The following is an 86,642-nucleotide window of genomic DNA, read 5'->3' on the forward strand; positions in this document are numbered from 1 at the left end:
GCTCTATACGGATCTCATCTAAAGGAATTAAAATATCAGGTTTTGTTCCATGACGGTCAATTTTCACTTCGCGCTGATCATGAGTTTGCAATATTGTTTCAATAGCATTATTGATCAAATTTTCGAGGTTAACCGGTTTTTTATTAATTTTAAGCTTACCATTTTCTATTTTGGAAACATCCAGCAGATCTGTAATAAGGGTATTCAGCTTTTCAATCTGCCCCTGAACTTTCATGACAAATCCTGCTTCTGGGCTTTCTTTATCAAGTTTCAACTTTCTTTCTAATAACTGCACGTATGCTTTAATACTCGTTAGAGGTGTCTTCAGCTCATGGCTTGCAATACTTAAAAATTCATCCTTTTCTTTTTCGATTTTCTTCTGATCATCAATATCAGTAAAAGTTCCAACCCAGTTTTTAATACGACCTTCATCATAAACCGGAGTTACTCTTAGCAAATGATAGCGGTAATTACCTGAAATGACATTTTTAATTCTAATCTCCAGCTCAAGAGCTTTTCCTTTTTTCCTGCATCTTGCAAACTCGTCTGTGATATCAGGATCATCCGGATGTATTTCAGGAAAATTCTGTTCGGTGTCTGAATATTCGTACCACTTACCATTCACAAAATCAACGACTCCTGCTTCATTTAGTGTAAATGCAATTTGTGGGAGTGATTCGAGCATTAAGTGAAAATGGTCTATCTGAGACTTCATCGTCACTTGTGATGCACGTCTTCCTTTAACCTCCAGTTCAAGATTCTGCTGGGTCTTTTTCATGGCTATATTCTGCTCCTGAAGATTGTAGAAGGTTTTCACCTTAAGCAAAAGGATCTCAGGATCCACAGGTTTGGTTACATAGTCTTTAGCACCGGAAGCATAGCCTTGCGTTATGAATTTTTTGTCTGTGCTGACAGCCGATAAAAATATAATGGGAACTTCTTTTGTTTTGCTATAATCTGCCAGTGTTTCTGCCACTTCAAAGCCGTCCATATCAGGCATTTGAACATCCAGAATAATGAGGGCATAGTCGTTTTTGAGGGCTTTGCCCAGAGCCTCTTCACCGGAATTGGCTGTTTCCACCTGAAAATCCTTGGATTCAAGTAATTTTTGCAGTGAATAAAGATTACTTTGATTGTCATCAACAATTAAAATCATAGAAGTTAAAATCAATAATTAGTTACAGATATTTAAACCTCAAAAATACTCACAATATTTCAAAACATAGCAATTTTTAAAGGATTATGAGTAAGTATTTCATACCACATTTTTTTCCCGGAAACCAAGCATTTGCATTATTATTTTTCAGATTATAAGTGGCAAGGTAAAGAGAAGAAGTTTATGAAAACAAAAGAATATGTATTCAAAATATTTGGGGTAAAATCAAAGTTTTGGGAATCCGCTTATTTTTATTGATAAACTCTATGAAGGGTGTGAAATTTTATATCAGGTTAGCATAACAATGCTGGAAAGATAAAACACACCAAAAATATAGAATACAAATAAACTATATGAAATAATAAATGACCAGAACTTTAAGAGTTCTGGTCATTCATCAAACTAACCTTAATTTGTTTTCTTTCTCCATTCGGCTTTTACATCTTCTGCAGCATCTTTTGTTTTTTCCCAAGCCTCGTCCGCTTTATCTTTAATATCTTCCCACGTGTCGGAAATATTGGATTTTACTCTTTCCAGCCAATCTTCCTGTGTTGCTTCTTCATCACTATTTCTTTTTTCATTGATATAATCTCTGGCTTTATCTGCTAAGTCATTCACTTTCCACTTTGCATCATTTGCTGCATTTCTTAAAGTGTTTTCTGTTTCGTTTACCGCTTTTTCCGCCTTGTTGTAATCTGAATTATTCATAATATAATATTTAAGTATTTGGTATATAAATAAACAATCCTCATGCCTAAAAAATACATACTATGTTAAAATATTCCCAAAATTGAAATTTGTAGAATTTTTTAAGTGAGAATTTTATTTTTGCTTTCCACTGAGCCTTCTAATCATTCCTTTGAAGATAAATCCATGGAATGGCAGTACCATCAGCCAATACAACCTTCCCCAAACACCTTTTGGCCGAAAGACAGCTTTCTGCCAGATCTTATTCCTGTAAATTTTAAACATCAGCCATGCTTCTCCCGGAAGTTTCATCTCCGCCAATAAGATGAGTTTTCCTTCTTTACGATTGGCATACAGTACTCTCCAGAAGTCCAGTGCATCACCTTCTATAAGATCCGTAGGATGTCTGCGCCCTCTTCTCAATCCCGGGCCACCAACCATTTTATCAAACAATCCTCTTATTTTCCAAAGACCCTGCCCGTACCATCCATGAGTACCTCCCAATTCAAAAACACGATCCATACAAGCTTCCCTATCATCATATTCTTCACTTCTAAGGTCTGTAAAACAACCATATTTCGGTACGTCCTGATATTGTTTTAATGTTGAATCATTACGGCTGCTGATAAAACTGTCTTTCCAGCTGGATATAATTTCATTGGCCTGAATTTTTGCAAGAGTCCGTTTCAATGCTGTATCGTACGAAAACGGCTGAATGCCGGTAATTAATTTAATTTCAGTAAGACTTTCAGGACGGCAGACGACTTCTATTTTCATGCTTCCCACCAGTGCTTTTGCCAGATTATAAGAAGTTGAAGTAATAAAATAGAGCCAGTAGGAAGATAATCTGGGGGTCATTACGGGCAGTGTAAAAATGGTTCTTTTAAGACCTCTTACTTTTGCAAACTGTAACAACATCTCTTTATAGGTTAGCACATCATCACATCCAATGTCAAAGTTTTTCTGATAAGCATTTTCTTTAAAGAGTACAAAAATCAGAAAATCCAGAACGTTGGCAATACCTATCGGCTGACATCTGGTATACAGCCACTTAGGAGCTACCATAACGGGCAGCTTTTCAACAAGGTCTCTGATGATCTCAAACGAAGCACTTCCTGATCCAATGATAATTCCTGCACGCAGAACGGTTGCGGGAACCTTGCAGTCCATAAGTATTTTTTCAACCTCATACCTGGAGTTCAGATGCTTTGAAAGCTCTTTTTCATTCACCAGCCCTGAAAGATACACAATATGTTTACATTGTGTTTTTTCTATATAACCAGAAAAATTAGAAGCACATTTTTTTTCTGAATCTTCATAATCAGCAGAATTGCTCATAGAATGCATCAGATAATAAGCACCCGCAATATCTTCAGGAATATTTTTAAGTGTTTCCGGCTTGAGAAAATCAACTTCAATGACTTCAATAAGCTGTTCATCAATATCCATGTTTCTGGTAAAACGACTAACGTCTCTACAGCAACAGACAACTTTATATCCCTGTGCAGTAATTACACTGATCATTCTTTTACCAATATAGCCGGTAGCTCCTGTAAGCAGTATTTTTTCCATAATTATTGGATTTCACAGGTTTATATCATTGTGTCTGCCTGATGGTTATTATATTTTTTCCAAGAGATGACCAAAATAGTCCTTTTTTTTGACAAGATAACCTTCATTAACTTCATTGGGATCTATTTCGAGCGGAATTCTGCTATTGAGGATCATTTCACTGTTCTCTATTGATTTAATCTTATCAGGATTATTCGTTAAGAGATTAATTTTTCTGATATTCAGCAGATTCAGCATTTTCACGGCCACGTCAAAGTTCCTTGCATCAGCGGGAAGACCCAGCTTGAGATTAGCCTCAACGGTATCCAGCCCCTGCTCCTGAAGGGCATACGCTTTGAGCTTATTAATAATTCCGATATTTCTTCCTTCCTGGCGGAGATAGATAATGACGCCTCCATTTTCAGACATATATTTCATTGCGGCATCAAGCTGCTGCCCACATTCACATTTTTTAGAATGGAAAACCTCTCCGGTAATACATTCTGAATGAAAACGTACATTAACTGTCTTATCAAAATCTGTATTTTCTGCTACCAGAACCAAATTTGGACTCCAGTCTTCTTCATTTTCTGAAAATGCATATACTGTGAATAGTCCATAATCAGTAGGTATTTTTGATTGAGCTTGTATTTTGAGCATAGGTTTAGAGTTTTAAATTAAAGTTTTATTTGTCAAAAGGATTTTTTTTATCCTGTTTCACCCAGATGAGCTTAGATGTATCATAGCCAATTTCCTGAGCTTTGGAAATAAAATTCTTTTTTATATTTTCAGGGATGGTTTTTTCACGGGAAAGAATCCAGAGATAGTCTAAATTTTTCCCTGCAACCAGGGCATACTTGTATTCTTCCAGGGCAACTACATTATAACCGGCATAAAAAGGTCCGAAAAAGCTTACCTTCAAAGCAGCCACATTTTTTTCTCCTCTGAATTTAGCAGTACCATTAGCAGAAACCCATTTGTTCTTTTTAAAATTATATCCGCTGTTGACCACATTTACATTTCCGTCTGCATTAAGGCTGTACTGAGCGATTGCATTATCAAGGTCTTTTTCAAAGCGATAATCGAATCTGGCAATTTCATACCATGTCCCCAAATATCTGTTGACATCAAACTGGCTCACGGGCTGTGCTTTTTCGGGCATGGAAGAACAGGATGAAAAAATGTTTAGAAGCCCCAAGCTTAATAGCAATGTAAGAATGATTTTATTTTTCATTTTTAGTTATTTTTTTAAAGAAATAAATATTTAATAAAAACTGACTGTAACCATAAACAGCATCTTCAACAGGAATGGTTCCCATTCTGATGCCTAAAAAGTCATCAGGATTGTAGTTTACAACAGGAGACGGAATAAAAGATCCTGTCAGGATTCCATTCACTGCAAAAAATCCGGGCATTAATAGCAGGTATACAAAGCTGGCCTTTCCTATCCATTCTTTTTTAACAATAAAATGCAGATAGCAAAGCGTGAATAGGGTTACAATTACTGTAAGTAAAGTATAAATTCTGTCATAATAAAGAAACCCTGTTACACTGAGAACAATGACGGAGGTAAATACAATGAGATTATTAAAAGCATTAGCCCCATTCATATTAAAAAATTTCTCCAGGCAGTAATAGGTAAAAACACAAGAAAAAGGAATACAATAAAAGAACAGCCATTCTTCAAGAGGAAGCCCTGATATCTTAATTCCTAATGTATAATTAAGATTAAACCACCATACTCCTTTTGCGGTGAACCATATATCCCACATAATAAAGGGAACTGCAACCATTGTAGATGACAACAGAAACTTTCCAAAAAGCTTGTTAAATTGTATCCTCCTGTCAAAAGAGGCTAAAAAGCAGATGATGACAGTGAAAAAATTAATCAGTATGTAAGTATAAGGCATCATTTTTTATTGAAATACATTTTAAAATATTTAACAGGAATCCACAGAAATCCGAAGCACTCTCCCTCTTCTTTACCCAAATGTTTATGGTGCTGCTTATGAGCCCGCCTTATGGCAAGAAAATAGGGATTTTTGGTTTTTGTAAAGATTTTTGCTCTTTGATGGATAAATATATCATGCACAAAGAAGTAAGCCATTCCGTAAAGACTAATTCCAAGGCCAATAAAAAACCAGTAACTGAATTCCTGCTTTACACCTAAATATAATAAGGCAATAGCGGGACTTGCAAAAATGAAAAAGAACAGATCATTCCTTTCAAGTTTTCCGTTATGGCTGTGATCATGATGATCACGATGCAGACTCCAAAGGAAACCATGCATAATATATTTATGAATAAGCCATGTCGCCCCTTCCATAGAAATAAAAACAAGCAAAACAACCAGAAAATTCATGTCAATTGTGTTTGTGGTTAAAAAGTTCATTCAATACTTTGTATCTGAAATCGAAAATACCTCTGAGCTTTTCTTTAACAAATAAACCATGGGCTATCCTTCCAAAAAATCCTAATGGAAGTTCATAATATACAGTATCTTTCATTAATACACCATTCTCATCTGGAATGAACTCATGTAAATGATTCCAGTATTTATAAGGTCCTTCTTTCTGAAAGTCTGTAAAACTTCTGCCTTCTTTTACCTGACTGATAATCGTTTTCCATTTCATCGGAATTCCCAATACAGGAGATACGGTATAATCTATTTCCATACCTTCAAAAATAGATCCGTCCTGTATATCTGAAAGAACCACAAAATTCATGCTTTTAGGTGTTATTTCGGATAAATTATGAGGAGAGGAAAAGAATTTCCATGCTGTATCAATATCACAGTTCAAATGCTGTTCTCTGTATAATCTGTACATCGTTATTTTTTTATTGATTTTATAAATTCTAAAACATTCTTCTAAACAAAGGAGCTATCAGAAATAAGCAGATTTGTATCTTATATAGCTTTTAAATGCTACCAATAATTTCTGTGAATTGGCAATCCTGATTCTTTGCTGCAAAATATTCTGCGAACTTGTTTTCTTTATCTTTTCAAATAATGACAGATAGTACCTGTATGCGAGATATACTCCAAAAACGGAAGACCCGGGCAGCTTCTTAATTCCCTGCAAGGCTTCTTTGAATTCTTCTTCAATTTCTTTTTCAATCTGAGCTTTAACGGTATTATCAAACACAGACATATTCAATGATGGAAAATACGTTCTGCCCAAAATCTGGTAATCATCTTTCAGATCACGTAAAAAATTCACCTTTTGAAAAGCTGATCCCAGTTTCATGGCAAATGGTTTAAGCTTTTCAAATTGCTGTTTATCACCTCCTGTAAATATCTGCAGACACATAAGACCTACCACTTCGGCAGAGCCGTAGATATATTCATTATAGAGATCAGAATTGTAATCTATTTTCTTCAGATCCATTTCCATGCTGTGTAAAAACTGATTGATAAGCTGGATATCAATATCATATTGACGAACTGTTTCCTGGAATGAGTTCAGGATAGGATTGATCGAAATGCCGTCTTCCAATGCATCATAGGTTTCAGCTTTTAACCTTTTCAACAGCTTTTCTTTATCATAGCCATGAAAACTGTCAACAATTTCATCTGCAAGACGTACATAACCATAAATGGCGTAAATAGCAGATCTGATGGATGGTTTTAATGCTAATATTCCTAATGAAAAACTGGTACTGTATTTCCGGGTAGTATACTTGCTTACCTCACAAGACAACTCATCAAACAATTTTTTCATATTAATTTAGTTTTAGTTTATTAACTTCAGATGCTACAATTTTCCCCGAAATAACTGATGGTGGTACTCCGGGACCCGGGACAGTTAACTGCCCCGTATAAAAGAGGTTACTGATATTTTTGTTCCTTATTTTAGGTTTTAATACCGCTGTTTGGGATAAAATATTGGATAAACCATAGGCATTTCCCTGATAAGCGTTATAATCTGAAATAAAATCACTTACGCAGTAGCTCTTTTTATATTCAATCCTTGATGCCAGATCACTTTCTCCGGTATGCTTTTCAATTCTTTTAAGCATATTTATCAGATATTTTTCCCTGACAGATTCTTCATCATGTATTCCTGGCGCCAGAGGCAGAAGCAAGAAAAGATTTTCACAATTTTCAGGAGCTACACCCGGATCTGTTTTTGAAGGACAGCATGTGTAAAAAAGCGGTTTTGCAGGCCATTTTTTATTTTTATAAATACAATTTATATGATCGTCCAGTTCATTTTCAAAGAAAAGAGTATGGTGTTTCAAATGGGGAATTTTTCCTTTTATTCCCAGATAATAAATTAAGCATGAAGGAGCAAAGGTTTTTGATTCCCAATAAGCATTATTATAGTTCCTGAGGGATTTAGGAATTAATGTTTCCGTATGATGATAATCTGATGAAGCGATGACTGCATCAAATTCATAATCTTTACCATTTACTTTTATTGAGGTAATCTTTCCGTTTTGAGTATAAAGTTTCTGAACCTCATGATTAAAATGAAAAGTTACCCCCTGTTTTTCTGCTACTTCTTTCATGGCCAAAACAAGCTGATAAAAACCTCCCATCGGGTATTTTGTTCCTAAAACATAGCCTCCGTAATTCATAAGACTGTAAAGAGCAGGAATATTTTGCGGGGAAGCTCCCAGAAAGATGACAGGAAACTCCATCAGAGACCTTAATTTTTTATCAGAAAAATACCCTGATACATATTTTCGGAAGTTACTCAGAAGATCAAGCCTGAGCGCACTGCCGGCAATTTTTAAAGAAGCAAACTCCAGCCAGCTGTAACAAGGTTTGTTAACAAATTCCTTCATTCCCACTTCATATTTAAATTTTGCTGATTGCATAAATTTATCATACTTAACAGCTGCTCCCGGCTCTATCTTTTCGAACAGCTCGCGGATTTCATCATTTTTCTCGGGAACTGAAACTTTTTCTTTTGAAAAAACCATCTCAAACTGAGGGTCTAAAGAAACCAGTTGAAAAAAATCAGAAACTTTATAATTAAAATCAGCGAAAAAACTTTCAATAATATCAGGCATCCAATACCAGCTGGGTCCCATATCAAAGATATATCCTTCATTTGTTTCAAATTGTCTCGCCCGGCCGCCGGGCTGATTATGCTTTTCAAATACATGTACTTCATTTCCTGATTTTGCAGCATATGCAGCCGCTGAAAGTCCGGAAAATCCAGAACCTATAACCGCGATCTTTTTCTTTGAATTTCCAGTATCCATTGTTATTTAATTAATAGTTTTACAGAGCTTTTAAGACTAACTCAGCTTAGTTCAGTTTTTTACAGGCAATATCAATCAGATCCTTTGCTTCCAGATTCATTCTGTACACAGAATAATGAAATTCATCCAGTTTGGACAGGATAGAAATGAGCAGCATTCTCTCTGATTGGTTTAAATTTCCTGTTACTAACCGAGAAGCTTTTCGAATTTCATCCATGTGATTATTCAATATTATCAATCCTTGTTCGGTGATCTGAATTTGCTTTATTCTTTTATCTTTTTGAGAGGCAACCTGCTCCACCCAGCCATTACTTATTAAGCGATTAATAACAAGGATCCCTGAAGATTTTTCATGTACATTATACCTTATCAATTCCATCTTTGACATTGGTCCCATTGTTTTCAGGCTTATGAGGTATATAAAATCATCCTGGCTTGAGAAAACTGAATTATTCATTGCAGAACGGGAGTAGGATTTTGCATACCTGCTCATTCTTATTAATAATGTATTGATGACACTATCAGAACTTCTTCCCAGTTCTCTTCCTATCCAATCCGGATCTTGTATCTCAGAATTCGTTTTTTGAGAAGCCTTGATCCATTCTGTAAAACCATGAAGATCATTGCTATAGATAGCTTTTTCTTCATTTTCTTCTACAAATTGCTGAACAATTTCTACAACTGATTTTATTAGATCAAAATTCATAGCAAACAAATTAGTATACAAATATACTTAAAAAATGATATAAAGTATATTAATATACTTTATTTAATTAATCAAAAATATAAAGTGCTGTATTACAATATATTATTTTTTTTTAAAAACAGAAAATGAATAAATATTAAAGTGTATAAATATACTTTTATGGAAAAATGGAAAGATTAATAAACTATATGTTTGAATATATATCTTAAAAATTATTCTTATCCGATTAAATTAAAGCATCATTAACAGGTCGCTCCCCTGGAGCTATAATTTAAAACAAATACTTCCTATTAACAGTCAGCTCCCATAGGAGCTGGGCTTGATCACATCGGGATCTGCTGTTAGTAGAAAAAAATGAAGTCCTCGTAAAAAATAAAGCTCCAGGGGATCAACCTGTTAATTCATACCGTAAATATTGATATTTTAAATGTATTTATACTTTTTATCGGACAGTAATGCTTAAAAATATATAAAACACTCTGGAGTTCAACCTATTTCAGTGAATAATTTGTAATTTTATGATTTAAGCTAAGGCCCTATAGTTCAATGGATAGAATAGAAGTTTCCTAAACTTTAGATCCAGGTTCGATTCCTGGTGGGGCTGCAAATCATATCACTTTATCAATAAATTGAAGCTCTTTCAAATCAATTCCCAAATCTTAATTAATTCAGTACTTCTCCTACTTTAGAGTTTGATTTTTGTCCTAAGCTATAAAAGAAAAATCCCCGGATCTCTCCGGGGATAAAATCAAATGAATTATAACATAAGATATGTTATTTTTTTAATAAATGGATTGATTACTATTAAATTATTTAACCGCTTTCAACGTTTGTTTAAAGCCATCTTTTTGATGCAGGGTAATTAAATATACTCCCTGCTTCAGTTCTCCTAAATAAAGAACGGAATCTGGCTTATCTATAGTTTTAATCAGCTTCCCTGAAATATCAGAAATTGAAATTGATCTTACTTTTGTAATATCAGAAATATGTAGTACATCTTTGAATGGATTGGGGTATATTTTAACGGGATTATCAGCTTTTAGCCCTGAATTTTCATTAGTCGCCAGTGATGCTTGTGTAGTAATCTCTATGGTGAAATTCCCTTCCGGAAGATCTCTAGGGCTAATATAGTGACCAACATTTATATAGTAGGTTGTTCCGGCTATAGTAGGAATAGTGATCGTTTCAACTATTCCTATGCCTCCCACTTCGTTATCTATTTTTCCTGCACATACAAGAGCAGTACAACTCCCTGTATATACTCCTATCCCATGATCCCAGTAAGATATAGTAGTGGCTTTAATGGTTGTATTATTTCCATCTCCAACAAAAGAATACCAAAGACCATCATTCATTCCACCTGAACAACTGGTAATTACGCCATCATTTCCTGCATAAATACCATTAATTTGAGGCCATGCATATGGCAGTTGAGTAACTTGTGTTGCAGTTGAACATTTATCATTAGAGAGTGTAAGGGATATCTTGCTTATTTCTATTTTGAAATTCCCCTCTGGCAAGTTATTATCCCCCGAATTCTGACCAACATTTACATAGTAGGTGGTTCCTGGTACAGTGGAAATGGCAAGTGTTTCAACCCTTCCTATACCTTCCCCTGTAGTATCTATTGTTTCTCTACATACAAGAGCTGTACAATTCCCCGTATATACTCCTATTTGATGATTCCAGTTGGACGTAGTAGTAGCTTTAATATTTACATAACTTCCATCACCTACAAAAGAATACCAAAAACCATCATTCATTCCATCTGAACAAGCAGTCATCAAACCATCATCTGGAGATGTTACCCCGTCCGTCTGATCAAAAGTATAGGGTAATTGGGTGATTTGTTTTGCCGTAGAACAGGTATAATTGGTTTGTCCGAAGCTTAAACCTGAAAATGTAAAAAGAAGCAGAAAATAAGATTTTTTCATTATATAATAATATTAGTTAATATGTAGATTAATAAACGATGAGCTTTCATCAGCTACATTTTATGATGGGGCAAATCTACAATGAGCATTAAAGTAATACCAAAGCAATTCTGTAGATATAAATTATAGTTGTGTAGATTTTGTTTGTGACATTTCTCAATATTTTTTGATATTGATGTGCATTGTTGAACTGTGAGTTTTTCTTTTTTTAATTAATAATATCGTTATTTATAGCTCGAAACCAGTTTCTGACTTTTCGTTGCTAGTTTGATCAAGGAAAATAAAGCATTGAAACCTTGTTTATTTTATGTAGAGCATTCAGGCTAAGAGATCAAAAAAATTATGCTCAATAGAAACAAATACATTTAAATTTTTTCACAAAAAAACCTCCCGATTCATCGGAAGGTTATACTGTAATTTGTCAGAAATATGAAATTTTCAATGCCCAAATATAATCAAGTACTGATACCAACGAATATGATTTCAATCATATGCCAGCTAAAAGAATACAAATAGATTACTGATAATATAGATTTGTTGACCTACCCTTTTAGTAATAATAGCTTCGACAGGTTCAGCCTGACAATACTTAAAAATTTCAGTTGGTATTCGACTTGTCACCCTGAGCCTGTCGAAGGACTCTCAATAAGAAAACCTTTGTTTATCATTAATCTCGACTATTAATTAAAAGCATAAGTCAATAGATTTAAGTACTTATCGATATTACTGCAAACTCAAAAAACAAATTTTTCCGATCCAAAAAATGATAGTTGCAACTGAATTTATTTTTGCTTTTTTGAAGAAAAATATCTCCTGCTTTTTCTTCATCATTCAATTTTTATCAAATTAAATTGTACATTTGTTTTTTATTATGCAAAAATTTCTCAGAGTCTTTTTTGTTTTTTCTTTATTACTGATATTTGTTTCAAATGTCAGTGGTGTTACCACTTGTCTTGATCATGCCAGGCACGCCAAAAGTAAAGTGATTTATAAAAAGGGTTCAAAAGAAGAGAAAATCCCTACCTTTTCACAGGACGACGAATGTCAGTGTACACTTCACATGTATATGACCAATATTCTTCTCCCTGAACCTTTGAATTTGGATTTTGCTATCGACACAACCAATGACAATGAAATGCCGCAGCCAAAAGCCATTTCATATCGTTGTCTTCTCGACTTCTTCAGTTCAAGAGCGCCCCCAGCTGTATTTTTCGTGGTAGCTTAATTTACGCTGCCTTACTATTTCGCTTACAGATCTTTTGTCTGTACTTTATTCCGTGGATACCCGTGTCTCCACACTTGTGAAGATATCCTTTTATTAATGGGCATATACGCCGCCCCGTACATCTCTATTTATGATGACCAGTAATTTTAATTATTTGGGAATAATTCATTGTATTTTCCCCAATCCTGTGAAACTTTTCAGTGTAAGTTTCATCACCGCATCATCCTTTCTGCAGGCTCAGTCACAGGCTGAAGATTCCTTATCTACAGAGGTTCAAACCGTTGAAGTCATCGGAAGAAAGTCTAAAGATTACACCTCCGATTACTCTTTTGCAGCTACCAAGATTTCTATGAAAAACAAAGATCTTCCCTTAACGCTCAATACCATTACCAAAGAACTGATCACCGACCGCCAGGCTTTTCAGCTTGGGGATGTAATGAAAAATGTGAACGGTGTTTCCCCTTCAAGTTATTATAATCAATACAACATCCGTGGGATCAGTCAAAATGAAGAAGGACAGATCATCAATGGAATGCGGACAAGGCAATATTATTTTTTGCAGCCTATGACTTCCAATATAGAACGTGTGGAAGTTTTCAAAGGTCCGGCCAGTATCACTATGTCCAGTGTAGATCCCGGAGGAACAATCAACATGGTGACAAAAAAGCCATTATCCAATCCTCGTCACGAAATCAGCTTATCAGGGGGAAGTTTTGAAACCTACCGTATCACCACGGACCTGACAGGTCCTTTAAATAAGAGCAAAACCTTATTATACCGCTTTAACGGAGCTTATCAGAATGCTCAGTCATTCAGGGATCATGTTAAAAACAGCGGTATTCTGATCTCACCTTCTATCACTTTTGTTCCTAATGAAAAAACTTCGGTAAATGTGGAGATGATTTTCAATGGTCTCTATGGTAATCTGGACAGAGGACAGCCCATTTTTGGAGCGGTAGCAGGAAAAACAGACCTGTATAGTACTCCAAGAAGTCTGAACCTAGGAGCCCCGAACGATTTTTTTAAAACCAGAGAGCTCATAATAATGGGAACGGTTGCCCATCATTTTAACCAATACATCAGTTTTAATACTTCCTATATGAAACAATACTGGAGAGAAAATCTTCAGGAACACAGAACAACCAACTCTTTTGTCCCTGATATAGATAATAAACCGGTTTCCAGTCTTGCCATGATGCAGTTTGTGCAGAGAAAACAAAACTGGGCAACAGATAATATCAACGCTTATTTTAATTTTAAATTCAAAACAGGTTCTGTTCAACATCAGGCTTTGATAGGCTATGACAGCCAGATCTGGGAAAAACGTAAAGGTGGACAGCAGAATGCAGCAAGAGGTTTTATGTTAAAGAACGGTTCTATAGTTTCTTCTTATAATCCGGCAAAAGCTTCAGAGTATCAAACCATCAATTATAATGGAATGATCATTCCCAAGCCTAATGTCACTCCTTTTGATCTGAATCCGGGAGCTGTAAATTATCAAAGTGCGGATTTTAACACACTTAATGTGATCACGTCTTTACCTTCCGCTCTTACCACCACTCACGCGGCTTATATTCAGCATCTTTTCAGCTGGAAAAAGTTTAAAATATTATCAGGAATCCGTCAGGAATGGTTTCAGGATATCACCAATTTCAAAGAAACCAATGAGACCTCTTTTAACAATAACAAACTTCTTTACAGATTCGGGATTACTTATAGTTTAGCAGATAATATCAATGTCTACGGAACGTATCTTACAGGCTATCAGCCCCAATCCAATACGGTAACATTAATGCCCAACACCTCAAGTATTACAGGATCGGCAGCAAGGTTTAAACCTTTAACTTCTGATCTTAAAGAGTTGGGAATCAAAGCACAGTTCTTTGGAAGAATGTCAGTGAATCTTGCGGCATATGAGATTCACCAGAGAAATATTATAATCAACGCCAATAATCCTTCAGAACCTGATGAGCTTATACAGCGCGGTGCTGACCGAAGCCGTGGATTTGAAGCTGAGTTTTCAGGACATATCCTTCCCCAATGGCATATCTACGGAGGTTACAGCTATATTGATGCTAAAATACTGGATGATACGAACAGTGATCTTGTAGGAAAAAGGAAAGAAAATACTTCTAAAAATTCTGTGAATATCTGGACACGATACAATTTTTCAAATATTGAATTCCTAAAAGACTTTGGAATCGGAGCCGGAATGCTCTATCAGAGTTCTAAAGTTCCATGGTTCACCAGAAGCTTTGAGCTTCCCGCCTATACAACAATAGATGTGGCTTTGTATTTTACTCCGGCAAATACAGTTCAGCTTTCTTTTAATCTGAATAACATCACGAACAAAGTTTACTGGATTGGTGCTCAGAACTACTTAAGGCTATTTCCGGGAACTCCAAGAAATTATTTACTAACTGCTGCTTATAAATTTTAAATTATGGCTATTTCAAACTTACAACTGATGGTGAGAAAAACCTGGCAGGATTTGTTTAAAGGAAAACAGAATCTGCTCACCACTATTGCTGTAATCCTGTTTTGTATGCTGAGTATTGGCATAGGATATACAAAATACACGGACTCCTTTTCTAAAATAAAAGAATACCGGAAAGAAGTCCGGGAAAGCTGGGAACACAGACCGGATAAGCATCCGCACCGTATGGCTCATTATGGGTATCTGGTATTCAGAATCGGGCATCCTTTGAATATTTTTGATAACGGACTGGATGATTATCTTGGAAATGTCATATTTCTGGAAGCGCATAAACAGAATACAACCAATCTTTCGGAAGCGGGAAGTTCTGGTACTCTGGTAAGATTTGGGGCTTTCAGCAGTGCGTTTATTCTGCAGAGTATCGTTCCATTGATTATCCTTTTTTTAGGATTTGGATTAATTGTACAGGAACGTGAGAATGCCACTTTAAAGATCATCAGTGTGCAGGGAGCTTCCGGAAGGGATATTATCTGGGGGAAAATTCTTGGACTCTGGCTGTTTTCTCTTTGTTTTCTGATTCCGGTTATTCCTGTTGTTTTCATGGCAGCCTTCCTATCAGAGACTACCAATTCAGCAGATATTATTTTGCGGTTATCGTTTCTGCTCCCAGCTTATATGATCTATTACTTTTTTATCTGCTCCTTAACTGTTGTTGTTTCTGCAAATAGTAAAAGTACGTCATCAGCGTTGATCAGCCTTATTGGTTTCTGGCTTCTTTTTATAATTGTTTTGCCTAAAGGAATACAGTTTGCAGCACAGAATTTATATCCGGCTCCTTCCCGTATTGCTTTTGAAACCAATCTGGAAAAGGATATTCTAAAATCGGGAGACAGCCATAATCCGGATGATCCGCATTTCAAAAAGATCAAAGATTCTTTACTGGCAAGGTATCAAGTAAAAACAACCAATGAACTTCCTTTCAATTACGGAGGATTCGTCATGAAGGAAGGAGAAAAAATAAGTTCACAGATTTATATCAGACATCAAAAGGAATTGCAGACCATTTACAACAAACAGCAAAGTCTGACAGATTTTTCAGGACTGATTAATCCTGCGATTGCTATTAAAAACTTCTCCATGATTGCTACAGGTACAGATTTCTTTTCTTATAACCAGTTTCAGAAACAGGCAGAAGAGTATCGTTATCAGATGGCTCAGCATCTAAATGATTTACAAATTGAGCAGATCAGCAATATTAAACCGGAAAACGGTGGACCGCCTGCTGTCATCGACAAACACAACTGGGAAAAGTTCCCGGATTTTCAGTATCGGTATACTCCTGTTCTGGAAAGCTTAAAACAACAGCCAATACCTGTAGCGGCATTAGTTATTTGGATGGTTGTCTGCGTTATTGCGATTGAACTCAGTGGAAGAAAATTAAAATTAATTTAAATGAACCGTTATTTATATACCCAATTTTACCGTAACAAAGCATATATCACTGCTCTGCTCTTTTTATTGATAGCCGGACTGATGGCTATTTATACCGGAAAAAAATTTCTGGACAGAAACGAAGATATCATCTCCAAAAGCGGAACATTTCAGAAAGAAAGTATAGAAAGAAACACAAAATTTCATAAGGATGATCTGGGACTGGTGCTTTATTATATTAAATTCAATCTGGTGAATGAAACGCCCAAACTGGCAGCTTTAAATATCGGAATACGTGATTTAAATCCATCTATTCAAGGGGTTACCATCAGGAATCTTGAAGAACAGCGTTATAATGCGGATTTTTATAATCCCTCCAATGCAGCAGTTGGAAATTTTGACTTTAGTTTCGTTGTTGTTTTCCTTTTTCCATTGGTAATTGTAGCATTCTGCTATAACCTGATTTCTGAGGAAGAAGAAAGAGGAACCTGGAAACTGCTTTCAGTTCAGAGCAGTAATTTACAAAAGCTTCTGGATCAGAAGATGTTCATGCGTCTTCTGGCTGTAACAGCTGTTTATTCTGTATTAATTATCATCGCTTCGGTCTGGATAAAAATACCATTAGATTTCTATTATATTGCTTTTATCATCAGCGGCTGGCTTTATATTCTGTTCTGGTTTGCCCTTTGCAGATGGATTATTTCCTTTCGCAAATCATCAGCTCAGAATGCATTAATTCTCCTGACTGTATGGGTAGGAATCAATTTCATTATCCCGATGAGCAGTAATATTCTGATACAGAAGCTCTATCCCGTTCATGAATCCCTTAAAGCAGTAATGGAACAGAGAGAAGGCTATCATAATAAATGGGATGAGGCTAAGCAGCCAACCATGGAAAAATTCTACAAAGCCTATCCCCAATACAGAAATTTCACCGTAGAAGAAAATGCTGCATTCACATGGACCTGGTATTATGCCATGCAGCATATGGGAGATCTTGAATCTGCGAAATCATCGGAACAATACACAGAAAAAATGCAAAAGCGGAATCAGGCGGCAACTTATTTGGGTTATCTTCTTCCGAATCTCCATACTCAACTGGTTGAAAGCTATTTAGCAAAATCTGACATGAATAATCATTTGCAGTATGCTTCATCGCTCAGGAAATTCCATGAACAAAAACGGCTGTTTTTCTACCCTCTTATCTTCTCCGGAAAGAATGCAGAGTCCATTAACTGGTCACAACAGACCATACAGGTATTCAGATTTTCTTCATCTGTTAAATGGATACAGATCATTCTTCCCTATCTCATCTTTATTGCTTTATTTATCATCCTTTCACAATACAAATTCAGAAAACTATGTTAAAAACGGTCAACCTACATAAAAAATACAACGATTTTACAGCGCTCCATTCTCTTAATCTGGAAGTAAAGAGAGGAGAAATTTTTGCGTTACTCGGACAAAACGGAGCGGGTAAAAGCACAACGATCAATATTCTTCTCGGGCTCATCAAAGCTACTTCCGGGGATGCTTTCATCAATGATATTTCGGTAAAAGAAGAACCTCAGCAAATAAAAAAACATCTCGCTTATATTCCTGAAACCGTTCTTTTATATCCTAACCTTACCGGAATAGAAAACCTTGATTTTTTCTCCAAAATTGCAGGATTCGACTATCAAAAGGATGAATTATCTGCATTACTTAAACGCACTGGTTTGCAGGAAACAGCCCATCAAAAAGCATTGGGTGGTTATTCCAAAGGGATGCGCCAGAAAGTAGGTATTGCCATAGCTCTTGCAAAAGATGCCAAAGTACTTCTCCTGGATGAGCCTACCAGCGGGCTGGATCCGATTGCTACTGATGAATTTACAGAAATTGTCCGTCAGCTGGGTAAAGAAGGCAGAACTGTTTTAATGGCGACTCATGATATTTTCAATGCGGTAAGTGTTGCTACCAATATCGGGATTATGAAACAGGGAGAACTTGTACAGAATTTACCTTCGAAGGCATTTACAGCAAAGGAATTACAGGAGCTGTACCTGAAAACAATCTGATGATTCCGTTACTTCGGTAAGTAACTTTTCATATTAAATATCAATTGGTTGATGCCCGGTAACAAATTGTTACCGGGCATTTTGCTTATCCTGATATTGATGTCAGTGCTTTCTTATACTCTGATAACACTCTTTCGCGGGCAAAAGCATGTTCTACTATTGGCTTAGGATATGCAGAGGTACCCCACTCCGGAATCCATTTTTTGATGTAAAGTAAATCTTTGTCAAATTTTTCCATCTGGGCGGTAGGGTTAAAAACCCTGAAATAAGGAGCTGCATCACATCCGGAGCCTGCGGCCCACTGCCAGTTTCCATTGTTTGCAGACAGATCGTAATCATTGAGTTTTGAGGCAAAATAGGCTTCACCCCAGCGCCAGTCGATCAGCAAATGTTTGCATAAGAAACTTGCCACAATCATTCTTACACGATTATGCATACAGCCAGTCTGGTTCAGTTCTCTCATTCCGGCATCTACGATCGGATAACCTGTAGTTCCTTCACACCAGTGTTTAAACTCATCTTCATTATTCCGCCATTGGATATTATCATACTGCTTTTTAAATGATTGATGAACCACCTGTGGAAAATGATATAAAATCTGCATAAAAAACTCACGCCAGATCAGCTCCGAAAGCCATACCGCATTATGCTTCAGTGCAAAATCCACGCATTTCCTGATGCTGATGGTTCCAAAGCGCAAAGCAATTCCGAGTTGTGTGGTGTGCTGCAGCGCCGGATAATCACGAAATTGGTCATAATTATCTATAATGGAGGCATCCAGAAACGGCTTTTTACAATCAAAATCCGTTTTTTTGAAACCAATCTCTGTTAAAGTAAGAATCTCAGAATATTCCTGTGTAAAGAAATTTTTAAAATCCAATTCAACAGATTGATAATGTTCAGGAGTTAAGGCTTCCCGCCATTTCTTTGCAAAAGGGGTGTAAACCGTGTAGGGTGAACCATCTTTTTTAATAATCTGGTCTTTATCAAAAATCACCTGATCTTTATAAGCTTTAAAAGGAATATTCTTTTCTTTAAAAAAATAATAGATTTCCTTATCACGTTCAATCGCCTGAGGTTCATAATCACGGTTGCAAAAAACACCTTCAATAGTATATTCTTCGGATAATTTTCTGAATATATCCATAGGCTTACCATAATACGTATTGACTTTTGAGTGGTATTTTTTCAATGTAATATTGATGTTCTCCAAAGCCTGATGGATATAATCTACCCTTCGGTCTTCTTTATCCTGCAGCTTTTCAAGAATATCAGTATCAAATATAAATATGGGTATTACCGGTGCATCAGACTGCAGAGCGTGGTGAAGTCCAATATTGTCTTCCAATCTCAGATCACGCCTGAACCAGAAAATGGTGATTCTATCTTTCATAATAGCTTAATTCAAATCCATTGATCATTCCTGCTTTGGAATGACTCCATAACGAAGGATAAATATACAGATTTTAGCACATTAATATTTTCAACAATTTACATTATTCGACTTTATCATTACAGTTTATATGATGATATGAATTAAAATTTTCCGACATTTGCCCCAATTATAATAGAAGCTTAAGCATGGAAGAATTTGAAGTACCGGTAACCTACAAGGGTAAAGACATGATTTTCAATGGAAAGCTCGCTACATTTTCTTACGGATATAAGCTTTACGTAGATGTAGATGGAATTGAAGTTATTATTGAGCGTGATGATCACGGCGAATTAAGGGCTCTTCTGCCGGATGCCGCTTCAGAAAAAGATATAGACAAGGGGCTTATTGAAGCTATTATTGAAGTCTTTAAAGAGCTTCAGGTTTTATAATTCGTGCTGACCCCAATGAGATTCCGATAAATTTGGCTTCTCTTCCTTTGGCTCTGATCATGATTTTCGTTTCCATTGCCGAAATCATACTGTTGAAAAAAGAAACGCAGTGATAAGAATCAATGCTTTCATAATGGGTTTGATTTTATTGACTATCCCTTTAATTAATACTCGATATTAATGATTAACAAAGGTTTTCTTATTGATAGCCCTTCGACGATCTCAGGGTGACAAACCGAATACCAATCGAAATTTTTAAATGTTGTCAGGCTGGATCTGTCGAAGCTATTATTGCTAAAAGGGACAAGTCAAAAAATAGGATAGATTTAACAATAAACAATGCAGAAGAGATTCATTATGACTTCCTGAATACTTTCATCTGCCCCGCCATTAGGGCCAGTAAAATTCCAAAACAGGCAAAAAGACCGTAGGAATATCTAAGATCAAAGCTTTCTGCAATATACCCGATAAGAGGCGGCCCCATCAGAAATCCTAAAAACGAAATACTGGAGACAAATGACAAAGCAATGCTTGGAGCTACCGTGCTCACCTTTCCTACGGTACTGTAAACGGACGGCACGCTTAATGAACTTCCAAGGCCAATAATCATGAAAGCAATAATGCAGATCCACAGTTCCGGAAAGAAAACACTTAGAAAAAGACCTCCGCTCATCAATAAGCCACAACATTGCAGAACAATCTTTTTTCCATATTTCTCAATGATTTTATTTCCAATAAATCTGCCTAAAGTCATCATTAAGATAAAACTTGTATATCCCAGTATGACAAGATTTTCAGGTGCTTTAACTATTGTTTGAAAATACACCCCGCTCCAGTCGAACATTGCTCCTTCAATCGCCATACTCAGAAATCCTATAATTCCCAAACCAAACAGTGTTGGATTCACAGCTTTGAATAGGGGCCGGGTCTGCGGCTCCGCTTTATGGATGATATTGGTAAGGTTTCTTTTACTGTAGAACCAAAGGATTCCCACCAAAATGAAAATAACAGCAAAATGGTAAAAAGTTCCCACTTGAAAATTAATCATCAGCAAACCAATTACTGCGCCTGTAAGACCTGCAAAACACCAGGCGCCATGATACGAAGAGAGAAGCGTTCTTTTCGAGATAGATTCTATTTCAATAGCCTGCGTATTGATAGCAATATTGCACATGTTCCCGGAAACTCCAAAGAAGAACAGAACAATGCCTAACGTCCAGTAAGAAGGGGACAAACCAATTAATAACAGGAAAAAAGGATACAGCATAAAGCATCTTTTAATAATCCCACTGCTTCCGTAAATACTAATCAGTTTTCCAGCCAAAACCATTGTGGAAAGCTGTCCTATCGGCATAAGAAGCAAGAGTGTTCCCAACTGTGCTTCATTGATGGAAAGAGCCGTTTTAATGATAGGAATCCGGCTCGCCCAGGAAGAAAAAACAAGCCCATGGGCAAAGAAAAGTAAAAAACAGGCTGTTGGCATTTTTGCATTAAAAGATTCTCTCTCGTTCATTATAACAGGGTAATAAAAATTCCTTTTGCAAATTTAGACACACAGCTCCATTAATATCTAGTTCATTTTTGTCATTTTTATATTCCATTTTAACCAATTACAGAAAAACACCTGCATTTTGAACCGGATGTTTTATATTAATAGAAAGACTGTCTGCAACTCAGAGGCGTTTTATCTGTTTTCTTCTTAAAGCGTTTATTGAATGACTGCAGATGTTCAAGTCCAAGAGCATACGCTACTTCAGAGATAGAAAACCTGTCGTAGTAATTTATTCTTTAGCCTTTTCAATCAGTTTCTCATGAATATCTGACCGACATTCAATCCCATCAGATTACGGAACATATCCCTCAGATACAGAAAGTACTTTCAAAGGCTTCCTTGTTTTGAAATAATTGGGCTGCTGCATTTCCTAATCCTGTAGAAACACCTGTTATAAAAATTGTTTTCATTTTTCTTGGTTTAAAATTACAGGACAAAATTCAGCATCAGGACCCACCCCGGAGTTGCCAAAATGGGGCAAGCTGTAACCAAAACGGATGCTGAAATACATTTGTTTTTTGTAAGTTTGTCTCCATCTATTTTTATGGCAGAATATATTCTTGATAAGATCAATATCAGTACACTTTCCGTATATGATCTGCTGAAACATACTTCAGACAGCGCATTTATCGGGATCAGGGATTTCCGTGAAATCTATCCGGTTACTATTGAAAACAATACAGGAATATTTACCAAACAGTCTTCATTACAGGATTTTCCGGCAGTTACCATCAGTAAAATAAACAGCACCCTGATTTGTTTCTGTACCTGCGACAATGAAAAGAACATGCTTTGTTCTCATCAGGCAGAGATCATTCACAGCATTATTGAGAATAAAAATTTCCGGCTGTTTTTTGATGAAGCACTCCGCAAAAAGACCTTTCTTACTAAAGCTAAAGGATATGGTCTGGAAAATGAACCGGATCTGGATCAGTATTTTGAACTGGTATACAAGGATGATAAAATTGAAATACTGCCTAAGATCAAGGAAATGCTTCCTGTAGACGATGTAATGCTGACAAGGGAGCTTCTTCCTCAATCTTCTTCTCAACTTGATCAGCTGGCCATGCTGGAAACAGGTAAAAAGAAAATATTGGTTATCGGGAAGCACCGTTATTACAACCATATGACGTTTTCGCTGATGGAGGCAGAAATTACGCAGACAGGAAAAATAAAAAATCCCGTTAGTCCTGTAGATGCCCTGCAGCAGATATGGAAAGCGGAAAAGCCTGCAGACATTAAATTTTATACTGCCATTACCTCTTTTCAGAATAATTATAATGAAGATTACAATCCGTCAGAACTGGAAGCTTTAAAGCTTATTGTACAAAATCCTCTGGAACTGGAAGTCTATTATCACGACCGGGAAATTGCAGAAACAGTTTCTTCAAAATCACTTTTTCCGGTTGAATTAAACACTTTAGATGCAGAGGTTCAATTATCTGTATTTAAGAAAGATCCGTTTTTTGAAATTACCGGAGAATTGCTGTTTAATGACATTTCCATTCCTTTTAAAAATATTGTTCTCAGAAACGAGTATTTTGTCTATAACCGAAACATTTTCAGCTTTGTAGACGACCCGGACATACTCAGAATTATCCGGTTCTTTAAGGCCAATAATGAAATTTTACTTGTTCATTCTTCAAAATATGAAACTTTTATGCAGAACATTCTCTCTGTTATAGAAGAACGTATTCATATAAATTACAGTTACATACAACCCGCAACAAAAGTACAGCTTGAAGATAAGAATTATCAGACTGAAAAAGTCATTTATCTTCGCCAGCAGGAAAATTATATAGGAATTACTCCCGTTATGAAATATGGTGATGTAGAAGTTCCGGTGTATTCCAGGAAGCAGCTTTTTGATACAGATCAGAATGGAAATCCTTTTAAAATAGAAAGAAATGAATCAGCCGAAGCCCGTTTTACTTCATTGGTGATGCAGCAGCATCCTGATTTTGAAGAACAGATGGATGGCTATCAGTATTTTTACCTTCACAGGGATAAGTTCCTTGATAACAACTGGTTTCTTGATGCCTTTGAGACCTGGAGAAATGATGGAATTATCATACTGGGTTTTAATGAATTAAAAAACAATAAATTAAATCCTCATAGGGCAAAAATCAATATTCAGATTACCAGCGGACTGGATTGGTTTAATGCTAAGCTGAAAGTGGGATTTGGTCCCAAAGAAGCTTCTCTGAAACAGCTTCACCGTGCTATCCGGAATAAGAGTAAATTCGTTCAGCTGGATGACGGCAGCATGGGAATTCTTCCTGAAGAATGGATGGAAAAGATATCTGCTTACTTCCGTGCAGGAGAAATTGATGAAGAACTTTTAAAAATTCCGAAAATCAATTTTTCGGAGGTGACGTCACTGTTTGAAAAAGAAGTTCTGAGCCAGGAGATTCAGGAAGAACTCACCTTCTATTCCACCAAGTTTTTAAAAGTAAAGAACATTCCGGAAGTAGATGTTCCCGCTGAGCTGAACGCTGAACTGAGAGATTATCAGCACGACGGTCTGAACTGGCTTAATTTTCTTGACAGTTTCAACTTTGGAGGATGCCTTGCAGATGATATGGGATTGGGAAAAACTATTCAAATCATTGCTTTCATTCTTTCTCAAAGGGAAAAACGAGGCCATACCACCAATCTGATTGTCGTTCCCACTTCCCTTCTTTTCAACTGGCAGGAAGAGATGAACAGATTTGCTCCTTCCATAAAAGTTCTGCTTCATTATGGTGCAGACCGGCCAAAAACAACGGCTCACATGCCTCAATACGAAGTCGTTCTTACTACGTATGGAATGCTTCTTTCGGACATTCAGTTTTTGAAAAATCTTAATTTCAATTATGTATTTCTGGATGAATCACAGGTGATTAAAAATCCAAATTCAGAAAGATATAAAGCAGCACGTCTGCTACAATCCAGAAACAGAATTGTATTAACGGGAACACCTGTTGAAAACAGCACTTTTGACCTCTACAGCCAGCTCTCTTTTGCCTGTCCGGGATTATTGGGAAGCAAACAGTATTTTAAAGATATTTATGCCATTCCTATTGATAAATTCGAATACAGCAAGCGTGCCATAGAACTTCAGCAAAAGATAAAACCATTCATCCTCAGAAGAACCAAAAAGCAGGTTGCCAAAGAACTTCCGGAGAAAACTGAAACGGTTATTTACTGTGAAATGAATACGGAACAGCGCAAAATCTACGATGCCTATGAAAAAGAGCTTCGTGAGTTTATTGCGGCTAATGATGACGATGATCTGAACAGAAACAGCATGCATGTTCTTACGGGACTTACAAGGCTCAGACAAATCTGTAATTCCCCTGTTCTGATGAAAGAGGGATATTCCGGTGAAAATGCCGTTAAAATCGAAATTCTGATGCAACAGATACTGGGGAAGGCCAAAGATCACAAAATCCTTGTTTTCTCACAGTTTGTGGGCATGCTGGATCTCATAAAGGCAGAACTGGAGTGCCACAACATCCAATTTGAATATTTAACGGGGCAAACTAAAGACAGAGGGGAAAAAGTATCGAATTTCCAGAAAAATAAAGATATCCGCATATTTCTGATCAGCTTAAAGGCCGGAGGTGTGGGTCTCAATCTTACTCAGGCAGATTATATTTACCTTGTAGACCCATGGTGGAATCCTGCCGCCGAAAACCAGGCTATTGACCGAAGTTATCGTATAGGACAAACCAAAAATGTAATTGCTGTACGAATGATCTGTTCCAATACCGTAGAAGAAAAAATTCTTACGCTGCAGAAAAAGAAAAAAGAACTGGCTCAGAATCTGCTGACCACGGACGGAAAGAAGCTTCAGGGACTTTCCAAACAAGATCTTATGGATTTACTGGCATCTGAATCGTAATACAAGTTAAAAGCCGACAAATAAAAAAACCGACAGGTAAAGGACCTGTCGATTAAAAAACAAAAATTGATATGGATATGATTTAGATATGATGTGTCTATTTTTTAATAATCTTTTCTGTAACTGTTTTCTGATTTTTAGTCTGAATTTTAATCAGATAGGTGCCCGGAACAAAGCTTTCCATAGAAACCGTCTTAGAATTACCTTCCAGCATCTTTTGCCCGGACATATTGTAAATTTCATATTTCGCCAATCCTTCTTGCGTCCTGATTGTCAACAAGCCTGATGTAGGATTCGGATACATTTTCATCTGGGCGGATGACTCTTTGGAAACTTCAATGGTTGAAAGATTTTCAGGCTGAATATTTAAAGTATAATCCTCTGCCTGACCAATAAACCAATCCGAAGGACACGGAAGATTCTTCAAAGCTCCCATCCATGAATTGGATTCATAGGCTTTTACCAATCTGAAACGGGTTTCTCCCAGCTGTGCTCCTGCCGGAATGGTGATATTGCCTGTTGTAACTCCGGATTGCTGACCAGAAACCGGATTGGAGTTATCCAGATATCCCAGATTAAATTGCTCATCAGCATCAAACTGATTATTATGATTAAAATCAATATAAGCATAAGCTGATACGGTAGTCTGGCCATGTGTACCTCCTGTAACGCTTATAGGATAGCTACTCCCACGGTTGACATTGAAAACCGTTGCTGTGAAGTTTTCAAGTACATCAGAATTCCCATCGAGTGCACTGTTTCTAACAACTCCGGCAAATTCTACCGTACTGATCTCACTCACGGTCAAACTTGTAATATTTTCAGTACCACAATAAGGAGCAGGGAAAGTTGGGGTATTCCCTGTGATATTGACTGTATAATCCTCTGTCTGTCCTGCTCTCAAACTGCTGTCACAAGCTGAACTTATAGAATTAGCTGCTGCCGGATTTGAATAAGCCTGAACATTGGTATTCTTAAGAACTCTCATTCTTGTACTTCCACTGGCAGCATTCGCAGGGATTGTTATGGTGGTATTGATTGCAAAAGCATTGGCTGGATTGGCCGCTTCAAGTCTTCCGATGTAAAAGCTTTCTCCTGCATCATCAAAATTTCCGTTCTGATTAAAGTCTATGAAAACCACTACATCACTGGGAAATGTACTGGATGGTCCTTCAACAGATATAGGATAGGAATTTCCCGGCTGCAGATCTGTAGATATTGCGGTAAAGTTCTCATAAATTTGTGCATTCGAAGACTGAACAGATGATGAATTATTAATCGTTCCGAAAGTAACATTGCTGATCATATTGCCGTCAGCTCCATACTGAAAGGCTGGCATGCAATATTGCAGCTGTGCATTCATAATCGATGCAAGTACAATACCAGAAAAAGTAGTTATTTTTTTCATTTTCTTTGTTAAATTTCTTGAGACAAATTTATATTTATTTAGAATGAATAAAAATAACAACGTAATGATATTTGTCAGTTTAGCAAAAATAAAATATTTACAACTGTGGCAACTATGTCAAATATTTTGATTTATCCATAGATTATCAATCTGTTATCAAGAAAAAGCCCTTTCTCAGATTTGACTTTAAGAAAGAGCTTTTTAAATGTACTAATTAAATTGTAAGCTATTTTATCCCTTTTAGCCTATATTTTCAATAAGAACTGCAGAAGCCCCTCCTCCACCATTGCAGATGGCAGCGACCCCGTACTTTCCTTTTTCCTGACGTAAAACATTCATCAAAGTGGTTATAATTCTTGCTCCTGAAGCTCCGATTGGATGTCCTAATGCCACTGCTCCTCCATATACATTTACTTTGTTTACATCATAGCCAAGGATTTTCTGATTGGATAAAATCACCGAGGAATAGGCTTCATTAATTTCAAAAAAATCAATATCAGAAAGGATAAGGCCTGTTTGCTTCAACAGTTTTTTAATGGCTATGGAAGGTGAAGTGGTAAACCATTCCGGAGATTGTGCTGCATCTGCATAGGCTATTATTCTTGCCAGTGGTTTTAAATTATATTGTTCAATAGCTTCAGACGAAGCTAATAAAACAGCTGCTGCACCATCATTCAGATTGCTTGAATTGGCAGCGGTAAGAGTTCCGTCAGCTTCAAATACAGGTTTCAGAAGGGAAATTTTCTCTGGAATCAGTTTATCGATATCTTCATCTTTATCAACAATTGTAGTTCCTTTTCTGCCTTCAACCGATATTGGGATCAATTCACTTGCAAACTTGCCATTTTTAGCAGCTTCCTGCGCTCTATGATAGGAAAAAAGCGCATATTCATCAAGCTCCTGTCTGGTAAGTCCGTATTTTTTCACCCCCAGTTCAGCTGCACTTCCCATGTGAAAATCATTGTAAACATCCCATAATCCATCTTTGATCAATCCATCAGTAAGATTCGTATCTCCCAATTTTGTTCCCTGACGGATTTTGACATAATGCGGAACATTGCTCATACTTTCCATTCCTCCCGTCATAACGATATGATCCAGCCCAAGCTGGATCTGCTGAACCCCAATCATCGCTGATTTCATCCCGGAAGCACAGACTTTGTTAATGGTGGCAGCATCTTTATCCACCGGAATTTCAGCAAAGATCGCCGCCTGTCTCGCTGGCGACTGTCCGAGTCCTGCGCTTAGCACATTTCCCATATATACACTGTCTATATGCTCTGGTGAGAGACTGATACTTTCATAAGCATTCTGAATGGCAAAAGCTCCCAATTGAGGTGCTGTAAATCCTGACAGACTTCCCATAAAACCACCCACCGGGGTTCGTTTTGCTGCGACTATAAATACTTCTTTCATAGATTCATTTTTTACAATATACCGATCGGTATATTTTTAATTAAAAAAAACCCTTTTTATATTGACAAAGGAATATAACAAAGATAACCAAAATATACCAATCGGTATATGAATAAGAAGAAAAAAATCTTACTACTTTAGTAAGATTCTATTATTTATGCTCTGCTTAGCTGATCAAGTTTTTTTAGCAGAGTGGGAATTCTGTAATCACCATGCATCTGTTCTACTTTTAATTGAACTTCATCTACATCTATTCCTTTCGCTGTTACAAAAAGTGGCGTTTTACTTTCTCCACGCACTACACTTCTCCGCTGTGAATCCGGTGTTGTAAATTCATTTTTTGCAATCCCAACTATAGGATACTTCTCTTCCAGTTCTTCGTAAAGGTGTCCGCCGAGACCAATTTTACCATCATTATCCAAGGTAACATATCCGTCAACAATGATGATATCTTCTGGTTTTAATGTTATTTTTTTCAACAGGCTTACAATGCAGGGCAATTCTCTTTTGTAAAAGGCTCCGCTTTCATATTCCGAACTCACAGGAGTCTGTTCTGTAAAAGTTTCGACTTCCTTTTCAGAGGTCCAGTCTTCAAATGCAATACACACGGTATTGGCATAATCCTCATAATAATAGGTATCAAATGCGTAAATCATACTTCTTTCTTAAAAAACTCACCAAAATGCCACAGTATCCCTGATGGATCATGTACAAAACATTCTTTCCCCCAATCCATCACTCTTACAGGGGTGAGTCTTACATTTTCATATTTATCCGTAAGTTCCAGAGAAACAAGCTCTTTCCAGAATTCATCTGTATTGGCAACTTCCATAAAGATCATGGTATTGTCAATCCAGTCTTTTGTATAGTAATCCTGAAGATAAAAGCCGATTTCTTCACGTATAAACAGGGATAATTTGGATTCCAGAACAACTTCTTCAAATCCCAGATCTCTGTAAAAATTTCTGCTGATCTCAAAGTTTTGCGCTCCGATAAAAGGTCTGATAGATTTCAGTTTTGGGGTTATCATATTTTTACTTTTCCAGTTTTCATAAGTCAGTTCAAACCTGATTTCTCCGTTTCCGTGAGTTCCAGCTTCCTTCCAGCCAGATTTTCTGTAGAAGATCTCAGCTCTTGTTTCTGGTGAGGTTCCCAACCATACGGGATCTTTAGTTTGTTCAAAATACCAGTTGAGCATGGTATCATGAAGTTTTCGACCCAATCCCTGGTTTTCAAAATCAGGATGTACAAAGAGTGCCCAGATATTATTTTCTTTCAGATCTGCAATGGAAAAACCAACGATCTGATCTTCCATCTCACAAACCCAGCCTTTTCCTCTTTGGAATAGAAATTCCTCACAATCTTTATCGGTAACCAATCCAGGATCTGACAGCGTGTTTTCTTTCACGGAGTTTCTCACAATCTGTATTTGTGGAATATCTTCTGGCTTTGCTTCCCGGATTATGGCTTTCATGTTAATAGTTTGTTGGTAAACGCTAAAGGGCGCAAGATATTTTTATAATGAAGTTTTTAAGGTGCAGGGATTTTATCTTCGATAAAATTTGATCATGTTGAAAGTTCCTTAATTTTTTTAATCCTTGTCACGGTTTAAAACCTTGACAAGGATAACAATTTCAATAAAACTGTGATTATTTTCTGTCAACTACAATCCTTTCTTCTCTGTTGGCAATGTCCCAGGCTGTTGTAAAGATGAGCTGGGTTCTTTTTTCCAACAACTGATAATCAATCTTTTCAGGATCATCTCCCGGTTTGTGATAATCTTCATGAATACCGTCAAAGAAAAATGCTACAGGAATATTATGCTTGGCAAAATTATAGTGGTCTGAACGGTAATACAATTGTTCAGGATCATTCAAGTCATCGTATTTGTAATTCAGTTCCAGGTTGTTGGTTCTTTTGTTAGCTGCTTCGTTAATTACTTTAAGCTGAGAGCTTAACATTTCAGAACCAATTACATATACATACTGCTTTCCTCTGTTGGCAGGATCATCACGTCCGATCATATCAATATTAAGATCAACAACGGTATTGGCTAATGGAAAAACAGGGTTTTCGGAATAATATTCTGAGCCAAACAATCCGTGTTCTTCCCCTGTAACATGCAAAAACAGGATTGATCTTTTAGGTCCTTTTCCCGCTTTTTTTGCCTGCTGGAATGCTTTGGCAATTTCCATTACAGCTACAGTTCCACTCCCGTCATCGTCTGCCCCATTGTATACGACTCCATTTTTTGTTCCTACGTGATCATAATGCGCAGAAACTACTACAATCTCATCCGGTTTTTCACTTCCTTCAATAAAAGCTAAAATATTTTCAGAATCCGGAAGGTTGCCTCCTCCTCTTTTCTTCATGAATTCAGACGGTACTTTCTGATAATAAGAACCTAATGCTTTAGGGGCTGCAATACCAAGGTTTTTATAGTAATTAATTATATATTCACCCGCTTTTTTCTGTCCTTTGCTTCCGGTGTCACGCCCTTCCATATCGTCTGCTGCAATAACGTACAGGTTTTTCTTTAAATCTTCTGCATTAATCTCTTTATAGGCATTGTTAAATGCTTTATTATGTTTTGTTGAAACAGGATGCGAAGCATTCCCTTCAGATATTTTTGCCGTTCCACAACTGATCACTACAGCCATTGCGAATAACGGAATAAGTATTTTTTTCATAAAGAATAAATTTCTTAAAAATAACAATTTTTATTGAATCTCAGCATCAATAATCAATAGGACAAAATAATATGCCGTTCATTATAAATCTAACAACACATAGATCTTAAATATGATTTTGATATTAAAATTTTATTATATTTGATTAAAATACAAAATAGATGAATGAAATTTACGGATTTACTCATTATTCTTTTTTCACGGAGATGTCAGAACTGGCAACCAGACACGGAAGTTTTGATCTTTCTTTGGGACTTCCCGATTTTGATATTGATGAGCGCCTGAAAATATTTTTAAAAGAAGCTGCAGAAAAGAATACTCATCATTATGAACCTCTTGCCGGAAATCCTCTTCTGAGGGAAAGCATTATCCGTTTCAATGCAAAAAGAACCCATGCAATTTCTGTTACAACCAAAGAAATCACCATTATCCCGTGTGCAACCTTTGGTTTATATACTTCCCTCAAATCAATTCTTAATCAAGGTGATGAAGTTATCATTATTCAGCCTTCTTATTATACGTATGGGCCTGCTGTTGTTATGAATGGGGGAATTCCTGTTTACTATGATTTTGATGGCGACTTTACAATCCAATGGGATCTGTTCAAAAAATGTATAACTAAAAAAACAAAAGCCATCATTGTTAATTCTCCACAGAATCCAACCGGAAAAGTATGGAAGAAAGAAGACTGGAATCAGCTTTATAAACTGATTAAAGATCACGATATTTATTTAATTTCTGAAGAAATCTATGATACTTATTGTTATGATGAAACAGAGCATTACAGTTCTTTTATTCATCCTGGACTTAGGGAAAAGACTTTCTGTATATTTTCTTTTGGCAAAATGTTTCATACTTCCGGCTGGAAAGTGAGTTATATGCTCGCTTCTGAAAGTTTAACCACAAGATTTCAATGTCATCAGCAGTATATTTCTTACAGTGCGAATGCTCCGGCACAATATGCTATCGCAAAATATCTTGATGTATTCGATCCGGATATCAATAAAAAACTCATGCAAAGGAAAAGAGATATTTTTAGTGAAATGATTAAAGAAACACCTTTTCTGATTGAACAACAAGCCGAAGGAAGTGTTTTTCAGGTAGTAAATTTCAGAAATATTTCTAAAAGCATGACGGATGTGGAATTTTCAAAGTGGCTTACCATTGAGAAGAAGGTTTCTTGCCTTCCAATTTCTGCTTTCTATAATTCAAGGCAAAATTCTGATTATGTGAGGTTTAGTTTTGCTAAAAAAGATGAATTGATTATTCAGGCACTGGAGCATTTAAAAAGAAATCTTTGATGTTTCTCTGTATTTGCTTTCCCCACAGATCGCACAGATCTTCACAGATGATGGTGGATATTTTTTGCATGTTTATATTTTTATGATTTGAATAGATCCGAAAAAAGCACCGCCGGAGCGATGCTTTTCTACTATATTTTATATTGATTCTAGAGAGCCAATACTCTTACATCAATTCTTCTGTTTTTTGCTTTACATTCGTCAGTATCATTAGCTTCACATACAGGATGTTGTGATCCATATCCTTCAGCTTCTATTCTATCTGATGCAATGCCCAGCTCAAGCAGTTTGAGTTTGGCTGTCTGCGCTCTCAGATTGGATAATTTAAGATTACTATCCTCATTACCACTATTGTCTGTATATCCGCCCAATTTTATTTTCAGATCCGGATAAGCATTTAAAATTTCTGACAAAGTATTCAATTGAATTGCAGATTCTGCTTTCAGGTCACTTGAACCTGTTTCAAAATAAAGGTTTTCAATAGTGTACCATTTATTAGGATCTAAAACCGATTTATCTTTTTGTTTCACCATAGTATAAAGTTGGTAAAGCTGGCTTCCATCACCTATAGCAATCGTTTTTCCTCCGTCCAGCTTTATTTTCTGAATATTTCCTGTTTCATACACAAAGTCTCCGTTTTCATTAAGATGTCCTTTAACTTCTCCCGGAACTACGGCAATTATTTTGGTATCAGCACCTACACCTGTTGCAGCGGTAGTTATCCCTGTAAGACTTTCAATTTTTGCTTTTCTGTTGGCTTCAATTTTATCTTTATGTAAAACAGCCAAAGTAGGTGCAATAACAAGAGAAACAATTGACATTAATTTGATCAGGATATTCATAGATGGCCCTGATGTATCTTTAAAAGGATCTCCTACTGTATCTCCCGTTACGGATGCTTTATGAGGTTCCGAACCTTTGTAATAGGTCTGTCCATTGATATCAACTCCTTTTTCAAAAGATTTTTTGGCGTTGTCCCACGCACCTCCTGCATTGTTCTGGAACATTCCCATTAACACACCACATACCGTAGCACCAGCCAGAAATCCTCCTAATACTTCAGGGCCGAAAATAAATCCGATTAATAAAGGGGAAACAATCGCAATCGCACCAGGAAGCATCATTTTTCTGATGGAAGCATCGGTAGAAATGGCAACGCATTTTTCATATTCAGGTTGTGCTTTCCCTTCCAGAATTCCCGGAATTTCGCGGAACTGCCTTCTTACTTCTTCTACCATCGCCATTGCAGCCTGTCCCACTGCGGTAATTGCCAGTGATGAAAAGATAAATGGTATCATTCCGCCCACAAAAAGTCCGGCAAGAACGTCTGCTCTGTAAATATCAATACCATCAATACCTGCAATTCCTACAAAAGCTGCAAATAAAGCCAATGCCGTTAAAGCAGCTGAAGCAATGGCAAATCCTTTTCCGGTAGCTGCAGTTGTATTTCCTACAGCATCCAGAATATCTGTTTTCTCACGTACTTCTTTGGGAAGTTCACTCATTTCAGCGATACCTCCTGCGTTATCTGCAATAGGCCCAAAAGCATCAATGGCAAGCTGCATGGCTGTAGTAGCCATCATTCCTGCTGCTGCAATAGCTACTCCGTAAAGTCCGGCGCACAGATAAGAACCATAAATTCCTCCCGCCAATACAATAATAGGAAGCAAAGTAGATTCCATTCCCACGGAAAGCCCACCGATAATATTGGTTGCATGCCCTGTAGAAGATTGTCTCACAATACTGGAAACGGGTCTTTTCCCCATGGCAGTGTAATATTCTGTAATAATGCTCATTAAAGTTCCCACTACCAGACCTACCATGATAGCTCCGAATACACCCATTTTCGTAAACTCATGACCTCTGAGAACCATTTTTTCAGGAAGGATATAGGTTACCAGGAAATAAGAAGCAATAGCGGTAATTACAATACTTCCCCAGTTTCCAAGGTTTAATGCATTTTGTACACTGGAAGTGGATGACCCTTCATTGTCATTAATTTTCACAAATAAAGTTCCGATCATTGAAAATATAATTCCTGTTCCTGCAATCAGCATCGGCAAAAGAATCGGGGCAAAACCTCCGAAAGCATCATCAGAAACAGTTTCTCTGCCTAATACCATCGTGGCAAGAACTGTCGCCACATAGGATCCGAAAAGGTCGGCTCCCATTCCGGCAACGTCTCCTACGTTATCTCCTACGTTATCTGCAATGGTAGCAGGGTTTCGGGGATCGTCTTCAGGAATTCCGGCTTCTACTTTTCCCACAAGGTCAGCACCTACGTCTGCTGCTTTTGTATAGATACCACCTCCTACTCTTGCAAAAAGGGCGATAGATTCAGCACCCAGAGAAAATCCGGTAAGAATTTCAATGGTTCTTTCCATTTCGTGGGAATCTACGGTAGCTTCAGGGGCAAAAATCTGTTTAATGATCAGAAATAAAGCACCTAATCCTAAAACAGCAAGGCCAGCGACTCCCATTCCCATCACAGAACCTCCGGTAAAAGATACTTTAAGGGCTTTTGACAGTGAAGTTCTTGCTGCTTCTGCCGTCCTGACATTGGCTTTGGTAGCTATTTTCATCCCGATAAAGCCTGCACATGCTGAGAATATAGCTCCTACCACGAAAGCAAGCCCGATACTCCAGTGTGAATTGGCATTCGTTGATCCCATTACTGCTAACAGAATGGCGACGACTACCACAAAGTACGTTAAGATTTTGTATTCAGCCTTTAGAAAAGCCATTGCACCGTCTGCAATATGGCCGCTGATTGTTTTCATTTTTTCATTTCCGGCATTCTGTTTATTAACCCAGTTGCTCTGAAGAAATGTATAAAGCAAAGCTATGACACCAAAAACCGGCACTAACATAAATAGATCCATAGTTTATTATTTTATATTAAAAAATTGAGATTAGTCTTATAAATATAATGAAATTATAAACACATAATAAAATTCACTAATAATAATCTATTATTTTGTAAATTTGTTTCTCACCACAATTTGAATTAATTATTTATGAAAAGGATACTATATACTCTTATTTTATCTGCAGGCATAAGCAGCTGTCATAATAAGATACCCCATGAAAAAGCTGAGATACTCTATTTCGGAGGTCCTATTATAACAATGGAGGATTCTTCTCCCCAGGTTGAAGCTGTAGCCGTTAAAGATGGTAAAATACTTTTTGCCGGAACAAAATCAGAGGCAGAACGCTTTTCGGAGCCGGCCACCAAAATGATTAATTTAAATGGGAAAGCTCTTCTTCCCGGTTTTATAGATGTTCATGGGCATCTTACTTCAAGAGCCGGAATTATGGATGCTATAGACCTGTCTCCAGAACCTTATGGTACGGTGAATTCAATCAAAGATTTACAGAATACTATTAAAAACTATATCAAAAACAATAAAATTACAGATCAACAGCCAATTATCGGAAATGGGTATGATGATGCGATTATGACAGAACACCGTCATCCTACAAAAACAGAACTGGATGCCATCAGCAAAACCAATCCTATTATTGTTATTCATGCTTCGGGCCATGCCAGCGTTGCAAACAGTGCCATGTTACAACTTCTGGGAATAACAGAATCATCAAAAGATCCTGAAGGAGGACACATTGGCAGGGATAAAAAAACAGGAAAACTGAATGGAAAATTAGAAGAGAATTCGAGTTTCACCGCTTTATTGATCTTAATGGAAAAAATGAATAAAGGCAAAGATACTCAGGCTCATGCCATGAAAAATCTGATGAAAGCCCAGGATGAATGGCTCAGCTACGGACAGACTACTATTTGTGATGGGAGAACTATGGGAGAAAGCGTTGCTCTGTTAGAAAAAGCAGCATCTCAACATCTTTTTAAAGCCGATGTCGTTTACTTTCCCGATTATGAGTATTTCAAAAAGGATTTCAGCCGTTTCAAACCGAAGTATATGAAATATGAAAATCGCTTGAAACTGGCCGGATTTAAATTTTCTGATGATGGTTCTCCACAAGGTAAAACGGCTTGGCTTACCCAGCCTTATTTAGTTCCACCTGAAGGTCAGTCTAAAGATTACAAAGGATTTCCCATCTTCACGGATGAAATTTTATATAACGATCTGAAAATACTTTTTCAAAATCATATCACCGCACAGCTTCATGTGAACGGAGATGCCGCAATTGATCAGGCTATACGCGTTATTGAAAAATTAAAAGATGAAAATATTTACAAACCGGAACTGCGTGCAACCTTAATTCATGTACAAAACAGCCGCCCCGATCATATTCAAAAGATAAAAGAATTGGGTCTAATTCCTTCTTACTTTTCTACTCATTCGTATTTATGGGGAGACTGGCATTATTCAAGTGTTTTTGGTCCTGAAAGAGCTGCTTTTATAAGTCCGGCCAACTCAGCATTAAAAGCAGGAATTACGTTTACTATTCATCATGACGCCCCGGTTACACCACCAGATCTGATTACCGCAGTATATGCAGCAGTGAATAGAAAGACGCGTTCGGGAATGATCTTAGGACCTAATGAAAGAATCACTACCATGGAAGCTTTAAAAGCGATTACCATTAACGGAGCCTATCAGTTGCAGGAAGAAAATAAAAAAGGTTCTATTAAAGCAGGTAAAATGGCTGACTTTGTTATTCTTGATCAGAATCCTTTAACGATAAGTCCTGAAAATCTCAGAAATATTAAGGTTCTTGAAACGATAAAAGAAGGAAATTCCGTATACCAAAGAAACTGAATCCATTGATATCATAAAATATTCACAAAGAAAAAGCAGATGAGTTTTCATCTGCTTTTTTATATGCGTTGCGAAGAAAATCTTATCCTCCGAATTTTTCTGCGTAATCAGCCTGAGAAGCTTTGATCACTTTTCTTGCATGCTCAGCTCCGTAAACTTCCTGGATTCTGCATTTTGCAGGCTCATCCGGTAAGTTTTTATACGTCAGGAAGTAGTGCATTAATCTTCTCACTTCAGCTTCTGGTAATTCAGAAATATCTCTGAAATGTCCGAAAGCGTGGTCATTGATCATTACTGCAACAATTTTATCATCCGCTTCACCTCCGTCTATCATTTTGAAACCACCAATTGGAATAGCTTCCATCAATAAACCTCCTGCATGGATATTGTGAGAACTTAAAACACAGATATCAAGCGGGTCATGATCTCCCATTGTTACATCATCAGCTCCGGCCTCTATAGCAAGTTTCATGACTTCATTGTGGCAGTAAGTTCTTGGAACAAAACCATATAAAGCAGGGATAATGTTAGAAAATTTCTGCGGCCTGTCTACCTTCAGATATCCTGTTTCTTTATCTACTTCATATTTAATAGTATCTGAAGGAACAATTTCCACAAATACGTTTACAACATTTGGCGCATCTTCTCCTGCAGAAATTCCGTGCCATGGATGTGCTTTAAAATTTGGAATCATTATTTATCTGTTATTTTTTAAGTTATTATTAAAATTTCTTTTCTTAAATCTTCAATAGTTTCAGCAATATAATCGTTGCTTTCCATATAGTTCATGATGAAAATCGTTTTGAATTCATCCAGCTGAACATCTCCTTTCAACCCGTCATACGTTTTATGAAGCAGTTCTATAATGGCATTTTTAGAGTCTACAATGTTCTTCCATGAGTTTTTTGTGATGTATAACTGCTGTGAAGAGTTATACTCAAATTCTTCATTGATTGCCTTTTCCGTAAGGAAAATAAATTCATGAACAGCCAGTTCTCTGTCAAATCTCTGTATAAGGTTTGACGGTTTCATTCTATCCAGAAATAGTGTCATTCTTTCATAAGAATGTGCTTTGTTCTCTGAATTTGATTTCACAGTGAGTAGTTTGATTTCCTGGTTCTTAAGAGTAATGTATGAATGTACAAATTGTCTGAGCAAAACCAGAAAAGGAATTGCAATAATCAATGCAAATGCATAGGGTAAATATCCTGAGAGACTCGTCATAATTTTAGACTGCAAAATTACTAATTATTTTCCGTCTTCTAAAGAGTTTTTAAAGATATCCACTTTAGAAATTTGTATATACACCAATGCAAGGATAATTAAAAGATAAAAGCCAAGCATCATCCTGTTTACCAGAGACGGAAAAACCAAAAATCTCAGCATAACAGTTCCATAAATAATCGCAAAAAACAAGATCTGGGCCTGGCTTTTTTTATTATGAAACGAAAAACTATCAGCTAAAATGATTACGATGAAAATCAATAAGATTGGAAAATAGGAAGAGTTGAATTCCAACATTATATTGCCTTTAATAAAGTGAATATAATCTGCAAAGGAAAACGGATCAGGCTTTGAAACAGGATAGATCTGAACTTTGGTAAACTGATTCATAAAAAGTGCAGACCATGAAACCTGATTAAAAAGCTGTATTAAAAAGAAGGAAAGAAACAGATAGCCATATGATATCAATAATGGAGCTGTTTTAACCTGAAGTCTGTTTCTGTAAAAATAAATAAGAGCATACATGAATGAATAAAGAATGAAATATTCCGGTCTTGTGAATACACACAGCATGGCCAATATGCCTGAGAAAAATAAATTTTTTCTTATTAAAAAAACATAAAAGCTCAGAAGAAGCAACAGACATGATAAAGAATCTGCTGAAACATGTCGGGCCGACTCTGGCAAAGGCTTGAACAGAGAAATTAAAACAGTAAGGATGAAGGCAAGAGGATAATTCCTAAGAATTTTTATCAAAAAGCTGAAAATCAGAATCAGAATCAATGCATAAGAGATAACTGAAATCAGGGATATAGAGGCAGAAGCACTGAAACCCATTTTAAATAATGACCAGCTGATAAAGTTATAAAAAGGTTTCACCACAAAAAGCTGCAGCTCTTCTTCATAAGCTTTAGGATTTTGCGAGATGATTTTATAATAAGTACTTTCGCCTTCTGCTACTTCTTTCACCATAGGATCTACAAGACCTAATCCTGCAAAATCGGGGTTCTTTTCCCTCAGTTCGTCATAAACCTTCTGATGAATTTCTTCAATTTTCATTTCAGGATATTCCGTTTTATAGATCAGTCCCATATAGGCTTCCATATCAGTGTTGTAATAATGGTGGGTATACAGGTAGTATGACATGGCACATACATACATTGAAAATATAAAAACAAGAATATTCTTCTTTTTTTCCATACACTGATATTAAAAATACAAATGTAAAAAAACTATCCTGTAAATGTGCTTATTGAAAGCTTTTATAAAGAAGGTTCTTCCCATTAAAGTTCAAACAGAGCGGGTCTTTGTGTTACTTCATGATAGCAAACACTATTTTCATCGAAGAAGTGGTATACAAGACTTTTTCTCGTTCTGTTTTTATCTGTGTGAGGTTCTCCACCATGAAGAATATTGGCATGCCAGATTAATAAATCTCCTTTTTTGGCTTTAAAAATTTCTTTTTTTAATCCTAATTCTTTTACTTTTTCCTCAAGGAAGGTTTCATATGCTCTGTAGCTTTTCTTTCCTATTTTCAGGGCTGTGCCTTCATTATCGTAATCAGAATTCAGGAAATAAGGGAGTTTATGGCTTTTAGGAATATAATGAAGCGCTCCGTTACTCTCATCTACATCTTCCAGGGCTATCCATACTCCCAATAATCCACCTAACGGATAAGTAGTCATGTGAATACTGTCAGAATGGGTTTTCTGCTGGCTTCCGTTGATGAAATTGATACTTTGAAAAAGTTTGGATTTTCCGTCAAGCAAAACAGATAAAAAGTCTAACAGTTCTTTATCACTTCCAATATTTTTAATGATTTCTGAATGATGGATCGCAAACATCAGTTTTCCTCCGTAAATAAATTTCAAAGTCCCATCCTCCATCAATTTATCAATTTCAGTATTGATTTGATCCGCCGTTTCCGGAGTGAGAAAATTTCTCAGAATCATATAACCATTCTCATCGTACCGAAGAACACTTTCTTTATTCTCTTCGGAAAGCTTCCTAAAAAAAGGAGTTTCCCTAAGTTTTGTATCATCTAGCGTTCTTTCCCTGGCCGGAAGATGAGCAAAATCTTTACTCGAAATACTTGAAAAATAGTTCTTTTTGATTCCATATTTTTTATACAATGGAATATTGTGCTTTAATTTGTCCTTTTTAAACAAGTTATAAAGCATGTATGATAATTTGTACTGACGAATCTTTTGTAACATAACTGTTTTACTAAGTATTTTTATAAAGTTACGGAATATTACTTAATTAGAACCAATCTAAACAATGCTTTTCATCATAAAAAAGGCTTTCCTCTCAACATAAGATATCCTAACTTTTTGAAAAGATTTTTTTTTGAATTCTCAATAATTCCGTAAGGTCTTAATTCGGGACGGAATCCTCGGAAAAACTCTTCAATGTTTGGCAGATCTCCTCCCTCAAAATCAAAAATATGAGTTTCAATATTTTCTTTAATAACATGATCAATCAATACAGATGCTCCTGATAATTTGACGTAATTTTTATCATTGAAATTCCCTAAAAGCGCTACCATATTACCGTCCGAATAAGTGGCAATCACATTAACAATCTTATGCTGATAGTAAAAAGCTGTAAATTTCAGATAACTTAGCTTATAAAAATTTTCAAAAATTCTCATGAATTCAAAAAGATCATGGTCTTTGTCCATTCCTATCGTATTGGATTCAATAAAAGCTTTTGCTTTTTCATAAGAAATCGTTTTGATTTCGGATTCTTTTAAAACAACTTCATCTAACCGAAGTTTTCGTTTTCTTTTGGGCGAATATCTCGAATATATTTTCTCATAAGCCTCAGGATATAACAAAAAGTTCTTCTTTATTCTGATTTTTGTACGAAGCTGATTGACATCGTTAAAAGAATATGCCCTGATCATATAATTTTTTTCCAGATATTCTAAAAAAGCCTCATTAAGATCCACATTATCTTTAGCGGAAAAAACACCAAGCTGCTGACAAAGCTTAGGATTGTGCACAATTTTCATCCCGTATTTTCTTACAAAAGGGACAGGCATTACTGCTTCGTAATCTTTATAAACAAGAATTTCCCAGGGCATTGTAGAAGTAATATCTAAAAAATGTTTTGCAGCAGAATATTTTCTCTGTTCGGAATTTTCTAAACATTGAGCATATTTTACAAAATCAATTTCATGGTATTTCAATCTTCTAATCATAATAATCCTGCGTCCGAGAAACTAAAATAAGAATCCTGCGTGACAATAATATGGTCTAAAAGCTGAATACTTAATGTATTTCCAGCTTCTTTTATTTTCTGTGTGATATTAATATCTTCCCTACTTGGCTTTAAACTCCCGGAAGGATGATTGTGGGCAATGATAATGCCTGTTGAAAAATGATCCAATGCGCCTTTGTAAAGAGTTCTTACATCCACAATAGACTGGCTGATACCTCCCTGCGTGAGTTGAGATACATGAATCACTTTATTACTATTATTAAGGAAAATTGCCCAGAATTCTTCTGTTCTCAGATCAGAAAGCTGGTTTCTAAGAACTGCATAAGCATCATGGCTATTTCCAATGATTGTTTTTTCCGGAATTTCCTGTAAAGCCCTTCTTCTTCCGATTTCTAAAGCCGAAATAATTGAAATGGCTTTTGATTCTCCGATGCCTTTAAATTTCATCAGATCTTTGGCAGAAAGTAAGCTTAATTCATGCCAGCTATTATTGACAGAAGCTAAAATTTTTCTTGCCAATTCCAAAGCGTCTTCCTCTCTACTCCCACTTCCCATAATAATTGCCAGGAGTTCAGAATCAGAAAGTGAGCTTTTGCCTTTCTGCAAAAACTTTTCTCTCGGTCTGTCATCTTCGGCTAGGAGTTTTATGGCCATGGAAAAAATTATAGATGAATATTATCAATTAATAGAAAGCATATAAAATGACAGGTTTTGTAGAACTATCAATATATTTTGCTGTTTCTTTAAGTGCATTTACTGAAAGCATCGGACATCCCAAACTGAGACATGCGGAAGCCTGAGATTCTACATCTGGAATACATCCGTAAGAATGAAGAACTATTGCTCTTTGCATGGCATTGCTATTGGTAGCATCCAGCCCTGCCAGGCGGTAAGCTTTACCAAATTTTCCTACATAGCTTTCTCCAATGGCATATTTTCCAAGAGATGATTGATAAGAGCCTTCAACATTGCTGAATCTCAAAGCATCCGACTTGGGAACAACAGAACCTGAACCATGAGAAACTACAGCCTTCTGTAGAATTGTATTATTTTTCAGATTATAAATAAAATAACGATACTTCCCGGAGGGAATTTTAAAGTTGATAAAAACAGCCAATTCCTGATTGTACTCTTTTCCTTTAATATAATTTTTAATCTCAGAAATTCTTGTTTGAGGAACACCCAATGGGTTCAACTGCTGAGATTCAGCCTTTGAACAGGAAATTACAATTAAAAGAAGAAAAATAAAGTGTTTCATCATCTGGTATGGTATACTGCTACTCTATAATCATTCCGTCTTTCATAACGAGCTTACGGTCTGTTATCTCTGCAAGATTCGGGTTATGTGTTACAATCACAAAAGTTTGATTATATTTATCTCTAAGATCAAAAAATAATCGGTGAAGATCATCTGCATTTTTAGAATCCAGGTTACCTGTAGGTTCATCTGCAAAAATGATTTTCGGTGAGTTGATTAAAGCTCTTGCTACAGCAACCCTTTGCGCCTCTCCACCTGAAAGCTGGTTGGGTTTATGATTCAGTCTTTGCTCTATCTTTAAATCTTCAAATAAAGCATATGCTTTTTCAAGAGCTTCTCTTTCATTGGCTCCTGCTATTTTAGTCGGAAGCAAGACATTTTCCAGCGCTGTAAACTCCGGAAGAAGCTGATGAAACTGAAATACAAACCCTATATTCTGATTTCTGAATTTCGACAGCTGTTTATCATTCATATTAATAAATGATTCTCCTGCTATTTCAATCTCAGTATCATATTTGTTTGACTGGGTTGGATGATCCAAAGTTCCTAAAATCTGCAACAATGTAGACTTACCTGCCCCCGATTCTCCTACGATAGAAACCACCTCACCCATTTTGATGTGAATATCAACACCTTTCAGTACTTCTAAATTCCCATAAGATTTATGGATATTTCTTGCTTTAATCATGATTCAAAAATAGTGAATTGCCTGCAAATAAAAAACCGCTTTTTGAAGCCGTTTATATTTTATTTCAGTTTTACGGTTATTATATTTTCTTAATCCATTTATATCAGACTTTTTCTTTATTTTTTTAATTATTTCCGGTATATTTTTATGTAAAATTTATACAAAAAATAATGCTTCCTCTTTTCAGAATTTCATTTTTCTAAACCTATAAGGTTTAGCTAGAGATCTGCATTTTAATTTACAAAAAACAAAAAACCTCCCGATTTGGGAGGTTTTACTATTTTCATTTCAGAAAATTACAGTAACAATGTTAATGGACTTTCTAAATAGGTTCTTAATGTCTGCAGGAACTGAGCACCTGTAGCACCGTCTACCACTCTGTGGTCACATGCCAATGAAAGTTTCATGGTGTTTCCAACTACGATCTGACCATCTTTTACGATTGGCTTCTCAATAATTGCTCCTACTGAAAGGATTGCAGAGTTTGGCTGGTTGATGATACTTGTAAATGTCTCGATTCCGAACATTCCTAAGTTAGAAATTGAGAATGTAGATCCTTCCATTTCATTAGCTTTAAGACCTTTACTCTTAGCTCTTGAAGCCATATCTTTTACGGATGCAGAAATCTGAGTATACGTCATCTGATCTGTATTTTTCAATACTGGAACTACCAATCCGTCCGGAATAGCTACTGCTACACCAATGTTGATATTTCCTCTGTGAATGATCTTATCACCTGCCCAGCTTGAATTTACCTGAGGATGTTTTCTTAAAGCAATTGCAGTCGCTTTAATAATCATATCATTGAAAGAGATCTTAGTATCAGGTAAAGAATTGATTTCTTTTCTAGCCTCAATTGCTTTATCCATATTGATCTCCACCATCAGATAATAGTGAGGGGCAGAGAATTTACTTTCAGAAAGACGTTTTGCAATGATATTTCTTACTTGTGAGTTTGGAGTCTCTGTATCTTCACCCTGTACAAAACTTACTGCAACAGGAGCAGCACTTGGCGCAGGAGCTGAAGCAGCTGGTTTCGCAGCTGGCTGATAATTTTCAATATCTTTTTTAACGATTCTTCCGTTTTCACCAGATCCCTGAACACTGTTGATATCAACGCCTTTATCCTGAGCCATTTTCTTAGCCAGTGGAGAAATTGCGACTCTGTCAGAAGATGAAGAGTTCGCAACCGGAGCAGCTTTTTCTTCCGTTTTAGCTTCTGATTTCTGTTCAGCAGGTTTTTCAGTTGACTGACTCGCTGCTTTTGGAGCACCTACAGCGGAAACATCTGTTCCCGCAGGGCCAATGATCGCCAATACGGAATCAACCGGAGCAGCACCTCCTTCTTCAACACCCTGCTTCAATAATACTCCATTGAATTCAGATTCGAAATCCTGTACCGCTTTATCTGTTTCGATCTCAGCAAGAAGGTCTCCTTCTTTTACTGTATCACCTACGTTTTTGTGCCATTTAGCTACCTTACCTTCTGTCATTGTATCAGAAAGTCTTGGCATGGTAATAATTTCTACTCCTGCCGGAACTTCTGCAGCAGCTGGCGCAGTAGTTTCTGCTTTAGGCTGTTCTTCTGATTTTTTTTCTTCAGTTCCAGCACTGGGAGCAGCAGCTCCACCTGTTAATCCTGAAATATCTTCTCCTTCATTCCCGATAATAGCTAAAACAGAGTCTACAGCAGCAGCAGCTCCTTCTTCTACACCTACGTATAAAAGGGTACCTTCTATTTCAGATTCGAAATCCTGAACTGCTTTATCAGTCTCAATTTCAGCTAAAATATCTCCTTCTTTTACTTTATCTCCTACTTTTTTATGCCATTTTGCCACCTTACCTTCCGTCATTGTGTCGGACAGGCGGGGCATCGTAATTACTTCTGCCATAATCTATATTGATTTGAGATTCGAGATTTGAGATTTGAGATTTCAGAAATTTCAAACTTCAAATTTCAAATTAATTTTTATTTTTTAGTTTTCTAATTTGTCTAGGAATGGATAGTCTTCCTGAGCATATACATACTCATAGATTTTTTCTGCATCCGGATACGGAGAGTTTTCCATAAATTCGATACACTCTTCAACAAAGTCTCTGGACTTGTTATCCATCGCTTCCAATTCTGCTTCTGTAGCCCATCCGTTTTCTAAAATTCTATGTTTTATCAATTCGATCGGGTCATCATTTTTATGAAGAGCTACTTCTTCTTTAGATCTGTATGGCTCAGCATCAGACATTGAGTGTCCTCTGTAACGGTAAGTTCTTGCTTCAATGAAAGTAGGTCCGTCTCCTCTTCTTGCTCTTTCAATAGCTTCGTAAGCAGCTTCTGCTACTTTTTCAGGATCCATTGCATCTACAGCAAGGCAAGGCATTTCGTATCCTAAACCTAATTTATAGATATCTTCGTGGTTGGCAGTTCTTTTTACAGAAGTTCCCATTGCATATTGGTTGTTTTCCACAACAAATACCACAGGAAGCTTCCAGTTCATTGCCATATTGAAAGTTTCGTGTAAAGAACCTTGTCTTGCAGCACCATCTCCAAAGAAACAGATGTTCACTGCTTTTCTGTCAAAATATTTATCTGCAAAAGCAATACCTGCACCTAATGGAATTTGTCCTCCAACGATACCATGTCCTCCGTAAAAACGGTGTTCTTTACTGAAAATGTGCATAGATCCACCCATACCTCCGGATGTTCCTGTAGCTTTACCACAAAGTTCAGCCATGATTCTTTTAGGATCCACGCCCATCGCCATTGGATGAATGTGACATCTGTAAGCAGTAATCATACTGTCCTTTGTAAGATCCATTGCATGTGTAAACCCGGCAGGGATAGCTTCCTGACCGTTATACAAATGTAAAAATCCTCTGATCTTTTGTTTTAGGTAAAGAGAACGGCATTTGTCTTCAAACCTTCTCCACATTGTCATATCTTCATACCACTTCAGGTATACCTCTTTAGAAAATTCTTTCATGTGTTAGCTCTTGCTTTTTTATGATGAAATAGTTGAGCAAAATTATGAAAAAAACTTTGTTTTTATTCTATACATACATAACTTTTCGATTTTTCTGTAAAATCTATTTGCGGGCTGTATGGATTATTCTTAATTTCCGACCCCTTGGAAGGATGATAAAGCAGCATTTTATTCTTTGTCTTCCTCCCGCGACCTATCAGGGATCAGCCTATCCATAAGGCTTTTCCGAAACAACAGTTGATTCGGAGATATTAGAATTCATTACATTTTGTTCTTCTATTTCATTCCTCTTTAATTATTGTTAATATATATTTTGGTTATTTCAACAGCTTCTTTTCCGGAGAAAAACCTGCAAGTTTCAGGGTTCTGTCTTCAATTTCATTAACGAAATTACCATATTGCCCTGCAGTTCTGACTTTAATTTCTTTCCATACTATATCTGCCATAAATCCTTCCCACGCAATTTTCATTGCATGTTCATCTTTCCACTCAAGCAGGTAGACAAATTCTGTCTTTTCCTGAAACTCCGATTCCCAGATCGCTACAATGGTAAATCCATATTTCTTCATTATTCTCCACGCATGATCCCTGAAGCGGTCAGGGAATACCTGTTTGTTTTCCTTCGGAATTTCATATATTCTTAATTGATGGATAGGTTGTAGCGTAGAAATATTTTCCTTGGAGTTCTTTTGACCCAAAGTAAAGTATCCTAAGATTAACATTAATAAAGTGAATAGATGTTTCATGATAATGATGATTAAAACAGATCAATTAAAATTAAACATTTCATTCAAAATTTAATATTAATTTAAAAAATGAAAAAAAGCAAAATGCACTAAAACCTATTGGTAATGAATTATTTTCTGAATTCACCCATCCATTTCAACCTCCTTTTCCTCCTTGTTTTTTGAGGTTATAATGGTATATTTGATTTTTAAACTTAATTATGGAAGAAAAGCAGTCTTCATTCTTACACAACATTTCAAAAGTCATTTCTGATTTTTTTAATCCTTTAGTTTCTCTGATTATTTTTTTTGTATACATGAGCCTCAGGGAATATTCTCTGAAAGATTCTATTCTTTATTTTCTGCCTGTATTATTAATGATCATCATTCCTGTAGTTGTATGGCTGGTATGGAATGTGAAAACGGGAAGATATACCAATATGGATGTGTCCAACCGGGTTCAAAGAAAGACGTTATATATATTTATTGCAGTGTGCGTGATTGCTTACCTTCTTTTTAATTACATCAGAAACGGGTATATTGATCTTGTCATGCTGTTTATTTTAGTCCTTCTTTTCGCACTTCAGATCAGCAATCTTTTTATCAAAAGCTCGATGCATACAGCCTTTAACGTATTTGTGGCAGCACTCTTTTTCTCACTGGAATGGAAAATGGGTCTGATGTGGCTGGGAATCGCTATTTTGGTCGGAATCACCCGTGTTATATTAAAAAGACATACCGTGAAAGAAGTATTTATGGGGGCTGGAATAGCTTTTCTGGTATCTTTTATCTATCTTTATTGCAATATTCAATTTCAACATTAGAATACTCTATGAAAATAAATCATCTTACTGCCGCAGAAGAAAACTTTATGAAGCTGTTTTGGAAAATGGAATCTTTCTATCTGAAGGATGTTATGGAGCAGCATACTGAACCGAAACCACATCAGAATACGGTTTCCACTTATTTGAAAATATTAGTTGAAAAAGGCTATCTATCTACTGTAAAAGAAGGAAGAATCTTTAAATACAGCGTGCTTGTTCCTTTAGAAGAGTATAAAAAATTTCTGTTAAAAGAGCTTTCCCATAACTTTTTTAATAATTCTGGGAAGGAAATTCTGGAGCTTTTATTAAGCGAAAAATTAATCTCCCAGGAAGATATGAAGGGTTATTTTGATCTTAAAATCGAGATAAAGCCGGCCAAAATTGAAGAACCTAAATTTGAGTTTGCTGAAGAAATCTTAAGTCCGAAAAAAGAGAAGAAAACCAAAGGAAAAGAAAAGGACAAGGACAAAAAGAAAAAAAAGAAAAAAGATTAATCTAAACCCAAAAAACACCAAATCATGAAAACAAAATTCCAGGAAACTGTAAGCCGGGCCAATAAAGTCGTTTTCCGATATCCTATGATTTTGGCAATGGCTTTATTAGCTTCTGTTGGGTTCATATGCATTATGGAAACAGAGCGCAGTGAAATTACCTCTTATATTAAATTCATCATTTGTTCCTGTCTCGGAATTTCTCTGATGTTTGCATTAAAAATGTTATCCCAGAGAATCGGGAAAGAGTTACTGCTGCAGGTATCCGGTATAATTTTCCTTATAGTTTTTTATTGTATTCTACCCGATAAAAAAAACAATTTTACAGAAGTTCATGCTTATACCATCGCTGTTACTGCCCTTCTCTCCCACTTACTGGTGTCATTTGTTCCTTTTCTGGAGAAAGACAGGGAACTCAGATTCTGGCAGTACAACAAAAATCTTTTTATCAATATCTTTCTCACTGCCGTATTTACAGGAGTTCTGACTGGCGGTGTGGAATTAGCAATCTTAGCGGTTGATAAACTTTTTGACTTTAACTTCCACGACAGAATTTACAGAGATACCTTCTTTGTTCTCGCTATTTTCGGAAGCAGTTTTATTTTTCTTTTATTTAATGATAAAGGCTTAGATAACCTTGAGAAAGATGGTACCTATCCTGTTGTTTTGAAGTTTTTCACTCAGTTTATTTTAATTCCATTACTTCTTATTTATGTAACGATTCTTTATTTCTATTCTGTTAAAATATTGATCAACTGGCAGCTTCCCAGAGGCTGGGTTTCTTACCTTGTTTTAGCTTATAGCATTGTTGGTATTCTTGCATTACTTCTGGTTCACCCGTTGAAAGAAGAAAACGCAAAATCCTGGGTGAGAATATTCTCAAAAGCATTCTATTACACCATTGTTCCTTTGATCATTCTGCTTTTCACTGCTATTTTTACCAGAATTTTAGAGTATGGTTATACAGAACCAAGGTATTTCGTTCTCCTCCTTGCTTTATGGCTGTTAAGCATTGTTGTTTATTTTATTTTCAACAAAAAAGCTACGATAAAGTTCATCCCTGTCAGCTTATTTTTATTTGGAGCTTTTGCATTAATTTTCCCTTACCTTAATGCATTCAGTGTGGCTAAGAGAAGTCAGAAAACAGAATTAATAAATATTTTAAACCAGTATCAGCTAATGAGTGCCGGCAAGATTAATTTTCAGCAAAAAGTTACAGATACCGTCCGTAATGAAATTGCTGATAAATTTGAGTTTCTGGCCGAAAGAAAGCAAAGTGAATTTCTATCATCTCTGCTAAACGAAAAAGATCAGGCTGAATTAGATGATAATATCAAAAACGGCACATTTTATAATATCAATTATAATATTCAGAACAAATTTTCGGAGGTAAATGTCACTGTAAGAAACAGAGCGTATGAAATGAACAAACTTGTTCTTGTTCGTGAAGAACAGGCCGTAGAACTCGGGAATTATCAATATTTGATTTCTTTTCATCGGTATAGCAGAGAGCCCCAAAAACTAAATAATGACCAGTTTGAACTGACAGACGAACTGACAGAAAAATCCTCATTAAAACTCAATTTAAATTCTCAGGAAGAAATAGATTTCGGACCACAGATTATGAAGCTATTTGAGGAAAATAAAAACAAAACAGGAAACGTAAAACTTCCTGAAATTGCTATGGAATCTGATTTAGGCAAATATCATGTCAAAATTATTTTCAGTGAAATTACATGGGAGAAATACTCAGATAATGATACTGCCAGCATTTACTACGAAAATGCTTATTTACTAATAAGATTACAATAATAAGCAAAAAACTGCCTGTAGTCTTTTATTTAAGCATACATTTCTCTGATGCAAAAAACTAAAAGCTGCGCTATTTACCTGCTCTCACTCTATTTAAATGATTTACTGGAAATTAAATTCCATAAAAAAAGCGGCTTAAAAGCCGCTTCATATTTTTACCAACGATTTCCGCCTCCGCCACGGTTGTTACCATAGCCTCCGCCTCTATTATTGTTGTTACCATAACCTCCACCTCTGTTGTTATCGAAGCTTCTTCTTGGCTTTTCTTCTCTTGGCTTAGCTTCAGATACGTTTAGAGCTTTTCCGTTGAATTCTTTCTGGTTAAGAGCTTCAATAGCTTGCTTTCCTTCTTCATCACCCATTTCTACGAAACCGAAACCTCTGGAACGACCAGTTTCTCTGTCTGTAACGATTTTAGCTGATGATACATCCCCAAATTCTGCGAATAGATCGTGCAACTCATACTCTTTAGTTGCGTAATTGATGTTTGAAACAAAAATGTTCATTTTAAATAAATTAAAAAATTAATAAAAATTTGGTATATAAAAGAAAAACAACATAAATTAATGAACAAATATTGATTCCAAATATAAACGTATGCAAGATACAATTAAAAATTTCAAATCAAAGCTTTTTTTAAATATTTCTTATATTATGTTTAATCTAAAAATAAAACAAGCACATAAAACAAAAACAAACAACTGAAAATCAAATACTTAAATAAAAATACATTTAATCATAAAGTTAGTTAAAGGTTTAAAAACAAATGCCAACGCTGAGCGCTCAAAATCAAGTTACTAAGATACGTATCATTCTATTTATCAACTTCCTTACCCCTCTATTCTACTTAACATTTTAATTGCCAAAACAAAAATATGAAACCATACACCACCAATTATACTAACACACTCATTGAAATTGCTGAAGACTGCTCTGTTTTCCAGGCACAGGTTCCTCCTGAAAAGAAAGAAAAAACACTCGCCAATCTCCAATATGAGAAACTTATAAAAAGTCCCTATCAATATTCATCCGATGATCTAATTTTTGAATGCTATGCTATTAAAAATGAAATTTCAGACAACGAAAAAGAAATTGAAAGGCAAAAGTTCTTTTCTAAGGGCCAGCCCTGCCTCAGATGTTCTCCTTTAGCGAAAAAGTATGGATTTGGATTCCATCATAATCCGGAAGGAAAAGTAGCACTGATTACCATAGAGAGTAAAGAATATCAAACACTGCTGAATGATTCTTCTATAACAAAAACGAAAGCCATGCGTTCCAAAAGAAAATGATTGAGAAAATGAATGATTCTTTTCAGATCAATAAATACTATTCTTTTGAAAACATCAGCTTTTAACACTAAATTTGTACTGCAAATTATTAAAAGATGAACTACCATACCAGAAAATGGGTAAAGCCCGAAGACTTAAACCCCAATCATTCTCTTTTCGGAGGAAGACTTCTTCAATGGATTGACGAAGAAGCTGCTCTTTATGCTATTATTCAGTTGGAAAACACCAAAGTAGTAACCAAATTTATTTCTGAAATCAACTTTGTCAGCTCAGCCAAACAAGGAGATATTATAGAGATAGGAATTGAAGCTACTCATTTCGGATCTTCTTCTATTACATTAAGATGTGATGTAAGAAACAAAATGACTCATCAAACCATCATTACTGTAGAAAGAATTGTCATGGTAAACCTTAACGAAGAAGGCAATCCTGCTCCTCATGGCAAAACCCACATAGAATTTGTAAAAGACAGGTTAAACAACAACCTATGAAGATCTTTATAAAAAATATGGTCTGCAACAGATGCATTGCGGCGGTAGAAACTATTTTCCGTAATGCAGAGGTAAAGACAGCGAATGTTTTACTGGGAGAAGTTGAAACAGAATATGATGTTTCTGCTCAAACAATGCATATCATAGAAAAAGAGCTGCTTGATACAGGTTTTGAAAGGATTATGGACTCTGCCCATCAGACCGTAGAAAAAATTAAAAACCTGATCATTGTCAAAATAAGTGATCTTGATATCCCGGAAGACTTTCTGCTTTCTGAATTTTTAAGTTCGAAACTTCACAAAGATTACAGCGCTCTTTCAAAAACATTTTCACAAAACGAAAATATCACATTAGAGCAGTTCTTCATTCTTCAGAAAATTGAAAAAGTGAAGGAACTTCTTTTATACAACGAATTCAATCTTACCGAAATTGCAGGAAAACTTGGTTATAAAAGTGTACAGCATCTTTCTTCCCAGTTCCGTAATGTGACCGGATTCACACCCACTGAATTCAAAAAACTCAAAGAACACCATCGCAAACCGCTTGATAATCTATAAGTTTGAGTGTTTAGGAGTGAAGGAGTTAAATATTCCTATTTCACTTATAAACGCTCATACCCTACAACTCTCAAACCCTCTTACTCTTATACTCTCCCACCCTCAAACTCTCCCACTCCACCTAATTTTATAACTATTATCCTTAAATTTATAACAACCTTCGTTTTCCATTGTGGAAATTTGTACTATAAATTTAAGAATCATGGAACAACAGTATAAAATACTCGGAATGACCTGTTCCGGCTGCCAGAAAAAGATATCAAATCAACTGAACAGTGTTGATGGTGTTAAAGCCGATGTTAATCTGGAAAACAATACCGCAACCATCACTTCCGATCATGAAGTGAAACTTTCAGTATTAAATGATGCTCTGGCAGAAATAGGAAAATACAGACTTGAAGATCCCAATACTCCTGAGACAGCCTTCGTAAAACCTCAGGACCGTGTATCCCCGTCTTCGGTATACTATTGTCCAATGGAATGCGAAGGAGATAAAGTATATTTCAAACAGGGTGAAAGATGTCCTGTCTGCAAAATGTATCTGGTTCCTATTGAAGAAAAGCTGGCCAAAGACCCTAATCACAAACCCACTTATTCATCCACCAACCTTCCTAAAAACTTTAAAGACAGTATCGGAAAACACTATTGTCCAATGTTTTGCGAAGGCGACAAAGTATATGATGAAAAAGGCAGTTGCCCTGTTTGTCATATGGATTTAGAACCGATTACGGAAGAAATTGCCCAAAAAGCAAATTCGCACCAGCATCACTCTCATTCTCAAAGCCATCATGATCATCACCACAGCCATAGTCATGAAATGCCTAAAATAACTGATGAAATGGCAGGTAGATATTACTGTCCTATGTATTGTGAAGTCGACAAAACTTACGATTCCAATGTAGGATGTCCGGTTTGTGGAATGGACCTTGTAAAATACCCTGAAAAGAAAACCGCAAAATACACCTGTCCCATGCATCCGGAAATCATTCGTGACGAACCGGGAGACTGCCCGATCTGTGGAATGGATCTCATAAGAATGCCCGACAGCAATGATAATGATGAAGATGAAACTTACAATATATTAAAAAGAAAATTCATTACTTCACTGGCGTTTACTATACCGGTTTTCATTCTCTCAATGGGAGGAATGTTGATCAACTTTCCTTTCTCTCATCAGATTCAGGGATTTATTGAACTTGCTTTTACACTTCCGGTGATGTTTTATTCAGGCTGGTTCCTGTTGAAAAGAGGCTGGGTTTCATTCAAAACATGGAACCTCAATATGTTCAGTCTTATTGCTCTGGGAGTTGCTGCAGCATTTATTTTCAGTATTGTTGCTCTGATATTTCCAGATATTATCCCACATGAAATCCGTGGACACAATCATGAAATCCCATTGTATTTTGAGGCAGTCTGTGTGATTTTAACTCTTGTCATTTTAGGTCAGCTGATGGAAGCAGCAGCTCATAAAAAAACAGGGAATGCCATCAAAGAATTAATGAACCTTTCACCGGATGAAGCTAACCTTATGGTAAATGGTGAAGAAAAGAAAGTGCTGCTTTCCCAGGTAAAAATAGGAGATTTATTAAAAGTAAAACCTGGTGAAAAAATTCCTGTAGACGGAAAAATCACTGAGGGTAATTCTATTGTAGACGAAAGTATGATTACCGGAGAACCTGTTCCTGTTGAAAAAAATGTAGACGATAAAGTATCTTCCGGTACCATCAACGGAAATCAGGTATTCATTATGAAGGCAGAAAAGGTAGGCGATGAAACTCTGCTTTCCCAAATCATTAAAATGGTGAATGAAGCCAGCCGCAGCAAAGCTCCTATCCAGAAAATTACAGATAAGGTTTCAAAAGTATTTGTCCCTGTGGTAATTCTTATGGCAGTCCTTACTTTCATTCTATGGCAATTCTTCGGTCCGGAAGGAAAAAGAACTTTATTTGCTTTCGTAAATGCGGTTGCTGTTTTAATTGTGGCTTGTCCTTGTGCTCTTGGGCTGGCAACTCCTATGTCTTTAATGGTAGGAATTGGAAAAGGCGCTAAAAACGGAATCCTTATTAAAAATGCAGAAGCTCTTGAACAGATGAATAAAGTAAATGTTTTGATTACCGATAAAACAGGAACTTTAACAGAAGGGAAACCTTCAGTAGAACATATTGAAACAGTAAACGGAGACCAGCATCAGATTTTAAAACTGGCTTTTTCTTTGAATCAAAATTCTGAACATCCACTTTCCAATGCTGTCATAAAAAAAGCAAAAGAAGAGAATCTGACGGCTGAAAAAGTATATCAGTTTGAAAACATATCCGGAAAAGGAGTCAAAGGAAATATCAACGGTAAGACCGCTTATCTTGGAAATGAAAGTCTATTGACCTCGCATCAGATTATGATTCCGGAGAGCTTAAAACAGAAAGCAGTAGAAGTTCAGTCTAAAGCCCATACGATTTCTTATATCGCACAGGAACAGCAGGTGCTGGGATTCGTAAGTTTTACGGATAAAATCAAAGAAAGCTCTAAAAAAGCCATAAAACAGCTGATGAGTGAAGGAATAGACGTCATCATGATGACAGGAGACAACGAACATACCGCCAAAGCCGTTGCTGATGAATTAGGAATCAAACATTTCAAAGCCAACTGCCTTCCTGAAGATAAACTGAATGAAGTAAAAAAACTGCAGCAACAGGGTAAAATCGTAGCGATGACCGGAGACGGGATCAATGACTCTCCTGCCCTTGCACAATCTGATGTGGGAATTGCCATGGGAACAGGAACAGATGTTGCGATTGAAAGTGCTGAGATCACTTTATTAAAAGGAGATATCTTAGGTGTTGCAAAAGCTAAACTATTGAGTGAAAAGCTTCTCAAAAACATTAAAGAGAACCTGTTCTTTGCTTTCATTTATAATGTTTTAGGAGTTCCGGTTGCGGCAGGATTATTGTATCCATTCTTTGGAATTCTTTTATCACCAATGATTGCAGCTGCTGCCATGAGTTTCAGTTCCCTGTCTGTGATACTGAATTCATTGAGACTCAACTCCGTGGATCTGGATATAAAATAATATCATGACAAAAGAAAATCTTTACATAGGATGTTCGGGATTTTACAATAACGACTGGAAAGGGTCTTTATATCCCGCAGATGCCAAGAGTAAAGATTTTCTTTCTTTATATTCAACAACGTTCAATGCCGTAGAAATCAATTCTACTTTTTATAGGAAACCAACCTCAAAAACATTGTTGAAGTGGTATGATGAAACACCTGATGATTTCAGATTCTTCATTAAAATTCCAAAAGCCATCACCCATCAAAACCGGCTTGAAAGTTCCAAAGATGAGATTACTCCATTCTGCGACCATATTCAAAACAGCCTGAAGGATAAACTTTCCGGATTTCTATATCAGCTTCCTCCTTCCTTTAAAAATACCACAGAGAACACAGACCGGATCATCAGCAATACTGATCACAGATTTCTGAACGTCATTGAATTCCGTCACAACTCATGGTGGCAAACAGAAGTATTTGATCTTTTAAAAAAACATAATATTATTTTCTCAGGTGTAAGTTTTTCTGGCAATCTTCCCGAAGACCTTATTATTAATCATTCGGAGATAGTTTATTACAGACTTCATGGGAAACCTGTTCTTTACAAATCAGAATATAGTAAAGATTTCATGGATGCATTAGCTGAAAAGATAAAAAATACCACACAAACCTCATTTATTTTCTTCAATAATACCTGGGGAACAGCTGCTATTAAAAATTCCCTGTATTTAAAAAGCTTTTTTAAATAATAAACCGACTGTAATTATTTGATTTTGTTAAAATAAAATAATTCCCTGATAATTGAAGAATATTAAAACTTCATCAAACATAGAAAAATACTATCGTTTTCATATTTATAAATGTTAAATTTTACAGAAAATCAGATCATAAATTTACAATTCATCAGGTAATGGAAACATCCTTTAAAATAAAGTTCTTAAAATAAACTTAAAAAGAAAAATACCTGCACAGCATGGCATATAATTTGTTAATTTTTAACTGTTATTTTTAACGATTTTTAACAATTTAAATTCCATTATTTTTATGAGAAAAATTTTTGCGGGAAAGTCAAAAAATATGACTTTTCTCGGGATGGTTGTATTGATGAGTACAACTTCGGCTTTATTAAACAGCTGTAATTTCAAGAATGAGGTGAACAATGATCCCGTCGTCAGTTCACAGGAACATCCTTCCGCAGAAATAATCCCCAATAATATAGATGACGAAAGTGTAGACCCGGATAAAAGAGTGATCTACCTTACCTTTGATGACGGACCCAATCAGGGAACTGAAAATCTTTTAAAAATCCTGGACAAAAGAAATGTTTGTGCCACTGCCTTTCTGGTAGGGAAACATGCTTATGGCAGTAAAAAACAGAAGGACGACCTGCTCTTGCTTAAGCAAAACCCCTTGATAGAACTGGCCAACCATAGCTTTTCCCATGCCCACAACAAATACACCGATTTTTATAAAAATGCACAAGCTGTAGTTCACGATTTTGACATCGCCAAAGACAGCCTGAAGCTTACCGATAAAATAGCACGAACTCCCGGAAGAAATATCTGGAGACTCAACAATATTAATGTAACAGATATCAAAAGTTCCACTGTAGCAGCAGATGGTCTTAAAAAAGCCGGCTATAAAGTAATTGGATGGGATCTTGAGTGGAGGCCTTCTCAAAAAATGACTTTAAAAGGAAGTCATGAAGCCATGATCAAGAAAGTAGACAGTATTTTCCTGAACGATCTTGAAAAGACTTCAAGACACCTTGTGTTTCTTACCCACGACCAGTATCTGAGAGATGCGGACTCTATCAATGAGCTGGACATGTTTATTGAAAAATTGCAGAAGAGCAACAAATTTGTTTTCAGAAAAATATCGCAGTATCCCAAGATCAATGAGGTTCTGAATTAATTTTACCGTAAAACTACCATGTAAAATGTATTCATCACTGGCAACTGTCAGGGAATTTTCGGAAATTTGCATCTATGAGTATTAAAGAAAATTATAAAACTATAAAAGACCAGCTGCCATCGGATGTTCAGCTGGTTGCTGTTTCAAAAACACATCCGGCTTCTGCAGTACAGGAAGTATACGATCTTGGACAAAAGGTTTTTGGAGAAAACAAAGTACAGGAACTGATGGAAAAAGCCCCTCATCTTCCTCAGGATATACAATGGCATCTGATTGGTCACTTACAGACCAACAAAGTGAAATACATTGCTTCCTTCATAGATACCATACAAAGTGTGGATTCTGAAAAATTATTAACAGAAATCAATAAGGAAGCAGGAAAGCACAACAGGAAGATTAAAGTTCTTCTGCAAGTAAAAATAGCGGCAGAAGAAAGCAAGTTCGGGCTTGAAATTTCTGAAGCGAAAGATCTTTTCCAACAATACACTGAAGGCAAATTTCCTCATGTTGAAGTTACCGGACTGATGGGAATGGCTACATTCACTGACGATGAGCAGCAGGTTAGAAATGAATTTTTAACATTAAAGATGCTTTTTGATGAATTAAATCAATTAAAAACTTTAAATACCTTATCAATGGGAATGAGTGATGATTTCCCGATAGCCATTGAGTGTGGGGCTAACTCTGTAAGGGTTGGATCTGCCATTTTTGGGAGAAGAGACTACTCCAAATAGAATATTTAGGTACAGTTTTTGCTAATAATTGAAACAAAAAATTTAAATTTGCAACTATGCAAAAAATCCTTATAGTAGAAGACGAAAAAGCAATCTCGGGAGTACTTCACAGTATTCTTTCGGATGAACTCACCGATTATGAATTTGTTATCGCCGAAGATGGCCTTGAAGGTTACAAACAGGTAGAAAAAGAAGATTTCGCACTGGTGATTTCCGATATTAAGATGCCTAAAGTTTCAGGAACCGAACTTTTGAAGCAGAGCCTTGCATTAAAACCAGAAACTACTTTTATCATGATCTCAGGCCACGCAGATATTGATTCTGCCGTTTCCTGTTTAAAGGAGGGTGCATACGATTTTATCTCCAAACCAATTGATATCAACAGATTGATTACAAGTGTGAAAAACGCATTGGTTAAAGAGACTCTGAAGAAAGAAAACAAAAATCTTCAGACTGAAAATAAAACCTTAAAGAAAAAAGTAAGCAAAAAATACCAGATGATTGGTACATCTCCTGCTCTTCAAAAGATTCAGGATATGATCGAAAAGGTAGCTGTTTCCGACGCCAGAGTTCTAATCACAGGGCCTAACGGTGCAGGAAAAGAGCTGGTTGCTCATGCTATCCATAATCAGAGTGACCGTGCAAGAGGTCCTATGATAGAGGTAAACTGTGCTGCGATTCCGTCTGAACTAATTGAATCTGAACTTTTCGGGCACGTAAAAGGATCTTTTACGGGGGCTATTAAAGATAAACAGGGAAAATTTGAGCAGGCTAACAACGGTACGATCTTCCTTGACGAGATTGGTGACATGAGTCTTATTGCTCAGGCTAAGGTATTGAGAGCGCTACAGGAAAGCAAAGTTTCACCTGTGGGAAGTGATAAAGAAATCAAAGTTGATGTAAGAGTAATTGCAGCAACGAATAAAAATATGCAGAAAGAAATTGAGGAAGGAAAATTCAGAGAAGACCTTTACCACAGACTTTCTGTTATTGAAATCTATGTTCCGCCATTGGATGAAAGAAAAGAGGACATCAAATTATTGGTTGAGCATTTTTCAGGCATGATTGCTGATGAGCATGGTACTGCTGCGAAAAAGTTTGATGATAAAGCTATTGATGCTTTAAAAGCACTTTCATGGACTGGAAATATCCGAGAATTAAGGAATGTTGTTGAAAGATTGATTATTCTTGGTGGAAACACTGTTTCCGAAGGTGACGTTGCAAGTTTTGTAAGGAAATAATAAGCTATTATTGACCATATTATAAAAATTTGCAGTGTTACCACTGCAAATTTTTTTTTGACCCTATTTGAATGATAAACTATATGAATCTTAAAATATTATGAACTTTTTAAACAAAAACTATACAAAAGAATGCCTGACTTTGGCTCTGCCTGTGATGCTTACCCAGGTGGGGCAAGTTTCAGTAAACTTATTCGACAATATTATTGTCGGAAAACTGTTGGGTGCTGATGCACTGGCATCCGTTTCATTGGGAAATGCTGTCTTTTTCTCCATATTTGTGTTAGCACTGGGGTTTTCATTCGCCATTCCGCCATTGGTTTCGGAGGCGCATTCCAAAGAGGATCATGCTACGATCAATTCTGTATTCAGCCATGGTTTTATTATCAATATGTCTGTCGGAATTATTCTGATGGTCATTCTCCTTTTGGGAATGCCACTCCTCTACCACTCAGGACAGCCTGCCAAGATTATTCCTGATACCGTAGGTTTCTTAAGTATTATGGTGGTCAGTATGATTCCATTCATGGCATTTCAGACGCTTCGTGAAGTTTCCGAAGGTTTATCCTATACCATTGGAGTTACCAAAGCAACCATTATTGCGAATATCATCAATATTGCCTTAAACTATGTCTTTATCAAAGGACTTTGGGGAATTCCGGCAATGGGGGTACAGGGATCTGCACTGGCCACCTTGATTTCCAGAATCTTCATGGTGGTTTTCCTTTATTTTGTGTTGGTAAAAGAAGAAAGAACAAGACGTTATATCAAAGATTTTTCTTTAAAAATTCAGGATTTCTCAAAGCAGATGTTTGATAAAATGGTAAGACTTGGATTACCTACAGCTTTACAGATGTTCTTTGAAGTAACTGCTTTTGCCGGAGCTGCATTTATATGTGGACTGATCTCTGCTCACGATATTGCTTCTCACCAGATTGCTTTAAGCATGGCTTCATTTACCTTCAATTTATGTGTAGGATTCAGTGTGGCCTCTACCGTAATGATTGGCAGAAAACTTGGTGAACAGAATTTTGTGGAATTGAGAAAGGTAGGAATCAACAACCTGAAAATTGCCTTTATTTTCATGTGTATCTGTGGATTGGTATTTATTTTAGGCAGAAACATTCTTCCAACTTTCTTCACAAAAAAAGAAGAGGTGGAAGTTATTATGCTGGCATCTAAACTCATGATTATCGCTGCTTTGTTCCAGCTTTCTGACGGAATCCAGGTGACCGCTTTGGGAATGCTGAGAGGGTTACAGGACGTCAAAATTCCATCTATTTATACCTTCATTGCCTATTGGGTCATTACTATTCCTTTAGGATATTTCTTCTGTGTTACTTTAGAAATGGGCGCATTCGGAATGTGGATCGCACTGGGATTAGGACTGACAGTATCTGCAGTTTTCCTCGTAAAACGATTTTTAAATATGTCGGCAAAAAGAATTAAGCAGAATATACAGACAAAAACACAATAAAATTAAGCGCAGATGTAAAAAACCTGCGCTTTTTTATTATTTTTGGAATCTATAACCATCAATAGAAATGAAAAAAACACTGATCTTCCTTGCCTTATATGCAGGCTCTTTATTTCAATCTCAAACCAACAGGTTTACTTACGAACTTCAGTACCGCAAAAATACATCACAACAATATATAACAACCCTTATGAACCTGGACATCAACCCCGGTTCTGTTAAATTTTATGATAAAGGCTTTGCTGATTATGATGAAAAAAATAAAAATGCAAATCAGCAGATTTCCCGATACAGTACAAAAACAGACCAGGTGGTGATAAGAAAATCTGATACTTTTAAAAACAACTGGTACAGAGATTTTTTTGATTATTTTGTGGTAAAAACAAATGATGAAATGAAGTGGCAAATCATTCAGGAAACCAAAGAATACAATGGTTACAAGCTCCAGAAAGCCATTACAGATTTCGGTGGCAGAACCTGGAATGCCTGGTTTTCCAACGAAGTGAATATACAGGAAGGTCCTTACAAATTCAGAGGTCTTCCCGGTCTCATCTTTATCTTAGAAGATACGGATCAAAACTTTGTCTATAAGCTGATTAAGAATGAAAAACTCACTACAGACTACGATACCCAGGATTTTCTGGAAACCCATTATGGCAAGCCGGCTATACCGATAAGCAATCAGAAATTTAATAAATATATTGAAGACATCTACCAAAATCCTACAAGAATTTTTTCCGAGAGAATAAAGAGCGGAGAAAAGACTAACTTTAAAAATGAAACGATAGAATCTGTAGAAGAACTCAATAAAAAAAAGGAAATGCTCCAAAATGGAATCAAAGGCCGTTATATCTATATTGAAAAGGATAAACAACCTGAATTCAACTGATAATAAGTTACAAATAAAGCGGCAGAGGCCGCTTTTATATTTTTAATCAATTCTTCTGCCCAATATGACCAGGCTTCTTTCTATTCCGTCCAAAACAGCAACATTCGGAAGATTTCCCCAATCTTCAAACCCGAAATGCCTGAAGAGCTTTAAGCTGGGTTCATTATGAAGGAAAATAAGGGCCACAAGGTTTTTTACTCCAAATTTCTCCGCATTATCAATACAATACCGGAGAATTGTTTTGCCATATCCTTTTCCCCTGCAGGACTCATCAAGATAAATGCTTACTTCTACCGTACCGTTATACGCTGCCCTTTCATGAAATGAACTGAAACTTACCCAACCAACGGTTTGCTCCTGGTCATCTTCCACTACCCAAAGCGGTCTTGTCTGGGGATTATGCTCTTCAAACCATTTTAGCTTGCTTTCGACAGAAACTTCTTCCATGTCTGCAGTGACCATTCTTGAGGCAATGGTTGAGTTGTAGATGGCTACGATTTTATTTAAATCGGCCAACTCAGCATTTCTGAAATTTAATTTTTCCATGAATATTGTAATTCAACTTATTCTCATACAAAAATACTAAATTTTAAAACCACCCCTATAAAAACACACTTAATTTATTATATTTTAATATTTAAAGCAAACACACCCCTAAAAACACAATTATTTTTTTTAGAACATGCAAAGGAGCAATAAGATTGAAAGCTAGTTTTTTTAAGACGCAAGGATTTTATTGCTCTCAGATTATGCTAATTAAGCAGATTGTTATGGAAAAACCTGCGCAATCTCCTCAATCTGCGAGAAAAATAACCGTAATTTCATTAGCATATTCAACAAAATTATTTCAAATCTTTTAAAATTCTATTCAAGCTTCTCACTGTAATTCCAAGATAGGCCGCCATATCCTCTTTGGAAATCTGAATATTCTGCTTAGACTGCATTTGAAGCAATTGCTTTAAAGTATGTTCTACCGTATAGAGTTGTTGATAGGAAGCTCTGCTGGAAGTATTGATAATTCGTTCTGCAAAAGACTCTAAAAGAAGATTGTTCAGTACAAGATCATTTTTAATCAAAGATCTGAAAGCAGGAATTTTTACTGCGTATGCTACAACTTCCGTAAGAGCCTCAATACTACACAGGCAGTTTATATTTTTAATCAATTCCACTTCCCCGATTATTTCTCCACTTCCCAGAAACTCAACAATATATTCTTTTCCGTTCTCTTCTACTAAATAACATTTGACAATGCCTTCTTTAATCAGCATGACATGAGAAAGCTGATGATCCTGTATAAGCACTTTATCCCCTGCAGAAAAGAGCTTTACTATAATATCATCACGATCATTCCGCTTTTCATACAGCTCATTGAGATAGTTTAAAAATGTCTGATTTGTTCTTAACATATTTCACCCGGGACAAATGTCCTTTTCTTATTGAGTTTTTATATTGAATTTTGCGGAAAGAAAATTACAAAACAAAAATGAATAATCATATTACTACGATTGCCTTTGATGCAGATGATACGCTTTGGATCAACGAACCTTATTTTCAGGAAGCAGAAAAAGAATTCTGCATGCTCCTTGAAGATTATCTTCCACAACATTCAATATCACAGGAATTGTTTAAAACAGAAATGCAGAATCTTCATTTATATGGCTATGGAGTAAAAGGATTTATGCTTTGCATGATTGAAACCATCGGTAGAGTTTCTAATAATACAGCATCATTGGAATTAGTAAACAAAGCTATCCAGCTAGGTCAGGGGCTTCTTCAGAAACCCATTGAATTGCTGGATGGCGTTACAGAAACCCTTGAAAGCTTAAAAGGAAAATACAGACTGGTTGTCGCTACAAAAGGCGATTTGCTGGATCAGGAGCGTAAACTGAAAAATTCGGGATTACAGGATTATTTTCATCACATTGAAATCATGAGTGACAAAAAAGAAGACGATTACAAAAAACTTTTGAAACATCTGGACTGCCAACCTGAAAACTTTCTGATGCTTGGAAATTCTATCAAATCAGATATCCTGCCGGTATTGGAAATCGGAGGATCTGCCGCTCATATTCCTTATCATGTCACCTGGAGCCATGAGCAGCATGATGTAAACCTGGAGCACCCGAATTTTTTGGAGCTTAAGAGTATTGATGAGATTTTGAAGCGCTTTTAAATACAATATAACTAACGTCCCAACTTCCTTATTATATTTTTTAATCAAAAAAAGAGACTGTTTCCTATAAACAGTCTCTTTTTTATTTATTTCTTCAAGCATTTTTCAAGGAACTGATCCTGTTCCCATAAAAGGTGTAAGATATTTTCTTTTGCCTGGTAACTGTGGGCTTCTTTTGGAAGAAGAACCATTTTTACCGGAGCACCCAGATTTTTCAATGCCTGAAAGTATCTTTCAGTCTGCAATGTAAATGTTCCCGGGTTATTATCTGCATCACCGTGAATCAGAAGAAGCGGAGTCTTCATTTTGTCGGCATGCATGAAAGGAGACATCGTGTTGTAGATTTCCGGAACATCCCAATAGTTTCTCTGCTCACTCTGGAACCCGAATGGTGTCAACGTTCTGTTATAAGCACCACTTCTTGCAATTCCACATGCAAAGAGGTTAGAATGGGTAAGAAGGTTTGCGGTCATAAATGCCCCATAAGAATGTCCTCCTACAGCCACTTTCTTTCTGTCGATATATCCTAAATGATCTACCGCATCAATAGCTGCCGCTGCATTGGCTACCAACTGAGGAATAAAAGTATCATTAGGTTCTGTTTTTCCTTCTCCAACAATTGGGAAAGCAGCATTATCTAATACTGCATATCCTTTTGCCGTCCAATATACAAAAGAGCCATACGTTGGGAATGTAAAGTCATTATCATTCTGAGTACTCTGCCCTGCAGTATCCTTATCTTTATATTCTCTAGGATAGGCCCAGATTAATAAAGGTAATTTTTCTTTCTTTGCCTTTCTATCATAGTTTGCAGGCAAATACAGCGTTCCCGTTAGCGTAACACCATCATTCCTCTTATAAGTAATCACTTCTTTGTAAACGTCTTTGATGCCTTCAAAAGGGTTTGCAAAACTGGTTACTGCTTCAGCTTTATTGGATTTAATATTCTTTTTAAAATAATTCGGATATTGGCTTGGAGACTGCTGAGTAGTCAGGATTTCTCCTTTTGAAGGATTTAAAATATCTACAATCCCTTCTTTGGCATTTTTAAGATCAGAGGTATAAAGTCTTTTCTTTTTCAATGATTTAACATCCATTTCGTCGATAAACGGGTGCTGTCCATCTTTGGTAAATCCATCTCCGATAAGGTAGGCTTTTCCACCTTTCATATCGATTACAGATCTTCCGTATTGGTTTTTCGTTGTGTTGAAATGTCCCGGATCACTGTAAACATCCTGATAATTTCGATCATCGAAAACTTTAGATTCTCCGCTGTTAAGATCCAGCAGGTAGGATTTTGTATTTCTTGTATCATACCAGCCTTCAGAAACAATAGCATAATGATCATTAGTCCAGACTACGTCCTTAAATCTCTGCTTTGTTTTGAAGAAAGATTTGGGAGCCATTGTAAACGGCGCTTCCCAGGTAAATATCTCGTCTCTGTACTCTGCTGCTTTGGATTGATCTCCTCCATCCAAAGCTTCCGCATAAGTAAGGGTAGCCGGCGCATCGCTTCTCCATGTCATTTCTCTTTTTCCGGTTCTTACAGAGGAGAATCCTTTGGGCATGATTTCATTCAAGGGAACATCATTTACCGTTTTTACAGTATTTCCTTTCATATCATACACTATTGTTGTTGATGGAAATCTGCTGAGTGGCACAATATAAGAGAATGGCTTTTTAATAACTGTCGCCAATAAGTAATTTCCGTCCGGAGATAAACTTAATCCGGCATACATATCCTGATCTTTCAGTTTTTTAAGATTTCCTGTAAGATCTACATGATAAATTTCAGAAGCTGTAAGCGTTTCAAAGTTTTTTTCGTCCTGAGGGTTCTTCAAAAGGTCCTGATAAGTCCTGTTCTGGGAAACTTTACCATCTGCTGTTGAAACAACAGGACCTGTCGGAAGATCTTCGTTTGCATTGATAAGAGCAGCTCTGTTTTGTGGAAGAGTTCTGATCACGAAGCTTTGAGAATCTTTATACCATATATATGGCATTCCTAAATTGGCATTTAGGTTATCTGCTGTAATCTTTTTGGCAGACGCTGTTTCCATATCCACGACCCAAAGTTCTACTCCTTTAGCGGTTGTATTGGTAAAAGCCAGCTTCTTTTCATCCGGTGAAAACGAAACGTATGCAATTTTTGAGTTGGAAGGCAGGTTTTTTACCTGAATCTCATTTTTATCATTAAGCTTTCTGATCTTCAGATTATTGGAGTAGATCATGCTGCTTGAAATATTAGTCACCGGATTGATTCTAAGTCCGCCAAGCTTCATTTCATTCTGACTGAGGTCTTCCAATGTTTTATATGTAGGGCGATACGTAAACACTACCCAGTCTTTTTTGCTGTTCATCAGAACACTCGGAGGTCTTTCATAATCTGCGAGTTTTAAAATCTCAGCAGAAGGTTTCTGATAGTTAATATTTTCCTGTGCATCATAAAAATTGAGAAATGCCAAGAGGCAAATAGTCAGTTTTATCTTCATTATAAATTCATTTTCTACGAATGTAGTGAATTTTAAAAGAATTTTAACACTGGAAAATAAGACTCCTTTTAGTGTCATATTTTTTTTTATTATTTTTATCTTACAAATTAAAATAATATGAAAAATTTAAAAAAATTATCAAAAGTAGATTTAAAAATGATCAACGGAGGAAATGCTCCGTTATGTGATGCTGGTTTTATGGCCTGCAGAGTAAGAGATGAAAACGGAGCTCTGATCTGGGAATGCTTACCTCACTGCAATTATTAACAACGAAAAAGGCACTTCATTTCGTGAAGTGCCTTCTTTATTTTATATTGTTGTAAAATTACCAGTCTGAAGCTCTTTTTCTTCTTTCAATCATATGATCTACTGAAAATTTTCCAGCCCCAATTACCATAAGCAAAAGATAAACGGAAAGATAGATAAGGCTCATTTCTCTTTTTTCGAATGAATCCGCTCCATGTACTACAAAAGCAGCAATAATCATGGTAAAGATCAGAAACCCTAAAGAAACTCTAGTAAAAAGTCCTAATATCAGTAGTATTGAACATACAAACTCAGCAAAAACCGTCAGAATCAGTGATACCTGCGGTCCCAATCCCATAAAATCAAAAAACTCAATTTTACCACCTGCCAACAGCATCTGAAGCTTTGGAAAACCATGAGAAAGCATGGCAAAACCAACAAACACTCTCACAGCCAGTAAAATAATATCTTTAGGTATTGAGCTGAAATTTGAATTATTATAGTTCATGTACTAAAAAATTTATACTAAGGTACTAAAAAAATCTGTTAATACAACGGCATTACAGGCTATTTTAGTCTATCTGTAACCGAAATTTTTAAGATCTCTGTCGTTCTTTCTCCAGTCTTTTTTCACTTTTACAAAAAGGTTTAAGTGAATTTTTTTGGTGAAAAACTTTTCAAGGTCTATTCTGGCTTCTGTTCCAACTTTTTTGATAGCTTCTCCTTTATGCCCGATAATAATTCCTTTCTGAGTATCTCTTTCTACATAAATAATAGAGTCTATAAAGATAATTCCTTCTTTCTCTTTGAACTGTTCAGTCACAACTTCTACAGAGTATGGAATTTCTTTATCATAATTCAAAAGAATTTTCTCACGAATAGCCTCATTAACAAAAAATCTTTCAGGTTTATCTGTATACTGATCCTTATCGTAGTAAGGAGGGTTCTCAGGAAGTAAAGATTTTATTTTAGGTAAAATAACGTCTGTATTAAAGGCATTCAATGCAGAAATAGGTAAAATTTCAGCCTTAGGAATTCTGTTATGCCATTCTTCTACCAATTTTTCAAGGCCTGCCTGATCCGTCTGGTCTACTTTATTAAGAAGAAGAAGAACAGGTACCGGGATTTTATTCAGTTTATCTATTAAAAATTCTGATGGTTCTGCTTTATCGGTAACATCTACAATAAACAGGAAAACGTCAGCATCCTGTAAAGAGTCCTTTACAAAATCCATCATTTTCTCCTGCAGTCCGTATTTTGGATCCAATACTCCCGGAGTATCAGAAAATACGATCTGAAGATCATCTTCATTATAAATCCCAAAAATTCTGTGACGGGTTGTCTGAGCTTTCTGCGTTACAATCGCCAGCTTCTCTCCCATTAATTGGTTAAGCAAGGTCGATTTTCCCGCATTGGGCTTTCCAACTATATTTACAAATCCAGCTTTGTGCATAAAAATAATATTACGAACTGCAAAGTTAGTAAAACAAAATTGGTCTTTACGGTTAATCTTAATTTTTAAAGAAAAAAGAGAGTTATATTTCTAAATATGTGATGAGAAAAGGAGATTTACAGAGAGTCGATTGCTGAGCTAACCACCCCGTCAAAAATTCGTTGAATTTTTGCCATACTCCAAATGGAGGAATTATTGTTCTTTACATTGTAATTTTGACAATAAATAAGTTGAATTCGGAATAATTTTGATCACCTTCATCACAATATTTCTTACAAAAACTACCGGATAATTTTGTATTGCATTAGTTAAAACTGATATTTTTGACTATTAGAATTCACCTTTATGAATATAGACCAGATTCTTGATAAGGTTTACCTTCTTCCTGAAGCATCAAAAAACAGTTTAAAAGAGCATATTAGTGAAGTTTCCCATCCTAAAGGCTTTTGTCTTATGGAAGCTGACAAAGTGATTCCTTATCTGTATTTTATCCGTAAAGGAATTGCAAGAGCCTATTCTTCAACAGCTGACAATGATATTACTTTCTGGTTCGGAAGTGAGGGACAATGTATTCTCTCGATGAAAAGCTATGTGGAGGACAAACCCGGTTATGAAAGTATCGAATTACTGGAGGACTGTGATCTGTACAGAATGGAAACTGCTAATCTAAGAAAACTGTTCAATGAAGATATCCATATTGCCAATTGGGGGCGAAAGCTGGCAGAAGCAGAAATGATAAAATCTGAAGAACTGATTATTTCAAGACAGTTCAAAACTTCTCTGGAACGTTATAAAGATATTATTAATTATCAGCCGGACTTGCTTAAAAGGGTTCAGCTGGGCTATATCGCCTCTTATCTTGGAATTACGCAGGTGAGTTTAAGTAGAATCAGGGCAGAGATTAAATAGTTTTTGATTTTTAGGATGGAAGCTGGATGATGGAAGTTATAATAGTCCATTAAGGAATCTTGCTCATTTTTATTTATTAATGATTCTACGAACTTTATCTAAAAAATGTTTACTAATTATCATATGAGACAATAACATCCATCTTCATTCTTCCTGCTTCCAACTTTAAGATTTAAGAATTGAAATATTTAAAAAGTCTTATCTTTTGGCTAAAGCCAAAGGAATGATTTTTCATATTAAGAGCGGACTAAAGTCCGCCCCTATTGATATTGATATTGATATTGATATTGATATTGATATTGATATTGATATGATGTCTGCTGTTTTTTCTTCCTGCTCCCATCTTCCTTCTTTTCCACCGTCTTCATTTTTTAACAATTGTAAAATTTTTTCTCCTGTCAAATTCTGAAATTTGCATTAGAAAAATTAAAAAAATGAATTGGTTAATATTAGTTATTGCAGGATTATTTGAAGTTGCCTTCGCATCATGTCTGGGAAAGGCAAAGGAAACCTCAGGAACTGAAATGTACCTGTGGTATGCGGGATTTTTGATCGCATTGACAATCAGTATGCTTTTGCTGATCAAAGCGACTCAAACACTTCCTATTGGAACTGCTTATGCGGTATGGACAGGAATCGGAGCGGTAGGAACTGCCTTAATGGGAATTATATTCTTTAAGGATCCTGTAAGCTTTTGGAGAGTATTTTTTATTGTAACACTTATTGGCTCTGTGGTAGGATTAAAGGCTGTATCTTCCTCACATTAAAAAGCGCATAAACTTCTATCTATATTTAAAAATGGAAACCGTCTTCGTATTGAAGGCGGTTTTTTATTTTATACGGTTGAATATATGTTTTTCTTATTTTTAATTTTACCCTGAAGCAAAAGTATACAAAAGTTCAGAGGATTAGATAAATAAACAAATATTCTTTTGTATAATCAACTTCCAGAAGCATTCGCCCATTTACTGCTAATTCTTCATATAAAAACCCGTTTCAACTACTGAAACGGGTTTTGCTTTATTTTTTATAAACTACAGGTAAGATTTCATTATGCCTTAACCCGAATTTTTTTATTTCTTCTTCAGAGAATTTCTGTGAATAGAAGTTGGGTTCTACTTCAAAGCCTGCCTTTCTTAAACGGTCAAAATAATCCATTCCGTACCAACGAACGTGATCGTACTGTCCGAAGTGTTTCTGACGTTCTTTTGGATCTTTAATCGTGAAGTCTTCGTAGGTTTTCTCCAATGAATTTTTCATCGGAACCTGAAGAATTCCCCATCCGCCGGGTTTTAATACCCTATACAGCTCGCTCATTGCTTTTGCATCGTCTTCAATGTGTTCCAGAACATGGTTACAGAAAACAATATCAAAACTGTCATTTTCAAAAGGTAAATCCAGAATATCAGCCTTCACATCTACAATCGGAGAATATAAGTCTGCCGAGATATAATTCAGATTGCTCATTCTCTTGAATTTCCTTAAAAATTCCTGTTCGGGAGCAATATGCAGAACTTTATAATTTTTAATAAAAAAATCAGTTTCGTTCTGAAGATACAGCCACATCTGACGGTGTCTTTCCAAACTTAACGTTCCCGGAGAAAGTGCATTTTCTCTTTGTTTTCCATATCCGTAAGGAAGGAATTTCCTGTAAGATCTCCCATCAATAGGATCAAAGAACTGATCTCCTTTGAAAAACTGATAAATAAGCGGTCTTGCCCAGATACTCATTTTAATAAGCATAGGGCGTGGAATTTTATTCAGTAAAAGCTTCGTTACCTTTTTCATTAAAAATCCAGTTGGAACTGCTTTTCTTCATCACTTACAATCCCTAAAGCTTCGTATACATAATCAAATGTTGAAAGCAATACCGGCTTACCATTGATGACTGCCACATCATGTTCGAAGTGAGCAGATGGCATGTTATCTAAAGTAGTTACTGTCCATCCGTCATTATGGAACTTCACTTTTTCAGTTCCCATGTTAACCATTGGCTCGATAGCAATTGCTAAACCGTCTTTAATAACTTTTCCGCTTCCCTGTCTTCCGTAGTTAGGAACCTGTGGATCCTCGTGCATTTTTCTTCCCAATCCGTGTCCTACAAGCTCTCTTACCACTCCATATCCTTCTTTTTCACAATGGGCCTGGATGGCATGGGAGATATCTCCTATTCTCTTTCCTCTTACACATTGTTCAATCCCTTTGTACAGGGATTCTTTGGTAACCTGAAGTAATTTTTTAATTTCAGGCTTTACTTCTCCGATTTCAAAAGTATAGGCATGATCTCCTACAAAACCGTTCAGAATAACTCCACAGTCTACAGAAAGAACATCTCCTTCTTTTACTACATCATTGTTTGGGAAACCATGAACTACCTGCTCATTGGGAGATATACAAAGAGAGTTTGGAAATCCTCCGTAACCTAAGAATGCAGGTTCAGCACCATGATCTTTAATAAAATCATGGGCCAGTTTATCTAAATATAAGGTAGTAATCCCCGGTTTAATTTCTTTTGCCAACATTCCCAATGTTTTAGAAACCAGTCGGGCACTCTCCTTCATCAGACGTAATTCGTCTATCGTTTTTAATTGAATCATTGTATTAATTTACCAATGTATTAATAGATCAGTGTAACAATATGGATTGGTAAATTGGTACACTGTTAAATTTAAATTTTTTTATTCTACCAGAAAAGTCCTTTTTTCTTTTCTTTTTTAAGTTTTGAATAGGCAAGAACTTCTTTTCCTTCTACACGGAATTCTATTCTTTCCTGAATGATATTGTAAATCTCGCCCCAACCCGGAAATCCTCCTAAATTTCTGTCATCGATAAACCAGTCTGCATCCAATTTTCTGGACTGATTTTCAGGATCAAAAACTTCTCCTTCAAAGCTTGAGTTTACAGCATAAAATTCTATTCCGTTTTTTTTACAGAATTCTACCGCTTCATCTAATGTTTTTCCGTGTCTGTATGTCCAAAGTATCAATCTGAATCCTTCAGACTGAAGTCTTTTTAAAGTTTCGAATGCAAAAGTTTTCGGTTTTCCAATTGCCGGGTAAGCATCGTCAACAATAGTCCCGTCAAAGTCAACAGCAATCTTTTTATTATTTAACATTTTGTTCTTTTTTTAGCTTTGCAAAGATAAGAAATAAAAAGAGTGCCAAAAAGAAAGGCACTCAATACTTTTATATTTTAAATAATAATAGATCTAATTAGCTTTTTACCCAGCTAAACTGGAACTGAAGATCCGGAGTAGAAACTCTGTCTGTAATCTTCTGTAGCCTTGCAGGAAGTTTCATCAGGTATTCCTGAGCTTTTTCTGCCTTTTCTGTAAGTCCTTTTACATGCTCAATTTTCCATTCATCTAAAAGGTCTTTCATAATATTGATATAATCCTGACCTGTGTAGACCATACATCTTTGTGCAGCATCTGAGAAATGTCCCCAAAGTTCACCAGCTTTTTGTCCGGACTGTCTCATTAAGTGAGCAGGCATTACAATTTTCTTACGCATCATATCTTCAAATGCCAGAATCATTTCTGAAGGGTCTACTTCAAGGATTTTGGCTACGAAATGTTTGTATGCTTTAGCGTGTCTTGCTTCGTCTGCAGCAATTACACCACACATTTTTGCTAATTTTCCGTTTCCTGATTGTTTAGCCAATGTACCAACTCTTCTGTGAGAAATATTGGTAGCTGTTTCCTGGAAGCTTGTATAAATAAAGTTTCTGTATGGATCCATGCTGGTTCCTAAATCGAAGCCATCATTAATCAGGTATTGAGTGGTAATTTCCACTTCTCTCATGTTTACTCTTCCACACAGATAAAGATATTTGTTTAATAAATCTCCATGTCTGTTTTCTTCAGCAGTCCATGCTCTTACCCAATTGGCCCAGCCTAATTTTTCTTCCTGATTGATTCCATCAACTCCCATTAACCAAGACTCATAGGAAGGAAGAGCTTCTTCTGTGATACAGTCACCAATCAATGTTACAAAAAGATCGTAAGGCATTTCGCGGGCAAAAGTCTGAATTTCTTCTAAGTCATGTTTAAATTCTTCACTTGAAGGATCTGGTAAATAATCGGAAGGCTGCCAGATTTTTTCAATTGGCGTTAAAAATTTATCAAGAAAAGAACCTACTTCCTTTTCCAATAATCCCATTACTTCTTTCCTAACAAGCTTTTGATACATTTTACTATTCAGTTTTAATTAACAAAGATATGATTTATTTATTATTTAACGCATAATAAATTATGCAAGTCATACTTTTTCTGACATAAATCATAAAAAAATGCCGTTACTAAAGCATAACGGCATTTTTTTAATAATATTATTGAATTTTAATTAACCAAAACTTCTCCTGTCATTGCATCTGGTATTTCAACGCCCATTACTTTAAGGATTGTAGGCGCTACATCGCCAAGTTTTCCCGGCTTGAGATTCCATGTATGGTCTTTATCCATCACGATAAAAGGAACCAGGTTTGTAGAGTGCTGGGTATTAGGAGTTCCGTCTGCGTTGATCATAACATCAGAATTTCCGTGGTCGGCAAGAATAAAAACAGCATAGCCATTTTCATAGGCAGCTGCAGCCACTTTTTCAATACACTGATCCACAACCTCGGCAGCTTTTACAGCAGCTTCAAAAACACCTGTGTGCCCTACCATGTCTGTATTGGCGAAATTTAAACAAACAAAATCAGCTGTTCCCTGCTCCAGTTCCGGTACGATGGAATTGGTAATGTCATATGCTGACATTTCCGGTTTCAGGTCGTAAGTAGGAACATCTTTCGGGCTTGGACAAAGAAGTCTTTTTTCTCCTTCAAACTCCTGTTCTCTTCCTCCTGAGAAGAAGAAAGTAACATGTGGATACTTCTCTGTTTCTGCGATTCTGATCTGGGTTTTTCCATTTTTTTCAAGAATTTCGCCCATAGTTTCCGTCAGTACATTTTCATCAAAAACTACCTGTACATTCTGGAAGGTTTTATCATAGTTCGTTAATGTGATATAATAAAGATTAAGCTTTTTCATATCATATTCCGGGAAATCTTTCTGAGAAAGAACTTCTGTAATCTCTCTACCTCTGTCTGTACGGAAGTTGAAGCATATCACTACGTCGTTATCAATGATTTTTGCCACTGGTACTACATTTCCTGTAGTGGTAGTATTCATTAAAATGATGGGTTTCAGGAATTCATCGGTAACGTTGTTATCATAAGAAGTTTTAATAGAAGCCAGCGCATCTGTTGACGGCTCTCCTACTCCTTCTACAAGGGCATCATAAGCCAGTTTTACACGTTCCCATCTCTTATCTCTATCCATGGCATAGTATCTCCCAACCACTGTTGCCAGTTTTCCTGTAGTAGCTTCCATATGCTTCTGAAGCTCATCGATAAACCCTAATCCAGAGTGCGGATCACAGTCTCTGCCATCGGTAAATGCATGAACAAAAACATTTTCATTTAGTCCGAACTCTTTTGCCGCGGTCAGTAATCCTTTTAAGTGATTGATATGTGAATGTACTCCTCCATTGGAAACCAACCCGATAAAGTGTACTTTTTTATTTTCCCTTTTAGCATATTCAAAAGCATCCTGGATCACTTTTTCCTGCCCCAATGTTCCATTTTCAACGGCCATATTCAGCTTTACCAGATTTTGGTATACTACTCTTCCGGCTCCCAGGTTCATGTGCCCTACTTCAGAATTTCCCATTTGCCCTGCAGGCAGACCAACAGCCAATCCACTTGCTTCAAGTGTAGTGTGTGGAAATTTTTGGTAACAGCTGTCTATGAATGGTGTGTTTGCTTTATCTATTGCAGAAACGTCAGGGTTTGTTCCCAATCCCCATCCGTCAAGAATGGCCAGTATTGCTTTTTTCGACATTTTGTAAAACTTTTGTTAGACAAATTTACCTAATTTCCTATGAATAGAAGAATTTGAAGACTCGAATTTTACTGATTGCTGATCGTCAGGATGATCCGGGACGATTAAAAGAATTTCCATCGAATGAAAAAAGATCATTCTAATTAAAATTTCATCTTTAAACCCATTCATTAATCAGTAAATCTTTTTAATTTTGCGGTATGGATTTACGAGATCAATTGAAGAATCTTTTTCCTGATCATGAAGAGCAGGATTTTGAGATGCCTGAAGAACAATTCAAGCAGAAAGAGCCTTTGGTATGCAAGTTTGAGAAAAAAGGGAGAAACGGTAAGCCTGTAACGATTGTTGAAGGCTGGGAAGGCAGCGAGGAAGACCTGAAAAAAATCTCAAAGAAAATAAAAACCACCCTGGGTATAGGCGGCTCTGAGAAGGATGGAACGATTATCATTCAGGGAGATAACCGTGATAAAATAATGAATATCCTTAAAGAAATGGGATATAAAACCAAACGTGTTGGCGGATAGTTCTAGAAATAGATCTGGGTTTCCGGCAGTAAGGTTTTTAAGTTCTCAATGGTAGATTTTTCTATAGGATTTCCTGTAAGAATCAATGTTTTCAGATTTTTAAGTTGTTTGATTTCTACAGGAATGTCTTTCAGATTATTGTTGGCCAGATTCATGCTGACGATATTTTTCAGTCCTTTTACTTTGGGTGAAATTTCTGTGATATGATTTCCGCTTACATTCAGAAATTCAAGATTCTTTGCGTTGAAAAGATTCTCAGGGAGTTTGATGATAGCGTTCTGCTGCAGTTCAAGATATTTTAAATTTTCAGGAAAAGACAGGTTTCCAAGATCATTGATCTGATTATCTGAAAGGTTCAAAAATTTCAGGTTTTTGATCTGATCAAGTCTGTCTGCAATAAAGCTGATCTGGTTTCCCTGAAGATTGATTTCTTCCAATGCCGGAATTTCCATAAGGGCTTCCGGAAAGGTATTTAGATTATTGGCATCAAAATGTACTGCTCTTAATTTCTGAAGTTTTGCAATATTGGGATTAATGCTTGTCAGACTGTTAAGATTCATTGAAAAGGTAGTCAGTTTTTTAAGATTCCCTACCTCATCCGGAATATATTTAATGCTGTTTTCATTCACATTTAATATTTCCAGTTCTTTTAGGGCAAAGAGTTCGTGATCCATTTTCTCAAGCTTATTCGCCATAATATTCAAAAAGAATAATGAATCCAGTTTTACAATCTGAGGAGGAAGGTTAAAAAGACCTTTCTCTCTGAAACTCATACTATAGACTGTTTTTTCACTATTTAAAGCATCTTCAATATTGGTAAACGTAGGATACTTCACCGGATCAATCTGTGCTTTGGCCTGTGAAAGGGAGATCATGGAAATCAATAAGAAAAGCTTTTTCATAAACATAAAAAGGTCTGCCAGCAACCCAAGCTGCCGACAGACAAGAATTATAAATAATTTATTTCTTTACAAGTTTAACTGTTTTCTGGAATCCTCCTTCAGCTTCAATATTTAAAACCAAAACTCGCGATCCTTCCAACTGTTGTGTAAAATCAAGGTCCAATGCTTTGTTGGTTCCATTGAACTTCTTTGTGTAAACGATTTTCCCGTCTAAGCTGTAAGCTGTTACAGAAATATCTTTCAATCCTTTTACAGAATTGATTTTCACGATTCCTGAAGTTGGGTTAGGTGCTATTGTTACTGTATTTTCTTCAATTTTACTATCAATAGTTCCTAAAGTTCCTTCAGTTCCAAGGTTATTTTTAAGTGCAATTACAATTGTTGCAGATTTCCCTCTGTAATCAATCGTATTCCCTGTAGCATCAATATCTGTAGAGATGGTTGAACTTGGGTGCTGAATAGAGAAGAAACCGAATTTATGATCAGGAGTAAATGTTAATCCTGTAGGTTCTGAACCAGCCGGCATAGAAGCAAATAATCTTACTTTAGGGTTAGCCTGCGTATGATCAGGAGCAATGACCCAGATATAGTTTTTACCTCCATCCTGAAGCACCCAAAGGTTTCCAAGCTCATCGAAAGTAAGGTTGTCATTTCCGTCTCCCCAAGCTTCGGATTTCATTCCCTGAGCTGTATTGAAAGAATATACAGAAGATGATCCCCCTACAAAAGTTTCTACCTGAGAAGCAGTAGTTCCATTATCCTGAAGACGATACACTTTGTCTAATCCTTTTGCTGTAAAATAGATTTTTCCGTCTATCGGGCTGATTTCAACATCTTCCACCCCATTGAATTTTGTTCCTCCAAATGACTGGGCAAGTGATGCAGTATTGTTCTGGTCGGCTTTCATTTTGTTTGGAACCTGAACCCATGTTGCCGTAGTTCCTGCCGGATCTCCCGCTGTAGTTAATCCCTGATCTAATTTTAAAACATAAAGATTTCCGGAAGAAAGATCATTGGGAGTATCCATTACATATTTGTATACCATGTGAGTTCCGCCGTCTTCTCCATAGTAAGCTATAGTTCCTGCATTATTAATTACTACATTTTCGTGGTTCATGATTCCCATCTGCCAAAGTTTTCCTTTGGAACCATCAGTATTTTTAGAAATAACCTGTGCTGTTGCAGGATCAATTTCTACCAGCCAACCATAATCTTTATAACCATCATTGTTCACATCATTAGATGTAACAGATTCTTCAGCTGTCACCACAGTTCCCCATGGCGTAATTCCTCCTGAGCAGTTTCTGATGGTTTGTACCAAACTTGGATCTGAAAAACTTACGGCTCTTGATTTTGTCAGCTGCCAAAGCTTTGAAGTTGCATTATAATTGATTTCGGCCATGGTAACTCCTCCAGGATTCGTTTCATGGTTTACCGAAAGATATCCGTTGGTACTGCTTCCTGTTTTTGGAACGTAGCCGGTAAAGTCATTCAGACCTCCTACCATTCCTCCTCCTTCAGTATAGCTGTCTCCTTCTTTTAAAATAAGCTGATATTTATGCTCAGCAGGGATAATTAATTTATTGGTTTGTGCTGTAGGAACAATTGAAGTAAAGCAGCTGATATGTGTCCCGTTACAAGCTACAGGTGTAGTTGTATTGGTGGTTGTTTTCAGATAAGCATCAATTCTTAAATCTGAGCTGGTTGTACTTCTGTTGTGTAATTCAATAGAAAATCTGTTGACACCGTTTACAAATTTTGATTTTGGAATGGAGAAAATATTATAAACACTCTCTGCTGCTCCATCTATAGTAGTACTGGAGAAAGTATTGAATGTAACAGCACCTGCAGGCATATTATCTCTTACAACTTCTTCTCCATTAAGATATACAATAATACCGTCGTCTCTCATTACTCCAAGTTCCATAGTATCGGAAAGTGTTGAAAGATCTACTGTAAAATCTTTGGCGAAATAAGCTGTCGTAAGCCCGGAATTGATCGTAGTCGTTACCGGATCTCCATATCCTAAGGGACCGTTTCCGGTTGTCCAGGTTGAAATATCATATGTTGCAGCATTCCATCCTGCCGGCTGAGCCTGGTTGTTATCTTTATACTTCCATGACGCATTCTTATTGAATATCAGAGTCTGCGCCTGAATACCAGAACCGGCCAGTATAGCCAACGCTCCCACTGTGAGTAATTTTTTCTTCATTTTTTATTTCATTTATTAGACTTTGCAAAACTATTTTTTTAGAACTTTTCCTCTGTTAATAGGATTTTAAATCTAAATCACCCAATATTAACTTATCAAAAACCTAATGTTAATGGGATTAATTTTGTGTTACAAAAGTGTAAGTTTAATCATGTATCAAATTCGAGATAAATTGTACCTGAAACAATATTATCAACATTAACCCTATCCTTTCAGAACATAAACGCCCGAATATTCATATTTGTCTTTATGAAATTTTAGAAGCAGACCAATCAAAAAAATAAGGTATGCCAATTGACATACCTTATAAATCAAATAAAGTTTATTTTAAATTTATTTAATGATGAATTTTTCCTGAGATGTATTGGTTTTAGATATATATGATGCGATATATAATCCTTTAGGAAGATTCAGCATAATATTCTCTTCAGACCTTAAATTGAATATTTCTGCTACTTTTTTACCGGACATATCATAAACAATTAATTGTGAACCCACCCAGGCTTTTGGTACATGAACTGAAATTGGAGTACCCTGATCAGTAGGATTTGGAACAATTCTCGGCAACTTGTTTTTCTCCACTTCGGAATTAACTCCGGATAATGTAGAAGAAGAATTGGTAAGAAAAAACTGACTGAAAGAACTAACATTTAAATTTGTACTAAAGGTAACCTTTGTGTTAAGACCTGTACCGGAAACCTGATCTGCATTATCGATGCCCGCTCCCCAGGTACTTCCAAAATCATTGCTTCCTCTTTTGAAAAGACTATAAGAAGTTGCATTGGGATAATTGTTAAATCCTGCATTTTTATAAAATGATAAGGATGCAAGCGGTGAGAATGTAAGATTTGTCCCATAATTATTTATAATAGTATAGAACCCAAAATTAGTATCCGTATTTGGTAATTGATCCGGATTAATTATACCTCTTGATATCCATACATCTCCATTCGGGTAAGTACCTGAATTAAACTCCATAGCAACTCCGGCAGTTGTAAAATCTTTCACACCAGAAGACGTAACATTCATTTTTTCACTTACTCCTTCAAAAACCGGAGCATTTGAAGTTAATCTTGTATATCCTGTTCCCTGATAGGATGCAAAAGTTCCCGAGTTGTTTTTATTAACCGTAATATTCCCGGCCGATTCATTGAACTGAAGATAATACACCAGTCCATTTAAAACAGGATCTCCGGCAATACTTTTTGTCAGGTGTCTCCATTGTCTGATTTCATCAATGGATAATGGTCTATTCCATATTGCAACTTCATCCATTTCCAATTGGGTAAATCTGTTCGTATGCCCTCTTCCATAGCTTCCTAAAAATAAGATATTGAAAACTTCAGACGGCAATGCTGTATTATTGACACTTTCTTTTCCATTAACATATATTTTTACGTTCGTTCCGTTGCTTACCAATGCGATGTGTGACCATTGCCCTGCAGGAGCCTGCAAACCGGAAGACCAACTCCAGTTCGGGTGGAAACCGATAGTATTGTTACCTTCTCTGAAATTCATTCCAAATGGATTGCTGCCATCCTGGGACATAAAAATACCGCTGTAGTCGGTCTGGATACCGTTTGGTTTTATCCAGCAAGAGAATGTAAACGAATTTTTATTAAGGGCTGCATTATCTATTTTAATATAATCACCTGTGGTTTGACCTGTAAGCTTTATACTATTTCCGGGAATTTTATCCGGTTGGCTTGTTCCACACTGATTATTTATTTCAATAAAATTATTGAGTGTCTGCGTGCTTGTTCCGTATTGATCTGTTACCGTTAAAGTCACAGGATAAGTTCCGTTCGCTGCTCCCGCATAAGAAACCAACGGATTTTCTAATGTGGAAGTAGAAGGTACTCCTCCCGGAAAACTCCATTGCCATGTAGCACTTGCATTCCGTACAACGGAATAATCTTTAAACTGGACTTTTTCCGCAACCGGACAGCTAATTTTATTGTTTCCAACTGATATTAAAGCATCAGGAGGACTTATCTCATATAAAGCATGCTCAAATGCACCTCTGGATGTTCCTATTTTTAATTTATTCTCGTTGTAATTGATGAACATAAAACGGACATCGCACATGGGCAGGCCATTACCCAGCATTACCCAGTTCGGCATCACATCATTTCTGTAAAATATCCCTGCTTTATTTCCTACATACACACCGCCGTTTGAACCTCTTTGGAAAATAATTTTCGTAACAGGAGAAGCAGTAAGTACAGAAGAACTAAGATTAGTCCAGGTTGCTCCTCCGTCACCTGACTTCAATACTTTGCATACAGACTGAACACCACTGTACGTTATCCATATTTTGTCAGGATCATTATCTCCTATGGCAATATCCGATATATTGGTTTGCCCGGAAGTTACTGTGGTATTAGGGGTAATATCAGTCCATGTAAGTCCACCGTCTGTCGTCTTCCAAAGTTTATTATTGGTTAAACCTTCTACAACAATCATTACATTGGGGTTTTTAGCAGATATTTTTTCTCTGAATACCTGATTGTTGAATGTCTTTACGATAGATATACTATTTCCGTTGTCTTCGGTTTTAATAAGAGAATTTTTCCATGTTGCCAAATTCGGATTGCCTGTGGGATATTGACCCGCGTGATGGGTAATCATGGTATAATATTTATTGGGATGGAATTCTATCGAATTAAAATAAGCATAAATTCCTCCCAGATCCAGGAAATTGGGCTCATTAATGAGTGTATTCACCCCGGTTCTGAAATACCTGTAATTACTATATCCCTGACTGTAAATATATCTGTCATCTAGCGGATTAACATCTGTATTCCCCTGATCTGCACCTGTTCCGTTATACCAATCAAAACCATTGGCACTTTCCTTAATCATTACCGGGCCATGATTATTTCCCGATGCAACCAGATTGGTTTTGAAAGCACTTCCAAAGCCCCATAACTCATGGTTTCCAATACTGTTTGTTAAAGTAGTCATTGTGACTCCCAAATTGCTGGATGCTGCCATTTCTCCATCACTTCCTACCACAAATTTTCCGTTAACGAAATCCATGGATCTGATATCAGAATGGGTGTAGGATGCGGGAGTAGTAAAACTAACCCCATTATCAGTGGAAATCCTGACTTGATCCACTCCATAAGTTCCATATACAATCCTATTTTCATCATTACGATCCATCTGCATGTCACCATGATGCAAACTGTTAATTCCTCCGGAACCTGGAATCATATTGATTCTGGAATTGTCAAGTACTCCGGTTGCTTTATTAAATTTATACAGATGAACCGACTGATGCCCATAAGCATTGGCACCGCTACCTGCTGCTACATAGAATGAAGAAATATTATTTGTTGGTAAAAAAACTTTAACCCAACCAATAATTTGCCCATTAGCAGTAGCATCCAAAGTTGTAGAATTTAATTGGGTAAAGCTTGCTCCCTGATTAGTTGATTTATAAACTTTAAAAATATTATTGTTGGATGAGCTGGCAAAATAAACCGAATTCGCATCATTCGGATTCCATTCCAAAGACTCGCTTTGGGTTGAAGAATCTCCAATCTGATAATCTGCAGGAAGCCCGGTTTGTACTGCGCTCCAGGTATTTCCGCCATCACTTGTTCTGTACAATGAGATTCCCCAGTGAACAACAACAATATTAGGATTAGACGGAGAAACTGCAATGTCATAAGCTTTCCCTGAATAGCCTGCGGAAGTCATTGTGGTTGAAGTCCAGTTAAGTCCTCCATCTATAGATTTGATGAGCTGGGTATCACTTAATGCATATATTGTTTGTGGATTAGCAATGCATACATCAATATCATTATATTTAGAATCAGGAAAGCCATTGTCTACCAAATTCCAGGAAGTTCCTCCATCTATGGTACGCCAGAGTCCTCCGGTTACAAAAGATACAAAGATCTTTTGAGGGTTCGTAGGATCTATTCTGCTCAAAAATACATATCCTCCGTGATTATATTTATTGGAATAATTTGTACTCGCACTATTTACCGGCCCTATTATCGTCCAGTCACCAACTTGTGTTTGTGTAGGTAATAAGGCTGTATTTTTTACTTTAGGCTGATTCAACAATAAAGGTTCAGGGGTAACCTTTCCCTGATTATCCAAATAAAACAATTTTGTTCTTAGCCAGTCTTCGCCAATGCTTCTCGGCTTACTTTTTTCCCACCTGTGATTACCAAAATATTTGTCGAAACTGGCTTTTACTTTGAAATAATCAGCATTGTCTTTCATTTCAGAAAACCAGGGCTGGGACTTGTGCCTTAATTCGTATTCGATATCTTCATCCTCTTCAGTTTCGTTCCTTGCTGCCGGGAGACTTTGAGAATGATAAATTGCCGATATGAACAACATCGGCAATAGGAGTCGTTTTATTTTCATTATTATTCTTTTGATATTACAGTAACATCACTGAAACAAATATAATAAATATTGTTAAAAATTAAAACAATACGTATATTTTGCTAGAAAAACATATTATTAATTAATTTTAAACACATACATAATGTTGATTTTTCAGCTGATTATCTTACATCAACACAACCTTCAGTAGATTTAAATGAAGATAAGTCTAAAAACATTTTATGTTAAAATGAATAATTAAAGAAAAAAATTTGCGATAGTATTAAAGAAAATAGACAAATAATACAGGTTTTAGATTACAGAATCTCAGGCTCGTCAACAAAAACCATCATCTCGCCTATTTCGCTTTACTTACATCCGTAAGAGCATTCAGAAAGGCGATAATCTGCTTTTTTTCTGTTTCGGTGAGGTTTAACTTATCTGATGCCAGCGTTTGATTTTTCATCTTCAATCCTAATCCTTCTCCGCCACCTTCATTGTAAAAGTCGAGAACATCTTCCAGAGTGTTGAAAGCCCCGTTATGGAAATATGGTTTCGTAAGCGCAATATTTCTCACGGTTACTGTTTTGAAAGAGTAATCATAAATCCATGATTTTTCTTTTTTTACCGGGCTGTTTCCTCTTCCCAAATCCTGATCAAGTTCCACAGGAAGCTGTTTGATAGGCCTGGTAGTTATTCCCAGTACTTCGGATTCATTTTCATTAAAAAACGGAGGTACCAATCCGGAAAAAGTGGGTGCAAAATGACAGGTTGCACAATTGGCCTTTCCCATAAACAGGTTGAATCCTTTTTTCACATCATCGGAAACATTTTTTTCATTCCTCATAAAACGGTCAAAATCGCTGTCAAATGAATACAGTGAAGCCACATAAGAGCTTAATGCTTTTGAAAAGTTTTCTTTGCTTATTCTGCCATCTTTGAAGGCATTTCGGAATGCTTTTCTATATTCTGGTTTTGTTTTTAATTTCTGAATAATGCTTTCATAGCTTGTATTGAATTCCTGCTCATTATAGATGACATGTTCTGCCTGCTGCTCAAGGTAAAAGGCACGAAGATCATAGAAAAATCTTTTAGCAAAAACAGCATTATACAGAGATGGGGAATTCCTCAGCACCGTCTTCCCTTCTACATTGCTTTGTGATTTTGCTTTAAGATCTGTAAAAGCATTTTCCTGAAGATGGCAAGTCGCACAGCTCATTTTACCGTTACCGCTTAAGTTCTGATCATAGAAAATAGATTTTCCTAGTTTACGGAGTTCCGGGTTATCTTCCGAGGACTTCAGTAAAGTATAAAAATAAGGATCTAAAAAGTTGCTGCTGAAAAAGTTTTTGCTGCCCGCATTCCAGCCTGAAAATTCTTTAAGATCGTCCCGTCTTCCGTCCCATTTCCCCAACTCTTCATATAAAGGTTGTATATATTTTTTATAAAACTCAATCCTGTCAAAGGTTTCAAAATCGGTATTTTTTGAAAGGTAGTTAATTGCTTCTGTTAAAGTTTGATTGGCTTTCTGAGTATTATAATTTTTAAAATAAAGATCATCATTAATATACTTCTGCATTCCCGAAAGAGCATGGCTTGACTCCTCAGAAATATTAAGAGAACCCGGTGTATCAAAGCCTGAGACTCCAAGCGAGTAGATCCTGATCAGCTCTATGCGTAAAGGCAATGTTTTGTTGTTTCCTTTGCTCAATCCATTTTTTAAAGCACTTAGATAAAATCTGGAATAACTGTTGTATAAAAAGGCGGTAATGGTTTTGATCTTTTCTTTCTCGTTTCCTGCCTCTTCTGAAAATATCAGTTCATCAAGCACCTGCAATCCTTCAGGAGGAATTGTATATGCCGATGTTCCTGCTGCTTCAATATGGAACAATGGCGCTGCGTTAAGGTGGGTTTTTGTAAATTCCGGATAATGGTAAGCAATGTAGAATTCTATTTCTTTGAATGAGTTTCTTGTACTGCTCAGGGATTTCTGCAGTTCTTCTATAGAAATACGGTCTTCAGAGAACTTATCAACATCTGATTTCAGCTGTTCAAGCTTGGTTTTAAAGTTGGACAACCCTTTATTGATAAATGTATTTTCGCTTTCTTTTCCTTTATAAACAGGATTAAAAGACATTACTGCAAATCCTATCAGAAGGACAATTACAAGCAGTGGATAAGCTCTCATGAATTTTTAGCGGCAAAAGTATTGATCTGATGTTATCTCAGTTTTAATAGCAGATTAAATAATGTTTATATTTCTGATAACATATTTTTCACTAATTTTAAACCCCGAAATCAAATTCATTGTTCTAAAGAAACGGTTCTTCGAAATACCGAAAAAAATAATGGCGGGAAATTATTGGGAGAGGATATTTTTAATTTAAATTCAACACATCAAAAACAAAAAAATATACATATTATGCTAAACAAACTTGCTGCCTCAGAACTTGTTCTGAATGAAGACGGAAGTGTATACCATCTGAATCTTTTACCTGAAGATATTGCTGACAAAATAATCCTTGTAGGTGATCCTGACAGAGTGGCAAAAGTTTCAAAATACTTTGATACCGTAGAAATCAAAAAAAATAAAAGAGAATTTTATACGCATACAGGAACACTTCGTGGAGAAAGAATTACCGTAATGTCTACCGGTATCGGAACTGAAAACATCGATATCGTAATGAATGAACTGGATGCTTTGGTGAACATTGACCTTCAAAACAAAGAATTCAAGACTGAACACAAATCTCTGGAACTTTTCCGTATGGGAACTTGTGGAAGTGTAAACCCGGATGTACAGGTAGACAATATGCTGGTTACTCAGAATGTTGTAGGTTTGGACGGACTGATGCACTTCTATCAGGATTACAACTTCGAAAATGAGTTTTCTAAAAGCTTTATGGAAAAATTCCCTTACGAAAGAATCAAGCCAATGCTTTATTTCTCAGACTGGGCAGAAGAAATGGGAGAATATTACAAAGATGCCAAATACCACGGAAATACGGCAACATTCCCGGGATTCTATGCTCCACAAGGAAGACAGCTTCGTTTAAAGGCAGTAGATGATCAATTCCTGGAAACATTGAATGACCTTGGAATTACCAATTTCGAAATGGAAACGTCTGCGATCTATGCTCTTTCAAAATTATTAGGACACAAAGCCATTACCGTAAATAACGTTATTGCCAACAGAAGACGTGGAGAATTCTCCGCAGACCACCATGCTTCTGAGAAAAACCTTATTGAATGGGTATTGGAAAGAATTATTAAGTAATTATTTTATTTATATAGATAAAAAGAAGCCGTCTCACAACTGAGGCGGTTTTTCTTGTTAAAAAGTAAATAAATTTTATATATTTTGATTTGTTTTTTTGTATATTTATTTGGCAATCAATTAGATGTATGGCTTTTAAACATTATA

Annotated in this window: 75 protein-coding genes and 1 tRNA gene; 29 read left to right on the top strand and 47 right to left on the bottom strand. The window is 36.3% G+C overall.

Going from position 1 to position 86,642, the window contains the following annotated elements:
- The 11 genes from ACODR7_RS15375 to ACODR7_RS15425 all read right to left on the bottom strand — a co-directional run.
- The coding region (locus ACODR7_RS15375; protein WP_488840354.1) for a hybrid sensor histidine kinase/response regulator at positions 1 to 1,156 on the bottom strand (1,156 nt) is incomplete at its 3' end.
- A 408-nt stretch (positions 1,157 to 1,564) separates the two neighbouring features.
- Positions 1,565 to 1,864, bottom strand: coding sequence for a hypothetical protein (locus tag ACODR7_RS15380; protein WP_488840356.1), 300 nt, complete (start codon positions 1,862 to 1,864; stop codon positions 1,565 to 1,567).
- Between the two features lie 114 nt (positions 1,865 to 1,978).
- Positions 1,979 to 3,415 (bottom strand): SDR family oxidoreductase, encoded by a 1,437-nt coding sequence (locus ACODR7_RS15385; RefSeq protein WP_488840358.1) that lies wholly within the window; start codon positions 3,413 to 3,415, stop codon positions 1,979 to 1,981.
- A 48-nt stretch (positions 3,416 to 3,463) separates the two neighbouring features.
- On the bottom strand, positions 3,464 to 4,054 hold the full coding sequence (gene ribA, locus ACODR7_RS15390; RefSeq protein ID WP_488840359.1) for a GTP cyclohydrolase II: 591 nt from the start codon (positions 4,052 to 4,054) through the stop codon (positions 3,464 to 3,466).
- Between the two features lie 25 nt (positions 4,055 to 4,079).
- The gene (locus tag ACODR7_RS15395) at positions 4,080 to 4,628 is read right to left on the bottom strand and encodes a lipocalin family protein (protein ID WP_110366047.1); all 549 of its coding nucleotides are present in this window, start codon (positions 4,626 to 4,628) and stop codon (positions 4,080 to 4,082) included.
- On the bottom strand, positions 4,618 to 5,307 hold the full coding sequence (locus ACODR7_RS15400) for a lycopene cyclase domain-containing protein (protein ID WP_488840362.1): 690 nt from the start codon (positions 5,305 to 5,307) through the stop codon (positions 4,618 to 4,620). The genes ACODR7_RS15395 and ACODR7_RS15400 overlap by 11 nt, the downstream gene beginning before the upstream one ends.
- On the bottom strand, positions 5,304 to 5,756 hold the full coding sequence (locus tag ACODR7_RS15405) for a sterol desaturase family protein (protein WP_488840364.1): 453 nt from the start codon (positions 5,754 to 5,756) through the stop codon (positions 5,304 to 5,306). Before ACODR7_RS15405 ends, ACODR7_RS15400 begins: the two co-directional genes overlap by 4 nt.
- A gap of 1 nt (position 5,757) precedes the next feature.
- Complete coding sequence (locus ACODR7_RS15410; protein WP_488840366.1) at positions 5,758 to 6,222, bottom strand: SRPBCC family protein; 465 nt, start codon at positions 6,220 to 6,222, stop codon at positions 5,758 to 5,760.
- Between the two features lie 57 nt (positions 6,223 to 6,279).
- On the bottom strand, positions 6,280 to 7,116 hold the full coding sequence (locus ACODR7_RS15415) for a phytoene/squalene synthase family protein (RefSeq protein WP_488840368.1): 837 nt from the start codon (positions 7,114 to 7,116) through the stop codon (positions 6,280 to 6,282).
- 1 nt (position 7,117) lies between these two features.
- Positions 7,118 to 8,608 (bottom strand): phytoene desaturase family protein, encoded by a 1,491-nt coding sequence (locus ACODR7_RS15420; protein ID WP_488840370.1) that lies wholly within the window; start codon positions 8,606 to 8,608, stop codon positions 7,118 to 7,120.
- Positions 8,609 to 8,654: 46 nt separating this feature from the next.
- A complete protein-coding gene (locus ACODR7_RS15425) occupies positions 8,655 to 9,314 on the bottom strand; it encodes a MarR family winged helix-turn-helix transcriptional regulator (protein ID WP_488840372.1) in 660 nt (219 codons plus the stop codon).
- Positions 9,315 to 9,846: 532 nt separating this feature from the next.
- Here ACODR7_RS15425 and ACODR7_RS15430 point away from each other — a divergent pair.
- Positions 9,847 to 9,918 (top strand) — tRNA-Arg (locus ACODR7_RS15430).
- 205 nt (positions 9,919 to 10,123) lie between these two features.
- Here the strand turns inward: ACODR7_RS15430 and ACODR7_RS15435 are convergent.
- Positions 10,124 to 11,248 carry a T9SS type A sorting domain-containing protein gene (locus ACODR7_RS15435; RefSeq protein WP_488840374.1) on the bottom strand — a complete coding sequence of 375 codons (1,125 nt, stop codon included), beginning with the start codon at positions 11,246 to 11,248 and terminating at the stop codon, positions 10,124 to 10,126.
- A gap of 871 nt (positions 11,249 to 12,119) precedes the next feature.
- Between ACODR7_RS15435 and ACODR7_RS15440 the strand changes: the two genes are divergently transcribed.
- The 5 genes from ACODR7_RS15440 to ACODR7_RS15460 all read left to right on the top strand — a co-directional run bounded on the left by ACODR7_RS15440 (position 12,120) and on the right by ACODR7_RS15460 (position 18,398).
- Positions 12,120 to 12,473 (top strand): hypothetical protein, encoded by a 354-nt coding sequence (locus ACODR7_RS15440; protein ID WP_488840376.1) that lies wholly within the window; start codon positions 12,120 to 12,122, stop codon positions 12,471 to 12,473.
- A 130-nt stretch (positions 12,474 to 12,603) separates the two neighbouring features.
- Entirely contained in the window at positions 12,604 to 14,913 is a 2,310-nt protein-coding gene (locus ACODR7_RS15445; RefSeq protein ID WP_488840378.1) for a TonB-dependent siderophore receptor, read from the top strand.
- A 3-nt stretch (positions 14,914 to 14,916) separates the two neighbouring features.
- Entirely contained in the window at positions 14,917 to 16,362 is a 1,446-nt protein-coding gene (locus ACODR7_RS15450; protein ID WP_488840379.1) for an ABC transporter permease, read from the top strand.
- Positions 16,363 to 17,709 carry a DUF3526 domain-containing protein gene (locus ACODR7_RS15455; protein WP_488840381.1) on the top strand — a complete coding sequence of 449 codons (1,347 nt, stop codon included), beginning with the start codon at positions 16,363 to 16,365 and terminating at the stop codon, positions 17,707 to 17,709. It abuts the gene before it with no gap.
- A complete protein-coding gene (locus ACODR7_RS15460; protein ID WP_488840383.1) occupies positions 17,703 to 18,398 on the top strand; it encodes an ABC transporter ATP-binding protein in 696 nt (231 codons plus the stop codon). The genes ACODR7_RS15455 and ACODR7_RS15460 overlap by 7 nt, the downstream gene beginning before the upstream one ends.
- A gap of 85 nt (positions 18,399 to 18,483) precedes the next feature.
- On the opposite strand, the gene ACODR7_RS15465 is transcribed toward ACODR7_RS15460, so the two are convergent.
- On the bottom strand, positions 18,484 to 19,791 hold the full coding sequence (locus ACODR7_RS15465; RefSeq protein ID WP_488840385.1) for a cryptochrome/photolyase family protein: 1,308 nt from the start codon (positions 19,789 to 19,791) through the stop codon (positions 18,484 to 18,486).
- 188 nt (positions 19,792 to 19,979) lie between these two features.
- Between ACODR7_RS15465 and ACODR7_RS15470 the strand changes: the two genes are divergently transcribed.
- Positions 19,980 to 20,222 (top strand): hypothetical protein, encoded by a 243-nt coding sequence (locus tag ACODR7_RS15470; RefSeq protein ID WP_488840386.1) that lies wholly within the window; start codon positions 19,980 to 19,982, stop codon positions 20,220 to 20,222.
- 355 nt (positions 20,223 to 20,577) lie between these two features.
- Here the strand turns inward: ACODR7_RS15470 and ACODR7_RS15475 are convergent, their stop codons facing one another.
- Positions 20,578 to 21,735, bottom strand: coding sequence for an MFS transporter (locus tag ACODR7_RS15475; RefSeq protein ID WP_488840388.1), 1,158 nt, complete (start codon positions 21,733 to 21,735; stop codon positions 20,578 to 20,580).
- Between the two features lie 137 nt (positions 21,736 to 21,872).
- Positions 21,873 to 22,007, bottom strand: a complete 135-nt coding sequence (locus ACODR7_RS15480; protein ID WP_488840473.1) for an AraC family transcriptional regulator — start codon at positions 22,005 to 22,007, stop codon at positions 21,873 to 21,875.
- A gap of 311 nt (positions 22,008 to 22,318) precedes the next feature.
- Here ACODR7_RS15480 and ACODR7_RS15485 point away from each other — a divergent pair, with 311 nt between their 5' ends.
- Positions 22,319 to 25,660, top strand: coding sequence for a DEAD/DEAH box helicase (locus ACODR7_RS15485; RefSeq protein ID WP_488840390.1), 3,342 nt, complete (start codon positions 22,319 to 22,321; stop codon positions 25,658 to 25,660).
- A 97-nt stretch (positions 25,661 to 25,757) separates the two neighbouring features.
- On the opposite strand, the gene ACODR7_RS15490 is transcribed toward ACODR7_RS15485, so the two are convergent.
- From ACODR7_RS15490 to ACODR7_RS15510, 5 genes are all read right to left on the bottom strand, one after another.
- Complete coding sequence (locus tag ACODR7_RS15490; protein WP_488840392.1) at positions 25,758 to 27,068, bottom strand: T9SS type A sorting domain-containing protein; 1,311 nt, start codon at positions 27,066 to 27,068, stop codon at positions 25,758 to 25,760.
- Positions 27,069 to 27,308: 240 nt separating this feature from the next.
- Positions 27,309 to 28,484 (bottom strand): acetyl-CoA C-acyltransferase, encoded by a 1,176-nt coding sequence (locus ACODR7_RS15495; RefSeq protein WP_488840394.1) that lies wholly within the window; start codon positions 28,482 to 28,484, stop codon positions 27,309 to 27,311.
- Between the two features lie 155 nt (positions 28,485 to 28,639).
- Entirely contained in the window at positions 28,640 to 29,140 is a 501-nt protein-coding gene (locus ACODR7_RS15500) for an endonuclease V (RefSeq protein ID WP_488840396.1), read from the bottom strand.
- A complete protein-coding gene (locus tag ACODR7_RS15505) occupies positions 29,137 to 29,958 on the bottom strand; it encodes a GNAT family N-acetyltransferase (protein WP_488840398.1) in 822 nt (273 codons plus the stop codon). The genes ACODR7_RS15500 and ACODR7_RS15505 overlap by 4 nt, the downstream gene beginning before the upstream one ends.
- Before the next feature lie 175 nt (positions 29,959 to 30,133).
- Positions 30,134 to 31,174 (bottom strand): M28 family metallopeptidase, encoded by a 1,041-nt coding sequence (locus tag ACODR7_RS15510; RefSeq protein ID WP_488840400.1) that lies wholly within the window; start codon positions 31,172 to 31,174, stop codon positions 30,134 to 30,136.
- 161 nt (positions 31,175 to 31,335) lie between these two features.
- On the opposite strand from ACODR7_RS15510, the gene ACODR7_RS15515 reads away from it, so the two are divergent.
- The gene (locus ACODR7_RS15515) at positions 31,336 to 32,475 is read left to right on the top strand and encodes an aminotransferase class I/II-fold pyridoxal phosphate-dependent enzyme (protein WP_488840402.1); all 1,140 of its coding nucleotides are present in this window, start codon (positions 31,336 to 31,338) and stop codon (positions 32,473 to 32,475) included.
- A 149-nt stretch (positions 32,476 to 32,624) separates the two neighbouring features.
- On the opposite strand, the gene ACODR7_RS15520 is transcribed toward ACODR7_RS15515, so the two are convergent.
- Entirely contained in the window at positions 32,625 to 35,357 is a 2,733-nt protein-coding gene (locus ACODR7_RS15520) for a sodium-translocating pyrophosphatase (protein WP_488840404.1), read from the bottom strand.
- Between the two features lie 135 nt (positions 35,358 to 35,492).
- Between ACODR7_RS15520 and ACODR7_RS15525 the strand changes: the two genes are divergently transcribed.
- Positions 35,493 to 37,214, top strand: a complete 1,722-nt coding sequence (locus tag ACODR7_RS15525; RefSeq protein ID WP_488840406.1) for an amidohydrolase — start codon at positions 35,493 to 35,495, stop codon at positions 37,212 to 37,214.
- Positions 37,215 to 37,296: 82 nt separating this feature from the next.
- On the opposite strand, the gene ACODR7_RS15530 is transcribed toward ACODR7_RS15525, so the two are convergent.
- From ACODR7_RS15530 to ACODR7_RS15580, 11 genes are all read right to left on the bottom strand, one after another.
- Complete coding sequence (locus ACODR7_RS15530) at positions 37,297 to 37,908, bottom strand: inorganic pyrophosphatase (protein ID WP_136521555.1); 612 nt, start codon at positions 37,906 to 37,908, stop codon at positions 37,297 to 37,299.
- A gap of 17 nt (positions 37,909 to 37,925) precedes the next feature.
- A complete protein-coding gene (locus ACODR7_RS15535; protein WP_076597718.1) occupies positions 37,926 to 38,438 on the bottom strand; it encodes a DUF7935 family protein in 513 nt (170 codons plus the stop codon).
- A 24-nt stretch (positions 38,439 to 38,462) separates the two neighbouring features.
- The gene (locus ACODR7_RS15540) at positions 38,463 to 39,638 is read right to left on the bottom strand and encodes a hypothetical protein (protein ID WP_488840408.1); all 1,176 of its coding nucleotides are present in this window, start codon (positions 39,636 to 39,638) and stop codon (positions 38,463 to 38,465) included.
- Positions 39,639 to 39,721: 83 nt separating this feature from the next.
- Positions 39,722 to 40,654, bottom strand: coding sequence for a phytanoyl-CoA dioxygenase family protein (locus tag ACODR7_RS15545; RefSeq protein ID WP_488840410.1), 933 nt, complete (start codon positions 40,652 to 40,654; stop codon positions 39,722 to 39,724).
- A 74-nt stretch (positions 40,655 to 40,728) separates the two neighbouring features.
- Positions 40,729 to 41,643, bottom strand: a complete 915-nt coding sequence (locus tag ACODR7_RS15550; RefSeq protein ID WP_488840412.1) for a hypothetical protein — start codon at positions 41,641 to 41,643, stop codon at positions 40,729 to 40,731.
- Positions 41,640 to 42,317, bottom strand: a complete 678-nt coding sequence (radC, locus tag ACODR7_RS15555; RefSeq protein ID WP_488840414.1) for a RadC family protein — start codon at positions 42,315 to 42,317, stop codon at positions 41,640 to 41,642. Before radC ends, ACODR7_RS15550 begins: the two co-directional genes overlap by 4 nt.
- 28 nt (positions 42,318 to 42,345) lie before the next feature.
- The gene (locus ACODR7_RS15560) at positions 42,346 to 42,924 is read right to left on the bottom strand and encodes a murein L,D-transpeptidase catalytic domain-containing protein (protein WP_488840416.1); all 579 of its coding nucleotides are present in this window, start codon (positions 42,922 to 42,924) and stop codon (positions 42,346 to 42,348) included.
- Positions 42,925 to 42,940: 16 nt separating this feature from the next.
- Positions 42,941 to 43,609, bottom strand: coding sequence for an ABC transporter ATP-binding protein (locus ACODR7_RS15565; protein WP_076597724.1), 669 nt, complete (start codon positions 43,607 to 43,609; stop codon positions 42,941 to 42,943).
- Between the two features lie 296 nt (positions 43,610 to 43,905).
- Positions 43,906 to 45,501, bottom strand: coding sequence for a dihydrolipoyl dehydrogenase family protein (locus ACODR7_RS15570; RefSeq protein ID WP_488840418.1), 1,596 nt, complete (start codon positions 45,499 to 45,501; stop codon positions 43,906 to 43,908).
- A gap of 84 nt (positions 45,502 to 45,585) precedes the next feature.
- Positions 45,586 to 46,587, bottom strand: coding sequence for a pyruvate dehydrogenase (acetyl-transferring) E1 component subunit alpha (gene pdhA, locus ACODR7_RS15575; protein WP_114821875.1), 1,002 nt, complete (start codon positions 46,585 to 46,587; stop codon positions 45,586 to 45,588).
- A gap of 317 nt (positions 46,588 to 46,904) precedes the next feature.
- The gene (locus tag ACODR7_RS15580) at positions 46,905 to 47,333 is read right to left on the bottom strand and encodes an NIPSNAP family protein (RefSeq protein WP_488840421.1); all 429 of its coding nucleotides are present in this window, start codon (positions 47,331 to 47,333) and stop codon (positions 46,905 to 46,907) included.
- Between the two features lie 200 nt (positions 47,334 to 47,533).
- Between ACODR7_RS15580 and ACODR7_RS15585 the strand changes: the two genes are divergently transcribed.
- Genes ACODR7_RS15585 through ACODR7_RS15595 form a run of 3 tightly spaced genes read left to right on the top strand, consistent with a single transcriptional unit; the run spans position 47,534 to position 50,439 of the window.
- The gene (locus ACODR7_RS15585) at positions 47,534 to 48,136 is read left to right on the top strand and encodes a phosphatase PAP2 family protein (protein ID WP_488840423.1); all 603 of its coding nucleotides are present in this window, start codon (positions 47,534 to 47,536) and stop codon (positions 48,134 to 48,136) included.
- Between the two features lie 8 nt (positions 48,137 to 48,144).
- Positions 48,145 to 48,630: a BlaI/MecI/CopY family transcriptional regulator gene (locus tag ACODR7_RS15590; RefSeq protein WP_488840425.1), complete on the top strand. Its 486-nt coding sequence runs from the start codon at positions 48,145 to 48,147 to the stop codon at positions 48,628 to 48,630.
- A gap of 24 nt (positions 48,631 to 48,654) precedes the next feature.
- Positions 48,655 to 50,439 carry a DUF4153 domain-containing protein gene (locus ACODR7_RS15595; RefSeq protein ID WP_488840427.1) on the top strand — a complete coding sequence of 595 codons (1,785 nt, stop codon included), beginning with the start codon at positions 48,655 to 48,657 and terminating at the stop codon, positions 50,437 to 50,439.
- Positions 50,440 to 50,594: 155 nt separating this feature from the next.
- Here ACODR7_RS15595 and rbp read toward each other — a convergent pair whose 3' ends face one another.
- On the bottom strand, positions 50,595 to 50,945 hold the full coding sequence (gene rbp, locus ACODR7_RS15600) for an RNA-binding regulator (protein ID WP_488840428.1): 351 nt from the start codon (positions 50,943 to 50,945) through the stop codon (positions 50,595 to 50,597).
- Positions 50,946 to 51,314: 369 nt separating this feature from the next.
- Between rbp and ACODR7_RS15605 the strand changes: the two genes are divergently transcribed.
- The 10 genes from ACODR7_RS15605 to ACODR7_RS15650 all read left to right on the top strand — a co-directional run bounded on the left by ACODR7_RS15605 (position 51,315) and on the right by ACODR7_RS15650 (position 62,079).
- Entirely contained in the window at positions 51,315 to 51,728 is a 414-nt protein-coding gene (locus ACODR7_RS15605) for a DUF6157 family protein (RefSeq protein WP_488840429.1), read from the top strand.
- A 95-nt stretch (positions 51,729 to 51,823) separates the two neighbouring features.
- The gene (locus ACODR7_RS15610) at positions 51,824 to 52,219 is read left to right on the top strand and encodes an acyl-CoA thioesterase (protein WP_488840430.1); all 396 of its coding nucleotides are present in this window, start codon (positions 51,824 to 51,826) and stop codon (positions 52,217 to 52,219) included.
- Positions 52,216 to 52,776 carry a helix-turn-helix domain-containing protein gene (locus ACODR7_RS15615; RefSeq protein ID WP_488840431.1) on the top strand — a complete coding sequence of 187 codons (561 nt, stop codon included), beginning with the start codon at positions 52,216 to 52,218 and terminating at the stop codon, positions 52,774 to 52,776. The genes ACODR7_RS15610 and ACODR7_RS15615 overlap by 4 nt, the downstream gene beginning before the upstream one ends.
- A 202-nt stretch (positions 52,777 to 52,978) precedes the next feature.
- The gene (locus ACODR7_RS15620) at positions 52,979 to 55,840 is read left to right on the top strand and encodes a heavy metal translocating P-type ATPase (protein WP_488840432.1); all 2,862 of its coding nucleotides are present in this window, start codon (positions 52,979 to 52,981) and stop codon (positions 55,838 to 55,840) included.
- A 4-nt stretch (positions 55,841 to 55,844) separates the two neighbouring features.
- Positions 55,845 to 56,573: a DUF72 domain-containing protein gene (locus tag ACODR7_RS15625; RefSeq protein WP_488840434.1), complete on the top strand. Its 729-nt coding sequence runs from the start codon at positions 55,845 to 55,847 to the stop codon at positions 56,571 to 56,573.
- 295 nt (positions 56,574 to 56,868) lie between these two features.
- A complete protein-coding gene (locus ACODR7_RS15630; protein ID WP_488840436.1) occupies positions 56,869 to 57,738 on the top strand; it encodes a polysaccharide deacetylase family protein in 870 nt (289 codons plus the stop codon).
- Between the two features lie 74 nt (positions 57,739 to 57,812).
- Positions 57,813 to 58,472 (top strand): YggS family pyridoxal phosphate-dependent enzyme, encoded by a 660-nt coding sequence (locus tag ACODR7_RS15635; protein ID WP_488840437.1) that lies wholly within the window; start codon positions 57,813 to 57,815, stop codon positions 58,470 to 58,472.
- A 56-nt stretch (positions 58,473 to 58,528) separates the two neighbouring features.
- A complete protein-coding gene (locus tag ACODR7_RS15640; RefSeq protein WP_488840439.1) occupies positions 58,529 to 59,713 on the top strand; it encodes a sigma-54-dependent transcriptional regulator in 1,185 nt (394 codons plus the stop codon).
- Positions 59,714 to 59,813: 100 nt separating this feature from the next.
- The gene (locus ACODR7_RS15645) at positions 59,814 to 61,190 is read left to right on the top strand and encodes an MATE family efflux transporter (protein WP_488840441.1); all 1,377 of its coding nucleotides are present in this window, start codon (positions 59,814 to 59,816) and stop codon (positions 61,188 to 61,190) included.
- 67 nt (positions 61,191 to 61,257) lie between these two features.
- Positions 61,258 to 62,079 carry a GLPGLI family protein gene (locus ACODR7_RS15650; protein WP_488840443.1) on the top strand — a complete coding sequence of 274 codons (822 nt, stop codon included), beginning with the start codon at positions 61,258 to 61,260 and terminating at the stop codon, positions 62,077 to 62,079.
- A gap of 42 nt (positions 62,080 to 62,121) precedes the next feature.
- On the opposite strand, the gene ACODR7_RS15655 is transcribed toward ACODR7_RS15650, so the two are convergent.
- Both ACODR7_RS15655 and ACODR7_RS15660 read right to left on the bottom strand, forming a co-directional pair.
- The gene (locus ACODR7_RS15655) at positions 62,122 to 62,625 is read right to left on the bottom strand and encodes a GNAT family N-acetyltransferase (protein ID WP_488840445.1); all 504 of its coding nucleotides are present in this window, start codon (positions 62,623 to 62,625) and stop codon (positions 62,122 to 62,124) included.
- A gap of 296 nt (positions 62,626 to 62,921) precedes the next feature.
- On the bottom strand, positions 62,922 to 63,485 hold the full coding sequence (locus tag ACODR7_RS15660; protein ID WP_488840447.1) for a Crp/Fnr family transcriptional regulator: 564 nt from the start codon (positions 63,483 to 63,485) through the stop codon (positions 62,922 to 62,924).
- A 77-nt stretch (positions 63,486 to 63,562) separates the two neighbouring features.
- On the opposite strand from ACODR7_RS15660, the gene ACODR7_RS15665 reads away from it, so the two are divergent.
- Positions 63,563 to 64,252: an HAD family hydrolase gene (locus ACODR7_RS15665; RefSeq protein WP_488840449.1), complete on the top strand. Its 690-nt coding sequence runs from the start codon at positions 63,563 to 63,565 to the stop codon at positions 64,250 to 64,252.
- A gap of 86 nt (positions 64,253 to 64,338) precedes the next feature.
- Here ACODR7_RS15665 and ACODR7_RS15670 read toward each other — a convergent pair whose 3' ends face one another.
- Positions 64,339 to 66,741 carry a S9 family peptidase gene (locus ACODR7_RS15670; RefSeq protein WP_488840451.1) on the bottom strand — a complete coding sequence of 801 codons (2,403 nt, stop codon included), beginning with the start codon at positions 66,739 to 66,741 and terminating at the stop codon, positions 64,339 to 64,341.
- Positions 66,742 to 66,858: 117 nt separating this feature from the next.
- Here ACODR7_RS15670 and ACODR7_RS15675 point away from each other — a divergent pair, with 117 nt between their 5' ends.
- Positions 66,859 to 67,008 (top strand): bacteriocin-like protein, encoded by a 150-nt coding sequence (locus tag ACODR7_RS15675; protein WP_488840453.1) that lies wholly within the window; start codon positions 66,859 to 66,861, stop codon positions 67,006 to 67,008.
- Positions 67,009 to 67,066: 58 nt separating this feature from the next.
- Here the strand turns inward: ACODR7_RS15675 and ACODR7_RS15680 are convergent, their stop codons facing one another.
- The gene (locus tag ACODR7_RS15680) at positions 67,067 to 67,495 is read right to left on the bottom strand and encodes a DoxX family protein (protein ID WP_488840455.1); all 429 of its coding nucleotides are present in this window, start codon (positions 67,493 to 67,495) and stop codon (positions 67,067 to 67,069) included.
- 69 nt (positions 67,496 to 67,564) lie between these two features.
- Positions 67,565 to 68,440 (bottom strand): GTPase Era, encoded by an 876-nt coding sequence (gene era / locus ACODR7_RS15685; protein ID WP_076594509.1) that lies wholly within the window; start codon positions 68,438 to 68,440, stop codon positions 67,565 to 67,567.
- 345 nt (positions 68,441 to 68,785) lie between these two features.
- On the opposite strand from era, the gene ACODR7_RS15690 reads away from it, so the two are divergent.
- Positions 68,786 to 69,349: a Crp/Fnr family transcriptional regulator gene (locus tag ACODR7_RS15690; protein WP_488840457.1), complete on the top strand. Its 564-nt coding sequence runs from the start codon at positions 68,786 to 68,788 to the stop codon at positions 69,347 to 69,349.
- A gap of 434 nt (positions 69,350 to 69,783) precedes the next feature.
- On the top strand, positions 69,784 to 70,116 hold the full coding sequence (locus ACODR7_RS15695) for a DMT family transporter (RefSeq protein WP_110366010.1): 333 nt from the start codon (positions 69,784 to 69,786) through the stop codon (positions 70,114 to 70,116).
- A gap of 253 nt (positions 70,117 to 70,369) precedes the next feature.
- Here ACODR7_RS15695 and ACODR7_RS15700 read toward each other — a convergent pair whose 3' ends face one another.
- The 5 genes from ACODR7_RS15700 to gpmI all read right to left on the bottom strand — a co-directional run bounded on the left by ACODR7_RS15700 (position 70,370) and on the right by gpmI (position 75,230).
- The gene (locus ACODR7_RS15700) at positions 70,370 to 71,137 is read right to left on the bottom strand and encodes a class I SAM-dependent methyltransferase (protein ID WP_488840460.1); all 768 of its coding nucleotides are present in this window, start codon (positions 71,135 to 71,137) and stop codon (positions 70,370 to 70,372) included.
- Positions 71,137 to 71,946, bottom strand: coding sequence for a type I methionyl aminopeptidase (gene map / locus ACODR7_RS15705; protein ID WP_110366009.1), 810 nt, complete (start codon positions 71,944 to 71,946; stop codon positions 71,137 to 71,139). Before map ends, ACODR7_RS15700 begins: the two co-directional genes overlap by 1 nt.
- 86 nt (positions 71,947 to 72,032) lie before the next feature.
- Positions 72,033 to 72,464 (bottom strand): BT0820 family HAD-type phosphatase, encoded by a 432-nt coding sequence (locus ACODR7_RS15710; protein WP_062670258.1) that lies wholly within the window; start codon positions 72,462 to 72,464, stop codon positions 72,033 to 72,035.
- A 97-nt stretch (positions 72,465 to 72,561) separates the two neighbouring features.
- Complete coding sequence (locus tag ACODR7_RS15715; protein WP_047431293.1) at positions 72,562 to 73,539, bottom strand: acyl-ACP desaturase; 978 nt, start codon at positions 73,537 to 73,539, stop codon at positions 72,562 to 72,564.
- A gap of 149 nt (positions 73,540 to 73,688) precedes the next feature.
- Entirely contained in the window at positions 73,689 to 75,230 is a 1,542-nt protein-coding gene (gpmI, locus tag ACODR7_RS15720; RefSeq protein ID WP_488840462.1) for a 2,3-bisphosphoglycerate-independent phosphoglycerate mutase, read from the bottom strand.
- A 200-nt stretch (positions 75,231 to 75,430) separates the two neighbouring features.
- On the opposite strand from gpmI, the gene ACODR7_RS15725 reads away from it, so the two are divergent.
- Positions 75,431 to 75,754 carry a translation initiation factor gene (locus tag ACODR7_RS15725; protein WP_034696743.1) on the top strand — a complete coding sequence of 108 codons (324 nt, stop codon included), beginning with the start codon at positions 75,431 to 75,433 and terminating at the stop codon, positions 75,752 to 75,754.
- A 2-nt stretch (positions 75,755 to 75,756) separates the two neighbouring features.
- Here ACODR7_RS15725 and ACODR7_RS15730 read toward each other — a convergent pair whose 3' ends face one another.
- The 4 genes from ACODR7_RS15730 to ACODR7_RS15745 all read right to left on the bottom strand — a co-directional run bounded on the left by ACODR7_RS15730 (position 75,757) and on the right by ACODR7_RS15745 (position 85,406).
- A complete protein-coding gene (locus ACODR7_RS15730) occupies positions 75,757 to 76,656 on the bottom strand; it encodes a leucine-rich repeat domain-containing protein (RefSeq protein ID WP_488840464.1) in 900 nt (299 codons plus the stop codon).
- Between the two features lie 58 nt (positions 76,657 to 76,714).
- Complete coding sequence (locus tag ACODR7_RS15735) at positions 76,715 to 78,868, bottom strand: alkaline phosphatase PhoX (protein ID WP_488840466.1); 2,154 nt, start codon at positions 78,866 to 78,868, stop codon at positions 76,715 to 76,717.
- A 333-nt stretch (positions 78,869 to 79,201) separates the two neighbouring features.
- Entirely contained in the window at positions 79,202 to 83,257 is a 4,056-nt protein-coding gene (locus ACODR7_RS15740; protein WP_488840468.1) for a LamG-like jellyroll fold domain-containing protein, read from the bottom strand.
- A 319-nt stretch (positions 83,258 to 83,576) separates the two neighbouring features.
- Entirely contained in the window at positions 83,577 to 85,406 is a 1,830-nt protein-coding gene (locus tag ACODR7_RS15745) for a cytochrome-c peroxidase (RefSeq protein ID WP_488840469.1), read from the bottom strand.
- A gap of 234 nt (positions 85,407 to 85,640) precedes the next feature.
- Here ACODR7_RS15745 and ACODR7_RS15750 point away from each other — a divergent pair, with 234 nt between their 5' ends.
- A complete protein-coding gene (locus ACODR7_RS15750) occupies positions 85,641 to 86,495 on the top strand; it encodes a nucleoside phosphorylase (RefSeq protein WP_488840471.1) in 855 nt (284 codons plus the stop codon).
- Positions 86,496 to 86,642: the final 147 nt, after the last annotated feature.

The sequence above is a fragment of the Chryseobacterium sp. FG46 genome, assembly GCF_057809135.1.

Bases quoted from the DNA above. Each gene is read 5' to 3' on its own strand.
- ACODR7_RS15615 (WP_488840431.1), top strand. From the start codon at position 52,216: ATGAAGATCTTTATAAAAAATATGGTCTGCAACAGATGCATTGCGGCG.
- ACODR7_RS15630 (WP_488840436.1), top strand. From the start codon at position 56,869: ATGAGAAAAATTTTTGCGGGAAAGTCAAAAAATATGACTTTTCTCGGG.
- ACODR7_RS15400 (WP_488840362.1), bottom strand. From the start codon at position 5,307: ATGATGCCTTATACTTACATACTGATTAATTTTTTCACTGTCATCATC.
- ACODR7_RS15725 (WP_034696743.1), top strand. From the start codon at position 75,431: ATGGATTTACGAGATCAATTGAAGAATCTTTTTCCTGATCATGAAGAG.
- ACODR7_RS15590 (WP_488840425.1), top strand. From the start codon at position 48,145: ATGAAAATAAATCATCTTACTGCCGCAGAAGAAAACTTTATGAAGCTG.
- ACODR7_RS15610 (WP_488840430.1), top strand. From the start codon at position 51,824: ATGAACTACCATACCAGAAAATGGGTAAAGCCCGAAGACTTAAACCCC.
- ACODR7_RS15565 (WP_076597724.1), bottom strand. From the start codon at position 43,609: ATGATTAAAGCAAGAAATATCCATAAATCTTATGGGAATTTAGAAGTA.
- ACODR7_RS15635 (WP_488840437.1), top strand. From the start codon at position 57,813: ATGAGTATTAAAGAAAATTATAAAACTATAAAAGACCAGCTGCCATCG.
- ACODR7_RS15455 (WP_488840381.1), top strand. From the start codon at position 16,363: ATGAACCGTTATTTATATACCCAATTTTACCGTAACAAAGCATATATC.
- ACODR7_RS15450 (WP_488840379.1), top strand. From the start codon at position 14,917: ATGGCTATTTCAAACTTACAACTGATGGTGAGAAAAACCTGGCAGGAT.
- ACODR7_RS15445 (WP_488840378.1), top strand. From the start codon at position 12,604: ATGATGACCAGTAATTTTAATTATTTGGGAATAATTCATTGTATTTTC.
- ACODR7_RS15530 (WP_136521555.1), bottom strand. From the start codon at position 37,908: ATGATTCCAAATTTTAAAGCACATCCATGGCACGGAATTTCTGCAGGA.
- ACODR7_RS15735 (WP_488840466.1), bottom strand. From the start codon at position 78,868: ATGAAGAAAAAATTACTCACAGTGGGAGCGTTGGCTATACTGGCCGGT.
- ACODR7_RS15520 (WP_488840404.1), bottom strand. From the start codon at position 35,357: ATGGATCTATTTATGTTAGTGCCGGTTTTTGGTGTCATAGCTTTGCTT.
- ACODR7_RS15665 (WP_488840449.1), top strand. From the start codon at position 63,563: ATGAATAATCATATTACTACGATTGCCTTTGATGCAGATGATACGCTT.
- ACODR7_RS15660 (WP_488840447.1), bottom strand. From the start codon at position 63,485: ATGTTAAGAACAAATCAGACATTTTTAAACTATCTCAATGAGCTGTAT.
- ACODR7_RS15605 (WP_488840429.1), top strand. From the start codon at position 51,315: ATGAAACCATACACCACCAATTATACTAACACACTCATTGAAATTGCT.
- ACODR7_RS15490 (WP_488840392.1), bottom strand. From the start codon at position 27,068: ATGAAAAAAATAACTACTTTTTCTGGTATTGTACTTGCATCGATTATG.
- ACODR7_RS15475 (WP_488840388.1), bottom strand. From the start codon at position 21,735: ATGAACGAGAGAGAATCTTTTAATGCAAAAATGCCAACAGCCTGTTTT.
- ACODR7_RS15645 (WP_488840441.1), top strand. From the start codon at position 59,814: ATGAACTTTTTAAACAAAAACTATACAAAAGAATGCCTGACTTTGGCT.
- ACODR7_RS15580 (WP_488840421.1), bottom strand. From the start codon at position 47,333: ATGAAACATCTATTCACTTTATTAATGTTAATCTTAGGATACTTTACT.
- ACODR7_RS15410 (WP_488840366.1), bottom strand. From the start codon at position 6,222: ATGTACAGATTATACAGAGAACAGCATTTGAACTGTGATATTGATACA.
- pdhA (WP_114821875.1), bottom strand. From the start codon at position 46,587: ATGAAAGAATTTTCTAAAGAGGTATACCTGAAGTGGTATGAAGATATG.
- ACODR7_RS15440 (WP_488840376.1), top strand. From the start codon at position 12,120: ATGCAAAAATTTCTCAGAGTCTTTTTTGTTTTTTCTTTATTACTGATA.
- ACODR7_RS15495 (WP_488840394.1), bottom strand. From the start codon at position 28,484: ATGAAAGAAGTATTTATAGTCGCAGCAAAACGAACCCCGGTGGGTGGT.
- ACODR7_RS15420 (WP_488840370.1), bottom strand. From the start codon at position 8,608: ATGGATACTGGAAATTCAAAGAAAAAGATCGCGGTTATAGGTTCTGGA.
- ACODR7_RS15690 (WP_488840457.1), top strand. From the start codon at position 68,786: ATGAATATAGACCAGATTCTTGATAAGGTTTACCTTCTTCCTGAAGCA.
- ACODR7_RS15640 (WP_488840439.1), top strand. From the start codon at position 58,529: ATGCAAAAAATCCTTATAGTAGAAGACGAAAAAGCAATCTCGGGAGTA.
- ACODR7_RS15405 (WP_488840364.1), bottom strand. From the start codon at position 5,756: ATGAATTTTCTGGTTGTTTTGCTTGTTTTTATTTCTATGGAAGGGGCG.
- ACODR7_RS15485 (WP_488840390.1), top strand. From the start codon at position 22,319: ATGGCAGAATATATTCTTGATAAGATCAATATCAGTACACTTTCCGTA.
- map (WP_110366009.1), bottom strand. From the start codon at position 71,946: ATGATTCAATTAAAAACGATAGACGAATTACGTCTGATGAAGGAGAGT.
- ACODR7_RS15680 (WP_488840455.1), bottom strand. From the start codon at position 67,495: ATGAACTATAATAATTCAAATTTCAGCTCAATACCTAAAGATATTATT.
- ACODR7_RS15500 (WP_488840396.1), bottom strand. From the start codon at position 29,140: ATGATTTACGCATTTGATACCTATTATTATGAGGATTATGCCAATACC.
- ACODR7_RS15425 (WP_488840372.1), bottom strand. From the start codon at position 9,314: ATGAATTTTGATCTAATAAAATCAGTTGTAGAAATTGTTCAGCAATTT.
- ACODR7_RS15395 (WP_110366047.1), bottom strand. From the start codon at position 4,628: ATGAAAAATAAAATCATTCTTACATTGCTATTAAGCTTGGGGCTTCTA.
- ACODR7_RS15620 (WP_488840432.1), top strand. From the start codon at position 52,979: ATGGAACAACAGTATAAAATACTCGGAATGACCTGTTCCGGCTGCCAG.
- ACODR7_RS15750 (WP_488840471.1), top strand. From the start codon at position 85,641: ATGCTAAACAAACTTGCTGCCTCAGAACTTGTTCTGAATGAAGACGGA.
- ACODR7_RS15470 (WP_488840386.1), top strand. From the start codon at position 19,980: ATGGAAGAATTTGAAGTACCGGTAACCTACAAGGGTAAAGACATGATT.
- ACODR7_RS15710 (WP_062670258.1), bottom strand. From the start codon at position 72,464: ATGTTAAATAATAAAAAGATTGCTGTTGACTTTGACGGGACTATTGTT.
- ACODR7_RS15510 (WP_488840400.1), bottom strand. From the start codon at position 31,174: ATGAAAAAAATACTTATTCCGTTATTCGCAATGGCTGTAGTGATCAGT.
- ACODR7_RS15515 (WP_488840402.1), top strand. From the start codon at position 31,336: ATGAATGAAATTTACGGATTTACTCATTATTCTTTTTTCACGGAGATG.
- ACODR7_RS15465 (WP_488840385.1), bottom strand. From the start codon at position 19,791: ATGAAAGATAGAATCACCATTTTCTGGTTCAGGCGTGATCTGAGATTG.
- ACODR7_RS15655 (WP_488840445.1), bottom strand. From the start codon at position 62,625: ATGGAAAAATTAAATTTCAGAAATGCTGAGTTGGCCGATTTAAATAAA.
- ACODR7_RS15730 (WP_488840464.1), bottom strand. From the start codon at position 76,656: ATGAAAAAGCTTTTCTTATTGATTTCCATGATCTCCCTTTCACAGGCC.
- ACODR7_RS15385 (WP_488840358.1), bottom strand. From the start codon at position 3,415: ATGGAAAAAATACTGCTTACAGGAGCTACCGGCTATATTGGTAAAAGA.
- radC (WP_488840414.1), bottom strand. From the start codon at position 42,317: ATGGCCATAAAACTCCTAGCCGAAGATGACAGACCGAGAGAAAAGTTT.
- ACODR7_RS15675 (WP_488840453.1), top strand. From the start codon at position 66,859: ATGAAAAATTTAAAAAAATTATCAAAAGTAGATTTAAAAATGATCAAC.
- ACODR7_RS15595 (WP_488840427.1), top strand. From the start codon at position 48,655: ATGAAAACAAAATTCCAGGAAACTGTAAGCCGGGCCAATAAAGTCGTT.
- ACODR7_RS15670 (WP_488840451.1), bottom strand. From the start codon at position 66,741: ATGAAGATAAAACTGACTATTTGCCTCTTGGCATTTCTCAATTTTTAT.
- gpmI (WP_488840462.1), bottom strand. From the start codon at position 75,230: ATGTCGAAAAAAGCAATACTGGCCATTCTTGACGGATGGGGATTGGGA.
- ACODR7_RS15650 (WP_488840443.1), top strand. From the start codon at position 61,258: ATGAAAAAAACACTGATCTTCCTTGCCTTATATGCAGGCTCTTTATTT.
- ACODR7_RS15545 (WP_488840410.1), bottom strand. From the start codon at position 40,654: ATGTTACAAAAGATTCGTCAGTACAAATTATCATACATGCTTTATAAC.
- ACODR7_RS15695 (WP_110366010.1), top strand. From the start codon at position 69,784: ATGAATTGGTTAATATTAGTTATTGCAGGATTATTTGAAGTTGCCTTC.
- ACODR7_RS15380 (WP_488840356.1), bottom strand. From the start codon at position 1,864: ATGAATAATTCAGATTACAACAAGGCGGAAAAAGCGGTAAACGAAACA.
- ACODR7_RS15625 (WP_488840434.1), top strand. From the start codon at position 55,845: ATGACAAAAGAAAATCTTTACATAGGATGTTCGGGATTTTACAATAAC.
- ACODR7_RS15460 (WP_488840383.1), top strand. From the start codon at position 17,703: ATGTTAAAAACGGTCAACCTACATAAAAAATACAACGATTTTACAGCG.
- ACODR7_RS15550 (WP_488840412.1), bottom strand. From the start codon at position 41,643: ATGATTAGAAGATTGAAATACCATGAAATTGATTTTGTAAAATATGCT.
- era (WP_076594509.1), bottom strand. From the start codon at position 68,440: ATGCACAAAGCTGGATTTGTAAATATAGTTGGAAAGCCCAATGCGGGA.
- ACODR7_RS15745 (WP_488840469.1), bottom strand. From the start codon at position 85,406: ATGAGAGCTTATCCACTGCTTGTAATTGTCCTTCTGATAGGATTTGCA.
- ribA (WP_488840359.1), bottom strand. From the start codon at position 4,054: ATGCTCAAAATACAAGCTCAATCAAAAATACCTACTGATTATGGACTA.
- ACODR7_RS15740 (WP_488840468.1), bottom strand. From the start codon at position 83,257: ATGAAAATAAAACGACTCCTATTGCCGATGTTGTTCATATCGGCAATT.
- ACODR7_RS15570 (WP_488840418.1), bottom strand. From the start codon at position 45,501: ATGGCAGAAGTAATTACGATGCCCCGCCTGTCCGACACAATGACGGAA.
- ACODR7_RS15560 (WP_488840416.1), bottom strand. From the start codon at position 42,924: ATGATGAAACACTTTATTTTTCTTCTTTTAATTGTAATTTCCTGTTCA.
- ACODR7_RS15505 (WP_488840398.1), bottom strand. From the start codon at position 29,958: ATGAAAGCCATAATCCGGGAAGCAAAGCCAGAAGATATTCCACAAATA.
- ACODR7_RS15715 (WP_047431293.1), bottom strand. From the start codon at position 73,539: ATGTATCAAAAGCTTGTTAGGAAAGAAGTAATGGGATTATTGGAAAAG.
- ACODR7_RS15435 (WP_488840374.1), bottom strand. From the start codon at position 11,248: ATGAAAAAATCTTATTTTCTGCTTCTTTTTACATTTTCAGGTTTAAGC.
- ACODR7_RS15525 (WP_488840406.1), top strand. From the start codon at position 35,493: ATGAAAAGGATACTATATACTCTTATTTTATCTGCAGGCATAAGCAGC.
- ACODR7_RS15540 (WP_488840408.1), bottom strand. From the start codon at position 39,638: ATGGAAAAAAAGAAGAATATTCTTGTTTTTATATTTTCAATGTATGTA.
- ACODR7_RS15415 (WP_488840368.1), bottom strand. From the start codon at position 7,116: ATGAAAAAATTGTTTGATGAGTTGTCTTGTGAGGTAAGCAAGTATACT.
- rbp (WP_488840428.1), bottom strand. From the start codon at position 50,945: ATGAACATTTTTGTTTCAAACATCAATTACGCAACTAAAGAGTATGAG.
- ACODR7_RS15700 (WP_488840460.1), bottom strand. From the start codon at position 71,137: ATGAAAAAGGTAACGAAGCTTTTACTGAATAAAATTCCACGCCCTATG.
- ACODR7_RS15535 (WP_076597718.1), bottom strand. From the start codon at position 38,438: ATGACGAGTCTCTCAGGATATTTACCCTATGCATTTGCATTGATTATT.
- ACODR7_RS15585 (WP_488840423.1), top strand. From the start codon at position 47,534: ATGGAAGAAAAGCAGTCTTCATTCTTACACAACATTTCAAAAGTCATT.